The sequence below is a fragment of the Acinetobacter sp. SFB genome (genome assembly GCF_001647545.1).
Taxonomy (GTDB): domain Bacteria; phylum Pseudomonadota; class Gammaproteobacteria; order Pseudomonadales; family Moraxellaceae; genus Acinetobacter.
The window spans coordinates 57,672-172,991 of sequence record NZ_LSZH01000017.1 but is presented as its reverse complement, the minus strand read 5'-3'; the positions used below and the strand labels follow the sequence as shown (position 1 = coordinate 172,991).

General features: G+C 39.8%; 106 protein-coding genes, 1 other RNA gene and 4 pseudogenes (1 of these 111 cut by a window edge). 57 read left to right on the top strand and 54 right to left on the bottom strand.

Annotation, left to right across the window (positions count from 1 at the left end):
- Positions 1-593: 593 nt before the first annotated feature.
- Positions 594-827 (bottom strand): hypothetical protein, encoded by a 234-nt coding sequence (locus AY606_RS14990; RefSeq protein ID WP_067870362.1) that lies wholly within the window; start codon positions 825-827, stop codon positions 594-596.
- A gap of 284 nt (positions 828-1,111) precedes the next feature.
- A complete protein-coding gene (locus AY606_RS14985) occupies positions 1,112-1,363 on the bottom strand; it encodes a hypothetical protein (protein WP_067870360.1) in 252 nt (83 codons plus the stop codon).
- A 1,923-nt stretch (positions 1,364-3,286) separates the two neighbouring features.
- On the opposite strand from AY606_RS14985, the gene AY606_RS14980 reads away from it, so the two are divergent.
- The 3 genes and pseudogenes from AY606_RS14980 to AY606_RS16950 all read left to right on the top strand — a co-directional run bounded on the left by AY606_RS14980 (position 3,287) and on the right by AY606_RS16950 (position 5,612).
- Complete coding sequence (locus AY606_RS14980) at positions 3,287-3,487, top strand: hypothetical protein (RefSeq protein ID WP_067870358.1); 201 nt, start codon at positions 3,287-3,289, stop codon at positions 3,485-3,487.
- 573 nt (positions 3,488-4,060) lie between these two features.
- Positions 4,061-4,738 carry a cupin domain-containing protein gene (locus AY606_RS14975; protein WP_067870356.1) on the top strand — a complete coding sequence of 226 codons (678 nt, stop codon included), beginning with the start codon at positions 4,061-4,063 and terminating at the stop codon, positions 4,736-4,738.
- A gap of 163 nt (positions 4,739-4,901) precedes the next feature.
- Positions 4,902-5,612 (top strand): annotated as a pseudogene (locus AY606_RS16950) (Fic family protein).
- 36 nt (positions 5,613-5,648) lie between these two features.
- Here AY606_RS16950 and AY606_RS14965 read toward each other — a convergent pair.
- Positions 5,649-6,584, bottom strand: a complete 936-nt coding sequence (locus AY606_RS14965; RefSeq protein WP_067870355.1) for a LysR family transcriptional regulator — start codon at positions 6,582-6,584, stop codon at positions 5,649-5,651.
- A gap of 106 nt (positions 6,585-6,690) precedes the next feature.
- Between AY606_RS14965 and AY606_RS14960 the strand changes: the two genes are divergently transcribed.
- The 16 genes and pseudogenes from AY606_RS14960 to AY606_RS16725 all read left to right on the top strand — a co-directional run bounded on the left by AY606_RS14960 (position 6,691) and on the right by AY606_RS16725 (position 21,052).
- Positions 6,691-7,851 (top strand): acyl-CoA dehydrogenase family protein, encoded by a 1,161-nt coding sequence (locus AY606_RS14960; protein WP_067870353.1) that lies wholly within the window; start codon positions 6,691-6,693, stop codon positions 7,849-7,851.
- 18 nt (positions 7,852-7,869) lie between these two features.
- A complete protein-coding gene (locus tag AY606_RS14955; protein WP_067870351.1) occupies positions 7,870-8,670 on the top strand; it encodes an HpcH/HpaI aldolase/citrate lyase family protein in 801 nt (266 codons plus the stop codon).
- Between the two features lie 20 nt (positions 8,671-8,690).
- Positions 8,691-9,533, top strand: coding sequence for an HTD2 family dehydratase (locus AY606_RS14950; protein ID WP_067870349.1), 843 nt, complete (start codon positions 8,691-8,693; stop codon positions 9,531-9,533).
- Between the two features lie 4 nt (positions 9,534-9,537).
- The gene (locus AY606_RS14945; RefSeq protein WP_067870347.1) at positions 9,538-10,704 is read left to right on the top strand and encodes a CaiB/BaiF CoA transferase family protein; all 1,167 of its coding nucleotides are present in this window, start codon (positions 9,538-9,540) and stop codon (positions 10,702-10,704) included.
- A gap of 198 nt (positions 10,705-10,902) precedes the next feature.
- A complete protein-coding gene (locus AY606_RS14940; RefSeq protein WP_067870345.1) occupies positions 10,903-11,796 on the top strand; it encodes a LysR family transcriptional regulator in 894 nt (297 codons plus the stop codon).
- 138 nt (positions 11,797-11,934) lie between these two features.
- Positions 11,935-12,609, top strand: a complete 675-nt coding sequence (locus AY606_RS14935; protein ID WP_067870343.1) for a 3-oxoacid CoA-transferase subunit A — start codon at positions 11,935-11,937, stop codon at positions 12,607-12,609.
- Positions 12,609-13,259 carry a 3-oxoacid CoA-transferase subunit B gene (locus tag AY606_RS14930; protein ID WP_249409269.1) on the top strand — a complete coding sequence of 217 codons (651 nt, stop codon included), beginning with the start codon at positions 12,609-12,611 and terminating at the stop codon, positions 13,257-13,259. Before AY606_RS14935 ends, AY606_RS14930 begins: the two co-directional genes overlap by 1 nt.
- Before the next feature lie 31 nt (positions 13,260-13,290).
- A complete protein-coding gene (locus AY606_RS14925; protein ID WP_067870341.1) occupies positions 13,291-14,556 on the top strand; it encodes an MFS transporter in 1,266 nt (421 codons plus the stop codon).
- The gene (mmlI, locus tag AY606_RS14920) at positions 14,556-14,882 is read left to right on the top strand and encodes a 4-carboxymethyl-4-methylbutenolide mutase MmlI (RefSeq protein WP_249409268.1); all 327 of its coding nucleotides are present in this window, start codon (positions 14,556-14,558) and stop codon (positions 14,880-14,882) included. Before AY606_RS14925 ends, mmlI begins: the two co-directional genes overlap by 1 nt.
- A gap of 32 nt (positions 14,883-14,914) precedes the next feature.
- Entirely contained in the window at positions 14,915-15,193 is a 279-nt protein-coding gene (gene catC / locus AY606_RS14915; protein ID WP_067870339.1) for a muconolactone Delta-isomerase, read from the top strand.
- A gap of 32 nt (positions 15,194-15,225) precedes the next feature.
- Positions 15,226-16,488 (top strand): acetyl-CoA hydrolase/transferase family protein, encoded by a 1,263-nt coding sequence (locus AY606_RS14910; protein WP_067870337.1) that lies wholly within the window; start codon positions 15,226-15,228, stop codon positions 16,486-16,488.
- Positions 16,489-16,499: 11 nt separating this feature from the next.
- Positions 16,500-17,693: an acetyl-CoA C-acetyltransferase gene (locus AY606_RS14905; protein ID WP_067870335.1), complete on the top strand. Its 1,194-nt coding sequence runs from the start codon at positions 16,500-16,502 to the stop codon at positions 17,691-17,693.
- 34 nt (positions 17,694-17,727) lie between these two features.
- On the top strand, positions 17,728-18,630 hold the full coding sequence (locus AY606_RS14900) for an MBL fold metallo-hydrolase (RefSeq protein WP_067870333.1): 903 nt from the start codon (positions 17,728-17,730) through the stop codon (positions 18,628-18,630).
- A 56-nt stretch (positions 18,631-18,686) separates the two neighbouring features.
- On the top strand, positions 18,687-20,030 hold the full coding sequence (locus AY606_RS14895) for an OprD family outer membrane porin (RefSeq protein ID WP_067870331.1): 1,344 nt from the start codon (positions 18,687-18,689) through the stop codon (positions 20,028-20,030).
- A gap of 27 nt (positions 20,031-20,057) precedes the next feature.
- Complete coding sequence (locus AY606_RS14890; protein ID WP_067870329.1) at positions 20,058-20,354, top strand: YciI family protein; 297 nt, start codon at positions 20,058-20,060, stop codon at positions 20,352-20,354.
- Between the two features lie 171 nt (positions 20,355-20,525).
- Positions 20,526-21,052, top strand: a pseudogene (locus AY606_RS16725) (hypothetical protein).
- Positions 21,053-21,055: 3 nt separating this feature from the next.
- Here the strand turns inward: AY606_RS16725 and mobR are convergent.
- On the bottom strand, positions 21,056-22,741 hold the full coding sequence (gene mobR, locus AY606_RS14885) for a phenol degradation transcriptional regulator MobR (protein WP_067870328.1): 1,686 nt from the start codon (positions 22,739-22,741) through the stop codon (positions 21,056-21,058).
- 409 nt (positions 22,742-23,150) lie between these two features.
- Between mobR and AY606_RS14880 the strand changes: the two genes are divergently transcribed.
- The 8 genes from AY606_RS14880 (at position 23,151) to AY606_RS14845 (ending at position 30,843) form a co-directional block, all read left to right on the top strand.
- Positions 23,151-23,441 (top strand): phenol hydroxylase subunit, encoded by a 291-nt coding sequence (locus tag AY606_RS14880; protein ID WP_067870326.1) that lies wholly within the window; start codon positions 23,151-23,153, stop codon positions 23,439-23,441.
- A gap of 18 nt (positions 23,442-23,459) precedes the next feature.
- Positions 23,460-24,464 (top strand): aromatic/alkene monooxygenase hydroxylase subunit beta, encoded by a 1,005-nt coding sequence (locus AY606_RS14875; protein ID WP_067870324.1) that lies wholly within the window; start codon positions 23,460-23,462, stop codon positions 24,462-24,464.
- A gap of 12 nt (positions 24,465-24,476) precedes the next feature.
- Entirely contained in the window at positions 24,477-24,746 is a 270-nt protein-coding gene (locus tag AY606_RS14870) for an MmoB/DmpM family protein (RefSeq protein WP_067870322.1), read from the top strand.
- Between the two features lie 64 nt (positions 24,747-24,810).
- Positions 24,811-26,349: an aromatic/alkene/methane monooxygenase hydroxylase/oxygenase subunit alpha gene (locus AY606_RS14865; RefSeq protein ID WP_067870320.1), complete on the top strand. Its 1,539-nt coding sequence runs from the start codon at positions 24,811-24,813 to the stop codon at positions 26,347-26,349.
- Between the two features lie 76 nt (positions 26,350-26,425).
- On the top strand, positions 26,426-26,791 hold the full coding sequence (locus AY606_RS14860; protein ID WP_067870318.1) for a phenol hydroxylase subunit P4: 366 nt from the start codon (positions 26,426-26,428) through the stop codon (positions 26,789-26,791).
- 12 nt (positions 26,792-26,803) lie between these two features.
- Positions 26,804-27,865 (top strand): NADH:ubiquinone reductase (Na(+)-transporting) subunit F, encoded by a 1,062-nt coding sequence (locus AY606_RS14855; protein ID WP_067870316.1) that lies wholly within the window; start codon positions 26,804-26,806, stop codon positions 27,863-27,865.
- A gap of 272 nt (positions 27,866-28,137) precedes the next feature.
- On the top strand, positions 28,138-29,823 hold the full coding sequence (locus AY606_RS14850) for an arylsulfatase (RefSeq protein WP_349303937.1): 1,686 nt from the start codon (positions 28,138-28,140) through the stop codon (positions 29,821-29,823).
- A gap of 63 nt (positions 29,824-29,886) precedes the next feature.
- Positions 29,887-30,843, top strand: coding sequence for an SUMF1/EgtB/PvdO family nonheme iron enzyme (locus AY606_RS14845; RefSeq protein WP_067870374.1), 957 nt, complete (start codon positions 29,887-29,889; stop codon positions 30,841-30,843).
- 128 nt (positions 30,844-30,971) lie between these two features.
- On the opposite strand, the gene AY606_RS14840 is transcribed toward AY606_RS14845, so the two are convergent.
- From AY606_RS14840 to AY606_RS14830, 3 genes are read right to left on the bottom strand one after another with little or no spacing between them, the layout of a single operon-like run.
- Positions 30,972-32,192: an NAD(P)/FAD-dependent oxidoreductase gene (locus tag AY606_RS14840; protein ID WP_067870312.1), complete on the bottom strand. Its 1,221-nt coding sequence runs from the start codon at positions 32,190-32,192 to the stop codon at positions 30,972-30,974.
- Between the two features lie 32 nt (positions 32,193-32,224).
- Positions 32,225-33,631, bottom strand: coding sequence for a cytochrome P450 (locus AY606_RS14835; protein ID WP_067870310.1), 1,407 nt, complete (start codon positions 33,629-33,631; stop codon positions 32,225-32,227).
- A gap of 55 nt (positions 33,632-33,686) precedes the next feature.
- Positions 33,687-34,007, bottom strand: a complete 321-nt coding sequence (locus AY606_RS14830; protein WP_067870308.1) for a 2Fe-2S iron-sulfur cluster-binding protein — start codon at positions 34,005-34,007, stop codon at positions 33,687-33,689.
- 182 nt (positions 34,008-34,189) lie between these two features.
- Here AY606_RS14830 and cypR point away from each other — a divergent pair, with 182 nt between their 5' ends.
- The 4 genes and pseudogenes from cypR (at position 34,190) to AY606_RS14815 (ending at position 38,625) form a co-directional block, all read left to right on the top strand.
- The gene (gene cypR, locus AY606_RS14825) at positions 34,190-35,251 is read left to right on the top strand and encodes a transcriptional regulator CypR (RefSeq protein WP_249409267.1); all 1,062 of its coding nucleotides are present in this window, start codon (positions 34,190-34,192) and stop codon (positions 35,249-35,251) included.
- A 325-nt stretch (positions 35,252-35,576) separates the two neighbouring features.
- Positions 35,577-36,767 carry an MFS transporter gene (locus AY606_RS14820; protein ID WP_067870304.1) on the top strand — a complete coding sequence of 397 codons (1,191 nt, stop codon included), beginning with the start codon at positions 35,577-35,579 and terminating at the stop codon, positions 36,765-36,767.
- A gap of 102 nt (positions 36,768-36,869) precedes the next feature.
- A pseudogene (locus AY606_RS15990) lies at positions 36,870-37,001 on the top strand (IS5/IS1182 family transposase); the annotation flags it as partial.
- Between the two features lie 784 nt (positions 37,002-37,785).
- Complete coding sequence (locus tag AY606_RS14815) at positions 37,786-38,625, top strand: restriction endonuclease (RefSeq protein WP_067870302.1); 840 nt, start codon at positions 37,786-37,788, stop codon at positions 38,623-38,625.
- 155 nt (positions 38,626-38,780) lie between these two features.
- Here the strand turns inward: AY606_RS14815 and AY606_RS14810 are convergent, their stop codons facing one another.
- The 3 genes from AY606_RS14810 to ssrA form a co-directional block, all read right to left on the bottom strand.
- Complete coding sequence (locus tag AY606_RS14810) at positions 38,781-40,496, bottom strand: hypothetical protein (protein ID WP_067870300.1); 1,716 nt, start codon at positions 40,494-40,496, stop codon at positions 38,781-38,783.
- A 204-nt stretch (positions 40,497-40,700) separates the two neighbouring features.
- Entirely contained in the window at positions 40,701-41,042 is a 342-nt protein-coding gene (locus AY606_RS14805; protein WP_249409266.1) for a restriction endonuclease, read from the bottom strand.
- Positions 41,043-42,191: 1,149 nt separating this feature from the next.
- Positions 42,192-42,550: a transfer-messenger RNA gene (ssrA, locus tag AY606_RS14800) on the bottom strand.
- A 131-nt stretch (positions 42,551-42,681) separates the two neighbouring features.
- On the opposite strand from ssrA, the gene glpK reads away from it, so the two are divergent.
- Positions 42,682-44,166, top strand: coding sequence for a glycerol kinase GlpK (gene glpK / locus AY606_RS14795; protein ID WP_067870296.1), 1,485 nt, complete (start codon positions 42,682-42,684; stop codon positions 44,164-44,166).
- Positions 44,167-44,241: 75 nt separating this feature from the next.
- Here the strand turns inward: glpK and AY606_RS14790 are convergent, their stop codons facing one another.
- The 3 genes from AY606_RS14790 to AY606_RS14780 form a co-directional block, all read right to left on the bottom strand.
- On the bottom strand, positions 44,242-45,777 hold the full coding sequence (locus AY606_RS14790) for a DHA2 family efflux MFS transporter permease subunit (protein WP_067870294.1): 1,536 nt from the start codon (positions 45,775-45,777) through the stop codon (positions 44,242-44,244).
- Between the two features lie 6 nt (positions 45,778-45,783).
- On the bottom strand, positions 45,784-46,935 hold the full coding sequence (locus AY606_RS14785) for an HlyD family secretion protein (RefSeq protein WP_067870292.1): 1,152 nt from the start codon (positions 46,933-46,935) through the stop codon (positions 45,784-45,786).
- A gap of 287 nt (positions 46,936-47,222) precedes the next feature.
- Entirely contained in the window at positions 47,223-47,720 is a 498-nt protein-coding gene (locus AY606_RS14780; protein ID WP_067870290.1) for a thioesterase family protein, read from the bottom strand.
- 106 nt (positions 47,721-47,826) lie between these two features.
- On the opposite strand from AY606_RS14780, the gene hemB reads away from it, so the two are divergent.
- Together hemB and AY606_RS14770 are read left to right on the top strand one after the other, a co-directional pair.
- On the top strand, positions 47,827-48,840 hold the full coding sequence (hemB, locus tag AY606_RS14775; RefSeq protein ID WP_067870287.1) for a porphobilinogen synthase: 1,014 nt from the start codon (positions 47,827-47,829) through the stop codon (positions 48,838-48,840).
- Between the two features lie 18 nt (positions 48,841-48,858).
- Positions 48,859-49,968, top strand: a complete 1,110-nt coding sequence (locus AY606_RS14770) for an NAD(P)/FAD-dependent oxidoreductase (protein ID WP_067870286.1) — start codon at positions 48,859-48,861, stop codon at positions 49,966-49,968.
- Here AY606_RS14770 and AY606_RS14765 read toward each other — a convergent pair.
- From AY606_RS14765 to AY606_RS14750, 4 genes are all read right to left on the bottom strand, one after another.
- On the bottom strand, positions 49,965-50,873 hold the full coding sequence (locus AY606_RS14765) for a TIGR01777 family oxidoreductase (protein WP_067870284.1): 909 nt from the start codon (positions 50,871-50,873) through the stop codon (positions 49,965-49,967). The genes AY606_RS14770 and AY606_RS14765 overlap by 4 nt on opposite strands.
- 72 nt (positions 50,874-50,945) lie before the next feature.
- Positions 50,946-51,383 (bottom strand): ABZJ_00895 family protein, encoded by a 438-nt coding sequence (locus AY606_RS14760; RefSeq protein ID WP_067870282.1) that lies wholly within the window; start codon positions 51,381-51,383, stop codon positions 50,946-50,948.
- A 396-nt stretch (positions 51,384-51,779) separates the two neighbouring features.
- Positions 51,780-52,403, bottom strand: coding sequence for a LysE family translocator (locus AY606_RS14755; RefSeq protein WP_067870280.1), 624 nt, complete (start codon positions 52,401-52,403; stop codon positions 51,780-51,782).
- Positions 52,404-52,702: 299 nt separating this feature from the next.
- Positions 52,703-52,894, bottom strand: coding sequence for an NF038215 family lipoprotein (locus AY606_RS14750; protein WP_067870278.1), 192 nt, complete (start codon positions 52,892-52,894; stop codon positions 52,703-52,705).
- 310 nt (positions 52,895-53,204) lie between these two features.
- Here AY606_RS14750 and AY606_RS14745 point away from each other — a divergent pair, with 310 nt between their 5' ends.
- Together AY606_RS14745 and AY606_RS14740 are read left to right on the top strand one after the other, a co-directional pair.
- A complete protein-coding gene (locus AY606_RS14745; RefSeq protein ID WP_067870275.1) occupies positions 53,205-54,086 on the top strand; it encodes a 1-aminocyclopropane-1-carboxylate deaminase/D-cysteine desulfhydrase in 882 nt (293 codons plus the stop codon).
- A gap of 55 nt (positions 54,087-54,141) precedes the next feature.
- On the top strand, positions 54,142-55,341 hold the full coding sequence (locus tag AY606_RS14740; protein WP_067870273.1) for a BaiN/RdsA family NAD(P)/FAD-dependent oxidoreductase: 1,200 nt from the start codon (positions 54,142-54,144) through the stop codon (positions 55,339-55,341).
- A gap of 10 nt (positions 55,342-55,351) precedes the next feature.
- Here AY606_RS14740 and AY606_RS16340 read toward each other — a convergent pair whose 3' ends face one another.
- The 5 genes from AY606_RS16340 to AY606_RS16230 all read right to left on the bottom strand — a co-directional run bounded on the left by AY606_RS16340 (position 55,352) and on the right by AY606_RS16230 (position 58,754).
- A complete protein-coding gene (locus AY606_RS16340) occupies positions 55,352-55,507 on the bottom strand; it encodes a hypothetical protein (protein WP_171255425.1) in 156 nt (51 codons plus the stop codon).
- A gap of 140 nt (positions 55,508-55,647) precedes the next feature.
- Entirely contained in the window at positions 55,648-55,821 is a 174-nt protein-coding gene (locus tag AY606_RS16335) for a hypothetical protein (protein ID WP_171255424.1), read from the bottom strand.
- A 74-nt stretch (positions 55,822-55,895) separates the two neighbouring features.
- Positions 55,896-57,845 (bottom strand): mechanosensitive ion channel, encoded by a 1,950-nt coding sequence (locus AY606_RS14735; protein WP_067870271.1) that lies wholly within the window; start codon positions 57,843-57,845, stop codon positions 55,896-55,898.
- A 227-nt stretch (positions 57,846-58,072) separates the two neighbouring features.
- Positions 58,073-58,420 (bottom strand): hypothetical protein, encoded by a 348-nt coding sequence (locus AY606_RS14730; RefSeq protein ID WP_249409265.1) that lies wholly within the window; start codon positions 58,418-58,420, stop codon positions 58,073-58,075.
- 58 nt (positions 58,421-58,478) lie between these two features.
- Positions 58,479-58,754: an ethanolamine ammonia-lyase light chain EutC gene (locus AY606_RS16230; RefSeq protein WP_283234618.1), complete on the bottom strand. Its 276-nt coding sequence runs from the start codon at positions 58,752-58,754 to the stop codon at positions 58,479-58,481.
- Positions 58,755-59,242: 488 nt separating this feature from the next.
- Here AY606_RS16230 and AY606_RS14725 point away from each other — a divergent pair, with 488 nt between their 5' ends.
- The gene (locus tag AY606_RS14725) at positions 59,243-59,665 is read left to right on the top strand and encodes a hypothetical protein (protein WP_067870372.1); all 423 of its coding nucleotides are present in this window, start codon (positions 59,243-59,245) and stop codon (positions 59,663-59,665) included.
- Positions 59,666-59,897: 232 nt separating this feature from the next.
- On the opposite strand, the gene AY606_RS14720 is transcribed toward AY606_RS14725, so the two are convergent.
- Positions 59,898-60,659: a ferredoxin--NADP reductase gene (locus AY606_RS14720; protein ID WP_067870269.1), complete on the bottom strand. Its 762-nt coding sequence runs from the start codon at positions 60,657-60,659 to the stop codon at positions 59,898-59,900.
- Between the two features lie 85 nt (positions 60,660-60,744).
- Here AY606_RS14720 and gigC point away from each other — a divergent pair, with 85 nt between their 5' ends.
- Positions 60,745-61,629, top strand: a complete 885-nt coding sequence (gene gigC / locus AY606_RS14715; RefSeq protein WP_067870267.1) for a LysR family transcriptional regulator GigC — start codon at positions 60,745-60,747, stop codon at positions 61,627-61,629.
- A gap of 52 nt (positions 61,630-61,681) precedes the next feature.
- On the opposite strand, the gene AY606_RS14710 is transcribed toward gigC, so the two are convergent.
- From AY606_RS14710 to ndhC, 16 genes are all read right to left on the bottom strand, one after another.
- Complete coding sequence (locus AY606_RS14710; RefSeq protein ID WP_067870265.1) at positions 61,682-62,410, bottom strand: cold shock domain-containing protein; 729 nt, start codon at positions 62,408-62,410, stop codon at positions 61,682-61,684.
- A 124-nt stretch (positions 62,411-62,534) separates the two neighbouring features.
- Positions 62,535-62,831, bottom strand: coding sequence for a cold shock domain-containing protein (locus AY606_RS14705; protein WP_067870263.1), 297 nt, complete (start codon positions 62,829-62,831; stop codon positions 62,535-62,537).
- An 85-nt stretch (positions 62,832-62,916) separates the two neighbouring features.
- The gene (upp, locus tag AY606_RS14700; protein ID WP_067870261.1) at positions 62,917-63,552 is read right to left on the bottom strand and encodes a uracil phosphoribosyltransferase; all 636 of its coding nucleotides are present in this window, start codon (positions 63,550-63,552) and stop codon (positions 62,917-62,919) included.
- A gap of 122 nt (positions 63,553-63,674) precedes the next feature.
- Positions 63,675-65,168 (bottom strand): NADH-quinone oxidoreductase subunit NuoN, encoded by a 1,494-nt coding sequence (nuoN, locus tag AY606_RS14695; protein WP_067870259.1) that lies wholly within the window; start codon positions 65,166-65,168, stop codon positions 63,675-63,677.
- Between the two features lie 3 nt (positions 65,169-65,171).
- Positions 65,172-66,776 (bottom strand): NADH-quinone oxidoreductase subunit M, encoded by a 1,605-nt coding sequence (nuoM, locus tag AY606_RS14690; protein WP_171255434.1) that lies wholly within the window; start codon positions 66,774-66,776, stop codon positions 65,172-65,174.
- 7 nt (positions 66,777-66,783) lie between these two features.
- Positions 66,784-68,673, bottom strand: a complete 1,890-nt coding sequence (gene nuoL, locus AY606_RS14685; protein WP_067870255.1) for an NADH-quinone oxidoreductase subunit L — start codon at positions 68,671-68,673, stop codon at positions 66,784-66,786.
- Positions 68,670-68,978: an NADH-quinone oxidoreductase subunit NuoK gene (nuoK, locus tag AY606_RS14680; protein WP_067726428.1), complete on the bottom strand. Its 309-nt coding sequence runs from the start codon at positions 68,976-68,978 to the stop codon at positions 68,670-68,672. Before nuoK ends, nuoL begins: the two co-directional genes overlap by 4 nt.
- Entirely contained in the window at positions 68,978-69,496 is a 519-nt protein-coding gene (gene nuoJ / locus AY606_RS14675) for an NADH-quinone oxidoreductase subunit J (RefSeq protein ID WP_171255433.1), read from the bottom strand. Before nuoJ ends, nuoK begins: the two co-directional genes overlap by 1 nt.
- On the bottom strand, positions 69,496-70,038 hold the full coding sequence (gene nuoI / locus AY606_RS14670) for an NADH-quinone oxidoreductase subunit NuoI (protein ID WP_067870251.1): 543 nt from the start codon (positions 70,036-70,038) through the stop codon (positions 69,496-69,498). The genes nuoJ and nuoI overlap by 1 nt, the downstream gene beginning before the upstream one ends.
- 18 nt (positions 70,039-70,056) lie before the next feature.
- Positions 70,057-71,073 carry an NADH-quinone oxidoreductase subunit NuoH gene (gene nuoH / locus AY606_RS14665; protein ID WP_067870249.1) on the bottom strand — a complete coding sequence of 339 codons (1,017 nt, stop codon included), beginning with the start codon at positions 71,071-71,073 and terminating at the stop codon, positions 70,057-70,059.
- A 3-nt stretch (positions 71,074-71,076) separates the two neighbouring features.
- Positions 71,077-73,761, bottom strand: a complete 2,685-nt coding sequence (gene nuoG, locus AY606_RS14660; RefSeq protein WP_067870247.1) for an NADH-quinone oxidoreductase subunit NuoG — start codon at positions 73,759-73,761, stop codon at positions 71,077-71,079.
- 11 nt (positions 73,762-73,772) lie between these two features.
- Positions 73,773-75,104, bottom strand: a complete 1,332-nt coding sequence (nuoF, locus tag AY606_RS14655) for an NADH-quinone oxidoreductase subunit NuoF (RefSeq protein ID WP_067870245.1) — start codon at positions 75,102-75,104, stop codon at positions 73,773-73,775.
- Positions 75,101-75,610 (bottom strand): NADH-quinone oxidoreductase subunit NuoE, encoded by a 510-nt coding sequence (nuoE, locus tag AY606_RS14650; RefSeq protein ID WP_067870243.1) that lies wholly within the window; start codon positions 75,608-75,610, stop codon positions 75,101-75,103. Before nuoE ends, nuoF begins: the two co-directional genes overlap by 4 nt.
- Positions 75,611-75,623: 13 nt before the next feature.
- On the bottom strand, positions 75,624-77,411 hold the full coding sequence (nuoC, locus tag AY606_RS14645; RefSeq protein WP_067870241.1) for an NADH-quinone oxidoreductase subunit C/D: 1,788 nt from the start codon (positions 77,409-77,411) through the stop codon (positions 75,624-75,626).
- An 88-nt stretch (positions 77,412-77,499) separates the two neighbouring features.
- A complete protein-coding gene (locus AY606_RS14640) occupies positions 77,500-78,177 on the bottom strand; it encodes a NuoB/complex I 20 kDa subunit family protein (protein ID WP_067870239.1) in 678 nt (225 codons plus the stop codon).
- A gap of 6 nt (positions 78,178-78,183) precedes the next feature.
- Positions 78,184-78,732, bottom strand: a complete 549-nt coding sequence (gene ndhC / locus AY606_RS14635; RefSeq protein ID WP_067870237.1) for an NADH-quinone oxidoreductase subunit A — start codon at positions 78,730-78,732, stop codon at positions 78,184-78,186.
- 622 nt (positions 78,733-79,354) lie between these two features.
- Between ndhC and AY606_RS14625 the strand changes: the two genes are divergently transcribed.
- On the top strand, positions 79,355-79,711 hold the full coding sequence (locus AY606_RS14625) for a hypothetical protein (protein WP_067870233.1): 357 nt from the start codon (positions 79,355-79,357) through the stop codon (positions 79,709-79,711).
- A gap of 48 nt (positions 79,712-79,759) precedes the next feature.
- On the opposite strand, the gene bfmS is transcribed toward AY606_RS14625, so the two are convergent.
- Positions 79,760-81,418, bottom strand: a complete 1,659-nt coding sequence (gene bfmS, locus AY606_RS14620) for a sensor histidine kinase BfmS (protein WP_067870231.1) — start codon at positions 81,416-81,418, stop codon at positions 79,760-79,762.
- Between the two features lie 31 nt (positions 81,419-81,449).
- The gene (gene bfmR / locus AY606_RS14615; RefSeq protein ID WP_067870229.1) at positions 81,450-82,166 is read right to left on the bottom strand and encodes a response regulator transcription factor BfmR; all 717 of its coding nucleotides are present in this window, start codon (positions 82,164-82,166) and stop codon (positions 81,450-81,452) included.
- Positions 82,167-82,754: 588 nt separating this feature from the next.
- Here bfmR and AY606_RS14610 point away from each other — a divergent pair.
- The 5 genes from AY606_RS14610 (at position 82,755) to AY606_RS14595 (ending at position 91,049) form a co-directional block, all read left to right on the top strand.
- The gene (locus AY606_RS14610; RefSeq protein ID WP_067870227.1) at positions 82,755-85,601 is read left to right on the top strand and encodes a ribonucleoside-diphosphate reductase subunit alpha; all 2,847 of its coding nucleotides are present in this window, start codon (positions 82,755-82,757) and stop codon (positions 85,599-85,601) included.
- 133 nt (positions 85,602-85,734) lie between these two features.
- Positions 85,735-85,866: a preprotein translocase subunit YajC gene (locus AY606_RS16715; RefSeq protein ID WP_228259993.1), complete on the top strand. Its 132-nt coding sequence runs from the start codon at positions 85,735-85,737 to the stop codon at positions 85,864-85,866.
- A gap of 140 nt (positions 85,867-86,006) precedes the next feature.
- Positions 86,007-87,290: a ribonucleotide-diphosphate reductase subunit beta gene (locus AY606_RS14605; RefSeq protein WP_067870225.1), complete on the top strand. Its 1,284-nt coding sequence runs from the start codon at positions 86,007-86,009 to the stop codon at positions 87,288-87,290.
- 181 nt (positions 87,291-87,471) lie between these two features.
- The gene (locus tag AY606_RS14600) at positions 87,472-89,403 is read left to right on the top strand and encodes an ATP-dependent nuclease (RefSeq protein WP_067870223.1); all 1,932 of its coding nucleotides are present in this window, start codon (positions 87,472-87,474) and stop codon (positions 89,401-89,403) included.
- Positions 89,400-91,049, top strand: coding sequence for a UvrD-helicase domain-containing protein (locus AY606_RS14595; RefSeq protein ID WP_067870221.1), 1,650 nt, complete (start codon positions 89,400-89,402; stop codon positions 91,047-91,049). The genes AY606_RS14600 and AY606_RS14595 overlap by 4 nt, the downstream gene beginning before the upstream one ends.
- On the opposite strand, the gene AY606_RS14590 is transcribed toward AY606_RS14595, so the two are convergent.
- Positions 91,030-91,260, bottom strand: a complete 231-nt coding sequence (locus tag AY606_RS14590) for a helix-turn-helix domain-containing protein (RefSeq protein WP_067870219.1) — start codon at positions 91,258-91,260, stop codon at positions 91,030-91,032. The genes AY606_RS14595 and AY606_RS14590 overlap by 20 nt on opposite strands.
- 119 nt (positions 91,261-91,379) lie before the next feature.
- Between AY606_RS14590 and AY606_RS14585 the strand changes: the two genes are divergently transcribed.
- Positions 91,380-91,622 (top strand): transposase, encoded by a 243-nt coding sequence (locus AY606_RS14585; protein WP_067870217.1) that lies wholly within the window; start codon positions 91,380-91,382, stop codon positions 91,620-91,622.
- Positions 91,623-91,740: 118 nt separating this feature from the next.
- Here the strand turns inward: AY606_RS14585 and AY606_RS14580 are convergent, their stop codons facing one another.
- Positions 91,741-92,571, bottom strand: coding sequence for a hypothetical protein (locus AY606_RS14580; RefSeq protein ID WP_067870215.1), 831 nt, complete (start codon positions 92,569-92,571; stop codon positions 91,741-91,743).
- 161 nt (positions 92,572-92,732) lie between these two features.
- Between AY606_RS14580 and AY606_RS14575 the strand changes: the two genes are divergently transcribed.
- From AY606_RS14575 to AY606_RS14550, 5 genes are all read left to right on the top strand, one after another.
- Positions 92,733-92,999, top strand: a complete 267-nt coding sequence (locus tag AY606_RS14575) for a hypothetical protein (RefSeq protein WP_067870213.1) — start codon at positions 92,733-92,735, stop codon at positions 92,997-92,999.
- A gap of 238 nt (positions 93,000-93,237) precedes the next feature.
- A complete protein-coding gene (locus AY606_RS16710) occupies positions 93,238-94,689 on the top strand; it encodes a TnsB C-terminal domain-containing protein (protein ID WP_081408425.1) in 1,452 nt (483 codons plus the stop codon).
- An 8-nt stretch (positions 94,690-94,697) separates the two neighbouring features.
- Positions 94,698-95,714 carry a TniQ family protein gene (locus AY606_RS16225; protein WP_155858230.1) on the top strand — a complete coding sequence of 339 codons (1,017 nt, stop codon included), beginning with the start codon at positions 94,698-94,700 and terminating at the stop codon, positions 95,712-95,714.
- 62 nt (positions 95,715-95,776) lie between these two features.
- A complete protein-coding gene (locus tag AY606_RS15975) occupies positions 95,777-98,122 on the top strand; it encodes a DUF8371 domain-containing protein (protein WP_249409264.1) in 2,346 nt (781 codons plus the stop codon).
- A 324-nt stretch (positions 98,123-98,446) separates the two neighbouring features.
- Positions 98,447-99,055 (top strand): DUF805 domain-containing protein, encoded by a 609-nt coding sequence (locus AY606_RS14550; RefSeq protein ID WP_067870211.1) that lies wholly within the window; start codon positions 98,447-98,449, stop codon positions 99,053-99,055.
- Between the two features lie 44 nt (positions 99,056-99,099).
- Here AY606_RS14550 and AY606_RS15970 read toward each other — a convergent pair whose 3' ends face one another.
- The 3 genes and pseudogenes from AY606_RS15970 to AY606_RS14535 all read right to left on the bottom strand — a co-directional run bounded on the left by AY606_RS15970 (position 99,100) and on the right by AY606_RS14535 (position 101,758).
- Positions 99,100-99,513 carry a TM2 domain-containing protein gene (locus AY606_RS15970; RefSeq protein ID WP_081408422.1) on the bottom strand — a complete coding sequence of 138 codons (414 nt, stop codon included), beginning with the start codon at positions 99,511-99,513 and terminating at the stop codon, positions 99,100-99,102.
- A 238-nt stretch (positions 99,514-99,751) separates the two neighbouring features.
- Positions 99,752-100,066, bottom strand: a pseudogene (locus AY606_RS14540) (NAD-binding protein); the annotation flags it as partial.
- A gap of 363 nt (positions 100,067-100,429) precedes the next feature.
- Positions 100,430-101,758: a carbohydrate porin gene (locus AY606_RS14535; protein ID WP_067870209.1), complete on the bottom strand. Its 1,329-nt coding sequence runs from the start codon at positions 101,756-101,758 to the stop codon at positions 100,430-100,432.
- A 605-nt stretch (positions 101,759-102,363) separates the two neighbouring features.
- Between AY606_RS14535 and AY606_RS14530 the strand changes: the two genes are divergently transcribed.
- Together AY606_RS14530 and AY606_RS14525 are read left to right on the top strand one after the other, a co-directional pair.
- Entirely contained in the window at positions 102,364-104,769 is a 2,406-nt protein-coding gene (locus AY606_RS14530; protein ID WP_067870207.1) for a membrane-bound PQQ-dependent dehydrogenase, glucose/quinate/shikimate family, read from the top strand.
- Between the two features lie 578 nt (positions 104,770-105,347).
- On the top strand, positions 105,348-105,944 hold the full coding sequence (locus AY606_RS14525) for a hypothetical protein (RefSeq protein WP_067870205.1): 597 nt from the start codon (positions 105,348-105,350) through the stop codon (positions 105,942-105,944).
- 38 nt (positions 105,945-105,982) lie between these two features.
- Here AY606_RS14525 and lysM read toward each other — a convergent pair whose 3' ends face one another.
- The 6 genes from lysM to AY606_RS14495 form a co-directional block, all read right to left on the bottom strand.
- Entirely contained in the window at positions 105,983-106,465 is a 483-nt protein-coding gene (lysM, locus tag AY606_RS14520; protein WP_067870203.1) for a peptidoglycan-binding protein LysM, read from the bottom strand.
- Between the two features lie 198 nt (positions 106,466-106,663).
- Positions 106,664-106,900, bottom strand: coding sequence for an acyl carrier protein (gene acpP, locus AY606_RS14515; RefSeq protein ID WP_004651013.1), 237 nt, complete (start codon positions 106,898-106,900; stop codon positions 106,664-106,666).
- An 86-nt stretch (positions 106,901-106,986) separates the two neighbouring features.
- Complete coding sequence (gene fabG, locus AY606_RS14510; protein ID WP_067870201.1) at positions 106,987-107,721, bottom strand: 3-oxoacyl-ACP reductase FabG; 735 nt, start codon at positions 107,719-107,721, stop codon at positions 106,987-106,989.
- Positions 107,718-108,704, bottom strand: coding sequence for an ACP S-malonyltransferase (fabD, locus tag AY606_RS14505; RefSeq protein ID WP_067870199.1), 987 nt, complete (start codon positions 108,702-108,704; stop codon positions 107,718-107,720). Before fabD ends, fabG begins: the two co-directional genes overlap by 4 nt.
- Positions 108,705-108,860: 156 nt before the next feature.
- Complete coding sequence (gene rpmF, locus AY606_RS14500) at positions 108,861-109,046, bottom strand: 50S ribosomal protein L32 (protein ID WP_067870197.1); 186 nt, start codon at positions 109,044-109,046, stop codon at positions 108,861-108,863.
- 77 nt (positions 109,047-109,123) lie between these two features.
- A complete protein-coding gene (locus AY606_RS14495; protein ID WP_067870195.1) occupies positions 109,124-109,681 on the bottom strand; it encodes a YceD family protein in 558 nt (185 codons plus the stop codon).
- 97 nt (positions 109,682-109,778) lie between these two features.
- On the opposite strand from AY606_RS14495, the gene AY606_RS14490 reads away from it, so the two are divergent.
- Together AY606_RS14490 and AY606_RS14485 are read left to right on the top strand one after the other, a co-directional pair.
- Complete coding sequence (locus AY606_RS14490; RefSeq protein WP_067870193.1) at positions 109,779-110,441, top strand: elongation factor P hydroxylase; 663 nt, start codon at positions 109,779-109,781, stop codon at positions 110,439-110,441.
- An 84-nt stretch (positions 110,442-110,525) separates the two neighbouring features.
- On the top strand, positions 110,526-111,143 hold the full coding sequence (locus AY606_RS14485) for an L-threonylcarbamoyladenylate synthase (protein WP_067870191.1): 618 nt from the start codon (positions 110,526-110,528) through the stop codon (positions 111,141-111,143).
- A 22-nt stretch (positions 111,144-111,165) separates the two neighbouring features.
- Here AY606_RS14485 and AY606_RS14480 read toward each other — a convergent pair whose 3' ends face one another.
- Together AY606_RS14480 and AY606_RS14475 are read right to left on the bottom strand one after the other, a co-directional pair.
- The gene (locus AY606_RS14480) at positions 111,166-111,642 is read right to left on the bottom strand and encodes a hypothetical protein (protein ID WP_067870189.1); all 477 of its coding nucleotides are present in this window, start codon (positions 111,640-111,642) and stop codon (positions 111,166-111,168) included.
- 104 nt (positions 111,643-111,746) lie between these two features.
- Positions 111,747-112,466: a GNAT family N-acetyltransferase gene (locus AY606_RS14475; RefSeq protein ID WP_067870187.1), complete on the bottom strand. Its 720-nt coding sequence runs from the start codon at positions 112,464-112,466 to the stop codon at positions 111,747-111,749.
- A 288-nt stretch (positions 112,467-112,754) separates the two neighbouring features.
- Between AY606_RS14475 and AY606_RS14470 the strand changes: the two genes are divergently transcribed.
- The 3 genes in view from AY606_RS14470 to rluB are tightly spaced (at most 41 nt apart) and all read left to right on the top strand, a layout consistent with a single transcriptional unit that may run on beyond the window.
- A complete protein-coding gene (locus AY606_RS14470) occupies positions 112,755-113,549 on the top strand; it encodes a segregation and condensation protein A (protein ID WP_067870185.1) in 795 nt (264 codons plus the stop codon).
- Entirely contained in the window at positions 113,546-114,136 is a 591-nt protein-coding gene (gene scpB, locus AY606_RS14465) for an SMC-Scp complex subunit ScpB (protein WP_067870183.1), read from the top strand. The genes AY606_RS14470 and scpB overlap by 4 nt, the downstream gene beginning before the upstream one ends.
- A 41-nt stretch (positions 114,137-114,177) precedes the next feature.
- Positions 114,178-115,320, top strand: partial view of a 23S rRNA pseudouridine(2605) synthase RluB gene (gene rluB / locus AY606_RS14460; RefSeq protein ID WP_081408421.1) — the 5' portion only. The gene runs 6 nt beyond the window's last position; 1,143 of the gene's 1,149 nt are visible here — the first part of the coding sequence; it begins with the start codon at positions 114,178-114,180; the stop codon falls past the right edge of the window.

Genomic DNA, 115,320 nt, shown 5'->3' with positions numbered 1-115,320 from the left:
TCAGCGCTTCGCGCTTCGTTCGTTTCAACATATCTCGTTGGTATGCGGCGTATTCTATACAGTTTCAGCATCCGCGCAACCCTTTATTTCACGTATTCTTCATGAGTGTTTATTTTTTCAGCTAATTTGTTAAAAAAAGCATATTTTCGCCTATTTATTAATCGTATTTATGAAAAACTATACTTAACTGGAATTTTCAAATTTATTTTTATTATAGCTTTAACCTCTAATCCTATTGTATTTACCCCAATCACTCCCATAAATAATCTCTATTTCAATAGTACTAAGTGGAATAATTTATCTCAAAGCCACCTTACCAAAAATGAGAAAACAAAAAATTCATCAACTTTTTAAGAGCTGAAAATGTATTAACCACAATAAATTTACATATTAAAAAACCACCATTAAGGTAGCTTTATTAAATCTTTAGTTTTAATGGGCTATTTGCCCAAGGCCATATATAACAAGTAAAAGCATTGTTAAAAAATGAAGTGAAAAAAATTCTATTGTACTCACAACCTTCCCCCTACTTTAATTGTTCTTTTTTTTATATAAATAAGAATAATCAAATATCTAACTGACCAGAAAATAAATTATTTCTTTGTCCACTCAAAGGAAAACTCAGCATTTTGGGCGACCCCAATTTCACACCCTAGAAATTTCATATCCACAATACCTGTATCCATTGGAGTCGTTGTAATAAAATTACTAGATTCCTGAAGTAATGTTTTATAGGTATCGGGACTTATTAATAGATAATTGGGTACTTTATAGTTCTGATCTATGTAATCGAAAAATTCTTGTTTTACTTGTTCTGATAATTTCATTTTACACCTCCACAAATATCCTAGAATATGAAGGAGAAAAGGATCCGGTGGATAATTTTTCAGAGCAACCTTATCTGCCTCATTATTATATACTCAGAATACCGGCATATTTTTCAAACTCAACGGCTGATTTGTTCGTTCAAGTTAAGTTATAAAACTGACTTATACTTCATCAAAAGTCACACATGGATATCCATTTAGCCCGTGGTAGCATTAGCAATAGAAATTTATCAGCAATTTTAAATATCTAAACTGTTATCCAAGAAGGAATGTCAGAAAGAACTTTAGTTGATCATTATAGATTGCGAATATTGATCCATTAATACTTTAAAGACTACCCCAGTTCGAGGATGAACAAATGTCTCGTCATGGCTTAAATCAATTACTTTGTCTGTAAGCGCAATTTTAGGCAAAGGTATCCATGTTTCGTCGTTACTTGCATCACTTAGAACTCTTTCATAAATCTGCTCTACAGTAATTTCTGTACCACAACTACTTTTAGCACTGATTTCTTTTAATTTATGAAGTTTAGGCATTTTTATATCCCTTTGATAATTTCCTAAACAGTATAAAAATATGTTTAGTAAAAAATGTAAATTTTATAAATAGATATGTATTGATTTCTTTAGATTTCGCAATTTATTTTATGTTTTTAGGCCATGTAAAACTAAGTGCTTCTGATCTAATTAATTGCTTTCAGGAAAGCAAAAATATTTTCTCTAGACAAAAAAATCCAGGCTTGGAAAAAACTTGGATATGAACCTAATAACATCTAGAGCGGTGCAGAAACCACAGCTAGTTTCAATGGGCTAGACTAGACGTTAATCCACACGGGTGAAAAAAATAATACCAATTAAATCATATTATTATACAAATAAAATCAATAACTTAAATGAAAAAAATTCCGATCAATGATCGGATCTCCAATAATTTTTTACACACTCCTAAACAGCAGTTAAAGTATAAAAATTAATTCCCATAAAAATTACCAATAAAATAAATAAATAAAATACATATCAACGATATCAAAGCTTTAATAAGATTCCACCTATAAAGGGTTAACGCTTGTAATAGTATAAACCTGCTACACAATACACTAATAATCAGGATACTAATGGCGCGATCATAGTTCGTTAGTCAAGGTGGATATTTACCTTTTTATTTCAACACTATAAAACTAATTCATAATAAAAAGCCCACTTAATCGGGGGAATTAAGCGAGCTAATATTGGGTTGAGCATTTTTTACTTTTTTTGGGGTAACTAAAATATACCACTTAGTCATTGATAACAAAGTATAAAAAAATATAGAGAAACTGTTTCTAGCCGTTTACATTGAGTTGTTTTTTCTTTTCAAGCTGGGGTTGTTTTATAAGCATAAAAAAATTAAATAAAGCAACCTTATTCGTTATTTCATTCACTTACTCCAAGATTAGATAAAGACGATTCTGCTTCCCTTATCAATAACTTGATTCGCTCTGATTTTTTTCTCTTAAAATCTGCATAGACATGCACACATAGTAAAGAGAGAGAGATTAAAAATATTCCACTTAATACAATAACTCTTTTCCTTTCCATGCCTTAACCAGTTTCCTATAGTTTTTATAAGTTCTAGTTTTACCTTCATTCCATAGAAAATGGCAATGGCATAAAGTTCATAATTTTATTATTAAATTTTCAAAACCTTAAAAATCCCGCCTATCTTGAGTAATCCCATAGAAAGAAATTATAGGCATTAAAAAATCACCTCAGCGGTGGTTTCATATATTAAAATTTCTTGAGGCAGACTTAACTCTACAAACTGCAATATATTCAAAACCTCGCCAACTGATTTAAGTATGATAATTTGTTTGCTTTTGTAACAGAGATTAAGTAATGTGTAACACACATGAATATGATAAGTGAATAAATGCGAATATATAACTCTACAACTATTACGTTAACATTTTTAATTTTTGGGATGATGATTTTTTCCCACCTACAAAGAAACTTTATAACTATTCACATTTAATCTGACATACAAATCTATAGAAGCGATGGCCACCTTTGGGTGGTTTTTTAACACTTGAAAATTGTCATAATTTTTTACTTATTTCATTCATCTGTTGTTGATACCAACTCTGGGTACATTATATAAACAAAGAACAATAAAGCAGGGAGCAATAGTAATGAGTGCAATAGAAATAGTTGTAACATCATCCTCAGCTCTAGTGCTTATGCTGGTTATTTATGCCCTAGGTCAAACCTTTAATTGATATTATTTAATAGTAAAAACTTCCTTCAGGAAGTTTTTTAATGGGAAATAGGAAAGGCAAAACCTGTGTTTCCTATCCACTCCCATGGTGAAATTGTACTTTGTTTTAAATTACTAGTTACATAAATGATGATTGTTGACTATTGAATAACGTTATGGAATGTTTGAGCATAATATCCTCTGAGTTAGATAACTGAAGGATCGCCATGAAAGATGAAGAAAAGCCTTTAAATTTCGAAGATGATGAGGAGCCTCTAGATCTTGAAGACGAAGAATTTATCGACGATAAGAAAGAGGACGAGATGTACAACACTATTACTAAAGATGGTTCAAGTGTTGATCCTGCAGATGATGGGACGCATCATATTCGTCCAGAGGACGGGAATCCTATTGAAGTTGAAGAGTAAAAATAGGCCCAATTCAATATTGGGCTTTTTATTGCCTATTAAAAATAGAAGTACAATAGTCTGCCTCTAAAAAATAATCAAAAAGGAGCATCAAATAAGGCTTTATCCTTTGTCTATACGATTTCCATTATGCGACTGAAATTGATTAAATTGTTTATGAGGAATGAATCAAAGTGTGTCTTGATTGCTTAAAAGAAAGGACGATTGATGAGGTATGTTCTTGCTGGGGAGATGATTAGGTTGTCACCTTTAGATAAGTCGTTATCCAATAACTCGTTAGCTTTCTTAGGTGCAACTTCATCTGAAATCTCAATATAGCCATAAAGCTCGAAACCTGGTCATTTACTATTAGTTTTTTATATCTGAATAATCCAGCCTCATTAATGTAAAAATAAAGCACATGTTCTTAAACTCTAAAATATTAATATTTCATAGCTTAGTGAGTAATACCGGCTACAAGAATATTTATCCTTTCCTTTCTGAACCAGTGAGCTAACTAATCACTAATTCTTTTAAGATAAACTTATGCATTCTCGTTAAAATACCTAAGTTTCTTCACCACAGGACAGCATTATGTTTATTCATGCCGACTTTTCACAGCCCGTCATCATCAAGCCAGAGGATTACCATTGGGTGAAATCTCCAGGAGGCGAAGTCGATAGAATGATGCTTGATCGTATTGGTGATGAGAAAGCACGTGCAACGAGTCTTGTACAATATGCGCCAGAATCTGCCTTCCCTGAACATCAACATCCTTTGGGTGAAGAAGTCCTCATATTGTCGGGCATTTTTACCGAGAATGCTGAAGATGATTATCCGGCAGGCTGGTATTTGCGTAACCCCCATCATTCAACTCATCGGGTTTCCAGTAAAGCAGGTTGTTTAATCTTTGTGAAACTGAGGCAAATGACTGAACATGAGATAGAGTCCACCCGAATTAATACCAATGATCCAGCGAATTGGAAGCTTACCGAACATCGGATGATATGCCCATTATTTCAATCGGAACATGAGCAGACCTATTTAGAAAAGCTAAAATCTGATCAAATTTTCGTAGAGAAATCAGAACTCGGGATTGAGTTTTTCATTATCAAAGGTCAATTATTTTGTGGCACTGAAATATATCCATCAGGTTCGTGGGTTCGTCTTCCTATCAATAGTACTGCTAAATTTAAGGCAAGTTCATCAGGTGCAACGCTTTATGTCAAAACTGGTCATCTGCAACATGCCATAGATGTATGGGTGAAATGAACAATAATGTGTCTTCAAAATGAGGCTGTCTCGTGTCTAGAATACTGGGGGCAGTCCACTTACCACTTTATACAATCAATGCAAAGTATAATGGTGTGTTATTACATTTCTGACGTTTATTTTTTCATGTCTTATCGACCAAGATAAATTCAGTGATAAGGTAGTGTTTGAAATTATTGATGATTTAAAAAATACATTAGATCAACATCGCCCTCCCTCTCCATCAATTGTCAAAAATCTATAAGAAGATCTTATTCTACGATGGCCCTATCATTCCAATGCTATTGAATGGGATACACTTACTTTTTTAGAAACGAAAGTCGTGTTAGAAGGTATAACTGTTGGTGGGAAGGCATTAAAAGATCACTTCGAGGCAATTAACCATAGAAATGCCATTTATTACATTGAAGACATTAGTAAAAAGGAAGAACCTTTTTCTAAGTGGCAAATTCGCAATATCCATCGGCTCATTTTGAAAAATATTGATGATGATAATGCTCGCCGCTATCGTCAAAAAATGTCCTCATTTCAAGTGTAACTAACATGCAGATTAAACTTTACTGACCGCCCAATTCTTAGACTAGTATAGACGGAAGCAGATCTGATACGCTCCATTGAAAAAACTGTAAAAGTAAATGCAAACTAGGCATGTATCCTTTTATTGAGAGTAATAGCCGCACCTCTAGCCTGCTCATGAATTTAGAGTGAATGAGTTGTCATCCCCCTTTGAAATTCCTTTTGTGAACCGTCTTGCCGACTAGGAAGCTTTTTAGTTATAGAGATGGATTTTACAAAGGCTGCGTCATTACACCCCTTGGTTGCTAATGCTGTATTGGAAGTGTTTAAGCCTTATCAGTTTGTCTTAGGGATTTAGTCTTTAGTTTTTAATTATATCAATAAAAACTAGATACTAACTTTCATATATCCACTGAGCATTCGGCCATTTTTTCTCATTAATAGATCGCTCAACACACCCCATAATTTCACCTGAAATGATCCGAATGTGCTTGGGAATATTTCTTGTAGAGTGCATTGCTAAAGTAATCACACGAGAAAATGCGGGATCCACAATTGGAGTAACCTTAATTAATCCTGCCTTAAACTCATTTATGACAGAAACTAAAGGTAAAATTGTATAACCAAAGTTCTGAATCACTAGCTGTTTTTGTATATTCAAATCGTTAGTTTCAGCATAGATATTTAAGTGAGATTCATTTTGCTTATAAGCCTGCTCAATCAAGGAACGTAATCGGTGAGGATGAAAAGGTAAAATTAATGGAAATTGCTCTATTTTTTTAAGTTCAAGAACTTCATTTTGCTGAAGTGTGGACTGAGCTGATCCTATTAAAAATAGTGGCTCTTTTACCAACGGAGTCAAATCAATTAACTTCGAAGGTGTAGCGTCATACATTAAAGCTAAATCAATATCTCCAGCCTCTAACCATTCTTTTAAATGCCCAGAATATCCCACTGATATTTTTACTTGTACTTCAGGATACTTTTCCTTGATTAAATTCATAATCAAAGTTGAAAGTAATTCACTAATACTCGACAAGACACCAATATGAACTTTCCCCCGAATCATCCCCTTATTTGCAGTCAACTCCAATTTGGCACTTTCAATGTCCTCCAAAATCCTTCTTGCATAAGGCTCAAGAACTTTCCCCTCATCCGTCAGCGCCATACCATGACGAGAACGGTTAAATAGCTTTACTCCTAATTCGTCTTCAAGCATTTGAATTTGTCGAGTTACTGCTGGCTGTACAATATTTAGCATTGCAGCTGCTTTAGTGAGGTTCTCAATCTCTAAAATAGTAATAAATGTACGTAATTGTTTAATATCCATTTTGATAATTTTCTAGCATGTCTTCCATCAAAATATACTATTTCAGTTTTAAATCCATAACAATATATGATCAATAATAAGAGCAGATCAAAATAAGGATATTCAAGTGAAAAGTACTTTTAATAACTACCCGGAAATTCGTGAAGCTGTACGTGCATTATGTGCCCAATTCCCAGATGAATATCATCGTAAAATTGACGAAAACAAAGCTTATCCTGAAGAATTTGTTAATGCGTTAACCCAGGCTGGCTGGCTCGCAGCCATGATTCCAGAAGAGTTCGGTGGATCAGGTTTAGGGTTAGCAGAAGCATCTGTCGTTATGGAAGAAATTAATCGTAGCGGCGGGAATTCAGGTGCCTGTCATGGTCAAATGTATAACATGAGTACGCTGTTACGTAATGGTTCTCAAGCACAAAAAGAATTTTATTTACCTAAAATTTCTTCTGGTGAATGGCGTCTACAATCTATGGCCGTTACTGAACCGACAACCGGGACAGACACCACAAAAATTCGTACGACTGCGGTCAAAAAAGGCGATCGTTATGTGATTAATGGTCAAAAAGTTTGGATATCTCGTGTACAGCATAGTGACTGGATGATCCTTCTTGCTCGTACAACGCCTTTAGCTGAAGTGAAAAAGAAATCTGAAGGGATGTCTATTTTCATGGTCGATATTAAAGAGGCGATGAAATCTGGCATGGCCGTTCAACCTATTCCTAACATGGTGAATCATGAAACCAACGAACTATTTTTTGAAAATTTAGAAATTCCTGAAGAAAACTTAATTGGCGAAGAAGGTAAAGGCTTTAAATACATTCTCGATGGTCTTAATGCCGAACGTACTCTGATTGCTGCAGAATGTATTGGTGATGGTTATTGGTTTATGGATCGCGCCACAAAGTATGTCAAAGAGCGTGAAGTATTTGGTCGCCCAATTGGTCAAAACCAGGGAGTCCAGTTTCCTCTTGCTGAAGCCTTCATTGAGATTGAAGCTGCGAATTTGATGCGTTTCCGTGCTTGTGAACTTTTCGATAATGGTCAAGCCTGCGGTGCTGAAGCCAATATGGCGAAACTGTTGGCCGCAAAAGCAAGCTGGGAAGCAGCGAATCATTGCCTGCAATTCCATGGTGGTTTTGGTTTTGCCAATGAATATGATATTGAGCGTAAATTCCGTGAAACTCGCCTGTATCAAGTTGCACCAATTTCAACTAATTTAATTCTCAGTTATGTAGCTGAACATTTACTTGATTTACCCCGTTCTTTCTAAGCTTTGAGGAAAAATAAAATGCAGACTCCTCGTTCATTTTTATTTGTTCCTGCTAACCGTCCTGAGCGCTATTTAAAAGCGCTTAATAGCGGTAGTGACGCAGTTATTATTGATCTAGAAGACGCGATTCCAACTGAATACAAACTCGAATCACGCGCGTTACTCAAGCAGTGGTTATTAGACCATCCCACTGAAAAAGTCATGATTCGAGTGAATGCTTTTCAGACTGAATGGTTTGCAGACGATATTCAACTTGCTCAATTTTCAAATGTTATTGCGATTGTTTTACCTAAAGCAGAACAACAACAGGAATTTGAATCCATTCAACATATTCGTAGCATTGATATTTATCCTATTATTGAAACGCCTTATGGCATGGTCCATGTAGAGGAAATTGCACAATTTCCAGCTGTGCGTGCCTTGATGTTTGGCTCTATAGATTTTCAACTTGAAATGGATATGTCTGGCGACTTTTTAGAGTTGATGTACTTCCGTAATAAAATTGCCTTAGCCTCCAAACTTGCCGGGATTGCGAATCCTGTTGATGGGGTGACTGCGGATTTTGGCAACACTGAATTAGTCATGACTGAAACCCTCCAAGCTAAAAAATTAGGCTTCCAAGGAAAATTATGCATTCACCCCAACCAGGTCAAAATCGTCAATCAAACATTTAATTCTAGTCCTAAAGAAATTCAATGGGCACAACAGGTTCTTGATGCGGTGCAAGCTGCTGCTGGCCAAACGATTAGCTTGAATGGAAAAATGATTGATAAACCCATTATTTCAAAAGCTGAGAAAATTCTAAAACAAGTTGGGTAAGTAAAGATAAGGACAAGACTATGCAAAACTTTGCAGAATGGATTGGAAATAAACAAAGTTCAGAAGATCGTTGTGAACAACGATCAGTACAAATGCTCCAGGCGTTATTCAATAAAAAAGATTTACCAGTAAAAGAAATACCTCATCTTTTTCATTGGATGAATTTCCCCCATGTCGTCGACCAGTCTGAAATTGCTACAGATGGCCATCCTAAAAAAGGTGATTTTCTCCCCCCTATCCCTTTTCCAAGACGAATGTGGGCTGGTAGCCGTCTAGAGTTTATAAAACCCATTATAGCGGGACAGGAATTACGTCGAATCTCTGAAATTTCAGATATTCAATTTAAACAGGGAAAGACTACCGATCTTTATTTCGTGACAGTCAATCATGCCATTTATGCCAATGATGAATTGGTCATTAAAGAGCAACAGGATATTGTTTATAAACCGGATACCGATACGAATCAGAAGACGAAAGTATCAAAAACTTCAGCCGTAAACCCTCCACTGGATTATAGTTTTAAACAACAATACACCGTAGATACGACTGCATTATTTCGTTATTCGGCCCTCACATTTAATGGCCACAAAATTCACTATGATCGTCCATACGCAATCCAAGTCGAAGGATATCCTGGTCTAGTGGTACATGGACCACTTTTGGCTACCCTTTTGCTGCAAACACTACAAGATAGATATCCAAAAAAGGTTATTAAAAAATTTGAATTTCGCGCCCTAAAACCTGTATTCGATTTTAATGAGTTTTATATCTGTGGCGATATACAAGAGCAAAATGCAGAATTATGGATTGAACATATTGATGGGCAGATAGCGATGAAAGCAAAAGTAACATTTCAGGAGTAATGAGATGAAACCACTTGAAGGTATTACTGTCGTTGCTTTGGAACATGCAATTTCGGCACCATTTTGCACACGTCAGTTAGCTGATCTAGGTGCACGTGTCATCAAGATTGAACGGCCTGAAGGTGGGGATTTTGCACGTTATTATGATGAACGGGTCAAAGGAATGTCTTCTCATTTTGTTTGGACAAATCGCTCTAAAGAAAGCTTAGCACTGGATTTAAAATCTCCCGAGGCCCAACCCGTATTAAAAAGCCTGTTAAGTAAAGCTGACATTCTTATCCAAAATTTAGCACCGGGTGCGGCATCTCGTTTAGGCCTTTCTTTCCAGCAACTTCATTCATCTTTTCCCCAACTAATTGTCTGTGATATTTCAGGCTATGGTGATGACCCAGAACATCCAGGTCCATATCGTGATAAAAAGGCCTATGACTTACTGATTCAAAGTGAGTCTGGCTTTTTATCAATTACTGGAACAGAGCAGGAAAATGTCAAAGCAGGATGTTCTATTGCTGATATCTCAGCAGGCATGTATGCCTATAGCAATATATTGGCAGCATTACTGGAGCGACAGAAAACGGGATTGGGCAAACGTATTGACATCTCTATGCTGGAATGTATGACTGAGTGGATGGGCTTCCCTCTTTATTACGCTTCAGATGATCAACCTGAACCTCAAAAATCGGGTGCTTCTCATGCCACTATTTTCCCATATGGCCCCTTTGCTACAGGTGATAATAAACAAGTATTATTTGCTGTACAAAATGATGGTGAATGGACATCCTTTTGTGAAATAGTCTTAGTAAAGCCTGATTTATCACAATCCGAAGAGTTTAAAACCAACTCCGACCGAATAAAAAACCGAGATTTATTAACGGGCACTATACTTCAAGTATTCTCTCACTATACTCAAAATGAAATCATTTTAAGGCTTGAACAGGCAAAAATTGCCAATGCGAATGTCAATACATTAGCCGATGTCTGGAATCATCCACAATTAAAAGCAAGACAACGTTGGGCTGAGGTTGACACACCAGTGGGCAAAATTCCAACACTAAAACCTGTTGGATCAAGTCACTCTGATGATTTTCAGCTCACGAAAGTCCCTGCACTGGGTGAACATACTGAAAAAATTCTCCAAGAGTTAGGTTTTGAAGCTAAAAGTAAAAATTAATTACAATTCCAAAATCTTTCTTTTCACATAACTATTGTCTAATAGTCTCTCAAGTTTAAAAAAATAGATGATGGCCAATAAAGCTTAAATTATTTATACATTATCAGGATATATAAATAATTTACCAAGCGGTTTGCTGATCAACCCATGAGAGCCAAAATAAATGACGATGTTTTTTAAATTCAATCGAGTGAGCCTGTGAACTTCGATCTAAATGATTTTCGGTTAATTTTAAATATAGCAGAAACCAAAAATTTGACACGAGCTGCAGAAAAATCGTTCTTATCTACTCCCGCTGCTAGTAATCGAATTAAAAACTTAGAACATGTCTTAGGATTAAAAATTTTAGACCGCTCTTCTCAAGGCGTTGAACTGACTGAAATTGGGATGATTTATTTAAAATATGCCAAATCGATTTATCATGAAATTGAATGTCTTAAAGGCGAACTGGCTCAGTTTAACGATCTGATCCCAGGGAAATTATCTATTGCTGCCAACACAACGGCCATCACTGAATACATCCCAACAGCCCTCTCAGAGTATCTAACGACTCATCCTCATGTGGATGTAAACCTTAAAGAAATGCTTAGTGAAGATATCGTCAATCTTGTCGCAGATAAACGTGCCGATCTTGGAATTATTTCTGGGAATATTGATACGAAGAATTTGCAGACAATACCTTTAATTTCTTCTCAACTGATTTTAATTGCTCCTAAAAATCATCCAATTTTAGACCATAGAACAGTAACATTATTAGATGTAATTCAATATTCAGTTGTCACTTTGCATGAAGGCAGTGCAATTCAAATTTTTTTACATAAGTTATCTCGGCAATTAGATAAAAAAATAAATATTCGAGTACAAGTTTCTAGCTATGACTCTATTTGTCAAATGGTTGCAGCAGGTACCGGGATCGCCATTATTCCTTTAGTTGCTTTTCGCCGCTTACAACATATTCACCCGAATATTGAATATAGAGAAATCAAAGAAGAATGGGCGCATCGAGGCTTTAAAATATGCGCTATTAACTTTAATGAAATCAGTCAATTCACTGAAGATTTTATTGAATGTTTAAAGTCACATATTCATTAATAATCAAGTCATTTGCACTCGCTATAGCGTTAGCATCAGGTTAACGCCACTTTCAAATTTCAAAATTGTGCAGAACATCAAGCTATGTAACTTTACTACCAGAGAACATGAAAAGAACGAATGTTACAGGATAGTAAAATGATCAATAAAATTTTCAACTCGGCAAAGGATATTGTCAAAGACATTCAAGATGGCTCGATCATTGCAGTTGGTGGTTTTGGTGGTTCAGGCATGCCCAATGAACTTATCGATGCACTCATTGAACAAGGGGCGAAAGATTTAACTATTGTGAGCAATAATGCTGGAAATGGTGATCAAGGTCTTGCAGCATTACTCAAAGCCAAACGTGTCAAAAAATTAATTTGCTCATTCCCCCGCCAAAAAGATGCCTATGTTTTTGAAGAATTGTATCGCAATAATGAAATTGAACTTGAAGTTGTACCTCAAGGTACGCTTGCAGAACGTTTAAGAGCTGCTGGTTGTGGGATTGGTGGTTTTTATACACGTACAGCTTATGGCACCTTACTTTCAGAAAATAAAGAAACCAAAGAAATAGATGGTAAAGGCTACGTCTTTGAGAAAGCTTTAGCCGTAGATTACTGCCTGATTTATGCCAAAACCGGTGATCGTTGGGGCAATCTCATTTACAACAAAACTGCACGTAATTTTGCTCCTGTCATGGCGATGGCTGCAAAAACCACTTTAGTCGCCGTAGATCAAATCTGTGAACTTGGTGATTTAGATCCGGAAATTATTATTACTCCTGGAATTTTTGTCGATCGCGTAACACTAAAAAATGGTCTGGGAGTGTAATGGCTATGGATATCCAACAAAAAAATAATCTTGCTCAGCGTGTGGCTCACGATATTCCTGAAGGTTCATATGTCAATTTAGGCATCGGTTTACCGACACTGGTTGCGAACTATTTCGCTGATAAAGAAGTAATTCTACAAAGTGAAAATGGGGTATTGGGTCAATGGACTCAAGCAGAAGTTGGTGAAGAAAACTGGGATTTGATCAATGCAGGAAAAGAAGCCATTGATTTAAAAAAAGGGGGCGCCTTTTTTCATCATGCAGATTCTTTTGGAATGATGCGCGGTGGACATTTGGATTACTGCATTCTGGGTGCATTCCAAATTTCAGCCAAGGGTGATCTGGCCAACTGGCATACAGGACATCCAGATGCCATTCCTGCTGTAGGCGGTGCAATGGATCTTGCCTCAGGTGCACAAAATGTTTACGTCATGATGGAACATTTAACCAAGCAAGGTCATAGCAAAATTTTAGAGAAGTGCAGTTATCCATTAACGGGGCTGGCTTGTGTGAATCGTGTGTATACAGAGATTGCGACCTTTGACTTTGACAATGGACAAGTCTTTGTCATAGATATTGTGGCCCCTCATACCGCTGAGTATGTTCAACGTATTACCGATATACCACTCGATTTTTCAAGAATGAAATAAATCATAAATCTATTTTACAAAGGAGATGTAAATGGGAATGTTGAATTGGTACAAGGAATCGGATTCCAATCAGAAAAAGACATTTTGGGCTTGTTATGCAGGTTGGGCACTTGACTCGTATGACATGCAAATTTTTAGTTTTTTATTACCCGTCATTATGGCGACTTGGGCACTTAGTCAAACTCAGGTTGGCCTGATTGGTACGGTTGCCCTTATTGTTACCGCCATTGGCGGATGGATCGCAGGTATTTTGGCTGACCGTTATGGTCGTGTAAAAATCCTCATGTTTACTATTTTATGGTTTACATTTTTTGGCATATTGGCAGGCTTTGCACAGAATTATGAACAGCTTTTGGTGGCTAGAACGCTACAAGGCCTCGGTTTTGGTGGGGAATGGGCTGTTGGCGCGGCACTCATGGCCGAAGCTGTTTCTGCAAAACATAAAAATAAAGCTGTCGGCTTTGTCCAGTCAGGAATGGCTTTAGGTTGGGCAGGTTCGGTGATTGTAGCCACAATACTGATTACCATGCTGCCACCGGAATGGTCTTGGCGTGTGGTTTTTTGGACCGGTGTCATTCCTGCTTTAATTGTAATTTACATTCGTCGTAATGTGAAAGAGTCGGCCGAATTCGTAAATGATGTGGCTAAAAATAAACAAAATATTGAGAAAGCATCTTTTAGTTCTATTTTCAAAAAAGAATATTTACGTTCAACCATTTTTGCAAGTTTCCTCGTTATAGGTTTACAAGCAGCATGCTATGCCATTTTAATTTGGATTCCGACCCTGATGAATGAGCGTGGACTGAGTCCAAGTTCTAAAATTGTCACGATTTTAATTATGGCTGCAGGAGCATTTGCAGGCTTTATGTTCACAGCTTATCTGGCTGATAAATGGGGTCGCAAACAAACTCTGATTGGTATGTCTATTTTGAGCTGGATTGTGACCGTGGTGTATATGTTGATTGCAATGAATCAATACATCACCTTAGCACTGGGTTTCTTTGTTGGTTTCTCTGCAATCGGGATGTTTGCAGCACTCGGACCATTTTTAACAGACTTATTCCCTACTCATATTCGTACCACAGGTATGGGCTTTTCCTACAATGTCGGAAAATCATTTGGTGCTCTCTCCGTGGTGGGGGTAGGTTCACTAGCTGAATCATTAGGTCTTGCTACCTCAATCGGTTTGTTTTGCTTAACCGCCTATGCCTTAGCCACCATTTCAATCTTGTTAATTAAAGTTCATAAAGAAGAGCTTACGCCTCCCCCTTCTCTTTATAAAAAACAGGAAGCTTGATGATGATTCGTATCCTTTACTTACTCAGCAAACCAGAAAACATGAGCAAAGAGCAGTTTGATGCCGAATGTTTACGCCACTTTGAAATGTCAGAAGGTATGCCCGGTTTACATAAATATGAAGTGCGTTTAATTGCTTCAGAACCGATAGATCTGCATGTTCCCTTCTTTGATGTGCCGGGTGTTGATGCTATTGGCGAATGCTGGTTTGAAAATGAACAACAAATGCAAACCTATATGGATTCTGAGATTCGTAAAAAATGGTTTGAACACGGCAAGACTTTCATTGGCAAGTTGAAGCCATTTATCACCAAAGACGTTATATAAAATTTTTAATTCAAATATTAAGGACAATCAAAATGCTTTTTTGTGTAGAAATGACCGTCAAGATTCCCATAGATAGCGATCCTACAAAAATGGATGCCATTAAACGTGCTGAAAAAGAGCGTGCTATTGAACTGCAGAATGCAGGTAAATGGCCACATTTATGGCGTGTTACAGGCAAATATTCCAACATCAGTATTTTTGATGTGGAAAGCAATAATGAATTACATGATTTGTTGATGAGCCTGCCTTTATTTCCCTATATGGATATCAAGGTAACCGCACTTTCCCAACATCCTTCATCAATTCATTAAAAGTACATCATTTAAGATCAAGGACGATCATCATGGAAAAGATATACGATATTTCTCAGCTCGATTTATCCAACTATGTTCGACATGGTGATCGTGTGGTATGGGGACAGGCTCAAGCTGAGCCCCTCCCGCTTACTCAAAATTTAATTCAAAATCGTAAAAAAATTGGGAAATTTCAAATCTTTTTAGGCATTAGCCAGTTTCCTACTTGTCTGCCTGAACACGCTGAACATATTGAATATCTCAGCTATTGTGGTGCAGGATATAATCGGGCACTTGCGCAACATCAGGTTTTAGATATTTTGCCTGTGCATTATTCACAACTTCCCCGTCTAATCGAAAACCAACAGCTTAAATTAGATGTGGTGTTGATTCAGGTTTCAGCAGCAAATGCTCAAGGACAATACAGCTATAGTTTGGCACAAGATTATTTAAAATCTGCCCTTCGACATGCTCGAATTGTGATTGCGGAAGTCAATCAGCAAGCACCGTGGGTCTATTCGGATCACTATTTAACTGAAGCTGATTTTGATGTAATGCTGTATACCGACCGAAAAATTGAAGCACAAAATAGTGCTGCGTATTCAGCAACCACTCAGAAAATTGCTCGAAATGTGGCCTCATGTATCCCAGATCATTCAACCTTACAACTTGGCATCGGCTCTATTCCCGAAGCTATTATGCAGGCTTTAGATCAGCATCGGCATTTAGGTATCCATTCCGGCATCATCGGGGATGGTGTGGCCGAATTGATGCAAAAAGGGGTGATTACTAATCAGAAAAAAAATATTAATTGCGGAAAAACCATCACAGGTTTAATTGTTGGCTCGTCTAAACTCCATCAATTTGTTCATCAAAATTCAGACATTGAACTGCGTTCAACTGAATATACCCATCATGCTGCGACGCTTGCTGCCATTCAACAGTTTATTGCGATCAACTCGGCAATTGAAGTTGATTTAACAGGCCAGGTAAACGCTGAGATTGCCAATAAAACCTATGTGGGCGCTGTAGGTGGAGCTTTAGACTTTATTCGTGCCGCCAATCAGTCTCATGGTGGAGTTTCAATTATTGCCCTGCCGGCTTCTGGAAAAAGTTTTAGTCGCATCGTTTCTCATTTGCAGGGCCCTGTCTCTACTCCTCGCAGTGATGCCGGGCTGATTGTGACCGAATATGGCATTGCCGATTTACGTGGTTTAAGCCTGCCGCAGCGTGTTGAAAAAATGATATCCATTGCAGCCCCTCATTTTCAGGCAGAACTTGAGCAGCAAGCCATCGATCTAAAATTAGTTTAAAAGGAATTGAAATGAAAGATGCTTATATCGTCAGTCCGTTACGTACACCGATTGGTAAATTCGGTGGCGCACTTGCCTCTTTAACTGCGGTCGACCTCGCTGTCAAAGTGATTCAATCCATCGTAGAGAAAACTGGTTTAGATACCCACACCTTAGATGAAGTCATTATTGCCCAGTCGTATTCATCCAGTGAGGCACCCTGTATTGGACGCTATGCGGCTTTAGCTGCAGGACTTCCAGTTGAAGTTCCCGGCTATACATTAGATCGTCGTTGTGGTTCGGGCTTGCAAGCATTAATCAATGCAGCCATGACCATCCAATCTGGAAATGCTGAAGCGATTATGGTGGTGGGTGTGGAAAGCATGAGTAATATTGAATATTACTCCACCAATATGCGCTGGGGAAGTCGTGCAGGGAATGTGACTTTCTTTGACCGACTGGAACGTGGTCGTGAAAGATCTCAGCCAGTTGAACGTTTTGGGATAATTTCAGGTATGCCTGAAACTGCTGACAATCTGGCCCGAGACTATAATATTGGTCGTGAAGAATGTGATGCTTTTGCGCTACAAAGTCATCAAAAAGCACAGCAAGCCTGGGATACGGGTAAATTTAAAGATGAAGTAATTCCTCTTGAAGTGAAATCTAAAAAAGAAAGCAGAACCATCAATTTTGATGAAGGTATTCGTGCAAATAGTACTCTTGAAAGTCTAGCCAAACTGAAAAGCTTATTGCCAAATGGTGTTACCACCGCAGGAAACTCAAGTCAGCAAAATGATGCTGCTGCGGGCTGCCTGATTGTAAGTCGTGAGTATTTAGAAAAAAATCATTTGCAACCGATAGCCAAAATCACCGGCTGGAGCGCTGCAGGTTGTGATCCAAGTCGAATGGGTATTGGCCCTGTTCCGGCGGTGAATAAGCTACTTAAAAAACTAGATATGTCCATTGAAGACATCGATCTGATTGAAATTAATGAAGCTTTTGCAGCACAAGCTTTAGCAGTGATCAAAGGTTTAAATATTTCCGATACGTCTCATATCAATGTGAACGGTTCAGGAATTTCTTTGGGTCATCCGATTGGTGCAACAGGACTACGCATCATGACGTCTTTAGTACATGAGATGAAACGTCGTAATGCACGTTACGGTTTAGAAACAATGTGTATTGGTAGTGGACAAGGTTTAGCTGCCTTATTTGAACGTGTTTAAGAAAGATTTAATAATATTTGTTAAGGAGTGACTCATGATTGAATCAAGAATGATTGGTGAAGTAAAAGTAACCCGTATCCATGAATATGCTGGTCCGAGCCATGATCCAAAATTTTTATTTCCAACTGCGGATCAAAGCCTATTAGAAGAGCATAAAGATATGCTGGCACCGCATCATTGGATTCCACAAATGAATCGTCTCATTGTCAGTATTCAATTTTGGGTGGTTCATGCCGGCAATAATATTATTGTGATTGATACCGGTGTTGGTAATTTCAAACAACGTCCAGAAATTCCCCGTATGCATATGCTGAATAATTTGATTACCGAATGGATGACTGCTGCGGGTGCTGCGCCAGAAAAAGTAACCCATGTGGTGATTACCCATTTACATTCTGACCATGTTGGCTGGAATACGATTTGGAAAGATAACCGTTGGACGCCAACCTTCCCGAATGCCAAGTATTATTTACCTAAAGAAGATTTTGATTTCTGCCATCAGGGTAAAAATAAAGAACCTGGCGTGATTGATGTTTTTGGTGACTCCTTCTTTGACAGCGTGATGCCAGTATTTAACGAAGGTTTGGTTGAATTTATTCAGCCTCATACTGAAATTGCCGATTGTTTAGTAGTTGAACCTGCACCTGGTCACAGCCCAGGACAAGTCACTTTCCGGGTCAGCTCTCAAGGAGAAGAAGCGATTTTTTGTGGTGACGTATTCCATAGCCCGCTACAAATTGTTCGCCCTGAAATCAATTCAGGCTATTGCATTTGGCCTGATATCGCGAGAAAAACTCGACTGGAATGTTTAGAGCGCGCCGTGAGCCGAGAAGCTTTACTCTTACCTGTTCACTTTGGTGACCCGTATTGCGGTTATATTCGCAAACAAGATAATGGATTTATCTTTGAACCTTCAGATACTTGGGATCGCGTTTAGGCTCCCATTTCCTCTATTGGATCATCATTTGTAATACCTAAAAGGATTTTTAAAAAATGAAAAAACCAGTAAATAAAAATTTACTGGTTATGGGGACGCTTTGCCTATCCATAACCACTATCCACACAGCCCATGCTGATTTTATTGATGACACAAAATTTAATGTGCTCGCAAAAAACTATTATTTCAATCGTGACTTTCGCCAAGGCGAATACAACTCTGCGGGACAGAATGCCCAATTACCTGTATCTGAGCGCAAAGGTTATCGCGAAGAATGGGCTCAGGGCTTTATTGCCAATATGGAAACAGGCTGGACAGATACGCCTGTGCAGTTCGGGTTAAACGGTTATGCTCTGATTGCTTTAAAACTCGATAGTGATGGATATCGAACCGGGACAAATAATTTAGAAGTCGACTCGAAAGGCAAACCGAAATCAGCAACGGCGGAATTCGGCGGTGCTCTACGGGCAAAATATAAGAAAACTGAAGCATTGATCGGGAATCAATTTCCGAATAATCCGATTATTGGGACTAACTATTCCCGCCTCCTTCCCTCTATGTCGACGGGTTTATCGATAAAGGATAATAGTTTTGAGCATCTTAATTTAGATTTTGGTTATTTCACCCAAATGAGTCCTGTTGATTCAACTGACCGTCTCAACTATTTTAATACTGATTATAACAATGGAATTCAGGCTGATTCTGTCAACTATTTAGGCGGAACATATAAACTTAATAATATTGAAACATCAATCTATGTGTCTAAATTAGAAAATGTCTGGATGCAATATTATTTAGGGGCAAAATATAAACATCAAATTGATGCCCAATCAGGTTTCAATTTACAAACCAATAACTACATTAACCGAGATAGCGGTGATGCCACAGGCGGAAATATCAGTACTGCCCTGGTTTCCTTAACAGGAAGCTATAAATTATCCAATCATAATTTCAGTTTAGCGTACCAACAAGTTTTAGGTGATGAACCTTTTGACTGGATCGGGTTTAGAAATAATGGCGGGATTGCCACTATTCCCAATAGTGTGCAGTTTGCAACATTTACGGAAGCCAAAGAAAAATCAGCTCAAGTGAAATATGAAATTGACTTCTCATCTTATGGAATCGAAGGTCTGTCTTTTATGACGCGGTATTTATATGGCTGGGATATGGACAATACCGGTAGTGACAACAAGCTGTATACCAAACGTCATATTTACGACCAAGATATTGAGAATAAGCATTGGGAAAGAGATATCGAGTTACGCTACAAAGTTAAGCAGGGCTTTGCAAAAGATCTCGATGTTCGTCTTCGTCAAGCCACTCATAGAACAACCAAAGGCTATAGATATGGAAATATTGATGAATTCCGCTTAATTCTTGAATATCCATTTTCATTCTAATAAAACTTCATATACGAGGAAATTAAAATGCCTTATGTTTTAGAAACTTGGGACAAAATAGATCATCAATCCCTTAGAAAAAAATTAAGACAAGAACATTTAGATTATTTAAATCAAAATCTTGAATTACTTTTAGCCTGTGGTGCAAAGTTAGATGACAAGGGCCAAGACTTAGGTGGTGGAATTTATATCATTGATGTAGCTTCTAGAGAGGCTGCTCAAAAATTTATTGAACAAGATCCTTTTTACATTGGAGGTTTATTTCAAAAAGTTAAAATAGACCGTTGGAGAAAGGCTTATTTAGACGGTAAATTTTGTCTGTGAATAGAGGCATATAATCAGGGTAGGCCCTAAGCCTGCCCTCATTCGCTCTGCATTAATACTGACTTTTAAAATTATAATTACTGTAATTTATATCATTAAATTTAAAAAAGTTGCCATAAAAACAACCGTACAAATAAATTTTTAAGTGAGATTTACTTAAGCCATAAAGATATGTTTGGAATTATTGACAATTCAAGAAGAAGTTAGCTCAGCATCGCACGCTATCTCTTTGAATTGTAAAAGACTTACAAAAAGCCCTTATTGTACCGATGGCCCTATCATTCCAATGCCATTAAAGGTCATGCACTTACGCTATTAGAAACTACAGTGGTTCTCGAAGGTACTATTCTTGGTGAATTGTTATAACAGCCAAGTAAACAATCCATCTTATTGAACGTACAGTCAAAGTACCTGCTAATTTTATTGATCTTTAGCCAGTCATCGAGGGGAACGGACGTACATTACGCTTATTAATAAATATTGAATTATTAAAAGCTAACTATCCCCTTAGTTTGATTACGATTGAAAATCGCTTGGCTTACTACGAAGCATTTAATCAATGACTGGCTTATGATAAACCCCAGCCTTTCATTCAACTGATCGTTGACTTCATATTAGAAGAGTTTAAGTCATATCCCGTCATCTTGGAGAATGTGCCTTTAAAAACCACTCATCACAGTCAATCTGTGCCTAATTGAAATCTACTTTTTACTTATATTAATAGCTTGCTTTTTTAAACGATAATCCAAAGCCGCTCGGCTGATCCCTAATACACGGGCTGCTTCAGAAACATTATTCTTTGTTTTTTGCATTGCGATAAAAATCAGTTTCCTCTCATGATCTTCTAGACAAAAGCCCTCTTGTATCACTGTATCTAAGTCCACTTTTTCAGACCTTGGTTCAATATCTTGCTTAATTTGCGGAAACAAATGATTGAGTTTAATTTCCTGCTGATGATCCGTCAGTAAGGTCGCCCGCTCTAATAAGTTTTCAAGCTCTCGAATATTACCTGGCCATTCATAAGTCATGACAAAATTTGTAGCTTTGTCACTTAAACCTTTTAACGTCTTTCCATACATATTTTCAAAACGCGATAAGAAGTGTGTAATCAATAACGGAATATCATCACGGCGCTCACGTAGCGGCGGAATAATTACAGGAAAAATATTCAGGCGATAATATAAATCAGCACGGAATCTTCCTTCTTTCACTGCCTGTTCCAAATCCTCATTGGTGGCTGCAACCAAACGGACATCCGCTTTTCTGGTTTGATGATCCCCCACTCTTTCATATTCTCCTTCTTGTAGCATTCGCAGCAAGGTTGCTTGCGCACGTGGCGAAAGCTCAATCACTTCATCTAAGAAAATAGTCCCTTGATCGGCACGTTCAAACTTTCCACTTCGAGTTTGCGTTGCACCTGTAAATGCCCCTTTTTCGACACCAAAAAGTTCGGCTTCAATTAGGTCTGGCGGAATACAGGCGCAGTTTACAGCAACAAAGGGTTGCCCTTTACGAGAACTACCTTCATGAATCCCTCTGGCAAAAGCTTCCTTACCCACCCCTGTTTCACCTTGCAGTAATACAGCGACCTTACTGCCCGCTGCCTTTTTCAACAGGTCACAAACTTTACGATAAGCCACGGATTCACCGATAGAATTAAACATGGTGTAGTCGGCTTCTACATCGGTATAGATATTTTTCTTTAACTCATTCAACTCTGCTTGCAAGGCAATTAATTCATCTGAAACAGGATCAGGTGACATAAATTGAATAAGTTCATCGGCATTTTCCCATTCTTTTAAAGGCTTGCCGATAATACGACAGCAATCATCACCTTTTGCTACACAATGGGTTTCCTGATAAATAATGGTTTGTCCCATAACAAAGCTGGTATAACCGCAAGCATAGCCCAATAGCATCCAACAAACTGATTCTTCCGAAGCCCCGAACTCACTTAAATGAACTTCCGCTTCAAAAGAATTACGCCAATTAAAATCTGCATAAAATTGATGCTCATCATGACTTAATTGAAGCTCATTCACTTCAACTTGCACCATACCGCGTATACCATGCATTTGTGGCCCAGCCATAAAGGCTTCCGCCTCATTTAAATTCGGGCGTAATTTAGAGGTAACTTCTGCATCCCTTACTCCGGCCTGATACCCCAGACGAATAAAAAAACGCTTGGTCCGTTCCCAGCCCAGCATGTTATACAAATCTTTTCTTAAAAAGCCCATGATACTGGTATGAATGAGCAGCATCCGGTTTTCTTCAAACCAAATTTTTCCATGCTGACTGTCAAACTGAATTTTATCCAATAAATCTTGAATATCTTTATTCTTTTCCAAAATTTGAGTATAAAACTTGGCATCTTTGGCTTGAGGCATGACTGAATATCCATCCTTGGCTATAGGTCGATTCCCTATCTTACTCAATTCCGACTAAAAAGCTTTACTACCTTATTATTATAACTTTATACCCTTAAAGTATTTCTAAATTAAAACTATAAAATCATATAGATATAAATCAGTTTAATTTATAGGACTAATTTAAGTAGTACAAAGATTTTCAGGTGTCCGACCTCACCATTCATGATTTGATGAAATCAGACATTTATATATTCATCATTTCATGAGTTTTTATCGCTTAAACAAACTAAAAAATGGATAAAAAAACATAAGCAATTGATTAAAAATGATTAATAAAAGTTGGCACGAGTTTTGATATATCTCTATCAATATATGCAAGGTTGCATCACTGAAATGAGTTCAGTGCAGAAAGACAAGGATAATCCTCATGACTCAAGCCATACAGCAAGAACAACTCACCAAATACATTCGTGTTACGGGTGACCGCCAGGCCAAGTTTGTTGAATTTGACTTCGCCATCCATGATCCAACACTTTTTGTCGAACTGATTCTACCTCAGCAAGCCTTTCAGCATTTCTGTGAAATTAATCATGTTATTGAAATGACCGAAGCACAGCAGGCTTGGAATGATGCACAAGAAGATAAATGGCGTTATGGCATTGAACCTACAGTTCTAAGCCAAGTACGTAAAAATTTAGATCAAGAAGATCAATCTTAAGCCCATAAGGAAATCGTGATGACTTTAGAAATTAAAACATCCAACCTCGAACCTATTCGTCAAACTTATGCCTATATTGAACGCCGTTTTGGCAATAAGCCTGCGACTCGGTATCAGGAAGTAAGTTTTGATATACAAGGTGCAGCTAACTTTCATTACCGTCCTTTGTGGAAAGCTGACAAAACTTTAAATGATCAAACGCATACAGCGTTGCAAATGCAAGACTGGTATGCATTTAAAGATCCACGTCAATTTTACTATGGCACTTATGTACAACATCGTGCACGTCTGCAAGATTCTGCCGAAAGCAATTATTCATTTTTTGAAAAACGCCATTTGGTTGAAAATCTAAGCGCTGAAGTTGAGCAAAAAATAATCACTTTCTTATTGCCTTTCCGTTATGTGGAGCAAACCGCCAACCTGCACATGATGTCAGGCAGTGCTTATGGCTATGGTACGGTCATTACCCAAGCCTGTATTTTTGCAGCAATGGATCGTCTGGGTATGGCGCAATACCTCTCCCGTATTGGTCTACTCATTGATGGCAATACCGGTGAATCCTTACAGCAAGCCAAAGAGTCATGGATGAATGATGAATGTTGGCAACCACTGCGCAAGCTGTGTGAACAGAGCTTGACTGAACAAGATTGGTTCAAACTTTATGTCCTGCAAAACTTGCTCATAGACAGCTTAATGCAGGAACTGGTTTATGGCGAACTGGATCAATGGCTGGTTGAACACGGTGCACGTGATGTAGCAATGCTGACCGAATTCATGAAGGACTGTTTAAGCGATTTACGCAAATGGTCAGACCCTGTTTTAAAAATTGCCGCCACTGAATCTGAAGAAAATAAAGCCTTAATTCAAGGCTGGATAAATACGCTTTTACCTCAAGTGACAGCAGCCTTTAGGGCATGGGCCCATACCGCACTTGGGCATGCATCTGTCGACAATGGCCTAGCCTTAATTGCAGAACGCAGTAAAAAAGCCGGTTTAACCCTTGAACTAGAATCAGTTGCATAAGGAAGCGCAGAGATGAGCTCTAAAGTTTATTTGGCATTACAAGATAATGATACCTCACGCTACATCATTGAAGCGATTGAGCAAGATAACCCCGAAGCCACGATTCAATATCTTCCTGCCATGATTCGTGTGGAAAGTCTGGGGAAATTAGTGGTTCGCGCTGAAACTGTGTCCGAAAAACTGGGCCAGGATTGGGACATTCAAGAACTACAGCTCAACATGATCACCTTAGGTGGCAACGTTGAAGAAGATGACGATAGCTTCACTTTGCATTGGAATTAATTCCGCACGGAAGAAATAAAGACAAGAAGCCGACTGCTTCAACAGATTGAAAAGGATCATCAAGATGAATAGCCAAACAAAAAGTGCGACTAAAACTGCAACCAAAAAACTTAATTCAAAAGACCGTTACCGCATGCTGACACGTGATCTGGATTGGGATTTTTCCTATGCAGACCGTAAAGAAGCATTTCCGTATGAAGAGTTTGAAGGCATTAAAATTACAGACTGGTCAAAATGGGAAGACCCTTTCCGCTTAACCATGGATACTTACTGGAAATATCAGGCAGAAAAAGAGAAAAAGCTGTATGCCATTTTTGATGCTTTCTCTCAAAATAATGGTCAGATGAATGTCAGTAATGAACGCTACTTAAATGCAATAAAACTGTTTTTAACAGCCGTTACGCCACTGGAATATCAGGCATACCAAGGTTATGCGCATGTAGGCCGCCAATTTAGCGGCATCGGTGCACGTATTGCCTCGCAAATGCAATCGATTGATGAACTGCGTCATGTACAAACGCAAATTCATGCTATGAGCCATTACAACAAATTCTTTGATGGCTTCCAGGATTGGGCACACATGCATGACCGTGTTTGGTACTTGTCTGTCCCAAAATCATTCTTTGAAGATGCACGTTCAGCAGGGCCATTTGAATTCTTACTGGCGATTAGTTTCTCCTTTGAGTATGTACTTACCAACTTACTGTTCGTCCCATTCATGTCTGGTGCGGCATATAACGGAGATATGGCAACCGTGACCTTTGGTTTTAGTGCTCAGTCGGATGAAGCACGCCACATGACTTTAGGTTTGGAAATCGTAAAATTCTTACTGGAACAGCATGAAGATAACGTTCCGATTGTTCAGGAATGGATTGATAAATGGTTCTGGCGCGGTACTCGCCTGCTCTCGATTGTCGGCATGATGATGGACTACATGCTGCCAAATAAAGTGATGTCATGGAAAGAAGCATGGGAAACCTACTTCGAAGAAGCTGGCGGTGCTTTATTTAAAGACTTGAGTCGTTACGGTATTCGCATGCCGAAGTATTCAGACGTGATTGTTAAGGAAAAAGAGCATATTTCCCATCAGGCATGGTGGATTTTCTATAATTTTGGTCATGCTGCAGGTTTCCATACCTGGATTCCAACCGATGAAGAAATGGATTGGTTATCTGAGAAATATCCAGACACCTTTGACAAATATTACCGCCCTAAATGGGAGTTGGCGCGTAAATTGGAAGCTGAAGGTAAACGCTTCTATAGCAATGGCTTGCCGCAACTGTGCCAAATCTGCCAGATTCCAATGACCTTTACCGAAATGGATGGCGACCCAACCATGTTCAGCTACCGTGACAGTATTTATAAAGGTGAGCGTTATCACACTTGTTCAGATGGCTGTTACGACATTTTTGAACGTGAACCTGAAAAATATATTCAAGCTTGGTTGCCGGTCAATCAAATTTTACAAGGCAACTGTGGCGGTCCCGATTTAGAAAGTATTTTACGTGACTATTACAACTTTAACGTCGGTGCAGACAATCTTGATATTGAAGGCTCTCCAGACCAAGAACGTTGGAGAAAATGGAAAGGTCACGTCGCCTAAGCAAAAAAGGATCAGAAGCCATTTCATGGATAAAAATTGAGATGGCTTCACACTCAAGGAATTCAGGAGTTTTCTCATGCCAGTACAAGCCATACAACCAGATTATGAATTTGATGCGCGTGACGCACAAAAAAATTACGGCGACAACATGCTGCTCTATGTCGGCTGGGATCAGCACACTTTATTTTGTGCAGCCCATGCTTTTGTGGTTTCACCACAGCAAAGTTTACAAGACTTGATTGATCAGCAAATTCAGACTGGTTTTAATCAGCATCCTGACTTTGAGCATATTGATTGGTCAGAAGTACAATTCACCTTAAATCGTCAATTACTAACAGATGTGGATTTTTCCAAGACATTGGCCGATTTAGATTTTGATCATAAATCTCTACTGCGCTTTGTTACGCCCGGCTTAAATGGCTACAACGGCACACATGTATAAGGAAGAAGAATCATGAGTTATCAAGTAACGATTGAACCTGTGGGCATGACCATTGAAGTGGAAGAAGATCAAACTATTTTAGACGCTGCTTTACGTCAAGGTGTTTGGCTGCCCTTCGCCTGTGGTCATGGCACATGTGGAACCTGTAAAGTTCAAGTGACTGACGGTTTTTATGATGTCGGTGAAGCATCGCCATTTGCGCTGATGGATATTGAACGCGAAGAAAATAAAGTGCTGGCCTGCTGCTGTAAACCTGAATCCGATATGGTGATTGAAGCGGATGTGGATGAAGACGAAGATTTTCATGGCTATTTGGTCCAAGACTACCAAGCCACAGTTCTAGATATCAAAGCGCTGTCACCGACCATTAAGGGGGTGCGTTTACAAATCGACCGCCCGATGGAGTTTCAGGCTGGGCAGTATATCAATATCAGATTTCCAGACATTGAAGGGACACGTGCATTTTCAATTGCCAATGCACCGAGTGAAGAAGGCATTATTGAATTGCATATTCGTCAGGTAGAAGGTGGTGCAACCACCACTTATGTGCACGAAACCCTTCAAGTGGGCGATGAACTTGAAGTTTCGGGACCTTATGGGCAGTTCTTTGTACGTAAATCAGATGCAAAAGATACCATCTTTATTGCAGGCGGTTCTGGTCTATCGAGCCCGCAATCAATGATTCTGGATCTTTTGGAACAAGGTGACACACGTACGATCTATCTTTTCCAAGGCGCACGTGATGTTGCGGAACTCTATAACCGTGAAGTGTTTGAAGGCTTAGTGAAAGACTATCCCAACTTCCGCTATATTCCTGCATTGAATGCACCAAAAGCAGAAGATCAATGGACAGGATTCACAGGCTTTGTACATGAAGCTGTAGCAGATTATTTTGAAAATAAATGCAGTGGTTATAAAGCTTATTTATGTGGTCCACCAGTAATGATTGATGCAGCGATTTCAACGTTAATGCAAAGCCGACTTTTTGAAAAAGATATTCATACCGAACGTTTCCTGAGTGCAGCGGATGGTGCTTCTAACGAATCTCGCTCTGCTTTGTTTCGGCATATTTAGCATTCTCTTTTAAACACAAAATTTGAACGATCACCACGTCAAGGTCTAGTCGCAATTGCTAAAGATGTAACTGATGAAGCTGAAATTTTTCGTCGTGGCTTACAGCACGCTTTTAAACATATCCCGTTTAATATCGTGCTGGCACGTGATCAAAGCAATGCTTCGACTTTAGAAGTACAACGTCGTCGTGTTCATGCTTAAATTAATTTAACTCACCTATTCATAAAAAAGGAACTCTTATGAATTTTAAAAAAATAGCATTGGTATGTGTTATGCCAGCTTTACTGATCAATCAAGCTACTTTTGCCGACCCGGTAAAACAACCGAATATCTTATTGATAGTTGCTGACGATTTAGGCTTTTCAGATACAGAACCCTTTGGTGGCGAAATACATACGCCCAATATTAAAAAGCTGGCTAAACAAGGGGCAATCCTTTCCAACTTTTATGCAGGTCCCACCTGTTCTGTAACACGCTCGATGTTGCTCACCGGCAATGATAATCACCAAGCAGGTATTGGCTCAATGAGCGAGTTTTTACAGCCTGAGCAAAAAGGAAAACCCGGTTATGAAGGCCGCTTAAATGACAAAGTCATCACCATTGCGGAAGTTTTAAAACAAAACGGCTATGCAACTTTCATGACAGGAAAATGGCACTTAGGCGGAACGCCAGAAAGTATTCCAAGTGCACGTGGGTTTGCCAATTCCTTTGTTTTGTTGCCCGGTGGTGCTGCTCATTTCGATACCAGCCCCATGTTTCCTGGTAACTATAAAGCACGCTATTTAAACAATGGGCAGGAAGCATCCTTACCCGAAAATTTTTATTCATCTGATTATTACACCGATAAAATGCTGTCTTATCTGAAAAATAACCGAGAAAAAAATCAACCATTTTTTGCTTATCTTGCCTATACCGCGCCACACTGGCCTTTACAAGCACCTGACCAATACTTAAAAAAATACTCAAAAGCTTATCAAGACGGTTATGACAAAACTCGAGAAGCCCGCTTTAAAAAGCTAATTAAACTGGGTGTGATTCCTGCTAATGCCAAAATTAATGATCCACTGCAAGGTGTATTTAAGAATTGGAATCAATTAGATGTCAAGCAAAAAGCCGAACAAGTCAAAACCATGCAAGTCTATGCTGCAATGATTGATAACTTAGATCACAATATTGGCCGTGTTTTAAATTACTTACAGTCGACCAAAGACTTAGATAATACTATGGTTTTGTTTATGTCTGATAATGGTGCTGAATCTGCAAGCCCTGAATCACTCGGCACAACTGAAGATAAAAGTGGCATTGCCGACTGGGTCAACCAAAATTTTGATAATAGTTTAGCGCATATGGGAAAAAAAGGTTCTTATGTCACTTTAGGTCCACAGTGGGCTCAAGTTGCATCCACACCCTTACCTTATTTTAAAAGTTTTCTAGCCGATGGCGGTATTCATGTTCCTGCCATTATTCGCTACCCAAAACTGGTTAAAGCCAATTCTATTCAAAAGAATCTACTTCATGTATCTGACTTTGTTCCGACGGTTCTTGAACTCACCCAATCGACTCGTCCGATGACCTATAACGACCAGAAACTTATTCCAATGCAAGGACAATCCTTTACTTCTGTATTTAAGGGAAAAACTATTCCTGAACGAGCGATTGGCTGGGAGTTTAATAACAAAAAATCGTTATACAAAGGCGATTGGACTGTTCGTTTCGAAGACCAACCTTATGGCATTGGCCAATGGGAGCTGTATAATCGCCAAAGTGATCCAACCTTGAAAAACAACATCGCAGCACAACATCCTGAAAAATTAAATGAGCTAGTTAAGGATTGGGATGCGTATGCGCAACGTGTCGGTATAATTTCAGCACCGGTAAGATATCGTTATGGGCAAATGAATTGCTTCTATGGCACCTGTATAGGGCCGGAAGAAATTAAAAACCTATCGAATCCATAATTTAAACTCACATATAACAAGGATGTTAACGTGATTCATCAGTCTACAATTTTAGCTGTATTGATGGCTCTTGTGTTACAAGGATGTTCTACAAGCAATCAACCGCAGACTAAAAATCAGCAAGATTTACCTGACCTTGGTACGCTGCAAAGCTGTAAAAGCTATCGTGGATTGCCAGTAAATTGGTCGCAAGACCCGCTGGCAGGCATGGTTTCTATTCAAGGTGGAAGCTATAGCATTGGCAACAATGATGCTTATCCAGAAGAAAAATCGCTCATTCATAGTACAAGACAAGTGACTGATTTTTATATCGATGCAACAGAAGTAACCAATGCTCAGTTTCAATCCTTTGTCGATGCTACAGGCTATGAAACCGAAGCTGAAATGCAAAATGAAGCAGCGGTATTTATTCAACCTGCACAGAAAGTAGCTGAGCTGAAATGGTGGAAGTTAGAAAAGAATGTTAATTGGAAACATCCTTGGGGAATTCAATCATTCCGTCAAGCCCTTCCCAATGAACCAGTTCGATACGTGACGCTGAAGGACGCATTAAAATATGCAGAATGGCGGGGAAGTGAATTACCCACCGAAGAACAATGGGAATATGCGGCTAAGGCCTTTAGTCATGAACGTGATGTATCGGCTCATACTCAGCATATTGATGCCAATGTTTGGCAAGGTGAGTTTCCCTATCAAAATGAAAATAAAGACGGGTTTTCAGATGTCGCACCTGTCGGTTGTTTTAAAGCCAATGGATTTGGTCTATTTGACATGATTGGAAATGTTTGGGAGTTAACCCGAACCCCTTTTATTGGCTCACATGATGATGACCATCTCGGTACACAAGCTCAACTTGCTTCACGTTCTGAATCACAATATTCAGCCTATACCATTAAAGGTGGCTCTTATTTATGTGCTTCAAACTATTGTGCCCGATATCGAGCAACCTCAAGACAACCGCAAGAATATACTCTGGCGATCAGTCATGTTGGGTTTAGGACAGTTAAAAATATAAAATAATTTAATGCATTAATCATGAGCCTACATTTTTATTTTGGGCCATTGCTATGCGCTATGGCCCCGATCCGTAGTCTTGTCTGCAAACGAGATAATAAAGTTGGCCTGTCTCGATATCCCTTCCTATGATTTTATTGTGTCAGCTGCTTGAGATCCATAGATTCATCGGCAAAATAATCAGGATCAATCTGGATATTGTCATTGATAATTTTTTTACTGATCATAAATTCTAAAGGCCGATTGATGCAATCTGCAGCGATCAATTGTTTATTTTTAAAATAGAAGACTGCGAAATTATTGCTATTCTGAAGATCCCCACGGATCACCAACTGATCGTAACCATGATTTAAGCCAGCAATCTGCAGTTTGATGTCATATTGATCTGACCAAAACCAAGGTAAAACGTTATACGGTTTGGACTTTTCACATAAAGTAGCTGCCGCCACTTTGGCTTGTTCATTGGCATTGGGCACAGATTCCAAACGAAGCTGGCACTGATAACGGGAATTAAAATGACTGGTACAATCTCCTGCTGCCACAATATCAGGGTCGTTGGTTCGGCCATAGGCATCAATAATAATGCCATTATCAACTTCAATCCCTGCTGCTTCTGCCACTTCGATATTGGGTTGCACGCCAATGCCAACAATCACCAGATCGGCCGCAATCATTTTGTCATCAGCACATAAAACTCCTTCCACCTGTGCCGTGCCAACAATACATTCTAGCGTAATATGATTATAAATTTGCACACCATGTGCTTGATGTAGCCGGGTATAAAACTCAGAAAGTTCGGGGGCAGTCACACGCTGTAAAATTCTTGGAGCAGTCTCTAAAAGCGAAACCTGAATCCGCTGTTTTCTTAGGGAGGCTGCCGTTTCTAAACCAATATAACCGCCGCCGATCATCACCGCATGTTTGGCACTTTGAATATGCTGCTGTATGGCTGCAATATCGGCTGCGTTTCGCACATAGTAAACCCCTTTGAGTTCACTACCCTTAATGTTAAGTTTTCTGACCCGTGCACCTGTACAGATCGCCAGTTTGTCATAGGACATCTGTGAACCATCAGCCAGCTTTAACATTTTCTGCTCACGGTCAATTGAAACCACATGACCGTGTAAAAAATCAATGTGCTGTTTTTCATAAAATGTAGCTGAGCGGATCAGCAGATCCTGAATGCTTTTATCACCAGATAAAAAAGTCTTGGATAAGGGGGGGCGATGATAGGGTAAATACGGTTCATCCCCGATCATGACGATATCCCCTTGCCAACCTTCTTGACGCAGACTGACACTTAACTGTGCCGCAGCATGACTTGCACCAATGATCACCGCTTTCAGTTTCTGCATCACTTGCCCTCTTTTTCACTCATGTATCAGGTTTATTGTTCAGTTTTTGCAGTGAGTTTGACTATCAATTTTGAATAGCCACGGACAAAGTTGGACTGCACAATTTCAGGTTCATCTACGACTTCCCAACGGTCAAAACGATTTAAAATTTCTTCCCACAAAATGCGCAGCTGCATTTCAGCTAAACGGTTACCCATACAGCGATGTACGCCAAAGCCGAACGACAAATGATTACGGGCATCTTTACGATCAATGATAAATTGCTCAGGACGGTCAAGCGCACGTTCATCGAGGTTACCCGAGGCATACCACATCACCACTTTATCGCCTTTACGAATAAATTGACCATTTAACATCACATCCTGCTTGGCTACACGACGCATATACGCCAATGGCGTTTGCCAACGAATGATTTCTGAGACCATATTGGGAATCAGGCTTGGGTTGGCTTTTAATTTGGCAAACTGCTCCGGGAATTGATGCAGCGCAAGCACCCCCCCCGTCATGGAGTTCCGCGTCGTATCGTTCCCCCCTATAATCAACAAGGCTAAATTACCCAGATACTCCATCGGACGCTTGATCAGATCACGTGTGGCATCACTACTTTGCATTAAAGTAATCAGGTCAAAACTTGGGGTTTCTCCCGCGGCTAAACGTGCCGCTTTGTCATGCCACAAGGCAACAAAATGTTTAGCCATGTCTGCCACACCCACAAAGGACTCATCTAAATCCATAGCACCGCCGGCACTTTGTGGCGATGATGAAAACAGATCTGACCAATACACGAGTTTTAAACGGTCTTCGTATGGGAAATCCAGTAAGGTCGCAAGCATCCGCGCAGTCAATTCAATTGAAACGGTTTCTACCCAATCAAATGGCTGTCCGATCGGTAAACTATCGAGAACTTCTGAGGTTCGCTCACGGATCAACGATTCCATCTCTTTTAAATTTTTTGGCGCTACAACATCCTGAACTGCTTTACGACGTTCATCATGTTTTGGTGGATCCATCGCAATAAAGGTTTCTACATCGATTGGTGCCGTGCCAATTAAAACCAGCGGTTCTGCAGAAAACAGCTCATGGTTTTTATCCACAAATACTATGTCTTTATAACGGGTAACGGACCAAAACGGACCAAATGGGCTGTTGGCTTGATAATGCACAGGACATTCATCACGCAGCCTTTTCGAATAGGCATTCCACTGATGCTGTCTAAATAAAAACGGATTACTTAAATCAATATCCTGGATATCTACTGTTGAAACATCGGGGATCGGTTTTTCAACAAACTCGGGGAAGTATTCCTTTTGTGTAATAAAACGTTTGGTCCGTTTAAACAGATGTACGCCTTTGACTTGCATATCCATCGGAATAAATGGCGATAGTCGATTGGATGCTTCATTTTTAACTTTATTGAGCACTGTTTCAAACTGAATCATGTTGTTATTGCCTATTTTTATTTTGATCTTGAGGTGGACAGGTAACTATTAGCTGTTACATCTGATATTCAGGGAGTTTTACACGCATACCATTCATATCTTCAGAGACATGGACCTGACAGGCCAAACGGGATGTGGGAGTTTTTTCTGGGGTAAGATCGAGCATTTGCAGCTCGCTTGCTGAAGCTGTGCCCACTTGCACAATCCACTTCGAATCTAAAATCACATGACAGGTGCCACAGGCGCACTCACCGCCACAATCGGCATCAATACTTGGAATGCCATGATCAAGCGCAATCTGCATCAAGGACTTGCCTGCTTCTAATTCAGCTGAATGCTCTGTTCCATTATGCTCAACAAAGGTAATGGTTCCCATTTATGTTCTCCTGCACAGGGTTATTGGCTTACTATTCATCGGTTTTTATTTGGATCAATACAATCTAATGCTATAAAGCCAGTACAAGGAGGTCATTTTTTGACAAGATCGGGTCATTAAAAGACATATAAAATATCGACTAAAAAGTTTAGTTGGTTAATTCGCAATGACGGGATGTCAACGTGTACGATATAAAAAACAATGCATTGATGGATGAAAATGTAGATATTGCCAATATTCCCTCCAATTATGCGCGAATGATTGGACGAGAATTAGCACTGAATATTCGTGAACTGCCGCAATTACTGCAATTTACCCAGCTTGGTATTGAACAGTTGATGCGGGATGAAACTTTACTGACCGCCAGACAATTGGTACAGATTTTACAAAATAGCGTGGCTTTATCTGAACATGCTGATTTTGGATTACGGCTTGGAAAACGCCTTACGCCAACCACCCATGGTGCAATGGGATTTCTGGTCAACAGTAGTCCAAACCTGTTGATGGCTTTAAAAGCCTTTAAGGAATTTATTCCTACGCGCATCAGTTTTGCGCGTTTAAGCCTTGAATATTCAGAGTCTTCTGTGAATATGTCGCTACATTTTGATATTCCGCTCTCTGCACAGGTACATCGGATACTTTCTGAAACCTGTGCCGTGATTTTATATGAATGTGCTGAATTTATTGTAGGACGCCCACTAGATGAAGCAAAAATCTGTTTTGCCCATCCAGAACCCGACTACGGCCAAACATATGCGAACTATTTATCGGGGCGCTATTTTTTCTCCGCACCTGAAATAAAAGTCGAGTTTCCTTTAAGTCTATGCAACATTCTCAATGCATCTACCCATCAAGATAGTTATCTGTTGGCAATGCGCCAATGTGAAAACATGCTGCAACAATTGCAACCCGGCAAACACAGCTATGTTTATCATATTCAGAAAATGATGCTGTCCAGTTCCTTAGGTGAACTGAACGAAGAGCACATCGCGGCATCCTTATTTATGAGTAAACGTACCTTGGCACGTAAACTTGCGGTGGATGGTACGAGTTTTCGAGAAATTCGGGATTCAATTCTTTCTCAACAAGCGAGCAGTTATTTACTTGAAAGCAATTTGTCGGTCGATGCTATTGCAACACTACTCAATTATCACGATAGTTCCAACTTTAGGCGCGCCTTTAAGCGTTGGTTTCAAACCTCACCCAGTGAGTATCGCTATAAAAATAAAAAACCATCATCGTAATGATCCGAAGCTAACTTTGTGAAATTAGAATAATTATGTAGGTTGATGCACTGATTAAAACAAAATTTCAATTTAATCAAAGATAACTTATTAAATTTATTGCTCATTATTCATCAATAAAATGATGAAGTAAGCTTTAGGTAAACATAAGCTAATTTAATACAATATTAAGTCTTTAAACGCGTTCTTTTAAAATCTCATGATCTGATCATTCATTACTGTAATGAAGGCGTTGACTAGTTTTATGCTCCTATAATGCAAATAGCGTTTATCAACCCTCTCTATTTAAGTATATTACGGCACAGTAAAATATTTGAAGTGCCAAATGAGTTTTAAGACATCCATTGAAAAAACATATCAAAGCAACTTAAAAGCATGGCTGGCAGTGATCGCTGTCGCTTTAGCTGTTTTTTCTGTAGTGAGTGCGGAAATGCTTCCTATTGGATTGTTGACGCCTATCGCAGAAAGTATGCAGCAGCCATTAGGTCATACCAGCCTCATTATTTCCACACCCTCTTTAGTCGCTGCCATTATTGCCCCGTGTGTCGTTTTAGTTTTTAACCGTATTAATCGTCGTCAATTACTCCTTTTTTTTATGCTGTTATTGTTTATTTCAACACTCGTTTCAGCAATGACTGACACATTCCATTGGTTATTACTGGCGAGGGTATTATTCGGGATTTCTATGGGCGGTATTTGGGCTTTAGCAGGCACTCTCGCTGTTCGTTTAATGCCTCCAGCGCAAGTCGGAATCGCCACTTCCATTATTTTTAGCGGTATTGCTGCTGCATCTGTATTGGGCATACCTGCAGGTGTATATCTCGGTGATTTATTTGGCTGGCGGATAGCCTTTATCTGTGTAGCCATCTTGGTTGCCATTGTATTTGTCATGCTCTTTTGGTCATTGCCTTCATTACCCATTCAAAAAGTAAGTACGTGGCGAAGCAGTTTATCGGTAATTAAAAAACCGAATATTATTATTGGATTATGTTTGACCTTGTTGATCGTGACAGGTCATTTTTCTGCCTATACTTTTGTTCGACCTGTATTACAAGAAATCGCACAATTCTCTGATGCATCCATTGGCGCTTTATTGTTAATTTATGGTGTTTTTGGAATTTTAGGTAATTTTGTTTTAGGTTTTACGATTCAAAAATTTTTATGGCAAACATTACTTAGCATCGCTTTTTTATTAAGTGCAACTTTACTGTTATTCGTATTTTTTGGTGATTTTCTATTTTTAAATATTGTCTTGTTCTTAATTTGGGGATTTGCTTATGGTGGCGTTTCGGTCTCATTAATGACATGGATGATTCGTTCAGCGCCTACACAGCTTGAATTAGCTGCTGCATTTAATGTTGCTGTATTTAACCTTTCAATCGGATTAGGCGCTTTTGCAGGTGGGCTAATTTATGACGGTATTGGACTTTGGCTGAATCTCGTTTTTGCAAGTGTATTGACCTGTATAGCCGTTATTGTTGTCTTTCTAAATCGCAGTAAACAAGCAGGGATCTAGCGTTCAATATTGCGTATATTATTTAATACTCGTGGCTTAAATCTGAAAGGCTTTGTGGCATAAACCTACCGTTAAAGGCTTATTCAGCAATATAATTCTCAGATGAATAAGCCAGTATCTAAAATTTATCGTACTCTCAATTGGTCTTCTTACAACCAAGCCTTAATCAAGCGAGGAAATATCACGACTGGGTTTGATCATACGACCCAATGGTATGCTCAGCCAAAAGGCAAACCATGCTTTTTTACCATCAGGCTTTACACGAAAGTACAGACCATTAACGTCTAATTCTTGATAGTCTTTATCTTAGGGCTTTAAATTTTCCAGTGTTGTATCTGATAAGGGGCACTTTTTAATATCCGAATGCTTCATTTTGTATCACAGTGGTTTCAATAATTTATCAATGATACATGATACAAATTCGTATACTCGGTTAAGCTCAGTTATATACAGGCATAAAAAAAGGCTTAACCCCTTTAGGATTAAGCCTTTCAGTTCCTAAACCTGACATATTTTGCCATGTTTAGGAGGGTATTTGGTGGGGTGGCGTCTACTAAACTAGAAGATTAATACGTTGATTTATATGAATTTTATTAAATTAAAAAAATCAACCATACACAACACCATACAAGCCAATAATTACTTAATATATCAATATCTTAAAAAGCCTTAACAACGAGTTCAATTCTAATTGTATAAATTGAACTCGTCTAGACTATGTATAGATTTTAGATGCCATTAAACAAGAACTTTAGAATTTAACGATTCCGATCACCAAATGTGTTCTCCCTCATCATCCATAAATTCCATCTCTAAGGTATATCCCATTAAGAACGAGCACCGTGGATTTTGATATGTTTCGACTCATATTTAGTGGTCTGAGCTGTCCTTTTTTAGATAATCAAAAGCTTCAATTATAATTTTCCTTATTCCCTGATCTTTGTTAATTTAGCAGTTGGATACGGGAGCATATCCGTATTCATAAAGGTAGAAATTTTATTGTTTTTTTGAGGGTATTATGGCTAAGCAAGGAACTGAATTTGAAAAGTTTTCTAAAGAATTATATGAGGAATTGTTAGGACAGCACGACCTTAAGAATTTAAAAGTTCAACATGATATTTCACTAAAAGGTGCAACAGGGCAACTTCATCAAATTGATGTGTACTGGGAATTTCTATTAGGTGGTATCACCCATAAAGTTGCCGTTGAATGTAAAGATTATACCAGTTCTGTTAGCGTTGGTCGTATTCGAGACTTTGCGGCAGCTTTAGACGACATCGGTGGGATTAAAGGTATTTTTCTTACAAAAATTGGTTATCAGTCCGGTGCAAAACTATTTGCTGAAGGTAAAGGGATTGCACTTAAAACAATAAAGAGTGAGGGAATTACGATTGATGACTTCAAGGGTTCAAGCTTAGTCACAGAAGTACATACAAATATTACAGCGTTAATGATTGAAAACGTGTTTCCTTCATTTGCATTTGATTCGTCATATATTATGGCACAAATCAAAGGAGACAAACTTAATATAAATATGGACTGTACTAATGATCAGGTGTTGATTTTGGATAAGGAAAAACGACCGCTATTCTCTTTATACAAATTTACTGAATCAGCGCCTAGAGAGCCTACAGATACTAAAGGCTTAGTCTTCGAGAAGGATTTATCAAAAGACTTACATTTCCTAGACTTTCCAAATAACCCATTCCCTCTCAAAATAAACAGTATAAAGATTACCTACGATACAATTTCTAGTAGTGAACAACATATCATTACAGGAAAGGCTACAGCCAAGGCTATCATGCGCGATATTTTGGATGGCACTTGTGAAGTCATCGGAGCTAAGCGCTTAGATTAAATGACTTAACTGATTCTTTATGGCTTCAAATTTTATTTATCTGCTCATTACCTATTATTAACGTAGTCACGATAAAAACAATGAAAAATTAGTAGCCATAGATGAATCATAACTCTCTCAAGCACTAAATTTTCTAAACAATTATCGTTGGTCTATTAATTGTTACTTTCCTCCACTTCTATTTGGGGTAATAAAATCTTATTACTTTCTATAAGCTTAGCCTCGGTTTTAAAATCAGTCTCAAATTTTCTTAAGCAAGTATGACTAGGATAGTTTTCTACAGCTTTTCCAATCAATTCTATAGCCTTAGCTATTTCTCCTGCTTCTCTATATCGTTCCGCTAATTGGAGCAACATTCCTGATTCAAAAATTTGAGGGCAGCGGAAGCACATTTTATTATCTCTTTCTTTGAAATATTTCATCAAGCAATCATGATGTTCTTCAATACTCCAATTAAGAGTCAAACCAACTATATGATTTGTAATCAATGCAGATGGATTTGGAGATAATAAGTGACGCTCATATTTGCGTATAAATTCTTCTGCATTATCTAATCGCTGAGATTTTTTTAGAATGAGGTTATATATAGTATATAGAGCTATAAATGCCTGTTTATCTTCTTTATATAATGAGTCAATATTTGATTCTAATTGAGTCAATAAATCTGTTAAGTCAGCTAGAGATTCATTTGGAGTTTTTTCTAAAATATTAGCAAATATAGAGAGAAAACCCTCTAAACGTATAACACCTGATCCTTTAGTAAAATCTACTCTTCCAATCCAATATTGTGGAGCCCACTTAAGTTGCATAACATTTGATCTTTCAAGCGAATAATTATATGGCTCTCGCTCAACTGTTGGCTGTCGCATAATAAACTGAATGATGATATGTCTTGCGAGTCTTGATAGCCCTTGTAACGTAAGCCATGTCTTATTTTCAATTCTGCAAGTTTCTGTATAACCGGTATCACGATCTACTGGTTTAGGCAGCTTTTTTAAATTATGAATATATTTTGATCTTGCAAGATAGGCATTACTCAAGGTTGTATGAAGATCGAAACAAGTCAAAGGATTTATAGCTTGATCAGCCTCCTCTCTATAGAAAGAGGGGGTTATATGTTGAATAGCAAATTCCCTAAATCTTTTACCTAAAGACGTATGTTCATTCTGAAGTATTGCATTTCTAACTCGTTCTGCCGAATCTTCCCCTACATCACTTAGAGCTGCATCTATAGCCCTCCTTTTATTTTGAGCATAATCCAACCATGTTGCTTGATGTCCATCAAAATCTTGAGCAAGTGATTCGATAGATGCAACAAGTAATGTATATGCTAGTTCAAAGTCATCTGCAATACGCTGCATACCTGTGACATAAGTTTGAATAGCTCTCATTACTCCTAAATAAGTTTTTCTCTCAAGCCCAATTAATTGTCGAGTAAAATTAATTAAAAATTGTTTGTCGCTTTCCTGACAATAAATGATTTTATCAAAGGTTTGCTTAACTACCTTATTAGGAGTGGCATGTGTAGTAACACCAATTTCATTACTAAGTAATCTTTCGGTAAGCGTATAACTTGGTGATGCTGTACAATTTAAAGCAAATGAAAGAATAGAAGAAAAATCTAGTATAAAGGAAGCTATCCCATGTGAAACTAAAAAACCTGATCCTTCTCCGCACGCTTCAATTACTTCCTCTAACTCATAAATAAGCACATTAGACTCACGAAAAGTATCAGTCGCTATCAGTAAGCCTCCAACTGTTTCTATTTTATCATCTCGCATCAATCTTAAATTAGAATAGATAATACCTTTTAAATTATTTCGATATTCTACTTCTCTAGTAAATAGTTTCCCTGTGCCTATCTGTAACACTTATTAATCCCAACCCTAAAAAATACTTTTAATCTTCAAATATAGAAAAATTTAGCTCAATAGAAAATTGAATAACTATTCAACTTCCAGTTATACATAACTATTTTCTGTACTTCTATAATTCTTTAATAGAACTTTGTTTCTAACTAGAGTAATTGGTTGGTTGCGGATGAGATATATCTATAAATTATGAAAATAAATTTCTTAAAGTATGTTGGATATAACTTTAGTTACCTCACGATCTGCATCATAGAGCTTGCATTGAATGTCATAAAACTCGCCGTCTTTGGTCGTTGCAACAAGGTCAATACCTGTATCTTTGCCCGACAAGCCTTGTTCTTTTGCCCATTCGGTATAGGTTTGTACTTTAGTAAATAGGTCAGCATAGAATGGTTCATTTTCAAAATACTTGATGCAAATTAATTCGAAGTAAGTGCCTTTTTCTCGTTCTGTTTTCGCTATTATTCTATAGGTATTAATTAGGTCAAAAAAAGCCGACATTACAAAGTCCAAAAGTGCCCCGATATATACCGCTATATTAGGCAAAAAGTCAGAAAGCCAAAACTTTAATTCGCATATTTTAGATGCAATTTATTATGTGAATTCGGCATCAAAATTTATCAATAATGAATCCCGTTAGCTAAAACCGCAATCGAGCTTACAGCGCCAATGAGTGCATTCTACGGCGGATAATTATAAGAAAGTGTAGTTAGTCCCAAAATTAGGTTAAGTTTGGGTAAAGCTTTTGTTAAGTTTATTTATAAAATATAAGAATTTTTCAAAAAACTTCCCGATTGATGAACGCATGGCATACGGCGACTCGTGTTTTTCTTAGGACTTCACTCATTCTCCATTCATCTTATATTATTTAGATTTTGCAGAACATCAGCGGTGCAACATAGAAAATGATTGTCATTTTGCTTATTGGATGTCAGTGAAGATTGGCGCAGCGCAAGCGTAGACAATCTGAATTGTATTTGTTGGCATTGCTTTTTGACGCTCGTCACTCGCTTTGCTAGTTCCTTTCGTTAATTTTTTAATGTTTAATATATATCTGTACCTAATGTTATTAGGCGACTTTAAAAAGAAAAAATAGCCCTAAACCACGTGTCATATGGCTTAAGGCAGAATTAGGCTAATAAAAATTGTTCCGAAATTTGCGAATCAGAACTTTTTAGCCAGTGATTTAACTGCTGTTCTTTTAGCTTCATTAATGGTGCAACAGGGATTGGTGATGATCGTTGGTCATTTGGCGGTGGTGGCGGTTCTGGTGGTCGCGTGAAGGTAAAATTCACAAACACAACTGGAGAAGTTATTACATTTAATCTTATTGTCGGCGCCAAAGGCCAAGGGTGGAAGAATGGTGGTAATTCTGGTGGGGATGGCGGTATTGGTTTTGCTATCGTTACTACGAGTTAATTTAGTGCCCTGCACTATCTGGCAAAGCGTTAGGTAGTGCAGAATAACTGCAAATATTTAGTGCAAAATAAAAAACAAAATAGTGCAAAATAGGCCGAAAACTTACAGTATGGTGAAATACCATCAAACTCAAACATACAAAACACCATACAAATGAGCCAATGCTATGTTTACGAATAATGCAGAATGTAAAGGCATAAAAAAAGCCCTAACTATTGATAGTTAAGGCTTTTAGTTTGATATATCGTCATGTAAACGAATAGCAATTAAAAAATTTGGTGGAGGTGGCGGGAGTTGAACCCGCGTCCGCCAGCATTACGCTCGAGAATACTACATGCTTAGATATCGTCTATTGTTTTAACTCTTTGTGACCCGACGAACAGGGTACAAATCGCGATCCTCTTAGTTTAGTACAAAGCCCCGAGGCTTGACTTTATACGGCCTTGTGTGCGTGCGCTTCAGTCGAACTCTCTAACCACAAGTATTCGGAGAGTTGGACAAGCTGCCCTTAGGCAGCTAGAGCGTATGATTCGTCGTTTGCGACTAAAAAATGCAAATTTGATTTACGAGAGAAAATGCGCTCTCGGCATGCATCTATGAGTTTCATCACCAGCGTCGAAGCCAGAAACACCCCCAAAGTACAAAGCGATCATAGCATAAATGTCAAAAATTACGACCTCTTTTCTAAACTTTTACACAACTTGATGCGCTTAATTACATTATTGCGCTAATATTTTACTTTTCAAGCCGATTAAAAGAAAAAATTATGAGCTATTTACTTGCACTCGATCAGGGGACGACATCTAGTCGTGCGATTATTTTTAACGAACATGGACAAGTTCAGGCAACTGCTCAACGCGAGATCCATATCAAGACACCACATTCGGGTTGGGTTGAACAAGATGCGCAAGAAATCTGGACCACGCAAATTGCTGTGGTGCAACAAGCACTGGCCTCTGCTCATATTCTTGCCAAAGACATTAAAGCCATTGGGCTGACCAACCAACGCGAAACCACAGTAGTATGGGACAAGCGTAATAGTAAGCCACTCGCTCCTGCCATTATTTGGCAAGATCGCCGCGCAACCGAATGGTGCAACCAACTCAGCCAACAAAATTTACTCGATAAAATTCAGCATAAAACCGGTTTACGTATAGACCCCTATTTCAGTGCAGGGAAACTGGTATGGTTACTGGAAAATGTAGACGGCTTACGTGAACTTGCCCAACAAGGCCATGTGGCTTTTGGTACAGTTGATAGCTGGCTCATGTGGAACTTGACCCAAGGTGCCGAACATGTGATTGAAGCCAGTAATGCTTCACGTACCATGTTGATGAACCTGCAAACTCAATCGTGGGATGAAGAACTGCTTGAGCTGTTTAATATTCCTCATTCAGTTTTACCCAAAATTATTTCATCCGACAGCTATATTGCTGATACTGCCACCGGTTTACTGGGTGCCAATATCCCGATTACCGGGATTTTAGGCGATCAGCAATCTGCGCTTTTTGGTCAATCCTGTTTTGATGTAGGTACGGCAAAAAATACCTACGGAACCGGTTGCTTCATGCTATTTAATACCGGTCATCAAGTGCAATTTAGCCAAAATAAATTACTCAGCACACTTGCCTGGCAATGCCAAAATCAAACAAGCTATGCACTGGAAGGCAGCGTGTTTATGGCAGGCGCCATTGTGCAATGGCTACGTGATGGTTTGGGTATTATTCAAAACAGCAGCGAAGTTGAAGCACTGGCTTGCCAAGTGAAAGATACTGACGGCGTTGTTCTGGTGCCTGCCTTTACCGGACTGGGTGCACCGCATTGGGACAGTGAAGCGCGTGCCCTGCTTTGCGGCATGTCTCGCGGAACCAATAAAGGTCATATCGCGCGTGCAGCCTTAGAATCGATTGCTTTTCAGGTGTCTGATGTGCTGATGGCTATGCAGGCAGACATTAGCCATCCTTTAAAAGAATTACGCGTAGATGGGGGTGCCAGTCGCAATGATATGCTGATGCAATTCCAGGCGGATATTTTAAATGTTCCAGTACTGCGTCCTAAAATGCTGGAATCGACTGCATGGGGTGCAGCGGCGATGGCAGGTTTAAAAGCCGGTGTATTTTCCAATTTGTCAGAAATTTCAGAATCATGGCAACTGGATCGTGCCTTTGAACCGAATATGAATACAGATCAACGCCAAAGTCGTTTAGCTCAGTGGCAAACCGCTTTAAGACGAACACAATCAGATATATAAGGTGAGCTGCACTATTCTTTGCCATAAAAAAACCGCTAAAATTCAGCGGTTTTTTTATGGCTTAGGTGAGGAGCATTAATGTGCATGACCACCGCCCCCCATACCTAATTTGGGTCTTGGTACAAGCCAGACAATTAAAGCTGCAAAAACAAAAACCATCGCTAAAATCAAAAATACATGGTTGGCTGATAAAGTTAAAGCTTCCTTATCGACCAGACTTGATATATAGCCCAGTGCCCCTTGTGAACTCACTCCCGTTTGCATCAGGGTATTTTGTACTTCATCCACATGTAAGTTGGAAACCATTTCACTACGTGCAACTTTGGCATGGTCATCCCAAAGCGTTACGGCAATGGAAGCACCGATTGCCCCCGCCATGGTACGCAAGAAATTCATTAAGCCGGCAGCAGATGCCATTTCATGTGGCTGTACCGAAGCCAGTGCCATATTGGACAAAGGAATAAAGAAAAATGGCACAGCAAAGCCTTGCAGAATTTGTGGCCATGCCAATGCCATAAAATCGGCATCCGTCGTCCAGAAAGCACGCATCAAGGTCACTACTGCCAAAAGGCTCAAACCAAAACTGGCTAAAATCCGTTGGTCATATTTGGTCGCCATTTTTGCCACAATCGGTGACATGAGCAAACTACCAAAGCCCATGGTCGCAGTGAGATAACCGGCCCAGGTGGCGGTATAACCCAAATTGATTTGTACCCACTGCGGAATCAGTACAATACTGGAGAAGAATGCCCCAAAGGCAAAGGCTAAAGACAACACCGAGAAGGTAAAGCCGCGATATCTAAAAATCTGGATATTGACGACCGGATGCTGGTCAGTCATTTCCCAGATAATAAACAGAATTAATCCGAATACGGTAATCACGGCCAAGACACAAATAAAGGTACTGTTAAACCAGTCATTTTCATGTCCAAGATCGAGCATCAGCTGTAATGCGCCAATCCATAAAATCAGTAAAAACAGTCCAATGGTATCAATTCTGATTTTTGAAATTAATGTTTCCGCAGGTTTTAACAAGCGCAATGCAGCAATCGCACAGAAAATTCCAACTGGAATATTAATAAAGAAAATCCAGTGCCAGGACAGATTATCACTAATCATCCCACCCAAAATCGGACCAAGAATAGGCCCAACCACAGTGGTCATTGCCCACATTCCCATGGCTTGCGATTGCTTTTCCGGAGGAAAAATACGCATCAACAAGGTTTGACTGAGCGGCATGATCGGCCCACCAAACAGGCCTTGTCCGATTCGGCAAAAGACCAACATTTCCAGACTGGTGGATAATCCACACAGAACAGAAAAAACCGTAAAGCCAATCAGACTGATCACAAACAGCCGCACCGCACCAAAGCGCCCTGCCAGCCATCCGGTCAGCGGAACACAAATCGCTTCTGCAACCGCATAGGAGGTAATGACCCAAGTCCCCTGAGAACTGGAAACTGCCAGACTGCCGGTGATATGCGGCACAGAGACATTGGCAATGGTCATGTCCAGAACCACCATAAAATTGGCCAAAGCCAACACAAAGGCAGCAAGGATCAGGCGTCCGCCTTTCAGGTCGCCAAATGGTACGTAATTACTATTATTCATAAGCGACTACTTGGAAGCGAGGTTAATTTTCGCTTCCATCGACAAGCCTACCCGTAAAGGATGTTCGGCCAGTTCTTTAGGATCAAGTGCAATACGCACCGGTAAACGCTGAACCACTTTAATCCAGTTACCTGTCGCATTTTGCGCAGGAATTAAGGCAAATGCTGAACCTGTACCACCTGAAAAGCCAACCACTGTGCCATGAAACTCAACATCATCACCATATAAATCAGAAGTTAGTGTGGCTTTCTGCCCGGGTTGCACTTTTGCCAACTGACTTTCTTTAAAGTTGGCATCGACATACAGTTTATGAATCGGCACCAGCATCATTAACACGCTGCCTGCAGCAACACGCTGCCCCACCTGAATATTACGGCGGGTGATTACGCCGTCAAACGGCGCTTTAATTTCAGTACGTTCCAAATCCAGCAATGCCTGTTTCAGTTTTGCTTGAGCAATGAGCACATCCGGAGTCGACGTTTCATTACTTCCACGAATCAGCGCTTCATTTGCAGCCAAAGTGCTTTGTGCCGCTTTTTGACTGGATTGCGCCTGAGCCAAGCCGGCTTTAGCCAAATCCAAACCGGCTTGAGCATTGTTCACGGCACTTTGTGCAGTGCTGAGTTCTTCTTTGGAAATTGCACCTGATGCACTTAATTTACTACGACGCGCCAAATCATCCTGCGCCTTATTAAATTCAGCCTGTGCTTTAGCCACCTGTGCTTCTGCACTATGAATACCATCATCACTGACAAACACTTGTGAATTTAATGCACTGCTATTGGCTTGGGTCTGCTTGTATTGACGTTTTGCTTTCACCAACTCAGCTTGCGCCTGTGCAACCGCAATTTCTGCATCACGATTGTCCACCCGAACCAAGATATCACCCTGTTTAACCTGCTGCGTGTCGCTGACCAGAACTTGCCCAACCTGACCATTTACCATTGAGGTAATCGAAGCGGTTTCTGCACCCACATAGGCATTATCGGTAGTGACTGAATGATTTAAAAATAATGCCCAGATTGCATATAAAATCACTGCAATAATAAAGATCACTGCGACAATGCTTAAGGCTTTCTTGCGTTTTGCTTTTGCAGCAGGGTCCGGAATTTCTTTGTCTGGCTGTGTTTCTGGCAGGGTATTTTGCGCATCTGTCATCGATTATTCCTAAATCCAGCAGACTTGGTCATTACACATCATATATGTCGTTCTGATTGATCTGAAACGAACAGCTATGCAAGACAAATAAATGTCATGAGAGGGTGTCGATGAGAAAGTCATTTCTTGTTTAATATTGATAATATATTTTAATGACAAAAAATCATGATGCGATAATAAAATATAACTCATCAGTTTCTAAAAATGATTTCGGCACTGAATTTTCATTCAATGCCGAATATTTAATTCACTTCTTTGCAGTTTAAATTACCAAGCTTAAACTAAACTTAATAAGCATAAGAAGCAATCGCAGTGGCAATCGGCTTGTCTTCATCATTGATTAAAGTCATGCGCATGGTGCAGCCCTTGCGTCCTAAACGTAAGGTTTCAGCACGGGCAATAAAATATTTTCCACGACCTGGGGCCAAATAATCGACCCGCATATCCACAGTTGCTAAACGCGTCACCTTTTTAATGGTATCCGGCAAGTCATTCGCTTCTGCTTTTTTATATAACTCGCCCATCGCAACAATACCACCAATACTATCCAGAATCGTTGCTGCGACACCGCCGTGTAAAATTTGAAAGGCGACATTGCCAATCATGAAAGGCTGCATTTCAATATAGGCTTCAATTTCTTCATCTACGACACGCATGACCATCTCGTTATGTTTGAAGTAAGGAGAACTATTGAATGCATGACACAACTGCTTCAGGACCACATCAATATCCACTTTCGTGCCTAAATGTATGTTGCCGGTCCAATTTTTCTCTACTTGCGTCATAGTCTGCCCGAATACCTTAATTTGAGAAATAGCTATCAACTTTTGCCCCAAAATTTGATTCTAGGGCTACAATAGCCATAGTTTAATACTGATCATTGAGATTGTTATGACTTATACGTTCAATCGCCCTGCATTTCCTGCCACTCGTATGCGCCGAATTCGAAAAAATGACAAATTACGGTCTATGGTAAGTGAAACCCAGTTGACGACGGATCATCTCATTTCCCCAGTATTCGTACTTCCGGGGCAAAACCAGACCCAAGATATTCCAAGTATGCCGAAGGTTCAGCGACTTTCTGCCGACCTGCTGTTAAAAAAATCAGAACGCCTGCTTGAATTGGGGGTTTCTAAACTCGCTTTATTCCCGGTAACCCCACAACAAGACAAAAGCCTAACTGCTGAAGCGGCCTGGCATGAAAATGGCCTGGTTCAAAACACCATTCGCCTGCTGAAAAAAGAATTGCCGGAAATGGTGCTGATCACTGACGGCGCGCTTGACCCGTATACCACGCACGGTCAAGACGGCATTATTGATGACACCGGTTATGTTTTAAACGATGAAACGGTTGAATGTCTGATTAAACAGGCTTTAAGTCATGCCGAAGCCGGTGCAGATGTGGTTGCACCCAGTGACATGATGGATGGCCGTATTGGTACGATTCGTACTGCGCTTGAAGCAAATGGTCATATCTACACCAGTATCATGGCGTACTCGGCCAAATATGCGTCTAGCTTCTACGGCCCTTTCCGTGATGCCGTGGGTTCATCAAGCAACCTTAAAGGTGGCAACAAATACAATTACCAGATGGATATCGGCAACCGCGCTGAAGCTCTGCATGAAATTGCACTGGATATTCAGGAAGGTGCAGACATGGTGATTGTGAAACCGGGTATGCCTTATCTGGATATCGTGCGTGAAGTGAAAGATACTTTTGGTGTACCCACTTTCGTTTATCAAGTCAGCGGTGAATACGCAATGCTGGCCGGTGCCATTCAAAATGGCTGGTTATCGGATGATGTGATTATTGAATCGCTGATGAGTTGCCGCCGTGCCGGTGCCGATGGCATCTGGACTTACTTCGCTGAAGAAGCTGCGCTTAAACTGAAAAACATGAACTAAGGATTAGTGACGCCAGCGATGAAAATTGCCATTATTGGAGCAGGTATTAGCGGTCTACTGTCCGCTTTAGAGCTTGTGGAACAGGGATGTTCCGTCATTATTTTCGATCAGCAGCAAGCGGGAAAAGCGGCTTCCTGGGCTGGTGGCGGTATTCTCTCGCCCATGTATCCCTGGCGCTATCCACGCGCCGTGAATCAATTGGCGCAATATGGCAAGTCACTGTATTTAAAATGGAATAAGAAATTAGAACCGGTCACGGGGATTGATTTTGAAATCCATAATACTGGCATGCTGATTTTTGATGAAAGTGATTTTGACATCGGACAGCGTTATGCCCAGCAGTTTGATGAACCGATGCAGCAATGCCAGCTTCTCCAACAGCCGCAACTGCAGCAGATCAATCCGCATATTTCCAAGCAATTTAGTCAGGCGCTGTATTTTTCACAGCTGTCTAATATCCGTAATCCACGGCTGCTCAAGTCTATTATCGGCTATTTAAAACAGCATCCGCGCGTACAGTTCTATGAGAATACCTGGGTGGATCATTTTCATATTCAACAGCAGCGTGTCTCCTCTGTTCAGACCCAATCCGGTCAACAGATTCAGGCCGACCAGATCGTCATTGCAAGCGGTGCATGGTCCGCGCACTGGTCGCAACAATTGAATATGACTATTCCGGTCAACCCGGTTCAGGGACAAATGTTGCTGTTTAAAACCCCTGAACAGTGGTTGCCGACCATCTGCATGAATAAAGTAATGTACCTGATTCCGCGTCAGGACGGACATGTGGTCTGTGGTTCCAGTATGGATGAGCTGGGTTTTGAACATCGGCCCAATATGCAAACCCAACAGCATATTTATAAAGCCTGTCTGGAGATAGTGCCGGAACTTGAACAGTTTCCGATTGTGAAACAGTGGGCAGGACTTCGACCAAGCTCACCTACGGGTGTGCCTTATATCGGGAAAATGCCGGATTTTGATAACCTGTGGGCCAATTTTGGACATTTCCGTAATGGCCTCTGTATGGGGCCTGCCTCGGCACGTTTATTAAGACAGCTCATGCTTGAGCAACCTACATTTATAGACCCAACTGCGTTTAGTACGCAGAGATTAAAATCTGAAATTTAACCATTCGCTAAAATATCGGCCAAAGCCAGTTTTAATGTGGGATATTTAAACTCAAAACCGGCATCTAAGAGTGCTTTCGGTTGTACATATTGACCGTTTAAAACCAGTTGCGATTGTTCACCCAGCATCCCCTTCAACACAAAAGCCGGTAAACAGAATAAAGGTTTACGATGCAGTTGCAGTGCAGCGGTTTGGGCAAATTGCCCTTGGGTCATTTTTTCTGGACAGACTACATTAAAAATTTGTGAGCCAGTTTCTTTTGACATGAGAAATTCAATCGCGCGCAATACATCTTGAACATGCACCCACACCACGGGTTGCCGCCCATGTCCGATTCGTCCCACCATATTTAGTTTAATCGGCAACAGCATGCGTGGAAGAATACCGCCCTTTTTGGCCAACACAATTCCGAAGCGCACGATTTTAGTGTTTTGTTGCTGAAAACTGAGTGCAGCTTGTTCCCATAACTGACACAGTTGCGACATAAAAATAGATTGTGGTGCAGACTGTTCAGTACACACTGCGGACCATTGTTCGGTCGGATCAATACCGTAATAGCCCACTGCAGAACCGGAGATAATACGTTTCGGGAAAATCTGTCTTTTTTCTAAATATCGGTACAGCTGATGGGTCATTTCAACCCGACTGGCAATGAGTTGCTGCTTTCTTGTGGCTGTCCAACGCGCCTGGCCAATATTTTCACCCGCCAGGTTAATCACATAATCAATGCGATCGGTTTTAATCTGATCAAGACTCTGAACCCAAGTGAGATCGGGATGATTGGAAATTTTGTTTTTCTGACGCGTCAGCCCAAACACCGCATAATCACGCGCCAATAAATAAGGCAGTAGATGCGAACCAATAAAACCGCTTGCACCTGTCACCAGTACATTTTCTTTTAGCATTCGACCACCTCATTTTATTATTCCTATCTATAAGATAGGCTCATTTTTAATTCAAGCGTATTGCAATTTATCTTAGCCAAACATTTTTTTCGCCATACGATCAGCCTGTTTACCATAAAACCAAAAGCTGATGAGATAAAATGGAATCATGAAAATGAGTAAGCGTGAGATGAGCATCAATTGAAACTCACTTTGCGAGACAAAGTTCAGCCATAATTCAAAGATACCGGATTGGCTAAAATTAAAGATCAACGGCCCAAAAATAGCAAACACATAGTTATATAAAAAGAAAATCAAAACAAAAATTAAGCTGAATCTGTTGCGTTCCATTTGTGTCGGCGCGCGCTGTTCATTACGAATAAATTTAAACAACACCAAAATCATCGCAATCAGATAAGGAAATGCTGTTAAAACTTGTCCTACTATATTCGGTAAAAAACCCGCAACAATCCCTGCAAGCATAGTAAATAGAACTAAATATATAAAAAACCTTAAGAAATATTTACTCATTAGATTATTTTGACGACCGAATTTACCATAAGAACTCTTATTATAAAAAAAAATGAGTTTTTTTTCATTTTATTGTCAACCAATCTGTAAACCTCGGCGTTATATAGGGTAAGAAGTTCATAAATCCGTTAATTTGTACCGGCATCCACAATATTTTCGGTGAACTTTTCCTAAAGCAATAAACTTAGTTTCAAGTTTTAGTACGGAACAGCAGCCCAAGCTAAAACTTGCGACAGATTTTTTTGACCGACGATTTCATCATCACTCGAATCGTCGGTCTTTTATTTTCTACTGTATATTTTTTTATCTTAGATATCGCTTAGCTAAACTAAACACCTGATGCTTGAAAACACTATAAGAATAATAAAATGATTTCATTCACTCATAATGAGCAAATTACTTCATTCCAAATATGAGTTTCAAACCAAGTAAAGTCATCACCCCACCCGCAATACGGTCAAATACAGCTTTAGATTTTAAATAAACTTTTCGTGGACCTTCAGCTGACAAAGCGACTGCCACCAATGAATACCAACCTGCATCAATAAAAAAACACAGCACCGGCAAAACCACATAAAAATAAGCAGGAATATCCTGGGGTAAAAGTGCCGTAAAAATACTGGCCAAAATAATCGCAATTTTGGGATTGCTCATTTGCGTGATTAAACCCAAACGATAGGCCTGTTTATAACTCATCGGTTGAACTGAGGTATCTGCTGAATCCATCGGTTCTTTGGCATGCTTAATAATTTTAAAAGCCAACCACAGCAGATATATCCCGCCACAGATTTTTAAAATTAAATAGGCAGATGGCACAGCGAGTAAAACAGCTTGTAAACCCATCACAGCAAGTAAGCCAAATATCGCTGCACCGGTCCCTGTACCCAAAGCAGTAAATAGACCATGCTTACGTGAAATCGCAATTGAATTTTTAGCCACATAAATAAACGTTGGCCCTGGGCTAATTGCGCCCAACATTAAAGCCAAAGTAATTGAGCCTAATATCAATAACGATTCCAATGCTTCTTACCTTAAATCATACGGGAAATTTGTGCACCAATTCTACGTGGTTTAGATTCTTATTACCCTAACAATTTTATATTTGCGATTGATTCTATAATCAAATTTTAGACAGATCCAAAATACAAACTCTAATTTGATTCAATTCTTATCTAGGCTACAGCTTAGAAGCATTAGATAAATATATAATATATATTTATTTTTTAAGCAGTTAAACAGTAAACCGTGTTCATAAAATAAAGGCATCTAATTCAAATTTTGATAAATATGACCTAGATACCTACTTATTTTCTAATCTTTTACTGTTGAGCCACTGGCTTATTTTCGCGAGCATTAAGTTGTGAGAGACGGTAGTCCTGGTCATAAACTGGCATACCGCCAATAATCATGGTTCGAACTTGGGTTTTCGGCTTGTTATATTCATCTTTTGCCTCACATGCTGCTAGCAACAAGAGTAAGCAAACAGATATACCCATGGATAGATTTTTCATCATGTATCCTCTTTTTCATAGTTGTTATGTTTTCTAGCTTAGCATAAATGTATGTTTTTTAATCATTTTTTTATTTTTAAAATTCAATCGGTTCAGATATTTTTACTAATAAGCATAGACCGAAAATCGACCATTTCTGTAAATATTGCTTCAAATTTTATTTCAATCAACGGAGTTATAAAATTAACTGGCTTTCCCCCATCCAGCGCTGTAGCAATCTGCGTAGACCCATGCGCTCAAGCAAATAATATGACTCTAGATAAAAATATTTTGCGTACAATACGGTTAAATAATCAGGAATCGTGATGAAATGTTTGCTCAGATTGCACAGTCAGTGGCCTACCAAAAACTTAATCTTGATAGTCCAGTCACGGTGACTGTGAAACGATTAGACCAAATTCATCCGCAAATTTCTGGCAATAAATTTTTTAAACTAAAATACAATTTTCTTGAAGCTCAACAGCGAGGTCTAGATAAAGTCCTGACCTTTGGCGGAGCTTATTCCAATCATATTGCGGCAACGGCATATGCATCTTATTTATTTGGCTTCAAAAGCATAGGTATCATTCGTGGTGAGGAACTGGCAACTAGCCCCTTAAATTCTACTTTAGCCACGGCGCAACAGTTTGGCATGCAACTGCATTTTGTTTCGCGTGAACAGTATCGACAAAAAGATCGACCTGAATACATTACTGAATTAAAAAAGCAATTTCCTGACCATTTTATGATTCCTGAAGGAGGAACCAATCCCCTTGCCATTCGAGGCTGCCAAGAAATTTTAACTGCCGAAGACCGGCAAAATTATGATGTGATCTGTTGTGCCGTAGGTACCGGTGGCACTATTGCTGGGATTATTGAAGCGAGTACTGCTCATCAACGTATTCTTGGATTTTCAGCCCTCAAAGGTGATTTTTTACAACGCGATATACAACAATGGACATCAAAGAAAAACTGGCAGATTACCGATGCTTATTGCTGTGGGGGTTATGCCAAAACCACGCCTGAACTTTTACACTTCATGCAGTCGTTTGAGGCCGAGCACAATATTCCTCTAGAGCAGGTCTATACCGCTAAAATGATGATCGGCTTATTTGATTTAATTGAACAAAATTACTTCTCTAAAGACACACGGATTTTGGTTATTCACACTGGCGGCTTGCAAGGTCGTTTGCCTTGCCAAGATCAATCCTGAAATTGAGGGCAAAATTGTCTATAATGCCTTGTTTTTATCTCCCGTGAGTTGTCCCATGTCTACAAATCAGTACGATGTCATTGTTTTAGGTGCAGGTGCATCAGGTCTGATGTTGGCATATATGGCAGCGCAACGTGGTCGTAAAGTTTTGGTACTGGAAAAAGCCAACAAAGTGGGTAAAAAAATTCTGATGTCAGGTGGTGGTAAATGTAACTTCACCAATCTGTATGTCGAACCTGAAAATTTCATTTCACATAATCCGCACTTCGTGATTTCCGCTTTGACCCGCTATACCAACTGGGACTTTATTGGCTTGGTGTGCGAACACGGGATTGAATATGAAGAGCGCAAACACGGTCAATTATTTACCTTAAACGGCGCCAAAGAAATTTTAGCCATGTTATTGGCTGAATGCGATAAAACCGGCTTGGTGGAGATTAAAACCAGCTGTGAAGTGAAAGCGGTTAGGGCTGTGGATGAGCAAGGTTTTCAAGTTACGACTTCAACCGGTTATTTTCAAGCTGAATCAGTCGTTGTGGCAACGGGTGGTTTATCTGTGCCGACCTTGGGTGGTTCAGGAATTGGTTATGAAATTGCCAAACAGTTTGGGCACCATGTTTACCCTACCCGTGCAGGTTTAGTGCCTTTTACTTTTTCCGATCAATTCAAGGAAGTCACGACCCGTTTAAGCGGAAATGCAGTGGATGTGACACTCTCCAATGATTTAAACAGTTTTACTGAAGCCTTGCTGTTTACCCATCGTGGTTTAAGTGGGCCAAGTTCGCTGCAACTTTCTAATTATTGGGATGTCGGTCAACGCTTTAATATTAACTTTCTGCCTTACATCGACCTCATTGATTTCTTTAAATCAAAAAAAACCAGTCAACCAAAAGTCTTACTTCGGACTTTGTTAAGTGAGCATCTTCCGAAAAGTGTGGTACTGGAATTACAAACACTCATCTGGGCTGAATCGGCAGATATGGCGATTGGTAATTTAAGTGATGATAAAATAGAACAGATTGCTCAGCGCTTACATACTTTTGAAGTTAAACCCTCAGGAACGGAAGGTTATCGTACTGCAGAAGTGACTTTAGGCGGTATAGATACCACAGAAGTTTCATCCAAGACGATGGAAAGTAAAAAGCAAAAAGGCGTTTATTTTGTCGGCGAAGTCCTCGATGTATCCGGTCATTTAGGCGGTTTTAATTTTCAATGGGCATGGGCGTCTGCACATGCCGCATCGCAATATGTTTAAAAAATACAGCTTATTCTAAATAATCGGTCTGTAATAAACCAGCCGGTTTAGCCTGCTGTAAACGAGCAATTGTGATATCCATTTTCGCAATTGCTCGTGCATCAGATGAGGTTTCATTAACATTCAACATAGTCGAAAGTGACTTAAAAAGTTTACTCAATAACATCATTATCTCCTTTATTATTACTATTCATACATCCTCGTATGACTCTCCCTATTTCATTTACATTCATCTAAATGCTTATATTCTATGAAATCGCTATTTTATAAATAGCATAAAAAACCAAGAAAAACGATTATTTTTAGTTATTTATCATTTTCTCTTTCTTGTGATTTATCTACCGAATAATCACCTTTTCCCTGTTCATCTGCTTGCTTGACTTTAGCAAATACAAACCTATAAGCACTGATAAAAAAGCCTGCGGTAATTCCTGCAATCACAATCGGTGCGATAAATTTATTTGGTTCTTTTTTTGACATCATGATTTCCTTTTAATTCTTAAATTAAAAAATCGACCACATCATTGTGGTCGATTTCATCTCAACTGAATCGATTACTTATGGTCATCCTTAGGATTGAGATTATTTGGGTTTTTGTCCGTATGAATATCAACTTTTGGTTCTTCTTCACCCGTTGACCCAAATGGATTATTTTTTGGCGGCTGTTGAGGATCAATGCGTATAGAATCTGGAACTGCCTGATCTGTACTCTTTATATCATCCTGAGGTGCGGTCGTAAGTGACGCAGGTGTCGGATTAGACAAATTGTTTTGTACTTGAGAACTATCCCCGTCCTGATTGGAGAATGGGAATCGACTCTCTGTCGCAGGTTTTGTCGGATCTGAGGTTGCCAAAGGCGTGCTTCCTCCATTCACTCCCCATTCAGAAGATTTATCAACTGAAGGATCAAATCCTTTATCTACGCCACCATGCGCAGTAAATTCTTGCGCAGCATGGGCCGAGATTGAATCTGAACCATTGGTTGCGGTCATGAGATCTGAATTGTCCTGATGTAAAGGATTAGGTTCCTTGGCATCTTTCTTACATTTATCAATTAAATCTGTTAACACGCGTTCGGCTGGCTGACGACCGCCTAAACCGAAGGCCAGCGCAAATGCCACTGCAACTGCGCCCAAAGTTAATCCAAAGGCAAGGTTAACAATAGAGTCGGCAATACCCATGGCACGTAGACCCATGGCAATCACTAAGCCCATAATCAGAATACGTACCAGATTTGCCAACCAGCGTGAACTGTTATATTCACCACGTTCAATGACTTTTGCCACAATATTTGCCAGCCAGAAGCCGATCATCAAGATGACAGCACCGAGTAGAATATTGGCACCGAACTGGATAAACATCGAAATCAGTACACTGACCTGTTCAAATCCAAGTCGGTTTGCGGCTTCCGATACTGCAAATAGCATGGTAAAGAAGACAATCATGTATCCCACAATTGTCGATACTTTGGTCGTTCCCAAAAAGCGTTGTGCATCCATTTTGGCAGGTAATTCATCAACCCCTGTCCCGGCTAATACGTCAACCACCAAATTAGCCACGAAGCGCGAGACTACATAAGCCAAAATCAGAATTAGACCGGCCGCAATAATATGCGGAATGGCATTCATAATTTCATACAGCATCGCAGTTGCGGGCTGTGAAATTGCAGTAATACCCAAGGCTTCAAATGCAATAATTAGGGAAGTAATAATAATGACAGCGAAAACAAAAGAACCTAATACTTTGGGCAAATTAGAATTCTTTAAGAAACCAATTTTTTGTGTTTCATGCTGTAAATTTAAACTGCCGACCAAACCTTCAATAATACCGCGTACAATTTTCGCCAGAATATAACCGACAAACACAATAACAACGGCAATAAAGATATTAGGTAAGTAAGAAACAACTTCACTGACCATATTTTGTATTGGGAATAACAGACCGTTCAGACCTAAAATAGACAATACAATTGGTAGGAATAACAATAAAATGAGCCAATAGACAATATCACTAATATTTTTACTGATTGGGCTCACGCCGACATCGGCACTCAGTTTTTCATCGAGCTGAGTGCGATCCAGCATTTTTTGCATGCCAGCTCTAACCAGTGTGGCTAAAATCCAGCCAATAAAGCCAACCGCCACGGCAGCTAGAAGTTGTGGAATAAACAACAGGAATTGCTGAATCATATTGCTAAATGGTCCACTCACACTGGTGAGATTGAGCACATTTAATGCACCGATGATCGCAATGATCATCACGATCCAGAACACGATGCGAGATACAATACTTTCAATATTTGCGCGATGTCCGGTGGTACTTGAAAGTCTTTGATTTGTTCCTAGTTTTTCTAAAACTTTTTTAATCCCTGCTGCAATAATAAGAGCAAGAATCCAACCAATCAATAAAATAGCGACAGCAGCTAGAATAGGATGAAATTGATTCCAATAATACATGGTATCAAATCCTCTCCCTCTAGGGCCTCCAGAAAAATATTCATTCATATTGTGATTTCCTCTTGTTATTACTTATTGAAGTCGAAGGCGTAGGAATTGCACTGTTATTTGAGTGTCTTATACCTAATATGATGAGGTTGAAAATAACCTTAAATTTTGCGTGTTTTTTATTCAATACAAATCAGCATAAATACAACAAAAGCGCACATTACATTGCAAAAAAGCCCTAATCTTTGCAGATTAAGGCTTTAAAATTATTACAATAAAGTTTTGTATTAATTACCGTTACTTCGTCCAGCCCCCACATTGTCAGCAGCATTCTTAATTGCATCACTTTCACCCGCTTCTCGTGCAGTATCTACATTCGTGGCTACTGCCTCATCAGTTGCGGTCGCAGTTCCAGTAGTTGGGGTGGTATTGTTCGCTGTAGCGGGTTCAGCTGAAGGATTAGGATGTCCAGGAGGCGCATCGTTCGCATCTGGCTTGGTATCGGCAAACATATAAGCCAGTAAGGCAATAAAAAACACACCCACAAGAATTAAAATATAAACAGGCAGACGCTTTTTCTGATTCTTTTCTTCCTGGGTGGTTACATGAGGCGGTTTATTAAAATCATGTGGCATATATTTCTCTGCTTTATCTTGTTTTCATATTTTTATACTAGCAATATCCACAATTTAGTTATGTGTAAAAGCATAGTGAGATGGTGAATACATGTAAACTTGGCTTAAATCTTGTCACATTAAAAATATGTTTTAGCTGAGATGGAATAATGGTCTCAACCACTATTTCATGCTCATTTTTAAGCTGCAGGCCTGAAAACTGGAGTTGGCGAGATTGACTCATCAATGCCATGCAACGCTCAGTCGCCAGCCATTCAGATAAACCGGCAGGAGGTACAGTGCAAATGCAATTGTGTTTGGCATCCCTATTATCCTGTTTTGAATTAGTGAGAATACTGGCGGAAATATAATGTAAACCTGCGGTTGTAATCGGATTGAAATCGTTCTTTCAACTGTCTGGTGTTACAAAATTGAGTGATCACCCTTCCTTATTTTCGCGACTAAAATTAAATCCTGATTGCAGATCATTATGCTCACCGCAGCCATCATTTTTGGCAAAAGCCGCCAGCGGACTGCACTTTTTTAATTGATCTAGAACAAAATAATTTTCTGTTAGGTTTTCCCTTATTGGGGGCATTTTTTATTACCGTTTTAAGATCTGACATAGCGACCAGTTAATCTGTTTTTTGAAATAAAAGATTCACGCATAGGTCATATCCATTTTAAAATTTGGTCATAAAGCGGTTTAAGTGATTGAGGACAAAAATAAATCATTATAATTTTTTATCTTTAATCTTAAATAAAGATGAATTTGGGTCTAGGTGATGAAATAGCTAAAATGAGCTATAATTATGCACCTTGTTTTTCATGCTGCTTAACTTTATGGCGTATCGTCAGAAATCTGTAACGCTTGATTTGGACACTGATGTCACTCATCAATGTTGCTTGCATTACACTCGTGATGAACATCTCATTGGGATTATTGAATTCAATAAACCCAGTTACGTGATTAAATGGGGTGATCTGGAATATTTCCGTCGTCGTACCGAAGAGTTTTCAGTGATGCCTTTCCCTGAATGTATCAATGCAATGGTGATTGATATTCGTAATATCGCACCCTTTTTAGACAATGAAGTGCCGATTATTCCTTGGCGTTTATTGGAAGAAGAATGCCCAATTCGTTTGGTGGTTCCACAAGATCGTCTGGAACATTATGCAGGTCTGTTTGAACCAACATGGCTTACAGCGGACGTTGAAACCGCGATCCAAGAAATTCGTGAATACATTGATATGTTTGTACATTAATAATAAGAAAATTTGATTTAAATCTCCCTCATTCAAGAGGGATTTTTTATAGTTTGTTTAGCTTTTCTTTTATAAAGAAATAGCTTTATTCCCTCTCCTTTTTAGGAGATGAGAAATATTTTCCGTAAGGGAGAGGTCTTTTTGTAAGAATCTCACTTTTATCAAACAGGGATAAAATATCTAAATCCCTGCCACCCTCCCTTTTTTTAAAGGGAGCAGCACTGAAAAGCTATTACCAATAATTCTCGACTGCAATATTCCCTTCACCGCGGCGATTCATTGTTAAACCACGCGCCTTTAATGCTTCTTTGGTATCTTCGACCATTTGCGGATTGCCACAGAGCATCACATGACTGGTTTCAACATTAAATTCTAAACCGACTGCTTTTTCTAACTCACCATTTTCGATCAGTACAGGCAAACGATCATGTAAGGCTGCGTTTGGATCACGGGTGATAATCGGGATGAATTTAAATCCACTATGCCCTTCACCAAAAGTTTCTGCAATTTCTTGAATACGCTCAACATATGCCAGTTCAGATTCTGTTCTTACGCTATAGACTAAGTGAATATTTTTATATTTAGACCATGTTTCAAAATCTTGCAGCATGGATAAAAAAGGCGCCAAGCCAGTTCCTGTTGCCAACAACCACAAATCTTGAGGTAAAGGCAATTGATAACGTGCCAGCGTTAAAAAACCATAGGGTGTTTTTTCTAGGTACAGTTCATCGCCAACTTTTAAATGTTGCAGGTTAGAGGTGAATGCACCGTCGGGAACCACAATTGAAAAGAATTCCAGGGTTTCATCAAAAGGTGACGACACCACAGAATAAGCGCGAACAACCAGTTCATCTCCCACTTTTAAACCAATACGCGCGAATTGCCCTGCGGTAAATTTAAAATGCGCAGGCCGTGTCAGGGTAAAACTGAATAAGGCATTGGTCCAACGGTGTACAGATAAGACTTTTTCTAAGCTAAATTTTTCAATTGACATGATTTCAACGTGGCATGAAAGACTGTGCTCATGGTAGCATGACCACATAATTTATTAATATTTTTTAAATGTTAAGGCTCTATTCATGCGCATGACTTTACGCCAGTTGGCTGTTTTTGTAGCAGTCGCCCAAGAAGGCACAGTAACCAAAGCCAGTGATGCCGTAAAACTCACCCAAAGTGCTGCAAGTATGGCTTTAGCCGATTTGGAAGATGGCTTAGGTGCTCCGCTGTTTGACCGTTTGGGTAAACGTCTACAATTAAATGATTTAGGGCGTTATCTATTGCCCCAGGCATTAGAAATTTTAGGTCGTTGTGATGCATTTGAACAGGCTGCGAAAGGCGAACTTCAAAGTATTGACCTACGCTTAGGCGCAACGTTGACCATCAGTGACTATCTGATTCCAGACCTGATGGCAGATTTTTTACAGATTCAACCGCAGGCACATTTACAACTTCAAGTGGGCAATACCCGTCAAATGATTGAAGCTGTGAATCAGTTTCAGCTTGATTTGGCTTTAATTGAAGGTTCATGTCACCTACCGCAGTTGCAATGTATTCCTTGGCGGGATGACGAACTGGCAGTATGTTGTTCACCCAATCATGCACTCGCGCAACTTGAACGCGCATTAACCCCTGCTGACTTTGAGGCGGCAGGCGTAGAATGGATTTTACGTGAAGAAGGTTCAGGTACACGTGAAGTCTTTGATAATGCAATTCTTAAAGATTTACCTGATGCCAATATCCGTTTAACCCTTGGTCATAATGAAGCGATTCTTAAAATTGTGGCCGGTGGTATTGGGATGTCATGTATTTCTAAGCTTGCCATTGAACCTTTATTGGAAAAAGGTCAATTGGTCATTTTAGAAACTCCGTTCTGGCAACTCACCCGTCCATTGTTCATGTTGGTCCATCGCCAAAAGTATCAAGGACCGGGTTTAAAAGCCTTTATAAAATTCTGCGAAGAATAAAAAATTCAATTAAAAAAGCGCCTTTAGGCGCTTTTTTAATTATTTAAAATTATTAGTGATGACCAAATTGATCCTCACAAGGAATACCATCATGATCTCCATCCATTTTGGTATTGGGGCAATTTTTAATAAAGAAAACAGCTTCTTCATATGAGTGCATCTGACTACAATGTTCTCGCCCATCACATTTAAATGGTGAAGTTGTCCCTTGAGCTGGAGTCGTTGTTGCTGCAACATTTATTACTTCAGTTCTCAATGATTGACTAGATATGTGATCTAGATTCTTTTGTCCTTGTTCTGAAAGTATTTGATCTGGCAAAATTCCCAAAGCTTTGCGCTGCTGCTCCACAATCTGGGTCTGTTCCTGCATTAACTGTTGGGTTTTCAATTGCTGGGTCTGTCTATAAGATTGATATTTGTTATAAACCAACACTGCCAGTACAGCGATAATAATCAGTCCAATAATTGTGAAAATATGTCCTTTGCGACTACGCTCATTAAACCGTGGCGAAGTACTATGATTTCTATAAGAACGTTGTTGTGACTGCGACTCTAAAGCTGCTGTGTTCTGCTTTAAATCCAAGCGAACAATCTGATCGGCTTTGAATTTACCGTTATCTTCGACTATTCGAAACTTCAACTTTTCCCCTATTTTAGGTTCGACACTTTTATTGGGAAAATCCTTGATATGAAAAAATAAATCTTTCGACTCATGCTCTCTGCTAATAAATCCGAAGCCACGCTCTACGATATAGCTTTTAACTCTCCCCTCAACAAACATAAGTCACTCTTATTGTTTAAATCCTATGCCGAGAATTGTAATAAAAAAAAGCGCCTAAAGGGCACTTTTTAATGAGTATTTCAATCCTCTAAATAAAACACTTAGCTGACGAAAACTTATTCAATCAACGTTTGAAGTTTGATAACAACGCTGTTGAAATGGCTTCATTGTGTTCCAATATTTTTTTCTGTTTGGTTTTAGCTGGATTTGGATCAACACGCTCAATATGTGTTGCTTTCAGCTTCTCGCCATTTTCTTCAAGCACAAATTTTACTTTTTCATTGCGTTTTGGCTCAACCTCTGTGGCGGTGGCAAAATCTGAGATATGGAAAAATATATCTTCGCCTGCCATCGAAATAAAACCGAATCCTTTTTCAGGATTATATTTGAATACTTTGCCGAATCTATATTCTAATTTCATGAACTTTACTCTAATCTGTAAACGCTATTACTACAGTATATAAAAAAGAGGCTTTAAAAGCCCCCTGTCTGATCAAATTGAAAAATTAGTCTTTTTGAACTGAACCAAAAATTTTATCGCCTGCATCACCAAGACCCGGAACAATATAACCATTTGCATTCAAACCATCATCAATCGATGCAGTAAAAATGATCACATCAGGATGAGCCGTTTCAACACGCTTAATCCCTTCAGGGGCCGCAACCAGAACCATGACACGAATATCTTTACAGCCGCTTGCTTTCAATACATCAATTGCTGCAACCAGGGATGAACCTGTGGCTAACATTGGATCAATAATCATCGCAAGACGGTTTTGAACGTCGGGTACTAATTTTTTATAGTAAGTACGCGCTTCTAAAGTTTTTTCATCACGTTCCAAACCCAGAACCGATACTTTGGCACTTGGAATAAGATTTAAGAAACCATCCAACATGCCAATACCAGCACGTAAAATTGGCACAACGGTAATTTTTTTACCCACAATACGATCTACTGTGACCTTGCCATTCCAGCCATCAACTTCCTGATCACATACCGGCAAATCTTTAGTGGCTTCATAAGTCAGCAGCATGGTGACTTCTTGTGCTAACTCACGGAAATTTTTTGTACTAATGTCTGCACGGCGTAGCAAACCAAGTTTATGTCGAATGAGCGGATGACGGATTTCATGAATAGCCACGGGAGGACACCTAAAAGATGAGATAAAATTTCACCTATTATAAATGTTTTTTATACCTCTTATAAACAAAAAAGCCCCCTAATCTAGGAGGCTTTTTGTTTAAAACTAATCGTTTTTTTAGATTACTGCTGAGAAAGCATGAAATGCAGTGGAGATAAAATCTCTGCTTGCAATGCCAATTTGATAATTGGGTCTGGATAAACACCGATCACCAATACCGCTAATGCCGCAGCAAGTACCATAAGACCACCGACTTTTTGACCCCAATGTTTATCAGCATCAATACGCGGGGTATCTGGAGGAGTCATGTACATCACCACCATCACACGGAGGTAATAATACAAACCAATACCGGAACCCACGATGATCATTGCAGCAAGGAACCAATGTTGCGTTGTAACCGCAGCCATGATCACCAGGAACTTACCAATGAAGCCCGCAGTCAGTGGAATGCCGGCAAGAGACAACATCATCACAGTCAAAGTTGCTGTCAGTACAGGACGACGCCAAAATAGACCACGGTAATCCGCCAAACTTTCTGCTTCATTGTCGTTGTTGTACGGGCTCGACATTAACGCAACCACACCGAACGCACCAATTGTTGTTAACACATAAGTGATCACATAAACCGTTACGTTACCCAGGCTTGCGTAAGTCATGCTGACTAAACCAATCAGCAAATAACCAAAGTGTGCAATTGAAGAGTAACCCAAGATACGTTTCAAGTTGACTTGACGTACTGCAAGGAAGTTACCCACCAAGATTGAAAGCACCGCAATAATCGTGATGATGGTTACGATTGAATCAATCAGGATTGCACCTGAAGTCAATAAATAGCGTACGAACAAACCAATGGTTGCAATTTTTGCAACAGTCGCAAGGAATGTCGCGATTGGCGCTGGTGCACCTGCATAAACGTCTGGTGTCCATTTGTGGAACGGAGCAAGAGACAATTTAAATGCAACCGCACAGATAATTAGGCCTAAACCTAAAACCACCATCGGTTGCTGGATCGCTTGCATTAACGCTTGAACATTGTCATAGAAAGACAATGAACCGGTATATGCATAGATATACGCCATGCCCATCAACAACATTGCAGAAGCAGTTGCTGAAAGAACCAGATATTTAATACCTGCTTCTAAAGAGCGTGAACGCTGATGCGTATATGCCAGCAGACCGTATACAGGAATCGACATCAACTCAAGGCTAATGAAGAAAGATGCATAGTGAGAGCTTGCCACCATGAGCATTGCACCCGCAACCGAGCACAACATCAAGATATACAGTTCTTCACGGTTATCTTGGTAGTTTTCAATATAAGCGTGTGACAAGGTACAGCAAGCAAGTGCCGCAACAATAATCAGCAATTGATAAAGCATGCTAAATGGATCAACCATAAACATGTTCATCACGTTCGACGGTGCAAATGCGCCACCAAACATCGCGAATAAAATATATAGCGCAGCTAGGTTTAAGCCCACTACAGACGTTGTCGCAATTAAATTATGATTACGTTTAATTGCAATGAGAAGCATCACAACGATCGCAGTTAAAGCCACGATCATCACAGGAGCTAATGGCATGAGCTCAGAAAATGACATTGTGAAGTTCATGGCTTATTGGATCTCCACATTTTGCTGTGATACGACCTGTTGAGTCGCATCGACAACGTCTTGAACTGGGATATAGCTGTTTGCTAACCACGCCATGCTTGAATTTGAAATATCAAGGAAGCTTTGTGGGTAGATACCAAGCCATAATAAAGCAACGGCACAGACCAACAGAATAACAATTTCACGCGCATTTAAGTCTTTCAGCGGGTTGGTATAATGTTGTTTTTGCTCTTCGTTTGGCGTACCAAACATTGCTTTGTGGATAAGGATTAAGCCATAAAGACCTGCCAGCACCAAGCTGATTGCTGCCAAAATGGTAAAGGTTGGGAATTTTTGGAATGAACCCATCAAAATCAGGAATTCACCAATAAAGTTACCTAGACCCGGAATACCCACAAGGGCCGCAACAAAGAACATCAAGAAAAATGGCAGGTATTGGAACTGACCGCGGATACCGCCCATTTTACGCAAGTCACGAGTATGTAAACGCTCATATACCTGACCACACATAATGAACAATGCCGCAGATGAAATACCATGTGCCAGCATCATGATCATCAGACCCTGGAAGGTCAAAATGTTACCTGCATAGATCGCAAGGAGTACAAAGCCCATATGCGAAATAGACGTATAAGCAAGTAAACGTTTCATATCGGTTTGCTGGAAAGCACACCAGGCGCCGTAGAACACACCCAGTAAACCGAAGATGATTGCGATGTCTGCAAACTGTGCAGAAGCCGCCGGGAAGAATGGAATAACGAAACGCAGTAAACCGTATGCCGCTGTCTTAATCAAGATACCAGCCAAGTCGACAGAACCTGCGGTCGGTGCTTGAGCATGCGCATCAGGTAACCAGCCGTGCAATGGGAACACTGGAAGTTTTACAGCGAAACCAATGAACATACACAGCATCAAGGCATAAGCCACTGATGGTAACTGTGCATCAAGCGTATTCGCCACACCTAGCAAATAGTTGTAATCGAATCCGATCATGCCTGTCATCATGTAACCATAAACCACAAGGCCTAGGATACCGATGAGCATGATCAAACCTGCGACTTGGGTATAGATGAAGAACTTGGTCGCTGCATATACACGTGATTTGTTGTCCGCGCCTTTATGACCCCATAACGCAATCAAGAAGTAGATTGGTACAAGCATCATCTCCCAGAAGAAGAAGAACAGGAACAGGTCAATCGCGATGAATACACCGATTACCCCACCCAAAGACCATAAAAGGTTTAAGTGGAAGAAACCAACGTTCTTTTGAATTTCACCCCATGAACATCCAACCGCAAGTACACCAAGTAATGCAGTCAAGCCCACCATAAGAAGTGAAAGACCATCCACCGCCAAGTGAATATTAATACCGAGGGTTTGAATCCAAGGCAGCATAAATTCAGCCGCCCAAGTCGGAACTTTAGCACCTAATTCATAGCTATAAGTGCCCGATTGCCAAAGCACAACCGTTAAACCCAAGGTTACCAACATACCGATTAAGGCAATGTAACGTGGCAATTTGTCATCGAACTTGTCGACTAACCAACAAATAAAACCTGCAATGAACGGTACAAGGATCAGCGCGGGTAAAATCCAGTTGTTTGTGATTTCCATCTTATTTCCCCACTACCTGAATCACGATCAAGATCATCAGCAATACCACTACACCGAGTGACATGCTTGATGCGTATTCACGCAATGAACCTGTTTGACGTGAGCTTGTGAAGCTATGACCACCTTTAACAATGGCAGGAAGCACCAACCACAAACCATCAATCGGATCACGACCTAAAATTTTCGCAATAAACAAATATGGTTTTACAAATACGATGTTGTACAACGCATCAAAACCAAGTGCATTACGGCAAATATTGACCAGACCAGTACCGAATGAAGTTTCTGCAAAAGCTTGAACAGCCTTGTAAGCAAAGGCAAACAAGATCACCCCAACCACCAGACCGGCAAGTGCAATACCGACTGCTGTATATTCAGCACCGTGTACACCCGCTTCAAGGGTTTCGGGAATAATAAATGCTGGAATTTTTGCAGAGTTTAAAATAGCTTCTACTGGCGCTTTCAAGAAGTAAGCCAAACCAGTTGAAAGTACCGCCAAGATACCCAACGGAGCCCAGTAAGTTGCGCCTTTGATTTGGTGATATGGCGTGTTTTCTTTACCAAAGAATACAACCCAGATTAAACGGAATGTATAAATAGAGGTTAAGAACGCACCCGCAACACCCACCCAGTACAAGCTGCTATAAACAGCAATACTTTGTCCCTGCGCCCAAACGGCACCCAGAATTGCATCTTTCGAGAAGAAGCCGATGGTCAAGAATGGAATTGCAGCCAATGCACCGCCACCAATCGCGAAGCAGGCAAACAAGAATTTGTTATGTTTGAACAGGCCACCCATTTTGAAGATGTTTTGTTCATGGTGGTAAGCCAGAATCACCGCACCTGACGACAAGAATAATAATGCCTTGAAGAATGCATGTGCAAGCATGTGGAATAAACCGGCTTGATACGCTTCAGCACCGACTGCCATAAACATATAACCGAGCTGACTCATGGTTGAGTAAGCCAAAATACGTTTAATGTCGGTTTGAACCAATGCAGCAAAACCAGCCACAATCAATGTGACCGCACCTGTAATCGAGATGAACATCATCACTTCAGGTGTCATTTCCAGCACAGAGAACATACGGCAGCACAGGTAAATACCTGCGGTTACCATTGTTGCAGCATGGATCAATGCAGAAACAGGTGTAGGACCTGCCATCGCATCAGCGAGCCATGTTTGTAATGGAATTTGAGCAGATTTACCGGCAGCACCCAAGAACAACATTAAAGATGTCCAGATCGCAAGTGAATGGTCACCCGCTAATACTTGAGGTGCATTGGCAACAATTGTTCCAATATGCAAAGTACCAAATTGTTGGTAAAGCAAGAACAATGCAATCAGCAAGAATACGTCACCGATACGAGTTACGGTAAATGCCTTGATTGCTGCATAACCATTTTCAGGTTTTTGATAGTAATAACCAATCAGCAAGTATGAACACAGACCTACGCCTTCCCAACCCAAGAACAATAACGCCAGGTTATCGCCCAAAACGAGAAGCAACATGCTCGCGACGAACAGGTTGAAGTAAGAGAAGAAACGCGCGAAGTCTTCATCACCACGCATATACCATGATGCAAAGATGTGGATCAAGAAACCCACACCGGTCACCATGCCCATCATCAGTAATGACAGACCGTCTAGATGCAAGCTCATGCCCGGCGCTAAACCACCGACGCTGAACCAGGTCCACAAATGTTGCACCTGAGCAACCGAGCCATTCGCGATAAAGCCCATACCAGCGATCAAAGCAACTAAAGCAGACAGGCCAACTGACCCTACCCCAATAATTGCCGCTACATTTTCAGGAAGCTTGTTACGCCCCGCCGCTAAAAGGACAAAACCAATGAGCGGAAATAATACTGTTAAATATAAATAACTCATCCGCGCATCTCACTAGCAGCATCCACATCCAAATGATGGAAGCGATGGTAGAACTGAAGGACGATCGCAAGACCAATACACGCCTCTGCAGCAGCAAGGGTTAAAATCAGGATGAACATGATTTGTCCATCTGGCTGTAACCATGCACTACCCGCTAAAACAAACGCAAGTGCAGCTGCGTTCATCATCACTTCAAGGCTCATTAACATAAATAATAGGTTGCGTCGCACCATTACACCGTAAAAACCGAGTGCAAAAAGAATGGTTGCAACGATCAAACCATGTTCTAAAGGGATGTTGCCCATTATTCTTTTTCCTTTTCTGCACTTGGTTCACGTTTACCCAAATGGAATGCAGCTACTAACGCAGCTAGCAATAACATCGCGGCAACTTCTACCAATAGTAAGTAGTGAGTAAAGAGCGCTGTACCAACAACTTTAGGTCCGATCACTTCTGTGCCCATGACAGGACCAGCAGTGGTGTAATCCGAACCTAGCATCCAGACAAGCACAAGGCCCATCAAAAAACTCATCATTGCAGGATATGCCCATGCAGATGAAGTGAGCCACTTACGTTCCTGATCAACGGTATGTTGACCAAGATTCAGCATCATCACTACAAACACGAATAACACCATGATCGCGCCGGCATACACAATAATTTCGAGCGCACCAGCAAATGGTGCACCCACAATCATGAACATCCCTGCAACTGCAAGCAGAGACACGATCAAGCTAAGCAATGCATGAACAGGATTCGCGTTGGTGACAACACGAAGCGTAGAAACAATGGCCACGAGTGCCATCAAATAAAATGGCCACATCATGGTAATAAGCTCCGTACGTCAACAGGCGCGCTTTCGCGTTGTGCTTGACCTTTATCTTTACCTGCTACAGCCATACCGGCTACGCGGTAGAAGTTGTAGTCAGGATATTTACCAGGACCAGAAATGAGCAAGTTTTCTTTCTCATAAACCAAGTCTTGACGAACATATTCGCCCAATTCGAAATCTGGTGTCATCTGAATTGCAGTCGTTGGACATGCTTCTTCACACATACCGCAGAAAATACAGCGAGAGAAGTTGATACGGAAAAACTCCGGATACCAACGACCATCTTCTTTTTCTGCTTTTTGTAGTGAAATACAGCCCACCGGACAAGCCACCGCACATAAGTTACATGCAACACAGCGCTCTTCGCCATCTGGGTCACGTGTCAATACAATACGACCACGGAAACGCGGCGGAACAATTTGTTCACCTGGTACTTCTGGATATAAAATGGTGTCACGTTTACGTGTCACGTGGCTGAAAACCATCCACAATGAACGTACGATTGACCCGAATCCAGCTAGAATTTTATACATTTTGTACTCCCTGCTGTCCTAGGCCTGATTCATCAGAATCACAGCACCAGTCACCAACAAGTTGACCAACGCCAATGGCAAACAAATCTTCCAACCAAAGTTCATCACTTGGTCATAACGTGGGCGCATTAACGAACCACGTGCCAAGACAAACATCATCACAAAGAATGCTGTTTTGATAATGAACCAGAATACTGGTGGAATAAATGGAATTTCTAGGTTGAATGGCGCTAACCAACCACCGAAGAATAAAGTTACGATCAGTGCTGAAATAAGAACCACGTTGACATATTCTGCAACGAAGAACATACCCCATTTCATACCGCCGTATTCGACATGGTAACCTTCCGCCAATTCTTGTTCAGCTTCGGGTTGGTCAAATGGATGACGATGCGTTACCGCGACACCAGCAACAATAAAGATCAAGAAACCCAAAAATTGCGGAATAACGAACCAGACATCACGTTGTGCTTCAACAATCTCACGCATGTTGAATGAACCCGCAATTGCGACCACACCCATAAGCGAAATACCCAAGAACACTTCATAAGAAATGGTTTGAGCTGCTGAACGTAGACCACCCAATAACGCATATTTGTTATTTGAAGACCACCCACCGAACAGTACTGCATAGACTGCAATACCGGCCATTGCCATAAAGAACAATAGCCCGATACTCATGTCTGAAACACCCAGTGTTGGACTTACAGGAATCACCATGAACGAAAGTACAGCAGTTGCCATGGCAACTGCTGGTGCTAAACGAAAAGTGAGCTTGTCCGCAAACTTAGGTGTCCAATCTTCCTTAAACATGATTTTCAGCATGTCGGCAACGATCTGGAACATCCCCCCAGGACCAACACGGTTTGGACCGTAACGGTCTTGCCATAATGCCAGTAAACGACGTTCAATGAATGACATCAACGCAGCGACAAGCACCACCACAAGCAAGATCACAATCGCCTGAACTACAGAGTAAGCGATTGGCCAGTTCTCAGCCCAAAGCGGTGTTTGACGTATAATTTCTTGATTCATGAATTACACTCCTACCGCGACTGATACAGGCTCTGCAAGTGAAACCGTTGGTGCAAGACCAATTGGATAACCAATATAACCTGTAGGTAAATATTCAATCACTTGAACTGGAAGGCTGATGCTTGCCTCGCCTGATTTCACAGTAATGTTTTGACCGTCTTGAACATTTAAGCGTGCTGCATCTTGCTCACCCACGGCAAATACTGCTTCAGGAATACGCGATTCCATAGCAGGTGTTTTCACAGTGAACTCACCAGAACCGAAAATGTGGTGCATCGGTACTAAGCGGAAGCTTTCTGGATGAGTAACAACTGGCGTTGGTGCAACGAAAGTACGTGCAGGACGTTTAACTAAACGATCGAATAAACGAATGCCTGAATCACCACCTTTTAAGTGACCACCCACGTTGTCTTGGTATTTATTCCAAGCTTGTGGAGAGTTCCAACCCGCAGACCATGCAAATGGGATCAGTGAAGATGGCGTTTGATTTCCGACATAACCTTCCATAGAGAACGTTAATGCAGAATCGATATCGATCGGCTGTTTCGGTTCATGTACAGATAACGGCGCACGCATGGCAGTACGACCTGAATAACGGCGTGGTTCACGCGCAATTTTCAAGCCATGTACACGGTAGCCCGCATCTGGTGCCACATCACGAATTGCTTCAAGTGCAGGTACATTTTTCGCAACAGACTCAATCACGTCATCCAGCAATGTCCATGAAATTGCCTTACCTTGTAAGCCAGTTTCAAGGGCATGCAACCAGCGCCATGATTCTTTAATCGCATACTCTGGTTTGTGATAGCTTGGGTCATACACTTGGTAGAAACGTTGTGCACGGCCTTCTTGAGATACCACAGTACCATCACCTTCCGCGAAGCTTGCCGCTGAAAGTACAATCGATGCTTTGGCAACAGTTGCAGTTTCAGAATGATCAACCACGATCACCTCAGCTGCTTTGGCGAATGCCGCATCCACTTGAGCTGTTGGTAAACGACGGTATAGGTCGTTTTCAACCACGATGATGGCATCGTAATCTTGAGCGAATGCTTGTTCCAAGCTTAATCCACCAAAGATTGCCAAGCCCATGGAGTTCACTTCAGGAACAGTCAATGTCAAACCTGCATTTGAACCCAGGTTTTGAGCAACTTGAGCTGCCGCTTCCAGGATTGCAGGATCTTGTAAGCTGGTACCTGAAATGATCAGTGGTTTTTTCGCAGCTTTTAAGGTGTCCGCAATGGTTTGAGCAAATGCTTTTGCATCATCATCCAAACCAGTGATGTTCTCACCTGCAACTGCCGCAGCAACCGCAAAGCCCAAACGCGCAATGTCGTTTGGAGAAGCAACCACTTCACCTGTGGCAACGTCAGCTAAACGGGTTTGCGTTGCAGCCAGGATGTAAATCGGAGATTTCGCATCTTGACCAATACGTTGTACCGGTTCAGCCAGCCATTCTTGGGTACGACGTTCTGCCGCCATTTCTTTGGCTTTGTTTTTCGCCGCCTGGCGAACAGACAAGGCCATACGTGGTGCAGTTTGAGTTAAGTCTTCACCCAAAATCAACACCGCATCATAGCTTTCAATTTCACGCATCGTCGGGTTATAAACACCCTCGGTTTGCATGATAGAAGCAGCCAGTTCAACCAGATTTTGTTCTTTTTGCGACAGACCTGTTGAATAGTTATCTTGACCGACCAATTCACGAAGCGCGAAGTTAGATTCAAGAGAGGCACGTGGAGAACCAATACCCAAAACTTTTTTGCCTTGAATATTTGCAATCACGGTATCTAGTGCTTTATCAACAGAAACCGTAGTCACGTTTGCGCCATTACGGAACTGTGGCTGACGTGGACGATCTGCACGATTTACATAACCCGTTCCGAAACGACCTTTATCGCAAAGGAAGTATTGGTTAACGTCACCATTAAAGCGGTTTTCAACACGACGAAGTTCGCCATAACGCTCACCCGGAGATATATTACAACCTGAAGAACAGCCTTGACACACGCTTGGTGCATACTGCATGTCCCATTTACGGTTGTAGCGTTCTGAGTGAGTTTTATCGGTAAATACACCCGTTGGGCATACTTCAGTCAGGTTACCCGAGAATTCAGATTCTAGCGTCCCTGATTCAGGACGACCGAAGTAAACACGAGAAGCGCTTGCATACACCCCAAAGTCTGTCCCGCCTGCGTAGTCGTTGTAGTAACGAACACAACGGTAACATGCGATACAACGGTTCATTTCATGAGAAATGAATGAGCCTAGCTCCTGGTTGTAATGCGTACGTTTGGTGAAACGGTAGCGACGACGGTCGTGCTGTGTCATCACCGTCATATCTTGTAAATGACAGTGACCACCCTCTTCACAAACTGGACAGTCGTGCGGGTGATTCGTCATCAAGAATTCAACAATCGATGCACGAAATTCCGTTGCTTCTTTGTCTTCAATTGAAATATAGGAATTGTCAGAAGCAGGCGTCATACATGACATCACCAAACGACCACGCGTATCTTCAGGATTTGCGTATTGTTTGACGGCACATTGACGGCAAGAACCAACAGAACCTAAGGATGGATGCCAACAAAAGTATGGAATATCCAGACCCAAAGACAAACATGCTTGCAGCAAGTTTTCCGAGCCATTTACTTCGTAGTCTTTTCCATCGACATGAATTGTAGCCATAGTCGAATTCCTTAAACCTGTTCTGCGTGGCTAGCTTGAGCAGCAGGACGATTCGTCACTTTTGCTTCAAACTCACTACGGAAATGTTTGAGTGCGCCCATAAGCGGCTCCATTGCACCCGGTGCGTGCGCACAGAAAGTCTTACCAATCCACAACTTACGCGTTAACTCTTGTAAGTGCTCGATATCTTCCTGCTTACCTTCGCCATTCTCTAAAGCTTTAAGCGCTTTCACTGCCCAAGGTAGGCCATCACGACATGGGGTACAGAAACCACACGATTCACGCGCAAAGAATTCTTCTAAGTTACGGGTCGCTGAAACCATACACTGGGTTTCATCCACCACCATTAACAAACAAGTTCCTAAACGTGAGCCTGCTTTCATGATGCTTTCCGCATCCATTGGCAGGTCAATGTGTTCAGCAGCCAAAAAGTCAGTCGATGCACCACCGGGTAGCCATGCTTTTAACTTAAGACCATCACGCATACCACCGGCATGATCTTCAATCACTTCACGCGCGGTAGTACCAAAAGGAAGTTCCCATAAACCTGGGAATGTCACCTTGCCTGATGCACCATAAATTTTCGTGCCTGGATCTTTCGATTTACCTTCAGATAAACCAACATACCATTCAGGACCACGAAGCAGGATTGCCGGTAAATTGTTAAAGGTCTCTACGTTGTTGACAATGGTAGGACGACCCCAAGCACCTGCAACTTGCGGAAATGGCGGTTTGGTACGTGGATTTGCACGGCGACCTTCAAGCGAGTTAATCAATGCAGTTTCTTCACCGCAGATATAACGACCCGCACCGGTATGCACGTGCATCTCAAAGTTCCAGCCAGTACCGAGGATGTTTTCACCTAGGTAACCTTTGGCACGAACCTGCTCAAGCGCTTCGTTTAAGTACTTCGCAGCTTCGATGTATTCACCACGGATGAAGATATAACCCTGAGTTGCTTCTAATGTATAAGCAGCAATCAGCATCCCTTCGATCAATTGGTGTGGAAGATCTTCCATCAACAAACGGTCTTTAAAGGTACCTGGTTCCATTTCATCGGCATTACAGATCAGGTAACGTGGACCGCCATCATTTGGCGCCATCAATGACCATTTAATCCCTGCCGGGAAACCTGCACCACCACGACCTTTTACAGTTGCAGCCTTAACCACATCAAGCACTTCAGCCGGTTTCATGGCAATGGCTTTTTTAAAGCCTGCATAACCTTCCAGCGCTTCGTAATCATCCGCATTACGAACATTGGCTTGTTTGCTTAAACGCCAAGTGAGTGGATGGGTTTCCGGGTTACCATCGCCATAAATCGGTTTTGGTTCAGTATTCATACATACTTCTCCAATAACTGTTTAACTGAAGACACTTCAACCAAACCGTGAGTATCTTCATTAATCATTAGGGTTGGACCTTTGTCACAGTTCCCCAAGCAGCAGATTGGCAAAATCGTGAAACGACCATCAGCAGTCGTTTGACCGAATTGAATACCAAGCTCGCGTTGGAATGCCTCAGCCAAAGTTTCAGCACCCATCAAGAAGCATGCAATTGAATCACATAGCAAAATCACGTTGCGACCTACGGGTTGACGGTAGATACGGTTATAAAACGTAGCCACTCCTTCCAAGTCCGCAACACTCATAGAGAGCATCTGCGCAATTGCGTTCATTTGTGCATCATCTACCCAACCATTACGGCGTTGCACGCATTTCAATGCATCCAAACATGCTGCACGTGGGTATGGATAGTGATGAATGTGATGTTCGATATCGTGGATTTCTTCCGAAGTTAAAATCCCTTCAACATTCACACGTGGTTTTTTGTCAGTCAAAATCATCATAATGCGTTTACCCCTAGCGATCCACGTCAGCCATTACGACGTCAATTGTCGCTAAATAAATGATCAAGTCAGACATTAAGCTGCCGTTAATCACAGAAGGCATTTGCTGTAAATGCGTGAATGTTGGTGTACGAATACGGGTACGGTAACTCATGGTTGACTTGTCAGAAGTCAAGTAGTAGTTCGACGCCCCTTTTACTACTTCCGCCATTACAGATGCTTCACCAGCAGGCATTACAGGACCCCATGACACGCTCAAGAAGTGCGTAATCAAGGTTTCAATATCTTGCAAGGTCTTATCTTTTGGCGGTGGAACAGCCAATGGATGATCCGCTTTATAGGCACCAGACGGCATGTTGTCTAAACATTGCTTCACGATTTTTAATGATTCTTCAATCTCACGGAAGTGAACCATAACACGCGCATAAGCATCGCCTTCGTACTCTAAAGGCACTTCGAAATCATAGTTTTCATAACCGCTATAAGGACGGTATTTACGAACATCGAAATCGATACCTGTGGCACGTAGACCAGTACCCGTGACACCCCAAGCCAATGCAGATTTTGCATCGTATTGCGCAACACCTTGGGTACGACCCATGAATACCGAGTTGCGTAATGCAGCTGTGTAGTATTCGTTCATACGGCTTGGCATCCATTCGAGAATTTCACGAATGAGTTTTTGCCAGTTGTTTGGAAGGTCGTGCGCTGTACCGCCAATACGGAACCAAGCGGGATGCATACGGTAACCGGTAATCGCTTCGATTGCGTCATAGATTTTTTGACGATCGGCGAACATATAGAATACCGGCGTCATACCACCAGCATCTTGAATTGCAGTACCGATATACAACAAGTGGTTATTGATACGGAACAATTCAGACATCATGACACGGATACATTGTGCACGATCAGGAACCGTGATTCCGGCCATTTGTTCCACACCTAACACATAAGGCATGTTTTGCGCACAACCACCCAAGTAGTCAACACGGTCGGTATATGGAATGAATGAATGCCAGGTTTGACGTTCAGCCATTTTTTCCACACCACGGTGGTGATAACCGATGTCCGGCACGCAGTCTTTGACTTCTTCGCCGTCTAGCTGAAGAATAATACGGAATGCACCATGCGCAGATGGGTGGTTCGGACCCAAGTTCAGGAACATGAAGTCTTCATCGGCATTACCGCGTTTTAGACCCCAGTCTTCAGGAACGAAGCGCAAGTGTTCTTGCTCGAAATCTTGTTTCGCCTGGTTCTGCATATATGGCGTATATTCAGTAGCACGTGCTGCATATTCTTTGCGCAGTGGGTGACCTTCCCAATACGTTGGCAACAAAATACGACGGAGCATTGGATGCCCTTCGAAATTAATGCCGAACATATCGTATGCTTCACGTTCGTACCAGTTGGCATTTGGCCAAATATTGGTCGCAGTGGGAAGATTTAAATCACTCTCATTCAACGCAACTTTAATACGAATATCACTGTTACGCTCTAGCGATAACAAATGATAGAACACGGTAAAGTCTGAGGCAGGTAAACCGTCGCGGTGCGTACGTAAACGCTCATCTACCGCCGACAAGTCGAACAACATCACGTATGGACGTGACACTTTACGCAAGAACATTAAGACGTCTTGTACACGTGCGCGCTCAACCCAGACCGTTGGAAAATCTTCAAAAGTCGCTTGCACGTAGAAGTTCTCACCAAACTTGGTTTTGAGTTCTTCTACAATTGCAAATGCTGGGCGTGAATCAACAGGCGTTGATTCTGGCATAGCAATGTCAGTTTCAGCCATTGGCTTGGCTTCCTATTTTATACAAATTCAAGGCAACTTTAACGACAATTACACCCAGACCGGGTGCATCAATATTTCATCGTTAAAATTATTCAATTTCATCCATAGATCGTAAGTTTTTCACTGCAATACGTTCAGCATTCTTACGGTCACGTTCTGGCTGCATCTTTGGCTTATACACTGGCTGAAGATCATCACCAATTACCGCTGAAAGTGGACGGCGCTCTAATTGAATTTGGTCTTGTAACAGCATCAAGGCTTGTAATAATGCTTCAGGGCGCGGCGGGCAACCTGGGACATACACGTCGACAGGAATGATTTTATCCACACCTTGTACAACTGAATAAATGTCGTACATCCCGCCAGAGTTTGCACAAGCACCCATTGAAATCACCCATTTAGGTTCTAACATTTGCTCATATAAACGCTGAATTACAGGTGCCATCTTCACGAAGCACGTACCTGCAACAATCATTAAATCCGCCTGACGCGGTGAAGCACGAATAACTTCGGCACCGAAACGTGACATGTCATGCACACCGGTTAAAGTGGTTGCATATTCGACGTAACAGCAAGATGTCCCAAAGTTAAAAGGCCAGACAGAGTTTTTACGACCCCAGTTGACAGCTGTATGCATCACGTCCTCTAAACGAGTCATGAATACATTCTTATTCACTTCGTCTTCAAGCGGATCGGTAACGATCTGGCGCTCCTGAAGTGGATATTGATCAGCATCCGGATTCGCACGGGTTAATGTATATTTCATCCCGAGTTACTCCTTAATAGATGATGTAGCCGGTGTTTTTGCTTTCACACGACCAGAAGATTGAGCTGGAATTTGACCTGTAGGGTCCATAACCAACTCTTCGATGGAGTTAAAGCGAGTGATGTCTGCAAGGTTCATATTTGCTGAACCTATTTTCGATTGCATAGCTGCTGATTTGCGACGATCCGTTGGTGCCCAGTTTAATGCACCTACTTTCACTGCATAAATCAACGCAATCAATAAATCAACTACGAAGATGACAACAGTAGTAAAACCGAACCAACCTACCTCACGAACCGATGTAGCCCATGCGTAGAGATAAAGTGCTTCCAAGTCAAATACTACAAAGAAAATCGCCACCAAGTAGAACTTAGCAGACAAGCGGATGCGTGCTCCACCAGCACCCACCACACCTGACTCAAATTGCTCTTGCTTCGCACGGCCCCATGACTTACCCCCAAGGAGTAAAGGAACGGTGAGCATAAAGACGCAAAGAAATGTAACGCCGATCACGAAAGCAATAACTGCCCAATCGTATGGAGTAATGGCACTCATGCGGGGATAACTCCTAGCAGGCCTAATTTATTAACAAAGAATGTATGTATTGGCCTTCTAATACACCAAACACAAAATTAATCCCGCCAATTGTACCTGATTTATGATTTCACTTGCTAGCTTATAAGTCTTAGTCTTTTGGATGATTTTTTAGTCAATTTACTGCTTTTTCAAAGCTTAAGCCCTATTGTTTGTCTGGCAATCGCTTTATTAAATCAAAAGAAGAAAATTGATTATTTTTTTCAAATTACTGAAAGTCAGACTCATATTGCCAAGAAAAATCCAAATTATAATGTCATTTATTTATTCAGGCACAGTTCCACTCAGCGCAAAATGATCAAACTCTGGCGTAATGTCTTTACAGCTCCCACTTTCATAGGCACATCATTATTATTTTGTTTCTTTCATAAAAAGCAACGCTTTTAAAAATCTATTCATAACCAGAGAACTTTTTTATTGTGATTTTTTAAAGCACTCTCATCTATATAAAACAAATTAGCACAATTTCATAGTACTTATTTTGTGTGTTTTTTTGCAACTCTCATGCATCTCCTGATGATCTCCCCCCCTATTTATGCTATTCCTATCTGTATCCGTAGAACAAAGAATAAGGAACAAACACATGGGCTTAGAATACAAACATGAATCTGAGTATTTTTTCTTTGCACAGCTGTTGGTGCGTCATGTTGAAGGATATATTGAAAAACATCCCGATGCTCAGAATGCCATTTTTGACCTTCGTGATATTTATGAACTTTTCCGCCAAGACTTTGCTTCTGCAACCACCAATCTGGATGCTATCTTAAATATTGCAGATCAATATAAAGTCGAAACACTAAACGGCGATCAAAAATTGGTTAGCCATTATGCGATTGATCCTAAAAATAATTCTCTACTTTTAGATTTCAATACCGATGCCCTTGATAGTTTAAGACAAGGCAAGCCAATTATTGAACCCGATGCCACACTGCACGAATAATCCATACTAAAAAGCACCGGATCCGGTGCTTTTTATATTATATCTCTATTAAGACTCCATGCCGTCTTTGCTTGTTCCAGTTTTCTTATTGCTTTGATTAAAGCGTTGTACTGGCCATGTCATCGTAAAACGCGCCCCACCCAGATTCGGACTTTTATCTACACCAATATTACCGCCAAACCAGTACGCAATACGACTCACAATAGACAGACCTAAACCATAGCCGCCAGAAGCACGGGTACGACTGTCATCTAGACGGGCAAAAGCTTCAAAAATGCGCTTGCGCTCTTCTTCGGGAATACCTGCCCCATCATCTTCAACTTGTACATAAGCCAGACCTTCGTCATTGATCCCACCGCTTACAATCACTTTATGATCACAATAGCGAACTGCATTCCCCACCAAATTCTGTACGACACGATGTAAATATCGACGCTCGGCATCGACCATAATATTAAGAGGGGGTGCTTTCAGCTCAATTTCTTTTTGTGTTTTCAAGGCTTCAGTTTCAACGACCACTTGATCCAAAACGTCACACAAGACAATTTTTTCAAAATCTAGCGATGGTGTACCTTGCTCGAGTTTTGCATAGGTCATGATTTCATCAATCAAGGTATTTAGCGCTTCAATATCTTTATCAATCTGCTCAACTTGCTGTAAACGGTATTCGTAGTCATCTTCGTCTGCCAACATTTCCATAGCAAAACGGATACGTGCCACAGGGGTACGCAGTTCATGTGAAACCGCACGCATCAATTCGCGTTGCGCTTCAATCAAACGCTGAATATGATCAGACATACTGTTGTAATTGGTCGCTAGACTTGCCATTTCATCGGTACCATCGACCGGTAAACGCAAGGTCATATCTCCGGACTTCATGCGATGCAAGGCATAATTCACTTCACGCAAACGACGCTGCATGGGTACAAGCAAGCCATATACCCCCAAACTCAGCACAAATAAGCTGAGCAAGGTAATTCCTGCTGCAAGCTGGAAAGGCATCCAGTTAAATAGCGGCACAGGACCGAGCACCAGCACCTCAGAAGGTGAATTTGGCATGGGTGAAACAATAGAGATCGTGGTGCCACGAACCGACGCACTGTCACGGTATAAAATAATACTGTGATCTAATCGAAGGCGCCCAATCTGTTCGGAATCGAGTGGCAGGTTTTGAACTTTTTCAATTTGAATGGGGTAGGAAAAATTCGATTGAATTTTTGCCAAATATTCTTTTTCTTGTCCCGGGTAATACACCAGATAATCGAGAATAAAAATGGGTAACGCTTTCATTTGGCGTTCCCCAATTTTATCCACTTTTATATAAAGCAAATGTTTTGGATCTTCTTTCAAGCCAATAATGACATAAGCAATCGAGTTTTGTGCATCATAACGAACGGCAGCTTTGCGATCATTAATGCGTCTTTGCTCGGTACGCGATAAATCGACTTTATTTGCATCTACATAATAGATGGGCAGTTCCAGCAAATCAGAAGCATCAGAAATCCAGTCTTTCTTCTGTTGCTCATTGGGCTGCCGGGCGATGCCCTCACTAATAATATAGGACACCCCGTCGGTTAAAGATTCACGATATTCTTGCGCACGCTGGTAATTAATAATCTGTACCAACAGGTAGCCAAATACTGCCACCAAGGCGACTAAAATGACTAACCCCGCATAAATACGCAAGAATATACTGTGTTTAAACAAGAGGATGTCCTATAAATATTAGGTACAACTATTAAAGACCGTTGGTTTCTTTAACGAACAAATAGCCTTTACTACGTACTGTTTTAATACGTTTCGGATTTTCCGGATCATCACCAATTTTTGGACGGATACGTGAAATACGCACGTCGATTGAACGGTCCTGACCATCGTATTCAATCCCACGCAGACGCTCAAAAATATCTTCACGAGATAAAATGCGCCCGGCATTTGAAGCCAACAACCACAACAGGTCATATTCAGCGCTGGTGAAGTCAACCAACTCGCCATTCAAAGTTACCGAACGACCACCGTTATCGATCACAAGGTCATCGAACTCGATACGTTGCGCAACTTCATCTTCAGGTACTTTATCGGTACGGCGCAATAATGCACGGATACGCGCCAAGAGAACGCGTGGCTGAACAGGTTTAGCAACATAGTCATCTGCACCCATTTCCAGACCCAAAACTTGGTCCATATCTTCGGTACGTGCAGTCAACATCAAAATCGGTTGATGATAATGTGGACGAACTTCACGACAAATGGTTAAACCATCGGCACCTGGCAACATCACATCCAGCACCACCAGGTCTGGTTGTTCAGCAATAATACGACGGATTGCACGATTACCGTCAGGCTCTACCCCAACTTCTAATCCATTACGAATCAGGTATTCTTGAGTCAAACGTGCAAGACGTTCATCGTCTTCAACAATTAAAATTTTAGGTAACTTTTCTTCTTGGCTCATAAAATGCCCCTTTATATGGATTAAGGTATCCTTAAAAATCCTGTGGATACGCTTCAATATACACAGCAATATACACACGTTTACATTGTAAACAAGATGGCATTCACCAAACTGATACATCAAAGTAGCTTTTTGTTATATTTTTATTAAACGTTGAATTAATTGATAATTTCAACTGTAATGCACGTTTTAGCTATCTTTCTGATATATATTGTTACAAAATGATGTATTTATATACATTTTGCCATTTTGTTCAGAATATGAGTAATTAATCGCACTCTTTTAACTTATCCACAAGGTTATCTATAAGCACTTAATTCGAGCTTTGTTATGCTAGACCCCTGTCTAATCAGGCTTATACAAGAAACATAAAAATAGAGATTTTTTTGCAATGAGATATTGCGAAGAAATAGAAAAATTTTTACTAAAATGTCAATATTGATCTAAGCTCATTTTTCCCGTATCTTGTGTTCAATTCGATTTTAAACCACTAGTTCTTGTGTTTATTCCTCAAACACTGAGATGAGATTTCGTCCAGTTCAAATGGTCCTCACACATAACAATAGATGACAATGGAGCTATGCCCACATGAGCGTAATCACTTCAATTCCTGGTCAACTTCAGGTGATTAAACGCACCGGTGATGTTGCTACTTTTGATGCAGAAAAAATTTCTGTTGCGATAGGTAAAGCTTTTCTGGCTGTAGAAGGTCAACAAAGCGCTGATTCAAGCCGTATTCATGACCGTATAGAACAACTTACTGAAATGGTAATGAATACTTTTAGCCGTCGTTTACCGTCAGGTGGCACGATTCACATTGAAGAAATTCAAGACCAAGTTGAACTTGCGCTTATGCGTACCGGTGAACAGAAAGTTGCACGTGCGTATGTCATCTACCGCGACCAACGTGCTGATGCGCGTAAACAACTCGGTGCACACCATCACCCGACTTTACAAGTAACTGCTGCAAATGGTCAGCTTCAACCGCTTGACTTGGCTGCGCTACAAGCACATGTGGAAAAAGCGGCTGAAGGTCTGGAAGGTATTGATGTTCAAGCGATCGTCGATGAAACCATCAAGAACTTATATAACGGCGTAAAAGAGTCAGACATCGCGACAACAATGATGATGGCAACCCGTACCCGTATCGAACAAGAACCTAACTATACGTATGTGACTGCACGTTTACTGCGTGACAACTTGGTTGCTACAGGTTTAGAGTTCTTGGGTCTATCTACCGAGACCAACGAAGGCGATGCTTTAGAAACTTTCTTGAAGAAAGGGATCGAGCTTGAACTTATCTCTCCGGAACTGCTTAACTTTGACCTTGCGAAACTGGCAGCAGCGATTCAACCAGAACGCTCAAACCAGTTCACATACTTAGGTCTACAAACATTATTTGACCGTTACTTCATTCACTCAAATGGCATCCGCTTTGAATTACCGCAATTGTTCTTCATGCGCGTTTCAATGGGTCTGTCGTTAAATGAAGAAAACCGTGAAGATCGTGCCATCGAGTTCTACAACTTGTTGTCTAGCTTCGACTACATGGCGTCAACACCTACCCTATTTAACTCTGGCACTTTACGTCCGCAGTTGTCTAGCTGTTACTTAACCACCATTGGTGATGACCTGTACAACATTTATGGCGCAATGCGTGATAACGCAATGTTGTCTAAATGGGCAGGTGGTTTAGGCAATGACTGGACACCAGTTCGTGCCTTGAACTCATACATCAAAGGCACAAACGGTAAATCACAAGGTGTTGTTCCGTTCCTTAAAGTGGCCAACGATACTGCAGTAGCTGTAAACCAAGGTGGTAAACGTAAAGGTGCAGTGTGTGCATACCTTGAAACTTGGCACCTGGACATCGAAGAATTCCTGGAACTGCGCAAAAATACCGGTGATGACCGTCGCCGTACACACGACATGAATACTGCAAACTGGGTTCCAGACTTGTTCATGCAACGTGTCTTTGAAGATGGCGACTGGACTTTGTTCACTCCGTCTGAAACGCCTGATCTGCATGATTTAATGGGTGCAAAATTCGCTGAACGTTATGCTTACTACGAAAGCATTGCCAAAGAAACAAACATGTTGCACAAAGTGATTCGTGCAAAAGATTTGTGGCGCAAAATGCTGTCTATGTTGTTTGAAACCGGTCATCCTTGGATCACATTCAAAGACGTATGTAACTTGCGTTCACCACAACAACACGTGGGCGTAGTACATTCATCTAACTTGTGTACAGAAATTACCTTGAACACCAGTGAAGATGAAATTGCGGTATGTAACCTGGGTTCAATCAACCTGGTTCAACACGTTCAAGGCGGTGTTTTAGATCGTGAAAAACTGGCGCGTACAGTAAAAACTGCTGTTCGTATGCTTGATAACGTAATCGACATCAACTACTACGCTGTACCACAAGCACGTACTTCAAACATGAAGCATCGTCCAGTGGGTATGGGCATCATGGGCTTCCAGGATGCTTTATATGAAATGAACCTGGCTTACGGTTCTGATGCGGCTGTTGATTTTGCCGATGAATCGATGGAAGTGATTTCTTACTACGCAATTACAACCTCAAGCGATTTGGCTGTTGAACGTGGTACGTACGAGACATTTAAAGGATCACTTTGGGATCAAGGGATCTTGCCAATCGACTCTTTAGACATCGTTGCGAAATCACGTCCAGAACGCATGTTCGAAGTGGATCGTACTACTCGTCTGGATTGGGATACTTTACGTAGCAAAGTTCAAAAAGACGGTATGCGTAACTCGAACGTGATGGCGATTGCTCCAACTGCAACCATCTCGAACATTTGTGGTGTTTCTCAGTCAATCGAACCAACGTTCCAGAACCTGTATGTGAAATCGAACCTTTCTGGTGAATTCACAGTGATCAACCCGTACCTGGTACGTGCGTTAAAAGATCGCGGCCTTTGGGATTCTGTGATGGTGAACGACCTTAAACACTTTGAAGGTTCTGTTCAGAAGATTTCGCGCATTCCTGAAGAGCTTAAAGCCATCTTCGCGACTGCGTTTGAAGTTGAGCCACGCTGGATTGTTGATGCTGCATCACGTCGTCAAAAATGGATCGATCAGGCACAGTCTCTTAACCTTTACATCTCTGGTGCAAATGGTAAGAAACTGGATATGACGTACAAAATGGCGTGGTTGCGTGGCCTTAAAACCACTTATTACCTTCGTGCATTGGGTGCGACTTCTACAGAGAAATCGACCATTAATACCGGTGCATTGAACGCAGTAAAATCAAATATGGGCCCAGCTGTTATCACCAGCGCACCCGTTGCGGTAGTGGAAGCTGCCAAGCAACCAGAAGCTGCGATTGTAGCTGAAGATGATTTTGCTCAAGCAGCGCCAGTGCCATTGGCATGTTCAATTGACAATCCAGATTGTGAAGCTTGTCAATAAGGCTTCATAACCTCCCCTAACCCCTCCTAAAAGGAGGGGGATTCCTCGAAGCAAATGACTGGATGTAAGTCCCCTTTTGCACATGAGGGATTTAGGGGATTCCAGAAATTAAAAAAGAATAAAGGAAAAGACCATGCTCCATATGACCCATAACTATATGTTAGGACTTATTGTTCTGGTGATTTCCTTTATTGTTTGTTTTTACGTACCTCTGACCTATGCATTCGTTAAGGTTCGAGCACAACAGCGTAAGCAAAATAAGTAGTGTGGGTATCTGCTCTATCGAACAAGTTTAGTGCTTTCATCGGCAAAACTTAATTTTGCTTACACGTAATAAGCGTATAGTAGACATCTTCGTTTGTGAGATGTCAGATAACAGATATAAGCATCGAAGAGAGAATTGATATGTCTATCCTAAGTTGGGACGATTTCGAAGATGATTCGCAAAAACCGGCTGCACCTGAACTCAAGTCTGCGCCCGTCGAGCCGCAAAAAGCGACTCATACACAAGTGGTATCTGATGCACAACCACCAGCGTCGGATTTGGGTGCTGCACAATCCGCTAGAACCAGTCAAGGTGGAACAAAACATTCAGCCGATTCGTTGGCAAGAGCATCTGCTGCCTTAGAAACACTTGATGTTGCGCCAGGCTTGGAAGAGCTTGAAATGGGCGCACAGCGCGTGCAAGTTGATGATAAAGCCATGATCAACTGTCGTGCTGACTTGAACCAGCTTGTTCCGTTCAAATACGAATGGGCTTGGCAGAAGTATCTTGACGGTTGTGCCAACCACTGGATGCCGCAAGAAGTAAACATGAACCATGACATCGCGCTTTGGAAGTCTGAAAATGGCTTAACCGAAGATGAACGTACGATTGTCATGCGCTCGCTCGGTTTCTTCTCGACTGCCGATTCATTGGTTGCAAACAACTTGGTATTGGCGATTTACCGTCACATTACCAACCCTGAATGCCGTCAGTACATCTTGCGTCAAGCATTTGAAGAAGCAATTCATACTCACGCTTACCAATACTGTATCGAATCTTTAGGTATGGATGAAGGCGAAGTCTTCAACATGTACCGTGAAGTACCGTCAGTCGCGCGTAAAGCAGCTTGGGGCTTGAAATATACTCAATCTTTATGTGATCCTACTTTCAAAACGGGTACACCTGAAAACGACCAAATCTTGCTTCGCAACTTGATCGCATTCTACTGTGTACTTGAAGGTATCTTCTTCTACTGTGGTTTCAGCCAAATTCTATCTATGGGTCGTCGTAACAAGATGAATGGTGTTGCCGAGCAATTCCAGTACATCCTGCGTGATGAATCTATGCACTTGAACTTTGGTATCGACATGATTAACCAAATCAAGAATGAAAACCCTGCTCTATGGACAGCTGAATTCCAAGAAGAAATCATTCAAATGATTCTGGAAGGGACAATGCTTGAAATTGAATACGCACGTGACACCATGCCACGCGGTGTATTGGGCATGAATGCTGCAATGATGGAAGAATACTTGAAGTTCATTGCAAACCGTCGTTTAGCACAACTTGGCTTGCCTGAACAATTCGCTGGTGTAAACAACCCATTCCAGTGGATGTCAGAAATGATGGACTTGCGTAAAGAGAAAAACTTCTTTGAAACTCGCGTAACAGACTACCAAACGGGTGGCGCGTTAAGCTGGTAATTTAAAGATTCGTCATACGACACAAGGTTTGTCAAAAACGACACATTGTTTGTCATAAGACGACGCATTGTTTGTCATAAAAAACTGTTTATATAATTTAAAAAATTATAGAACTTAAGGCTGATATTACTCATGTATATCAGCCTTTTTATTAAAAATAATATTAGGGGGTAATAATTAGATGAGATTAGATACATTAAGAATTAGTAATTTTCAATCATTTGGACAAGAACCAACTGAAATTACATTTGAAGATATTAGCTATTTAATAGGACCAAATGGTTCTGGAAAAACTTCTACCTTGCAGGCTATTTCCAGATTATTCGGTTTTGATCCAAACCTAAAAAGAATTCTAAAATCTGATTTTCATATTAGTTCAAGTGAGGAAACACCTCCTGATGAAAGAATACTTTGGATTGAAGCAAACTTCATATTTCCAGAATTACTAGATGAAGGCGAACATCCTACAATTCCTGAATTTTTTAATCAAATGCGATTAGATACGGGAGAAGAAACTCCTAGAATCCGCTATCGTCTAGAAGCTACTATGGGTATAAATGATGATATCGAAGAAAATCTTTACTATATTTTAGACGTTGATGAAAATAGTGAACCTATTACTAAAACATTAGTACCTCGTTCTGATCGAAATCAGATACAAGCTCACTATCTTCCCGCAAGACGTGATCCATCAAATCACATAGGCTTTGGTACAAATGCTTTACTAGGCAGATTATTACGCTCAATAAATTGGGATACTGAAAGAGAAAACATAAATTCATTATCTGAACAAATCAACTCCTGTATTACAGGTAACTCCTCCATCTCATCTCTTTGTACAAAGTTAGATGAAAGTTGGGGTTACTTACATACTGGGAAATTCTTTACAAAGCCTCAACTCTCATTCGGTAATTCAGAAGTTGAAGCTTTGTTGAAACACATGTCTATTTCATTTTCACCAGGTCACGGTGAGAAAAACGTTGACTATTCCAGATTAAGTGATGGTCAAAAATCAATGCTTTACCTCTCCTTAGTCCTATCTTCTATAACACTTAATCGAGATGTAATTTCTGGAGAAGAAACAGCATTCGATATAGACAAATTAAATCCACCGGTATTCAGTCTAATTCTAATAGAAGAACCTGAGAATAGTTTGTCTCCTCACTATTTAGGGAGAATAAGTAATGTACTTAAAAAATTATTAGGTAATGATACACAAGCCCTAATTGCAACACATGCCCCATCCATATTAAGACGCGTCGCTCCAGAGAAAATTAGATATTTACGTTTAAACTCAGAATCTCGTTCAACTAATATTAAAACTGTTACTCTGCCTAAAATAGCTGATGAAGCACACAAATTTGTTCGAGAAGCTGTTCAAGCTTTCCCAGAGATTTATTTTGCACGTTTAGTTGTATTAGGTGAAGGAGATAGTGAAGAAATAGTATTACCTAAACTATTTGAAGCACTAGAGCTACCTGTTGACGAATCAGCAATATGCATTACACCTCTAGGGGGAAGACATGTTAATCATTTTTGGCGCTTATTATCGACACTAGAAATACCGTATGTAACATTACTTGATTTAGATGTTGGACGGTATCAAGCTGGCTGGGGAAGGATTAAATATGTTAATGATAAATTAAAAGAATTCGAACCAGAAAAAATATTACCGACATCATGGACTATACCTAATTGGAAAGATGATACTTACCCCGTTCTCACATATCATTCTTACTGTTATGAGGGTGAAGAAATAAGCATCTTCCATGCACTTGAGGATAGAAATATATTTTTCTCAGCCCCTCTCGATTTAGATTTTTCAATGCTCTTAGCTTTCCCTGATGCTTACGAAGTAGAAAAAGAAACTCCTGATGAAAAAACAATTAATTCAGTTTTAGGGAAAAGTCATTTTGGTGCAAATCAATATTCAGTTGAAGAACTGGAACTATTTGATACTTACCACTCTCATTTTAAAGTCGGGAGTAAACCAGCTGCTCATATTGACGGATTATCAAATATCAGCGAAGAAGACCTGAAATCAAATATGCCTCAAGCTTATATCAATTTAGCACTTAAAGTGAAAGAGATATTGGAGAGCATTCCAGAATGATTAAACCTGAGTTATGGATTCCATCGAATAATTTAACTTTAGAACCGAATGCATTAATTGCAGCAAAGGAACAGCACCACTCACTTGCCTTAACAGCTGGACCGGGTGCTGGTAAAACAGAAATGTTAGCACAAAAAGCTGATTTTCTATTACGAACTGGAGTATGTCCTTATCCTAAAAGGATATTAGCAATTTCTTTTAAAAAAGATGCCAGTAGCAATTTAAAGGAAAGAGTCCAGCTTAGATGTGGTTCAAATCTAGCTCGACGCTTTGATAGTTTTACCTTTCATGCGTTTGCTAAACGAATAATTGATAAGTATCGAGTTTTATTGACTGGCTTAGACAAATTAGAACCCAATTACTCCGTTGGTACACAACGAATACATAAAAAGCAAATTGATTTTGACTCTCTTGTACCTTTTGCACTACAGATTATCAATAGTTCAAGTATTGTAAGAGAATCAATATTACAAACTTATTCAGATGTATTTTTAGATGAGTTTCAAGACTGTACTGATACGCAATATGAGCTTATTAAAGTCATGTTTTATGATTCAAATATTAAATTAATAGCTGTTGGAGATACTAAACAAAAAATTATGGGATGGGCTGGTGCCCTAGATGGTATATTTTTAAGATTCAGTGCTGATTTTAATGCACAGCCATTAAACATGTATCGCAACTTTCGTTCAAAACCAAAACTATTACGACTACAAAATGAAATTATTCGAAATTTAGATCCAAATTCTGTAATGGCAGAAGATTTACTTGTTGGTAATCAAGGTTCCATTCTTCACGAAAGTTTTAATAATAGTTCAGATGAAGCTGAGTACTTATCAAATTTAATCCAAACGTGGATTATAGAAGAACATATTCTGCCCTCAGACATTGCCATATTAGTATCAAAGCAAATAGAACATTATGCATGTGACTTGATGACTGCACTCAAAGCTAAAGACATCCCGTTTAGAAATGAGCAAAACATACAAGATATTTCAACCGAACCTGTTGCAAGTTTAATTATTGATTATTTACTGTGTTTATATGGACCCAGAAATCCAAAAGCATGGACCAAACTAAATAACTTATTATCCCCTTTCGAAATTAACGAACAAACACGTATTTCTATTCTTAGAAATTTTAATCAGTTTTTTAAAGAACAAAAGAATAAGTTTTTAGCAACCGACTATGAACCACCAATTAAATCTTGGATAGATGCTATTAGAGCTTTGTTGAAGCACTTGGGTTTATCAACTTTAGTAGCTCTTTCACCAGAATATGAATCTAAATCTTATTTAATAGATGTTATTCAGCGACTAAAAAAAATAATAAATGATTTTTTAAGCCAAGAAGCCGATTTATTAAAAGCTCTGAATTCTTTCGGACATGATGAAACAGTGAAGCTTTTAACTATTCATAAAAGTAAAGGACTCGAATTTCACTCAGTCATACTGCTTGGTATTGAAAATGAAACCTTTTGGGGAAAATTGGAAGAAGAAAGGTGTGCTTTTTTTGTTGGTATTTCTAGAGCTAAGGAAAGATTAATTCTTACTGAAAGTGCAGAACGTCGACTTGACTCACCTCCTTATAGATGGAAAACAAGTCGAAGTACTCATGATGAATTCTTCAATTATCGAGTTGGGTAATAAAATCCGTGATTTTTACATGTATTGCATTAAGCCAATCACAAAGTTCAATAACATCTAAACGTCTTTCCAAAATTTCAACTTTGGAAACATACGATTGTGGTTTATTCAAACGACGTGCAAGCTCAACCTGAGTCACATTTTTAGACTCACGAAGTTCTATAAGTTTCTTTATTAGGTCTTGATACCTAGGATCGTGTATTGAGCGCATGGCTCAATATCAGTTACAATTAAAAATATCCCAAAATAGGATATTCATTAATTTAACCCTATCTGTTTACTGAATTTTTTCTTTTGGATAATCATTGAACGATAGTCTAGGAATTCACTGTGAAGCAAAAATTTTCTGTAGCTAAAATCAACAGTATTGTTAAAAAGAATTTAGCAGGTGCAACTATCGAACAGATTTGCGAAGAGTACAAAATCAGTGTCGCAACTTTCTATCGCTGGAAAGCAAGCTATATAGATATTAATGAGCAAATTTTGATTCGCTTAGATAGATTGGAACAAGAGAATTTAGCTCTCAAACAAATGTATGCTGAAGAAAAACTTTCAAAGCGCCTAGAAATGTAACGGCATTTTGACTACCCCTTATATGCCTCATATCTCCCTTAGTGCATCATTTTATTCTTATCAAAATCTCGAATGTAAATTAGCTTAAATAGTTTACATTCTAAATATTTTAAATTACTTATTTTACCAAAGGGTTAGACTCTCCAAAAAGATTCAGAACTTTTGAATCACTCAAAAAATCCGATAATAGTCTAATTCCCTCTTTTCTAGTAAAACCTACTAAGCCTGCATCTTCCATTGCCAATAATAGATTAATTAAAGTTTTTACGTTTCTAGTGAAATCTTCAACTCTTTTATCCAGTATTGCAGATCGAGGTTCAATTAATGAAAAAACGTATGAATTCATTAATACAATTAGACTTTCACAGTGATAAAAGAATGGAATTTCGGTACAAATAATAAGTAAAGTTCGATAAATTGATCTAAAAATATTTAAAACATTTTCATTCTGAACAATACCAACTCGAAGAAAAATAATCTGTGCTGCCAAAGCATCTAATCCAGCTAAGCGCTCCAATTGCATTAATTTTTTTTTCGATAAACTTGAAACTAATTTCTTACTCTCATCATATTTATTATGCACATAAAGTAGGCGCTGAACTTTCCAAGATAATCTCCCTACCCTTTCCTGTAACAGCACATCTATTGGCATTGAATCTCTCATAGTTTGCCAAAGGATATGATTAATCATCATTGAGCTTCCAGGTACTATTGATTCTGCTTTCTCTATAAGCTTAGGATTAGGAACATTTAGGCCCTTTTTATAGTTTCGCCATTTTCTATCATTATCAATTATATAACCTTCATGCACTCTAATCTTATGAGGTTCAATTACTCTAGCTATTTCAGAAGGTACTGTTTTTCTCAAGCAATGCTCTATGTATGAATACCACAAGACTACTCGCTGGACATCTATATCATCCCTCTTATTTATTCTAGTTTTTTCCATATTCTTTTTTCCAAACAAAACCTACAGAAAATATATTTAATATATAAATCTCAAATACTTAAAAAAATATTTTCGGAAAAAGTTTAGTAATTTATTCAACTTGTATGCCCCTACACACAGGTATAAGCTTTTTTTTGTGACAGGTTACTACTAGGAACACAATGGAAACCCAATTCATAGTTGAGGCTGCAACAATAGAAAAAGAGCTTTTCGATCGTTATGGCCCCCTAATGGCCGATGATACTTTACGAATCGCTTTAGGTTATAAATCCTCCGAAGCATTCCGACAAGCATTAACACGTAAAACTGTTCCTATTCCTATTTTCACTTTCCCAAATCGTCGTGGAAAATATGCGTTAGTAAAAGATGTTGCTACATGGCTAGCAAATCAAAGAAACTTATCTTTAGATCCGAACCATAACCACTAAATTTTCATTCTTCAAAATTATTATGGAGTCATCATGAAAAACTAAACTAAAAATCAATAAAAAACGGACCCTTAAAGGATCCGTTGATGACTCTATATAAAGATACAGAGACGTCAGAAATCATAGTATCTTCCCTATAAAGTCACCAGTCAAGTAGCCGTTATTCAATTTGAATAGCGTTGAATCCTCTTATTCTCATTTCTTTATTAAGAATGAGAGAATGCTGGGAGATACAAATATGTCTTATAAGACTATATGTTCAAAAAGAGAAAACCAACAGAATATTCTTCAACAGATCAAAGATGCTTTTGAAACCACAGCTAATATAGCTTCTACTATCCATGGTCAACGTAAGATTTATCAAGGCTCTTTTGGCCGTCGAACTTCCCTATTTCCTAGTCAAAAGTGTTGTGGTGCTATACCACTAGAAAGCCGTCTTGAACTAGCTCATGCGATACGTTTAGAACAAGATCCCAACATCACAAATTATCGCTCACAAGCTTTAAAAATTTTAATTACCGATGAACAGTATTGTTACCCAGATTTTTTAGTTCAAACAAAAGAAAATCTTTACGAAGTTCATGAAATCAAACCATCCATAGCATCCTTATCAACTGATGATTTGAACCGATTTACAATACTTTCTGATCTACTGCACTCAATTAATATCACCTTTAAACTCATAGATCACATAGATTTACCAAGTGAACCAGAGATTTCTCAGCTACTTTACTCTAGAGCGATTGTCGGTACATATATCAATATGTATCCACCAAGCGCAGCAACGACATTAGCTGTTATTAAAGAGATGGTAACTCGGCCCACTCTTGGTCTACCTGGAGGAATACCAAGTATCATTATTCCCGATAATGGGGTTGAGTTTAAAAACAACTCATTGGCGAGGGTATGTGATCAGCTTAAAATTACCTTAACACCATCTCAGGTAGGTACGCCAAATAACAAGCCGCATATAGAACGTTTTTTTAACACCCTCACCCATGGAATTCTTCAGAAACTGCCAGGGACAGTTAAATCATTAGCAATAACGATGCTCAGAGAGCTTGGTGATCCTACTTATGAAAATGGATATGGTACTACTGAATACTTAACTAGCAGGCTTATTTATTTACTCGCACAGTGCGAAACCAAGCTTATATTCTTAGATGAATTCCACCATCTATTTGAGCGTAAACCCACGTCTACAAGGATGAATCGGACTACAGGAAATTGGCTTAAAACTCTAGTAAACAGAACTGGTATTAGTTTTTGTTTAGTGGGTTTACCTGAGTTTGTACCCCTGCTCCAAGTTGATAGCCAAATTGCACGCAGGTTCCCATTCATCTATCAGCTAAACCCTTTAACAGTTGATCCTTCAAACAATAGCAGGAGCATATTTCTGTTTCTCTCTGAAGTTGCAAGAATACTTAATAAGCAAAATATCACTTTCCTCCCTGCGCTAGATAGTCAACTTATTGGCATGCAAATTCAATTAGCTACGAAAGGCTTTCACTCATACGTAATGAGCCTTATTAGGGAAAGTATTGCGCATGCTTTAAACGATAACAGGCAAATCATTAATCCCAACGATTTCAGCTATGCCTGGAAGTTAGGCATAACGTCATACATCAGCAAACAAAATAAAAATCCATTCGAAATGAACTATTCGCAAATCATTTCATTAATGAAATAGGCAGAATTATGCAAAATTCCCTTTTAATGCAAGCAATGCCTTATGAAGACGAATCACCAATGAGCTTCTTGTTAAGAACGGCTGAACTCAATGCACATAGTTCTATTTTCAATTTAATAGGAAAAGAAAAATACAAATCTATCATCCGTCATTCTTTAAATTATCATATCACTGATATGACTCGCTTCATCTTAGTCTTAAAAGCATTAAATCTTGATAGTTCTTATAAATTTCTAGCTTTTGAAAGATCAAAGTCAACCTATAGATCTCCAATAATTATTGGAGCAATTGAAGTTCCTTATGAGTTAATAGAACTTGAATATTTACGTTACTGTCCTATCTGCCTTTCTGAAAAAGCTTATCTTAGAAAATTATGGACACTAAAACCAATACACGCATGTCCAATACATTCTTGTTTGTTAATTTACTCTTGTCCTCGGTGTAAACATTATCTTATCCCAAAATCAGGGGTTCGAAACTGTTCGAGCTGCGGTTTTAAATTAGATAAAGCACCGATACGGAAAGCAGAGTCAATGAAAAGTGTCTATTGGTTTATTAATATGCTTATTCATAGTTCAAAGGAGCTGTTTAGAGAGTTTGCATCATGTTGGAAAGCTTTTAATGATTTTTTAAAATCGGATAGATCCAACACAAATGAAAATATTTTTTCTAAAGTATATGAATATTTTTCTGACCCTGACATTTCAGCATCAAAATTAAGTGAAACTATTAATAGTAAAAGTGAGTATTCTCACCCTCGGATTCAATTATTACCTTTTCTAAAGCATGAACAACTGTTCACAAAACATATTGAGATCACTGAAAAAAATTCATCAGAGTACAAAATTACTCAAAAGAGTATTTCTAGAGAACTTAGAAATTATGAAATAAAACTGATCTTAAATGTTTCTCGCTTTGAGCTTGAGAAATTGATAGATAGTGACTATTTAAACCTTGGTGAGAAAGAACTCTATAAAGGATATATTGCTAGTATACTGGTTACGACAAAACCAATGATGAGTTGATTGCTAGTCTTGCGATATCTCACTTAGAAATGAGTGATCATATAATTGGACCCTTATGGTACTTGCAAAAGAATCTCCCTAAAAAGCAAATTGAAAATGTCCTAAACTTTTTTGTTTCTCGAATCAAAATAATAGATATCTCTAGTGATTCAGAAATTAAAAATGAAGCTAAAAATTTTGCCTACCACTTAATTTTAAGATTTTTAGAAAATTATGATATTTCAGCAGAAAAACTTTGGAATTGGCTTGAGCCATTCCACAATACCTTTGGATATAATGATGAATATATTAACCAACTAGCAGAATTTTTTAGAAAAAATCATGGTTTGAGACAGGCTATTCAAGCCCTTGTTTTATTCAAAAGACCCAGTGAAAAAAATATATGGCAAAAGGATTATTTACTTCATCATTGCTCTAAAGGTTTATCCGTCACATCAGAAGACATAATCTCATTACTTAAAAGATTATATGAAGAAGATCAAAATGATGATCGATGGAAAGAGCTTGTTCAATTAACGCATCACGATGGTGAAATTGGGAAAGATGTACGAGAAACAGCTCTACCATTTACTGTTAATAATCAAAATAATAGAAATTGGCTTGATCAAATTGCGATTAGAAAATTAGCAGATTGGGAAATTCAAGAACTAAAGCAAAAAAAACAAATAGAAGATAAAAGATCAGTTTCTCGATCTGAGCAAAGATCATTCTATATTCAAAATACTGAACGATTGCGCCAAGGTGAGTATGGTGTGATACTCAAACCTGCAAAAGTGTACCTACAGCAGTTTTCAGATATCAGTAAAGAAACACCTGCTCATCAGCGTATTTCTGATTGGATAGGAATTGATATATCAGAAGTATGTATGGAAGGTTTCGAAGCTTTTCTAATGCAAAATCCACCAAAAGTTACTGCACAGGATATTGCAAATATTTTACCTCAAGGAAAGTTTTACGAGGCTAGTCATATTTTAATTGTTGCTATAGCAGAACGTATTAGAAAAGAAAAAGGCTTAGCCGATCTCCCTAATGAAAGATTATTGGCTGGATATTACTCATTACTCTATATTCGTCACGATACACATGCTGGTATACCAAGTATTTTTGAAATTATTGAAAATGAAATTCAACAAAGAGGAATTTTTTTAGAAGCATTAAAAACTTTTTATGAACCACAGTTTCAAGCTAGATCTGAATATATAGATGGGTTATCACGTTTAATGAGAATGGCTGAAACCACTAATATTAGTGTTGAATTAGCCAAAAAATGGCTAAAAAACTATCCAGACATGCCTATAAACATTGAAACTGAACTTTTAGATTGTTTAATTCGAACAGGTCAATTTGATGCTATACGTGAGCTAATCCCAACTTATAAAATCATAACGAATGATGAACGACAATTAAATTGGGTAGCAATCAACCTTATCGTTGATTTCAACCAGACAGTAAAAAGGCTGGAATCTCACCCTATTGATGCAGATTTAATATGGAAGCTTAGAGATCGTCTTGATGGAAAATATAGAAAGAATAAATCACAGACTATATTAAATATTGATCTATTTTCATGGACTATTTCAACTTTTCGAAAGCTCTATCCTAATGTAGGTCATCCTACTGGTGTTTCAGGCGGTGATAGAAATGCATGGGATGCTTCTGAATTTATAATCAATATTATTCAACAATTAGCAAAAAATCATAGTGATCAAGCCTGTGATGTACTTCAGAAACTTAAAGACTCATCCCCTGATGATTACACTGATGTAATCAAAGCAATGCTATTTGAACAAAAACAAATGCGAGCTGAAAGCTTCTACTCTATTCCCACCCTTCAATCAATTAAAGCAATTACTAATGATCAACTTCCTCAAACAATTATTGATTTGCAAGTTTTTGTAATGGAAGAATTAAATATTGTTCAAGCAAAAGTTAAAAGTGATGACGCTGAATCTTGGCGTGGTTTTTTCAATGATCAAGGCAAGCCTTTTGATGAAGAGCGATGCAGAGATCATTTAATTGGTTTAGTTCGCCAAGGTGATAATACAATTACATATGAACCTGAAGCACATGTAGCAGATGATAAAGAAGTTGATATTACCTGTGCTGTAGGCAAACTTCGCCTACCAATCGAAATAAAAGGCCAGTGGCATCCTGCCCTTTGGACTGGAGCTGACAATCAACTTAATAAATTATACTCCTCTGATTGGAGAGCCGAAGGTAGAGGTATTTACCTAGTATTCTGGTTTGGTGATAGATCTGATAATAAAAAATTAAAAACACCAGGAAGAGGCAAACCTAAACCAACTACCCCCCAACAACTGCAAGAAATGTTGGTACTAAATAATCGATCAGCTCAGGAAGGTAAAATTAAAATAATGGTCATAGACTGCAATAGAACAATACTTTGAAAACACATTTTCAGAAATTGACACAGGTTGTGTCGTTTTATCAAAAAATTGACAGAGGTTGTGTCGCTGATTCTTGTCATCATGTATCGCAATGCTTTCTAAGTTATTGACTTTAAAAATCTCGAAATGACAAACCTTGTGTCGCGTGACGAGATTCAAAAATCCCGCTCCTGTAGCGGGATTTTTATTAGGAATAAAAACGTTGCTAATACAGTAGCTTAAAAACAAATAATAAGTTTAAGTTTCAATCATTTCTGCTATTATGAATCATGAATAACAACACCAAATTTATAACTTAATACCTATAAAATCACAGAGGTTACAATGAAAGGAAGTATTTTGGATTTTTCAATCCAGAACAACAGCGGCATCATCAGTGGCGATGACCAGAACCGTTATAATTTTATCGGTGCAGAATGGCGAGGACAACGTCCACCTACTCGTGGCGATCGAGTAGATTTTGATATTGATAATACAGGCAGTGCAATTCAAATCTTTACCGCATTAGGTCACAGCAACCCTGTACAAAATATTTCCAACCAATTAGACAAAATTTCAGATCAGAATAAAGCTGAAGAACAATTCAACATGATTGACTGGTTTGTAAAATGTTTAAAAAATTATGCGACTTTTACAGGGCGCGCTCGTCGTAAAGAATACTGGTTCTTTACCTTGGTTCAATTTATTATTTTAGTTGTTGCTCAAATCATTGATGCCATACTCGGTACTGAATTTGTCTTTTATGCAATTGCGGCATTGGCACTCTTTATTCCAAGCCTTGCAGCAGCTGTTCGACGCTTACATGATACAGGCCGTTCAGGTTGGTGGTTCTTAATTGCGCTTATTCCTCTAATTGGTACCATTTTATTAATTGTCTGGCTGGCAACAGAAACCAAGCAAGAAATGAATGAATGGGGTCAACCTGCCAAATAAAGCAGACAAAAAAAAGGGCGATAGCGCCCTTTTTTAATAATCACTTAACCATATTTGCGGGCAAATTCTTCATCTGAAGTACACAAATAAATAATAAACTCGATGAAGGCCACTAAAGCAGGAATGAAAGTCCAGCAGAAAATAAGATAAACAATTCCCCAGCCAATTTGTCCCAAATAAAATTTATGAATACCAAAACCACCGAGAAAAAAAGCTAAAATAGCAGCCACAATTCTATTTTTTTCTCCCACTTGGGTGGGAAATACAGACGGTGAACTCAACACATAAATGTCATTCGCCTGACCTGTTCCATCCACGCTGAAATCAACTTTTTGACTTCGGGCAGGTGGAATTTGTCCACGCCACTGCGCCCCCGAAAATTGATAACGGTTTTGATCATCCCCACTGATCACTCCCGAATTGGTCTGAATGGAAAAATCCAATATCTGCCCTTTCATACACGTCCTTACTATTCTTTATATTATCTTTTTAAATTATAGGTTTAATTGAATAAATTTAAAACAAATATCAACAGGTTCATAATTTTGATCCTATTCAATAGCAGCAGATCATCTTTACTGAACGACTTAATGAAATAGTCCCATTAATTAACTTGATGACAAAGCGTTGCAAACAAAAACCCGGACATTGCAATCCGAGTTTTTAATAAAGAGTTTAAGCTGAGGAGTGACAGATTTATCGCAATTCGATTTGATTGATCTTTTTCAAACTTTGTATGGCCGCAGAGAAATCCAGTGGACTCGCAGACTCTTTTTCAATTAACGCAAATTGTTCCTGAATCAGATGTATACTTGGAAGATTCAACGATTCCTCATGAATCAAATCAACTGCAATGCCAATATCTTTTTGCAACAAATCCAAAGCAAAGGTTTTATCAAAACTTCGACTGAGTACCAGCTGCGCCATAATATTTTCAGACATGCTGCTTTTGCCACTGGAATGATTAATACAGTTCAAAGCAGCTGATAAATCTACACCTTTGGATTTCAATCATTTTTACTATAATGAATAACAACACCAAATTTATAACTTAATACCTATAAAATCACAGAGGTTAAAATGAAAGAAAGTATTTTGGATTTTTTAATCCAGAACAACACCTAAGGCGACATATAAGTTTGCTTAAGGCGATAGCCCGATGCAGAGGTTTAGAAATAACTTGTATCGTTACGGGTTGCTTAAATTTTAATGGGATCTACAAACGAACGTATCATGTTGAATCGCTCCTACATAAAGACTTTGCCATCCACCTCAGGTGATAACCAACCCCGTCAATTGGGTAGATTTTAAAGTCAAAAGGTAGTCCATTTATATAACTCCAAATTTTTTATTAAGGAGTGAATGAGGTCTGAATTAGAAATTTAACTGCATGGTTAGACCGGCCACCCAAGCATTATCCACTTCAGAAATACCGCCTGGCTGATAAATATATTGAAGGTTAGGACGGAACATTACCGCTGGAGACCATCGGTAGGTATAGTTTAATTCAATATTGACTTCATCATCCTGAATAAAATATGGCTTTGGTTGACCAACGTCCAACATGACTGAGTTGTTATAACGCTGATAATCTGCCACTCGACTATTTACATCAAAATGGGCAATACCCAAACCAATTGAATCTTGTGGACGACTGTCAATGAGTCCTTTATACCAAAAGGCAAGTTGTTGCGTAGATTCTACAGTTGAAGTGCTTTTGTCGTTAAACACAAGGTGAGCAGTTGCAAATAAACCTTTGTTAGCATTGCCATCGGGTGCAGTTAATTGTTGCTGACCACTCAACCAAAAGCTGTATTTATCATCGTGAGATTTAAAGCTATCGCCTTTTACAGCAGTCTGATTATTGGCATTGGTTTTAACATCATCCATATCGACATCAGCATAATAGGCACCAATTTTATATTCCCCACCCTTACCATCAAACTTCGGTGTCCAGACCAATTGCAGCGGAATGATTGCACCTTCTGTTTCATCCATGGTTAAGTTAAAACCACGATTTTCCAGCATGTTTTCAGGGTTAATTTCATAAATCCCGGTTGCAATTGACCATTCAGGAGCAAATTGATATTTAACATTGGCAGCCCAGCCAGATACAGGGAAATTATACCAAATTGAACCATTGGTTTTACCAATTTGGTTACCACATAAAATCAGGTTCTGAAATTCACATTGCCCGCCATCAAAGTCTTCATTCAAACCCATACGACCGACTTTGACTTGTACAGTATTATCTTTAAATCCTTTTTTAATCCAGGCGGAAGAAATACGCCAACTTTGTCCACGGCCATAATTTTCCTGTACATTACTGAAATGTTTGTAGCCCGGCATCGAAATTCGTTCACCTGACAATTCCTGACCGTCACGTTTACTAATCATGATATTGGCTTCTGTATCTTTCCAGCCTTTAATCTTTTCTAAATCGAAATGTGTTCCTAAATTTAAATTATAAGAATGTAAAGTCTTATTGTCGTCGTTATAGCCACCCGCTAAATTGGATGCACTTTCTGTCGTAATTGTCGTTGTAAACTTATAACCCTTTTCTTCTAGTTCTTGTCTGTTGCCATTCCAGTCACCAAATAACCATTGTCGATCTTGAGACCAAGGCTCATTTGCAAATGAACTTTGGCACATGAGTACAGCACTACAGATGATTGTCAGCCGTAGAGAATAAGAGAGATGCATGGACTAATCCTGAAATAAAGACGTTTTAAGTCTTAAATTAAAAGTACGAAAAATATTTGAGGCTTTATATATTACAAGAAATTTTAAAATTAAATATTAAAAAATGATAATTAATTCGTTTTTTCTTATATAAATACCCTATAATATGCTTACTTTATCTCCTTGTGATAAAATTATCACATAAGCTTGTGGTTCTAGTATTGACTTTGATTGGTCATTATTGAATGTCTCAAAATATTTAAACTTATGATTTTTAAATAAAAAAGGTTTTATAGTACTAAAGCCTTTGAATCAATAATGCCCGATTGAAATGTTTTAACGTTTAGTGGAAATAGCCGAATTCAGCAAAATAGAGGTTTTCCTGTCTTTTGCGCCAACGTAATTCAATTTCTCAATAAGCTCCTGTTGAATCAAAATAAATAACCTGTTGATATTAATAAATTTATTAAATTTGGAATAATTCAAATCCTCAGGTTATAGCGATCAGCAGCATGAAAGCTTCGGCTTTTAAAGTTATTTCAATTATTGCTGGTTAACCCTTTCATTCATTTTTTTTGCTAAAAATGGATTGAAATTTAACCAAAATCATCCCAAAGAGATCGAATATGTTAAACAAAATCACGAGTATTGTTATTGCAATATTCGCTCTTGCTTTAATGTATATGAGTGGCAAATTACTCATGGTCGGAGGTAGCCCTGCCTATTTCCTCATTAGTATTGCCTTACTCATTACAGCAGCGTTATTGTTTCTTCAGAAAAAAATTGTCCTGACTTTCTACGCAGTAGTGATGTGGGCTATCCTGATTTGGATTATTGCTCAAGTCGGTTTCGATAAATGGCAATGGGTACCACGCGGTGCGCTTTTCGCACTTATTGGTTTATGGCTATCCCTACCCTTTGTTGTTAAGCCTTTATACAAAGCAGCTGTAGAAAAACCTGAAGCGGAAACCCGTAAATTTCACCCTTTCTTAGGCGGTACGGTTTGGCTCATGATTGTCATGGTCATTGGTCTCATGTTCTATGATTCAATTCGGGTCACAGGTGATATTCAAAATCCTGTCGAAGCTTCTGATGCGAATGTTGCTGATGAAGAATGGACGGCTTATGGCGGTAATCAAGATGGACTTCGTTTCTCTAAATTAATGCAAATTAATACTGAAAATGTTGGCAAACTTGAAAAAGCCTGGGAATTTCATACAGGCGATGTACGTGATCCAAAAGTGGATGCCTCTGAATATACCTTCCAAGCCACACCTCTTAAAGTCAATAGTGCATTGTATTTCTGTACTGCAAACAACCAAATTCATGCTTTAGAGCCTGAAACGGGTAAAGAAATCTGGAAATATGTGCCTAAACGTGAAGGTTCATATTTACAACAACACCAAACTTGTCGTGGTGTGAGCTATCTTGATCTTGCAAGCTTAACCGCAGTTTCAACAGCGGCTACACCTGCACCTGCAGCACCACAACAATGTGCTAAACGTATTTACACCACTACTGCAACGAATCCTAAGCTGATTGCTTTAGATGCAGACACAGGTAAATTGTGTGCCGGTTTTGGTGACAATGGTGAAGTTGATCTGTTGAAAAACATGGGCAAAATTTTGCCACACGTTTACATGCAAACGGCTGCACCTTTAGTCGCGGGTAATCTGGTGATTATCGGTGGTTCATCCATGGACAATGGTTATGAATCTGGCAACCCATCTGGTGTGATCCGTGCTTATGATGCTGTCACAGGTCAATTGGTATGGAACTTCGATCCAGCGAATCCAACGCTTACTGCACCACTTGCAGAAGGTCAACAATATCCATATGACACACCAATTGCGTGGTCAACCTTTACTGCTGATACTAAAAATGGTCTAGTTTATATTCCATTTGGTAATGGTTCACCTGACCTTTTAGGCTTAGGACGAGATGACAACAGCACTGTGGAAAAATTCCGTGATGCTTTGGTTGCGCTTGATCTTAAAACAGGTGCGTTAAAATGGAGTTACCAAACTTCAAATCATGACCTTTGGGATCGTGATAACCCAGCTCAAGCTTCATTACTTGATATTGATTATCAAGGTAAAAAGCAACCTGCAATTGTTTTACCCACCAAAGTCGGTAACATCTTTGTATTGAACCGTTTAACCGGTCAACCCATTTATCCAATTGAACAGGTTAAAGTATCACAAGAGGGTATTGCAGGTGAAAATTATGCAGCGACTCAACCTAAATCTGCACTTAACTTCTTACCTGAAACTTTGACTGAAAAATCAATGTGGGGTATGACGCCATTTGACCAAATGCAATGTCAAATTGGTTTCCGTAACAACCGTTATGATGGTAATCCTTGGACTCCTTCAACAGAGAAAGGTTCAATCATCTTTCCAGGTAACATGGGTGTATTTAACTGGGGTTCAATCTCAATTGACCCAGAGCGTCAAATCTTAGTCGCAACACCATTGCGTTTGGCTTACCGTTATAATTTGATTAAACGTACGCCTGAAACTGAAGAAAAACGTCTATTTACTAAAGACGGTACTCCATATTGGAATGAAAACTTCAAAGGTGTATATGCAACTCAAATTTCTCAGTTTGCATCTCCGTTAGGTGTTCCATGTATCGCTCCACCTTGGGGTCGTATGGTTGCTGTAGATTTAAAAACGGGTAAAACTGAATGGGTTCGTCGTATCGGTAATACTAAAAACCTTAAAACTACTTTCTTACCAATGCCATTCCCGTTTGGTTTCAACGTAGGTATGGTTGCTCATGGCGGTACATTAACCACTAAAGGTGGCATTGTATTCCATGCTGCAACTGCGGATAACTTCTTCCGTGCTTACGATGTCAACACAGGTGATAAACTGTGGGAAACTGAGCTTCCTGCGGGTGGTCAAGCAACACCGTCTACCTTCATCGGTAAAGACAAACAACAATATGTTGTTGTTGCTGCGGGTGGTCATGGTTCTATGGGAACCACACCAGGCGACAGCTTAATTGCATATAAAGTGAAAAACTAAGTTCAAATAAAAGGGGATTTCACCTCATTTGAACGTTAAAAAGAGAGCATAAGTGCTCTCTTTTTTAATATATCCAACAAAAAGCTTAATTCTACACTCAGACAAGGAGACTGTTAAGATAATGCACAGATTGAAAGCTTTTGCGGAATATTTAAAAATGAATTAGTTCAGCATTATAATTATAAAACACAAAATCAAATGGCAGATGTACTTTTACAGGTTTGCTGCCTAGAATCTGCCAAGTGGAAGTCTGCTGTAATTTCAGCACACATCAAAATTATATAAAATCAGAAAGCGTAATACGTTAAACAACAAGATTTACTTTCCTACTCAAATCTATAACAAAAATAGCTAAACCCAATTTAATTCAAAAATTTAAAATAGCTAAATACCACAAAGATCAATATAAAAAATTATCAGATAAAATAAGTATTAAAAATTAGAGTCCAACATACTCAACTGGAGTGCAGTTTATAACAGTCTTAAGTGTAAGCATTGGCTGTCTAGTAATAGAACAGTCATTGCGCTAGAAACAGTAATCATTTCCTAGCTATTCTTTTCTTGAAAGGTGACGGTTTATGGACATAACAACTGAAGACCCCCTATTTCAATGTCACTATCTGCCACGTTATTTAATTGGACTGATCTTTATCCCTGCCCTATTTATTGTTTTAGTACAACACTCACTCAACAGCTTCAATATGATTCAGGATTTCAGTAGCCTGATTCAGTATTTATTACATCAACCCCAATCAGGTTGGTTATTAGTGATACTGATCATTCTGCTGGCCTGTATTGCCATGAACCTAAAACTGGTAGTGACCCGCCAAACCATATCCATACAAAATATGGGAATAAAACTCAATATCGTGGTGCAGCGTAGTACCTTGTTTAAAGCCCAGCTTTATTCCTCACATGCCTCAAAGTATCGTGTACTTAAGCCATTTACAACAAAGGTATTGGATCCCAAAAGGTGGAAAAAGTGCAGTATCGGTTTTATTTTAAAACCTGAATTTCGAAAGAAATATAAAATGGCACATCTTGATCTAAACATGTTAAACAAAGACAACCGACAACAACTCATCCAGATTTTGGTGCAACATTATTCTTTAAATCCTAACGTTTTTTTAGACAGAGAACAATTTTCCAAGCGAAAACTACAGCATAAATTTTAATAAAAAAGCGCTTTTCGCGCTTTTATATTACTGTCTCTTTAAGCCGGGATACGAAGTACCTGTCCTGGATAAATATCATCGGCATTTTTTAACAATGGACGGTTAGCTTCAAAAATTTTGTTATATTGATTTACATCACCATAATATTCTTTTGAAATTTTAGACAAGGTATCGCCCGATTTAACTGTATAAAATTTACTTGCAGGTTCAGGCGTTGCAACAGTCATCCGATCATCAACTTTTGCGACATGATCAACATTGCCTACCGCCAGCACAATTTTCTCACGATCTGCCTGACTTTGTACTTGTCCCTTAATGGTCGCCAGATCAGAAGTGCTGTTATAACTCACAGATAAACCGGTTACAGGCAAGCCCAACGCTTTAATATGGCCCAGTAATTTATTTGCAATTTCTTGCGCAGATGGCTCTGCTGGATTAGTTGACGCTGCTGGAGTTGCCTGTGGTTCTGCTGACGCAGTATTTTTTTTACCAATACCTTTTACAAAATCAAAAAGACCCATTTTAGTTCTCCATCTTGTTATTTATGCTATTAAAAATAGTGTTCTATTTTTATACCTAAAATTCCGCTTCAAAAAGATGCTCTTTGGTCATGTAAAGGTAACGGTATGTAATAAAAGCGATCCCACAAGCATTTTGATTTTCCATTAAAAAAGCCACCTAAAAGGTGGCTTTCATTTTCAGCAAAGCTGAAACAACAATTAACCTAGTTTCTTAGAAACATAGTCAATAGCTGATTGAACAGTTGTGATTTCGTTAGAATCTTCATCAGGGATAGTGATGTCAAAATCATTTTCGAAAGACATAACAAGCTCAACTAAGTCCAAAGAGTCAGCACCTAAGTCATCCATAAAAGATGCTTCGTTTTTAATCTCTTCAGCTTTAAGACCAAGTTGTTCTGCAACCGCTTGTTTGATACGTAGTTCGATATCGCTCACAGGAATTCTCCTCATTGCTTGTGGCGTTTTTAATGCCGTTAGTTTAATTGAATATCTAATTTTTGGAAAGTTTATACATCAGCTAATTAGCTCATGTATAGACCGCCATTTACATGTAAAACAGTACCAGTAATGTAATTTGCTTTCTCGCTAGCCAGAAAGCTCACTGCATTTGCGATATCTTGTGGATCCCCTAAACGGTTCAATGCCACTTGTTCACTCATTTTCTTACGAATTTCTTCACTTAACTGTTCTGTCATTTCTGTTGCAATAAAACCTGGCGCAACAGCATTCACCGTAATTTGGCGACTACCCATTTCTTTTGCAAGGCTGCGGCCAAACGCTTCTATACCTGCTTTTGCAGCAGAATAGTTGGCTTGTCCCGGATTTGCAAAGTGGGCAACGACAGAACTGATATTAATAATGCGTCCAAAACGTGCTCTGGTCATACCTTTTAAAACACGTTTAGATAGACGGTATACCGCTTTCAGATGAATATTAAGAATGTCATCCCAATCATCTTCAGACATACGTAGTAACAAATTATCTTTGGTAATTCCGGCATTATTGACCAGTGCCAAAACAGGACCATATTTTTGTTCAATATCTGTAACTAAGGCATCAATGGCAGTCGCATCACGTACATCCAGCACTGCACCAGCCCCATTTTCAGCAAAGCTTGCAGATAATTTTTCTGCGCCTGCTTCAGACGTTGCCGTACCCACAACAAAATAACCGTCTTGAATTAATTGCTGAGCGATGGCAGCGCCAATTCCTCTGCTCGCACCTGTTACCAGTGCGACTTTACGTTCTTGTGTCATGCAATTTTCCCTTCAGCCACCAAAATGGCATTTAACGCATCCTCAAGACGACTTTTACTGTCTAGTGGAAATGCTTTTTCGATATTTGGTAAACGCTTCGCAAGATTGGCAAGGACATTACCCGGACCACATTCAACCACATACTCTACACCTTCGTCTTGCAGGTACTGCATGGTCTTGGTCCATTGTACGGATTGATACAATTGTGCAGTCAATGCCTGACGCACTCCTGCCACATCCATTGCGATTTTCGCATTCACATTTTGTATTACAGGAAGGTCAGGTAGCTCAATGGCAGTTTGTTCCAAAGCTGCTGCAAACTTTTCCGCAGCTGGTTTCATCAGTGAACAATGTGATGGAACAGAAACCGGTAATGCAATCGCCTTACCTGACTGTTCTTTTGCCGCAGCCATTACCGCTTCTACTGCTGCTTTATCACCAGCAATGACCACTTGACCTTGTGCATTGTAATTTGCGGCTTCTACCGAACCGTTCGCCTGTGCATTGACTTGTTCACAAAGCTTAATCACTTTGGCATCTTCCAGGCCCAAAATAGCAGCCATCGCGCCCTGTCCTTGTGGAACAGCTTCTTGCATGAGTTTACCGCGTAAATGTACCAGTTTAACGGCATCGCCAAGGCTCATCGCTCTAGCTGCAACCAATGCGCTGTATTCACCCAATGAGTGACCTGCAAGATATTTTGGTGCAACACCACCCAATTCCAACCACACACGCCACAAGGCAATACTTGCAGTCAGCAATACAGGCTGTGTAAATTCTGTTTGATTTAACCCTTCGCCACTTTGGGCAATGTGCCATAAATCAAAACCAATCGCTTCTGAAGCTTCGGCAAAAGTGTCGGTCACACCACTAAACTGTTCTGCAAGTTCAGCCAACATGCCCACTTTTTGTGAACCTTGACCAGGAAAAACAAATGCAGTTTTTGTCGCTTGAGCTGCTTGCTCGAGTCGTTTAGCAGACATATCAAAATCCTTTCATGAGTCTAAGCTCGTTTACGAAGCGAAATTTAACACTTAATTTTTGTTTTGGTAATTGCCAAATACAACAAAAAACGGCAACAAAAAAAGGGAGCTTTCGCTCCCATTTTTTCTACTAAGCTTGACGCTTAATATCACCAATTATTCAGCAGCAGCTGCTTTAGCGAACAATTGACGACCACGGTAGATGCCATCTTTAGTCACGTGGTGACGACGGTGAATTTCACCAGATGTTTGGTCTACAGTTAATGCATTCTCGGTTAAAGCGTCATGTGAACGGCGCATGTCACGGCGAGAGCGACTTTTACGGTTTTGCTGAACGGCCATGATGGCTCCTTACAAAGATCGAAAAAATGGATCAGAACAAATTCAGTTGTCTTATACTTTACAGTATAACACAAAAATTAGTTAAGTTTGCCCTTCAAACCTGCCAAAACACCAAACGGATTATCCCGTTTTTCTTCGGCAATGTCTTCATCGGCGGGTTGATGCTTATGCACACAAACATCATGCTTGGGAGACAAAGGCATCAACAATAACAATTCATCTTCTATCAGTGCGAGCAAATCAGCCGACGCAGGCGCATCAATGCTACCTTTTATCGTTGCTTCACCTTCACCTAAGACGATGAAATCAGCATCCTCATCCAAGCGCTCTATCAGTGATTCATCATCCACAAGCGCTAAATGAAAGTCTGAAACGAGAGGAATTTCAACGGTCTGCAGACAACGCTGACATTCCATTGGAACTTTCGTTTCAACATGTCCATCTAACCATACGATACGATGATACGCATCCATTGATAGTTTACAGTCAATGTTAATCAATTGATGATCAATTGATCCAACGGTTTCACGGGAAATACGAACAAAGCGAGACAATGGCAGGGTACCTGACCATGTAAAGCCTTGCTCAGCCCATTTAAACGGCTCAATCTGTGCCGGAAAGGTATTTGCTGACATAATTAAGGCGGCAATTCTACAAATTCATGGGTACTCTGTCAAAGATTAAGATACAATTTTGTACTTATTTAGACAGATCATTTGGGTAATACAAGTCATGCATCAGTTGCAGCCGCAACCTGAAGTCACCACTTCATTACGGTTAACCACTCATTCAACCTCAAATTCTGCGGTTTATTTAGACCATGTGCAACTTTCACCTTGGGCTAATTTGCAAACAGAAGTTCAACAAGTAGATTGGCTTATATTACACTTTAATCACTGGTTTTCCCACCTAAATGTGACGCTTGTTCGTGGTGATTTTGAACCTGAATATTTTCCAGCGACGAAAGACATTCCTGCTCGCATTCAGTTTGCACATGGTTTCTTTAATAGTGCGTTACACGAGATCAGCCACTGGAGCATTGCGGGCGACCAAAGACGATTAGTGGCGGACTTGGGCTATTGGTATGCTCCGGATGGCCGAAGTTCTGATCAACAGGCATTATTTGAACAGGTGGAAATTAAACCGCAAGCCATTGAATGGTTATTCTCTCAAGCTTTCGGTCGAAAATTCCGTGTATCTTTAGATAATTTAACCGGTGATGGTGGTGATGGTGCAACTTTTAAAGACAATGTATATGCCCAAGTTCAGCAATATTTTAATGGCAAAGCCAAACTTCCCAGCGATGCTGCACGCTTTATTCAGTGTATCTGTGCCTGTACACGAAGTGGCAAAACATTACAAAGTGATGAGTTTCAACGAAAAATGTTAGACTAAATTACATAAACGCATCAAAGCTTGATTGCAAGACTTTGTAATATCAACAGATAATGTCTAAAAATAAATCGGGAGAGAATAAATATGCTTCATTTAAGAGTACATCCTGATAATCCTCAACCCCGTTTAATCACGCAGGCGGTAGAACGTATTCGCGCTGGCGATGTGGTGGTCTATCCGACCGATGCCGCATATGCAATTGGCTGTCAAATCGGTAATAAAAATGCCATGGAGCGTATTGCACAAATTCGTGGCTTAGGGCCAAAGCATCAATATGCCATCCTGTGTTGTGATTTATCCGATATTGCCACCTATGCCAAGGTGGACAATGCCATGTATCGGTTGCTGAAAAATAATACCCCTGCTGTAACCACCTTTATCTTACCTGCAACCAGTGAAGTTCCTAAACGACTGATGCATCCTAAAAAGAAAACCATTGGACTTCGCATTCCCAGTAATCCAATTTGTCGGATGCTACTCAAGGAATTGGGTGAACCGCTTTTAACCAGCACACTGATTCTGCCCGACCATATAGATCCTTTAGATGATCCGTATGATATTGAAATGGAACTGGGCAAACGCATTGATGTGTTTGTCGATGGTGGTCTAGGCATTTTAAACACCACCAGTATTGTTGATTTATCCGGTGAGCATCCGCAAGTGATCCGTCGTGGGGTTGGTGATATAAGTGCTTTTGAGTAAAAAGCACTTATATATTATAATTTTAATATATTTCTCTTAATTTCATAAATTCAGAACAATTTTTAACCATTTGAGTATGCTCATAAAATTTTTCTCCTTGATGATTATAGACAATATATGTCCATGTAATTCCATCTTCTTCAAGCACATTTAATCTTGATTTAATCAAATCAGCATCATCTTTTGTACCTGTAGTAAGATTATCACAGGCTAGTTTTTGGACAGTTTGTTTTATTTTATCTTTAACTTTATCAGGAATTCCCGATTGACCAAAATCCTCGAGAGTTATACTGACTGTCATATGCGGATATTCATTTTTTAATAATTCCGCCCGATCATTATAGGAACTTAAAGAGGAAACCTCGACTCTAGTTCCTACTTTAGCGCTTTGCCCCGCTTGTCTAAATTGATCTTCTAGTTCATTTTTATAATGTCTGTCATTGAAGAATATAAATCCTCCAATAATCAACAATCCAATAACCACAAATTTAATATTCATACCCGCCTTTATTTATATTTATCAATAAATTATTACTGTGCAAAATATCACTTTTATTAATTTTTTCAAATATTCAGCGGAATTTTTTTAAATTATTTTTCTCATTAAGCTGTTAAATCCCTCAACCGCATCTTTTGTTGCCCATTTTGATCAAAATTATCCATTTTCAACCAGGCCTGATATGCTTTTTCCAATTCAGGCCATTCTTCATCCAGAATTGAAAACCATGCTGTATTACGATTTCGACCTTTGGCTATACGGTGCTGACGAAAGGTTCCTTCATACTGAAATCCAAAACGTAAAGCTGCACGTTTTGAAGGTTGATTCAAATCATCACATTTCCACTCCACACGTCGAAAGCCTTGCTCAAAACAAGTTTTTAAAAGTAAATAGATGACTTCTGTAGAGGCGGTAGACTGCTTCATTTGATGTGAAAAATAAACATTACCAATCTCTATGACATGATCCGCAGGACATTGATTAATTAGCCCTACCCATCCCACCATTCTATGGCTCACTTCAATTAAATAATGCGTTGTTCCTTTAAAGTCAAAATAGTTATCTAAAGCAATTCGCAACTCATCTGTCGTCTCAAAACCTGAATAAGGCAAATAAGTCCAACAACTGCGATCCGCTTCGGTTTTTACACATTGCCAAATTTGCTTAAAATGCTCTTCACTCAAGGGGGTTGCAGACAAATCATGTAATTTGACATTTTTACCGCATAGATTTTCTGCTACCAGATGAATGGACAAGGGATTGGCTACCGGAATCCCAATCATTTGACCATATTCGTTTTCTTGTACTTTTTGATAAAGTTTCATTTAGAATCAAACCGTGTTTATTTTAATTTATTTTATTTTGCGTAAAGAATTGCTTTTATGCCAGTAGAAAATAGATATTTAACAATGACATTGTTCAGCTAACTTTCACTTAAATAAAAATTCCCTATTTTTTTTAAGTTTTTTTGTCATTTGTTAGCTTTTGTAATTTATTTGAAAGCCGTTTTCCTTTAGACTACCCAGATTAATTATGTGCTTTTTCTTTCGATGCGAGATCGAAACAAAAGCCCCTCTGCATGCTTTTGAAAATTCGCGTGGCCTATAACTGTAATGAATCAACCGATCCATAATCCTATGGAGCAAGCTTCACCCATCCGCGTCATGGATGAGTGGCAAGAATCAATTCCAGAGGATTTATACATTCCTCCTGCAGCATTCGAAATACTTTTAGAGCATTTCGAAGGACCACTCGACTTCCTGATTTACCTGATTCAAAAAAGCGGTTTTGATTTATTACAACTTGATATTGCCCCGATTGCAGCTCAGTATTTATCCTATATGGATGCAATGAAGTCACTCAATATTGAACTTACCGCAGACTATATGGTGATGGCAGCTTTATTGGCCGATCTTAAATCGCGGCTCTTGCTTCCAAAAACAAACTCACCCATTGCAATTGAAAAAGATCCAAAACAACAACTCATTGACCGTCTCGAAACCTATTTACGGCTGAAACAAGCGGCTGAACGTTTGGGTCAGATGCCAGTCCTAGAACGTGATACATTTCCAACCAATGTCAGTTTGGGTCAGATTGCACAAAACAACGAAGGCTATGATATTGCTCTGTTACGCGATGCTTTATTTTGCGTGTTTAATCGCCCAGAACCAATCATTCATCAGATTCAGCAAGAACCGGTATTACTTGAAGAGCGCATTGCCTTTATTCAAAGCCGCTTACAGTCAGGTGAAATCCTACATTTCGAGGCCTTATTGAAACCGAGTCAAGGGCGGATGGGTATGGTGGTCACCTTTATGGCCATTTTAGAACTCACACGCCAACAAAAAGTAAATATTATTGCGACAGGTATTGAAGCGCCACTTGCGATTCAAGGAGTGTGGGCATGATGAATGATCAAGTCACACCTTTGTCTGTTGCAGATAACCAACATGAAGTTTTGATGCAACTGGAAGCCATTATTTTTGCCAGTGAAGCTGCTGTTTCAATTGCACGCTTAAAAGAAGCGTTCCAAAACAAGTATACTAAGCAAGAATTGCGTCAATTCTTGCAACAGCTTGCTATGCTACAACATGGCAGATCGATCGAACTGGTGGAAACCGCACAAGGTTTCCGTTTTCAGGTTCGTGCTAAATATCGCAATATCATTACTCAGGTTTGGCCAGAGCGACCAACTCGCTTGTCGCCAACCCTGCTCGAAACCGTTGCTGTGATTGCTTACCATCAACCAGTAACCCGAGCAGATATTGAACAAATTCGTGGGGTTTCAAACAATAGTCAAATACTAAGATCTTTGTTTGACTGGAACTGGATTAAAGAGTCCGGATTCAGAGAACTCCCTGGAAGACCCGCGTTGTTAGTTACAACGCCACAATTTTTAAATGCTTTTGGCCTGTCGTCTTTAGGTCAATTGCCTCCCCTGCAGGATGCCAAGGAAGCTTTTATGGCGCTCGATGCTCACGCACCGAAGTCATAGATAGGTGAACTGTTGATGATAATTTCTAAGGTTATGCTGTCATGAGTGAAAAATTACAAAAGGTGCTTGCACGCGTTGGTTTGGGTTCTCGCCGTTATATGGAAGAAGTCATTGCCGCTGGTCGTGTAAGTATCAACGGACGTGTTGCCCAAGTGGGTGAACGCATTGAACCAGGTGATGAGCTTCGCATCGATGGTCGTAAAGTCCAATTCCAGATTGAAGACGAAATTCGTCGTCGTGTTCTGATTTATTACAAACCAGAAGGTGAAATTTGTTCACGCAATGACCCTGAATCACGTCCGACCGTATTCGAACAGCTTCCTTCAATTCCAGGTGATCGCTGGGTGATGGTGGGCCGTCTAGACATTAACTCGACCGGTCTTTTACTGTTCACGAATGATGGTGAATTGGCCAACCGTCTCATGCATCCTTCAAATGAAATTGAACGTGAATATGCAGTACGTGTCATGGGTGAAGTATCACCACAACTCAAAAAGAACATGACTGAAGGCGTTGTTCTGGATGATGGTCCGGCAAAATTTGAATCATTTTCTGAAATTGGTGGTGAAGGGATTAACCGCTGGTATCAAGTAGTGGTAAAAGAAGGTCGTAACCGCGAAGTTCGTCGTATTTTCGAATCGCAAGGTCTTAAAGTTAGCCGCTTGCTTCGTACCCGTTACGGTACGGTAATTTTACCGCGCGAACTTCGTACCGGTCGTTGGATGGAGCTTGATAAAGGCGATATCGACAACTTGACCAAATCTGTTGAGTTGAAACCGCGTCAGGGTACTGGCCTGTTTGGTATGGCAAAACGTCGTAACGAACGTATGCAAGAAAAACCAATGGCTGCACGTCGTGGTGGTTATTTGCGTCAGCAACGTCGTGATAACGAAGGCGAAGCTCAGCCGGAACAACGTCGTGACCCGCGTCAAGCAAGTCCTGAACATGGCCGTACTGACAACCGCAGCGACAATCGTTTCAATAATCGCCCTGTTCGTACCGAAGGCAATACTGATAACCGCTTTAATACTCGTACTGATCGTTCTTCAGAACCACGTGGCGATGATCGTGGCAACCGTGCGCCTACTGAGCGTAACGGCAATACCTTTGAAAACCAAAACCGTGCTACAGATAAATTTGCACAACGTAAACCACCCTTTGGTTTAAAAAAAGGCTTTAAGAAA

Coding starts and splice junctions, on each gene's coding strand:
- AY606_RS14980 (WP_067870358.1), top strand. CDS start 3,287: ATGAAAGATGAAGAAAAGCCTTTAAATTTCGAAGATGATGAGGAGCCT.
- AY606_RS14790 (WP_067870294.1), bottom strand. CDS start 45,777: ATGAATAATAGTAATTACGTACCATTTGGCGACCTGAAAGGCGGACGC.
- AY606_RS16340 (WP_171255425.1), bottom strand. CDS start 55,507: ATGTTATTGAGTAAACTTTTTAAGTCACTTTCGACTATGTTGAATGTT.
- AY606_RS14985 (WP_067870360.1), bottom strand. CDS start 1,363: ATGCCTAAACTTCATAAATTAAAAGAAATCAGTGCTAAAAGTAGTTGT.
- AY606_RS14480 (WP_067870189.1), bottom strand. CDS start 111,642: ATGAATATTAAATTTGTGGTTATTGGATTGTTGATTATTGGAGGATTT.
- AY606_RS14930 (WP_249409269.1), top strand. CDS start 12,609: ATGGCTATGGATATCCAACAAAAAAATAATCTTGCTCAGCGTGTGGCT.
- AY606_RS14530 (WP_067870207.1), top strand. CDS start 102,364: ATGTTAAACAAAATCACGAGTATTGTTATTGCAATATTCGCTCTTGCT.
- AY606_RS16335 (WP_171255424.1), bottom strand. CDS start 55,821: ATGTCAAAAAAAGAACCAAATAAATTTATCGCACCGATTGTGATTGCA.
- AY606_RS14770 (WP_067870286.1), top strand. CDS start 48,859: ATGAAAATTGCCATTATTGGAGCAGGTATTAGCGGTCTACTGTCCGCT.
- nuoE (WP_067870243.1), bottom strand. CDS start 75,610: ATGATGATTTTGACTGACAAAAAACCACGTGTGAATGTTGAAGGGATT.
- AY606_RS14625 (WP_067870233.1), top strand. CDS start 79,355: ATGGGCTTAGAATACAAACATGAATCTGAGTATTTTTTCTTTGCACAG.
- AY606_RS14605 (WP_067870225.1), top strand. CDS start 86,007: ATGTCTATCCTAAGTTGGGACGATTTCGAAGATGATTCGCAAAAACCG.
- AY606_RS14975 (WP_067870356.1), top strand. CDS start 4,061: ATGTTTATTCATGCCGACTTTTCACAGCCCGTCATCATCAAGCCAGAG.
- AY606_RS15970 (WP_081408422.1), bottom strand. CDS start 99,513: ATGAAAGGGCAGATATTGGATTTTTCCATTCAGACCAATTCGGGAGTG.
- AY606_RS14750 (WP_067870278.1), bottom strand. CDS start 52,894: ATGAAAAATCTATCCATGGGTATATCTGTTTGCTTACTCTTGTTGCTA.
- AY606_RS14580 (WP_067870215.1), bottom strand. CDS start 92,571: ATGGAAAAAACTAGAATAAATAAGAGGGATGATATAGATGTCCAGCGA.
- AY606_RS14835 (WP_067870310.1), bottom strand. CDS start 33,631: ATGATTCAGTTTGAAACAGTGCTCAATAAAGTTAAAAATGAAGCATCC.
- AY606_RS14485 (WP_067870191.1), top strand. CDS start 110,526: ATGCTTCATTTAAGAGTACATCCTGATAATCCTCAACCCCGTTTAATC.
- AY606_RS14820 (WP_067870304.1), top strand. CDS start 35,577: ATGAGTTTTAAGACATCCATTGAAAAAACATATCAAAGCAACTTAAAA.
- AY606_RS14490 (WP_067870193.1), top strand. CDS start 109,779: ATGCATCAGTTGCAGCCGCAACCTGAAGTCACCACTTCATTACGGTTA.
- AY606_RS14900 (WP_067870333.1), top strand. CDS start 17,728: ATGATTGAATCAAGAATGATTGGTGAAGTAAAAGTAACCCGTATCCAT.
- AY606_RS14760 (WP_067870282.1), bottom strand. CDS start 51,383: ATGAGTAAATATTTCTTAAGGTTTTTTATATATTTAGTTCTATTTACT.
- nuoL (WP_067870255.1), bottom strand. CDS start 68,673: ATGAGTTATTTATATTTAACAGTATTATTTCCGCTCATTGGTTTTGTC.
- hemB (WP_067870287.1), top strand. CDS start 47,827: ATGACTTATACGTTCAATCGCCCTGCATTTCCTGCCACTCGTATGCGC.
- fabD (WP_067870199.1), bottom strand. CDS start 108,704: ATGTCTGCTAAACGACTCGAGCAAGCAGCTCAAGCGACAAAAACTGCA.
- AY606_RS14830 (WP_067870308.1), bottom strand. CDS start 34,007: ATGGGAACCATTACCTTTGTTGAGCATAATGGAACAGAGCATTCAGCT.
- gigC (WP_067870267.1), top strand. CDS start 60,745: ATGCGCATGACTTTACGCCAGTTGGCTGTTTTTGTAGCAGTCGCCCAA.
- AY606_RS14945 (WP_067870347.1), top strand. CDS start 9,538: ATGAAACCACTTGAAGGTATTACTGTCGTTGCTTTGGAACATGCAATT.
- AY606_RS14910 (WP_067870337.1), top strand. CDS start 15,226: ATGGAAAAGATATACGATATTTCTCAGCTCGATTTATCCAACTATGTT.
- glpK (WP_067870296.1), top strand. CDS start 42,682: ATGAGCTATTTACTTGCACTCGATCAGGGGACGACATCTAGTCGTGCG.
- AY606_RS14595 (WP_067870221.1), top strand. CDS start 89,400: ATGATTAAACCTGAGTTATGGATTCCATCGAATAATTTAACTTTAGAA.
- AY606_RS14475 (WP_067870187.1), bottom strand. CDS start 112,466: ATGAAACTTTATCAAAAAGTACAAGAAAACGAATATGGTCAAATGATT.
- AY606_RS14965 (WP_067870355.1), bottom strand. CDS start 6,584: ATGGATATTAAACAATTACGTACATTTATTACTATTTTAGAGATTGAG.
- mobR (WP_067870328.1), bottom strand. CDS start 22,741: ATGCCTCAAGCCAAAGATGCCAAGTTTTATACTCAAATTTTGGAAAAG.
- AY606_RS14745 (WP_067870275.1), top strand. CDS start 53,205: ATGTTTGCTCAGATTGCACAGTCAGTGGCCTACCAAAAACTTAATCTT.
- AY606_RS14740 (WP_067870273.1), top strand. CDS start 54,142: ATGTCTACAAATCAGTACGATGTCATTGTTTTAGGTGCAGGTGCATCA.
- nuoF (WP_067870245.1), bottom strand. CDS start 75,104: ATGAATACTGAACCAAAACCGATTTATGGCGATGGTAACCCGGAAACC.
- AY606_RS14895 (WP_067870331.1), top strand. CDS start 18,687: ATGAAAAAACCAGTAAATAAAAATTTACTGGTTATGGGGACGCTTTGC.
- lysM (WP_067870203.1), bottom strand. CDS start 106,465: ATGGGTCTTTTTGATTTTGTAAAAGGTATTGGTAAAAAAAATACTGCG.
- AY606_RS14710 (WP_067870265.1), bottom strand. CDS start 62,410: ATGTTTGTTGAGGGGAGAGTTAAAAGCTATATCGTAGAGCGTGGCTTC.
- nuoH (WP_067870249.1), bottom strand. CDS start 71,073: ATGAATCAAGAAATTATACGTCAAACACCGCTTTGGGCTGAGAACTGG.
- AY606_RS14925 (WP_067870341.1), top strand. CDS start 13,291: ATGGGAATGTTGAATTGGTACAAGGAATCGGATTCCAATCAGAAAAAG.
- AY606_RS14785 (WP_067870292.1), bottom strand. CDS start 46,935: ATGACAGATGCGCAAAATACCCTGCCAGAAACACAGCCAGACAAAGAA.
- AY606_RS14550 (WP_067870211.1), top strand. CDS start 98,447: ATGAAAGGAAGTATTTTGGATTTTTCAATCCAGAACAACAGCGGCATC.
- AY606_RS14990 (WP_067870362.1), bottom strand. CDS start 827: ATGAAATTATCAGAACAAGTAAAACAAGAATTTTTCGATTACATAGAT.
- AY606_RS14870 (WP_067870322.1), top strand. CDS start 24,477: ATGAGCTCTAAAGTTTATTTGGCATTACAAGATAATGATACCTCACGC.
- AY606_RS14495 (WP_067870195.1), bottom strand. CDS start 109,681: ATGTCAGCAAATACCTTTCCGGCACAGATTGAGCCGTTTAAATGGGCT.
- AY606_RS14780 (WP_067870290.1), bottom strand. CDS start 47,720: ATGACGCAAGTAGAGAAAAATTGGACCGGCAACATACATTTAGGCACG.
- fabG (WP_067870201.1), bottom strand. CDS start 107,721: ATGACACAAGAACGTAAAGTCGCACTGGTAACAGGTGCGAGCAGAGGA.
- AY606_RS14855 (WP_067870316.1), top strand. CDS start 26,804: ATGAGTTATCAAGTAACGATTGAACCTGTGGGCATGACCATTGAAGTG.
- AY606_RS16710 (WP_081408425.1), top strand. CDS start 93,238: ATGTCTTATAAGACTATATGTTCAAAAAGAGAAAACCAACAGAATATT.
- bfmR (WP_067870229.1), bottom strand. CDS start 82,166: ATGAGCCAAGAAGAAAAGTTACCTAAAATTTTAATTGTTGAAGACGAT.
- AY606_RS14735 (WP_067870271.1), bottom strand. CDS start 57,845: ATGAATGAATATTTTTCTGGAGGCCCTAGAGGGAGAGGATTTGATACC.
- AY606_RS14720 (WP_067870269.1), bottom strand. CDS start 60,659: ATGTCAATTGAAAAATTTAGCTTAGAAAAAGTCTTATCTGTACACCGT.
- AY606_RS14725 (WP_067870372.1), top strand. CDS start 59,243: ATGGCGTATCGTCAGAAATCTGTAACGCTTGATTTGGACACTGATGTC.
- nuoC (WP_067870241.1), bottom strand. CDS start 77,411: ATGGCTGAAACTGACATTGCTATGCCAGAATCAACGCCTGTTGATTCA.
- AY606_RS14880 (WP_067870326.1), top strand. CDS start 23,151: ATGACTCAAGCCATACAGCAAGAACAACTCACCAAATACATTCGTGTT.
- scpB (WP_067870183.1), top strand. CDS start 113,546: ATGATGAATGATCAAGTCACACCTTTGTCTGTTGCAGATAACCAACAT.
- AY606_RS14840 (WP_067870312.1), bottom strand. CDS start 32,192: ATGCAGAAACTGAAAGCGGTGATCATTGGTGCAAGTCATGCTGCGGCA.
- AY606_RS14640 (WP_067870239.1), bottom strand. CDS start 78,177: ATGAAATATACATTAACCCGTGCGAATCCGGATGCTGATCAATATCCA.
- rpmF (WP_067870197.1), bottom strand. CDS start 109,046: ATGGCCGTTCAGCAAAACCGTAAAAGTCGCTCTCGCCGTGACATGCGC.
- AY606_RS14905 (WP_067870335.1), top strand. CDS start 16,500: ATGAAAGATGCTTATATCGTCAGTCCGTTACGTACACCGATTGGTAAA.
- AY606_RS14860 (WP_067870318.1), top strand. CDS start 26,426: ATGCCAGTACAAGCCATACAACCAGATTATGAATTTGATGCGCGTGAC.
- AY606_RS14890 (WP_067870329.1), top strand. CDS start 20,058: ATGCCTTATGTTTTAGAAACTTGGGACAAAATAGATCATCAATCCCTT.
- AY606_RS14875 (WP_067870324.1), top strand. CDS start 23,460: ATGACTTTAGAAATTAAAACATCCAACCTCGAACCTATTCGTCAAACT.
- AY606_RS14865 (WP_067870320.1), top strand. CDS start 24,811: ATGAATAGCCAAACAAAAAGTGCGACTAAAACTGCAACCAAAAAACTT.
- AY606_RS16715 (WP_228259993.1), top strand. CDS start 85,735: ATGCTCCATATGACCCATAACTATATGTTAGGACTTATTGTTCTGGTG.
- AY606_RS14845 (WP_067870374.1), top strand. CDS start 29,887: ATGGCTCTTGTGTTACAAGGATGTTCTACAAGCAATCAACCGCAGACT.
- AY606_RS14815 (WP_067870302.1), top strand. CDS start 37,786: ATGGCTAAGCAAGGAACTGAATTTGAAAAGTTTTCTAAAGAATTATAT.
- AY606_RS14575 (WP_067870213.1), top strand. CDS start 92,733: ATGGAAACCCAATTCATAGTTGAGGCTGCAACAATAGAAAAAGAGCTT.
- AY606_RS14705 (WP_067870263.1), bottom strand. CDS start 62,831: ATGAAATTAGAATATAGATTCGGCAAAGTATTCAAATATAATCCTGAA.
- mmlI (WP_249409268.1), top strand. CDS start 14,556: ATGATGATTCGTATCCTTTACTTACTCAGCAAACCAGAAAACATGAGC.
- AY606_RS14730 (WP_249409265.1), bottom strand. CDS start 58,420: ATGCCACATGATTTTAATAAACCGCCTCATGTAACCACCCAGGAAGAA.
- nuoG (WP_067870247.1), bottom strand. CDS start 73,761: ATGGCTACAATTCATGTCGATGGAAAAGACTACGAAGTAAATGGCTCG.
- catC (WP_067870339.1), top strand. CDS start 14,915: ATGCTTTTTTGTGTAGAAATGACCGTCAAGATTCCCATAGATAGCGAT.
- ndhC (WP_067870237.1), bottom strand. CDS start 78,732: ATGAGTGCCATTACTCCATACGATTGGGCAGTTATTGCTTTCGTGATC.
- AY606_RS14955 (WP_067870351.1), top strand. CDS start 7,870: ATGCAGACTCCTCGTTCATTTTTATTTGTTCCTGCTAACCGTCCTGAG.
- AY606_RS14470 (WP_067870185.1), top strand. CDS start 112,755: ATGAATCAACCGATCCATAATCCTATGGAGCAAGCTTCACCCATCCGC.
- AY606_RS14525 (WP_067870205.1), top strand. CDS start 105,348: ATGGACATAACAACTGAAGACCCCCTATTTCAATGTCACTATCTGCCA.
- AY606_RS14935 (WP_067870343.1), top strand. CDS start 11,935: ATGATCAATAAAATTTTCAACTCGGCAAAGGATATTGTCAAAGACATT.
- AY606_RS14850 (WP_349303937.1), top strand. CDS start 28,138: ATGCCAGCTTTACTGATCAATCAAGCTACTTTTGCCGACCCGGTAAAA.
- AY606_RS14590 (WP_067870219.1), bottom strand. CDS start 91,260: ATGCGCTCAATACACGATCCTAGGTATCAAGACCTAATAAAGAAACTT.
- nuoJ (WP_171255433.1), bottom strand. CDS start 69,496: ATGTGGCCATTTTATTTGATGGCACTCGTGGCCATTGTTTCTACGCTT.
- nuoI (WP_067870251.1), bottom strand. CDS start 70,038: ATGTATAAAATTCTAGCTGGATTCGGGTCAATCGTACGTTCATTGTGG.
- AY606_RS14610 (WP_067870227.1), top strand. CDS start 82,755: ATGAGCGTAATCACTTCAATTCCTGGTCAACTTCAGGTGATTAAACGC.
- AY606_RS16225 (WP_155858230.1), top strand. CDS start 94,698: ATGCAAAATTCCCTTTTAATGCAAGCAATGCCTTATGAAGACGAATCA.
- nuoK (WP_067726428.1), bottom strand. CDS start 68,978: ATGGGCAACATCCCTTTAGAACATGGTTTGATCGTTGCAACCATTCTT.
- AY606_RS14600 (WP_067870223.1), top strand. CDS start 87,472: ATGAGATTAGATACATTAAGAATTAGTAATTTTCAATCATTTGGACAA.
- AY606_RS14535 (WP_067870209.1), bottom strand. CDS start 101,758: ATGCATCTCTCTTATTCTCTACGGCTGACAATCATCTGTAGTGCTGTA.
- nuoN (WP_067870259.1), bottom strand. CDS start 65,168: ATGAACTTCACAATGTCATTTTCTGAGCTCATGCCATTAGCTCCTGTG.
- AY606_RS14950 (WP_067870349.1), top strand. CDS start 8,691: ATGCAAAACTTTGCAGAATGGATTGGAAATAAACAAAGTTCAGAAGAT.
- AY606_RS14765 (WP_067870284.1), bottom strand. CDS start 50,873: ATGCTAAAAGAAAATGTACTGGTGACAGGTGCAAGCGGTTTTATTGGT.